The following is a 111,908-nucleotide window of genomic DNA, read 5'->3' on the forward strand; positions in this document are numbered from 1 at the left end:
TTCTCCTACTGTGTTATCCAAATTCACTGGTTTGAAGGCAACATAGCCGTCAACCGTTTCACTGAAGTGTGTGAAGCAGACGAAGTGTAAATTCCTCGGATGAGCTTCTCCGCGGTCAAACGAGCGGAAATCTGCATTTGTGAAAGTGTTCGAGATTTGGATGGCACGGTCTGGACGGAAGTTATAGAAAATCACAGAGTCACCGTCGTTTACTTTGGCAACCGGCTCACCATTTTCTCTCGTAATAACAGATGGAATAACGAATTCATCGTAGATTCCATTTTCATAGGAGTCATCAACGACATCATAGATGTTTTGATAACTTGGGCCTTCACCATACGCCATCGCGCGGTACGCTTTCTCCACACGATCCCAGCGTTTGTCACGGTCCATTGAGTAATAGCGTCCAGAAAGTGTTGCCACTTCACCGACACCGATTTCTTTGATTTGTTCTTCCAGCTGTTTTAAGTACACTTTGGCTGTCTTCTGACCAACGTCACGTCCGTCCAAGAAGCCATGAATGTATACCTTTGTTAAGCCTTCTTTTTTCGCCAGCTTCAGCAGGGCAAAAAGATGCTGGATGTGACTGTGCACACCGCCGTCTGACAAGAGACCAAATAAATGAAGCGCCTTGTCATTCTCTTTTGCATAAGTCATTGCATCTAGGAACGTTTCGTTTTTCTCAAATTCCCCATCACGAATGGCAACATTCACTCTTGTTAAGCTTTGATATACAATGCGTCCTGCACCGATATTCAAATGTCCTACTTCAGAGTTCCCCATTTGACCTTCCGGGAGACCTACTGCCTCACCTGAAGCCGTTAAGGTTTGATGCGGAAATTCGTTCCAGTAGCGGTCAAAGTTCGGTTTTTTTGCTTGTGCGACAGCGTTACCGACTGTTTCGCCTCTTAAACCGAACCCGTCTAAGATGATTAATGCTGCTGGTTTCTTACTCATATTGACCTTCCTCCAATAATTGAACGAAAGACTGAGGTTCTAAGCTTGCGCCGCCTACCAAAGCACCGTCAATATCGGATTCTGCCATATATTCTTTAATATTTGCAGGCTTCACGCTTCCGCCATATTGAATGCGAAGGCTGTCTGCCGCTTCTTGACCAAATTCGCTTGCAACGGTTTGGCGGATGTGTGCGCAAACATCGTTTGCATCTTTCGCTGTAGAAGATTTTCCTGTACCGATAGCCCAGATTGGCTCATAGGCAATCACAGATTCAGCCACTTGCTGCTTCGTTAAACCAGCTAGTGCTTTCTTCACTTGATCAGCGACAAGTTCATTTGTTTTGCCAGCTTCACGCTCTTCAAGCGTTTCACCTACACAAATAATTGGAACGATGCCAAGCTTGAATGCTGCATGTGCTTTTTTGTTCACTGTTTCATCTGTTTCTGCAAAGAATTCACGGCGCTCTGAATGCCCAATCACTGAATAGCCGATGCCTAGATCTTTTAGAGCAGCAGGGCTGATTTCACCAGTGAATGCACCATTTTCTTCAAAGTGCATGTTTTGTGCACCAATTTTAAGGTCTGTTCCGTTTGAAAGGCTGTTTAGCTTTTCAAGGAAAAGAGCTGGCGCACAGACAATGGATTCCACTTTGTCAGGAGATGGAATAGATGACTTAACTTCTTCAACGAAGCTGACTGCTTCGCCAAGTGTTTTGTTCATTTTCCAGTTCCCAGCTATAATTGGTTTTCTCATGATTGACACTTCCTTATAGCAGTTTTGGTCTTATTTATCGTTTAATGCAGTAACACCAGGAAGTTCTTTGCCTTCCATAAATTCAAGTGAAGCGCCGCCGCCTGTAGAAATATGACTCATCTGATCGGCAAGACCAAATTTCTCAACAGCTGCTGCTGAATCTCCACCACCAATGACAGAATATGTATCTTTTGCTTCTGCCAGTGCTTCTGCGATTGCTTTTGTTCCTTTAGCGAATGCATCGATTTCAAATACACCCATTGGTCCGTTCCAGACAACAAGTTTGCTGTTTTTAATAACGTCAGCATACTTTTCTCTTGTCTCTGTTCCAATATCTAGTGCTTCTAGATCACTTGGAATTTCAGAGATTGGCACAATGCTTGTATTCGCATCATTTGAAAAGTCGTCGGCTACCAGAACATCTGTTGGAATCAGGAAGTTCACGCCTTTTTCTTTTGCACGGTCCATAAAGGATTTCGCTAAATCGACTTTGTCTTCTTCTAATAGAGATTTCCCTACCTCGTGGCCAAGTGCTTTCACAAATGTGTAAGCAAGTCCGCCGCCGATGATGAGGTTGTCTACTTTATCAAGAAGACTTTCAATCACACCGATTTTATCCTTTACTTTTGCGCCGCCGATAATCGCTGTAAATGGGCGATCAGGATTTGAAATGGCTTTTCCTAACACCTCAAGCTCTTTTTGCATGAGGAAGCCTGAAACAGCCGGAAGATAAGCTGCAATTCCTGCTGTCGATGCATGTGCACGGTGTGCAGCACCGAACGCATCATTGACATACACATCGGCTAAATCAGCAAATGCTTTTGATAATTCAGGATCGTTCTTTTCTTCACCAGGATAGAAACGAACGTTTTCAAGCACTAGCACATCTCCTTCTTTTAAGTCAGAGATTTGCTTTTTCACGTTGTCGCCGTAAGCTTCATCTGCTTTTTTCACTTCTTTTCCAAGAAGCTCTTGCAGACGTTTTGCCACAGGTGTCAGACGCAGTTCTTCAGTAACTTGACCCTTCGGACGACCCAAATGACTAGCTAGCAGTACCTTTGCGCCTTGTCCTGTTAAATACTCAATCGTTGGTAATGCTGCGCGGATACGAGTATCATCCGTCACTTCTCCGTCCTTCATTGGAACGTTAAAATCTACGCGGCAGAACACAACTTTACCTTTTACGTCAATGTCTTTTACTGATTTCTTATTCATGCTCGTCAGGAGATCCTCCTTTATTCTGGTTTCCTTACGCATTGGACAAGACTCTCTTTATCCTTTTCCCATTTTGCCCTCATCAAAACGAGAAATCGTGCAGAACGGATAAAAACAGAGAAAAAGGGAAAGGGATGCTTCCCCTTCCCTTGTCCGTCTTCATTATATCGTGTCTCTAGGAAAGAACCAAGTGAGTTCCTTCAGTGTGAGAAATTAAAGACCTTGTTTTGCAATGTAAGCTGCAAGGTCAACAACGCGGTGAGAATATCCACTCTCGTTATCGTACCAAGAGATCACTTTCACCATGCTGCCTTCCATCACCATTGTAGAAAGAGCATCGATTGTTGAAGAGTTTGCATTACCATTGTAGTCACCAGATACTAATGGCTCTTCACTGTAGCCAAGGATTCCATTAAGTTCTCCTTCAGCTGCTTCTTTAAGTGCTGCATTTACGTCTTCAGCTGTTACATCTTGGTTTAATTCAGCAACAAGGTCAACTAAAGAAACGTTAGGTGTTGGAACACGCATAGCGCCACCGTTTAATTTACCTTTAAGTTCAGGCAATACAAGTGAAACAGCTTTCGCAGCACCTGTAGAAGTTGGGATGATGTTTTCCGCAGCTGCACGAGCACGACGGTAGTCTTTGTGCGGAAGGTCAAGAATTTGCTGGTCATTTGTGTATGAGTGAACAGTTGTCATCATACCGCGTTTGATACCAAATTTATCGTTAAGTACTTTTGCAAATGGAGCTAAGCAGTTTGTAGTACAAGATGCATTAGAGATGACATCGTGGCTAGCTGCATCGTATTTGTCTTCGTTTACACCCATAACGATTGTGATATCTTCTTCGTTAGCAGGAGCAGAGATGATGACTTTTTTAGCGCCAGCTTCTAAGTGTTTCGCAGCGTCTGCACGTTTAGTGAAGAATCCAGTAGATTCAACAACGATTTCTACGCCTTGTTTACCCCAGCTTAATTTCGCAGGGTCACGCTCAGCTGATACTTCGATTGTTTTACCGTTCACTACTAAGTTTGTACCGTCTACAGAAACCTCTGCATCTAGTTTTCCGTGAACAGAGTCATATTGTAAAAGGTGTGCAAGCATGTTAGCATCTGTTAGATCGTTAACCGCTACTACCTCAACTTCAGGATTATTTAATGCTGCACGAAATACGTTACGTCCAATACGTCCAAATCCGTTAATACCGACTTTTACTGCCATGATGTTTCCTCCTTTTATAGGTCACAATGTTTTATATTGAGGGATCAATTGACTCCCTTAATAACTCTTTTGCGGCTCCTTCGTCTGTGACGAGAACCGTTCGGCGTGGTTTTTTGAAATAAGCTTCAATCGCCCCCGCCTTTGATGATCCACCTGCAACAGCAATGATGTGTGGAATGCTTTCTAGATCATCTAGCTGCATGCCGACGGAGTGCACTTTGTGTACGACCTCACCATCACGATTAAAGTAATAGCCAAAGGCCTCTGTCACTGCGTCATGCTCATCAATCTTTTTTAAATCTTCAGCTGGTGTATTTCGTCTCATCGCCATTGTTTTTGCTTCACCAATACCATGAATGAGCATCGTGGACGATTTAATCGTTTGAAGCACTTCTTTGACGGACGGCTCTTCAATAATGGAAGAGTAAGCACCTTCTGACAGCTGTCCTGGAACAAACAGCAGTTTGTAAGTACCAGAAGCTTTTTCAGCCATGTGGGCACAAATGGTGTTTGCCTGATTTTTTACATTCTCCCCAAGACCGCCTCTCGCAGGGACAAACATCATATCGCGGTTTTTAGCATCAGGGGTCATCATTTCGGCAACGGCTTCCATCGTCGTTCCGCCAGTGACGGCGACGATATTATTTCCAGTAAACCTTTTTTTCATACATTGGACAGCAGCTCTTCCCATTTCTTGCTTCACCCACGGGGATTCGTCACTGTCACCAGAAACGATAATGACTTCTTCCAGGCCTAACTTTCTCTTTAGTGTATTTTCCAAAAAGGTTAAACCTAAAACGTCCTTCATCATTCCTTCAAGCATTTCAAGCAAAGCGTGACCCTCACTCGTCAGCATCATGCCGCTCGTTTTGACATCCAGCAGATTTTGTTCTTTTAAAAACTGAACTTCAGCGCGTAAGATACGCTCACTGAGACCAAGACTCGTCGCAAGACTTCTGCGGCCAATTGGTTCAGCTAATCTAATGTACTGCAAAATGTCGTAGCGTTTTTGCATAACAATGAGAAGATCTGGCAATAATTTTTTTTGAGCTTCCAATAAACGATTCATGGCTAACGACCCTTTCTTTTCACGTTGGACTAAAAACGTCCCACTGTGACAAAAAACGTCCCGCCACAGCCAAAAAAAATCAATCCCTGCTTTCTTTAATTATTTTAACAGGATAATCTTGCATTTTCAACTCTTAGAAACACATTTAGACAAAAAATAGACACATTTTCACCGAAAGCCTGCTTGTCATCAAGGTTCTTGCGATGATATTTCTTTTCAAAATATTTATTTCCCTTTATATAGAATGAATAGACGATTGAAAATGTGCATGCTGGTGATATCAGCATGCACATTTTTTTCAGGTCCTGCTTATGTTTTTGTGATGGTTCCAAACTGTTTTGCCTCTTCCTTCGGTTTGATTTTAAGATAATAAATGATGTAGCAGGCGGCCATGAACGGGATTCCGCAATAAAGGCCGATCCGCTGATCCTCGATAAAAAATAAGCTGATGAGGACGATGCCAAATGCGATAAAGCCTGCTAATGGAACAAATGGATAGAGCGGTGTTCGGAAGACGAGATCCTTTACATCTCCGCCCTCCTTTATGAATTGTTTTCTAAAGAAATACTGAGACAAGCAAATGGACATCCACACCACAACAAGGACCATACCAGAAATCGAAATGAGCCACACATACACCGTTTTTGGTGCTACAACACTTGTAAGCAGAGATAGTGCAGATACACCCATTGTCACCAATAATGCATTGATCGGAATTTTACGCTTGGACAGTTTTTTCGTAAAGTTGGGTCCTTTTCCGTCTTTCGAGAGCGCCCAGAGCATACGTGATGATGCATATAACCCAGAGTTTGCTACAGATAAGACGGCTGTGATGATGATAAAATTCATGATATCTGCAGCATATGGTATGCCGACCTTGTCCAGCACGACGACAAACGGACTGTCGACGGTGCCTGCTGTCTGCCACGGAAGAAGAGCGGCCAGAACCGCAATGGATAAAACGAAGAAGACCATCGTTCTCCAAATAATATTTCGTATAGATCGCGGCAATGTTTTTTCAGGGCTTTCACTCTCTCCTGCGGCAATCCCTACAAGTTCTGTTCCTTGAAAGGAGAAATTGACCGTGACCATGGTTAATAAAATAGCAAAAACGCCGTTAGGAAATAGTCCGCCATGATCCGTCAAATGACGAAATAGAGGGGCTGGTTCTCCATCTTTCAGATGAATCATTCCGAAAATTGCGCCAATTCCAATGATAATAAATAATAGGATGGCAGCGACCTTAATGGCTGAAAACCAAAACTCGGTTTCAGCGAAGCTGCGAGCTGAGATGGCATTCACGGCAAATAAAATCACACTAAATGCAAGACACCACAGCCAAACAGGGATATCTGGGAACCACCTTTGGAGCAAAATGCCTGCTGACGTAAACTCCAGTCCAATTGTACATGCCCAGCTAAACCAATAAAGCCAGCCGATCATAAAGCCTGTGGACGGGCCTATATATTTGGTTGCATACTCCTGAAAGGAACCCGCTGTCGGCATCGCCACTGCTAATTCTCCAAGACAGAGCATCACCAAATACATTAACAATCCGCCAATAATAAAGGATAGAATGGCTCCCCCGGGTCCAGCCTGATGGATAATGAGTCCTGACCCAAGGAAAAGACCAGTACCAATGACGCCGCCTAAGGCAATCATAAAGAGATGCCTGCTTTTCATAGAACGTTCTAGTTCATTATGCTGTTCTTGCTTCAAATCCGCTTCCCCACTTTCACTCTTCTATTCATCATCCTTTGACAAAATTCGCTGTTCGTGGAAAGAGAAAGGGAGAAAGTGAAGGTTCTCCCCCTTTGACATTTATGCTTGAAATAATGCTTCAATATGACCAATCGCCCAGTCTAAATCTTCTTTAGAAATAGTGAGAGGCGGTGCAAAGCGGATGACGGTCTCATGGGTTTCCTTACATAACAGTCCTGCTTGTTTCAGCTTCTCACAATAAGGTCTCGCAGCCTCCGTCAGCTCCATACCGATAAATAATCCGCGACCGCGCACTTCCTTGATGACAGGACTTTGAATGCGCGTTAGTTTGTCTTTTAAGTATTCGCCAAGCTCCATAGAACGCGTTGCAAGGTTTTCGTCGATCAAGACATCCAGTGCAGCCAGCGACACCGCACACGCAAGAGGATTGCCGCCGAAGGTAGAGCCGTGAGATCCAGGGTTAAACACACCTAATATATCGCGGTTTGCGACTACACACGAGATTGGGAATACACCGCCGCCTAAAGCTTTCCCAAGAATCAGCATATCTGGCTCAATGTCTTCCCAGTCACATGCAAACATCTTACCTGTTCGCGCTAATCCGACCTGAATTTCATCCGCAATGAACAGCACATGTTCTTTTTCACAAAGCGCCTTCGCTTCCTTCAAGAAGCCTTCTGGCGGCATGACAATTCCCGCTTCTCCTTGAATAGGTTCGATCAGAAAGGCCGCTGTCTGTGGTGTGATGGCTTCACGTAACGCTTCAATATCTCCGTAAGGGATCAATTTAATGCCTGGAAGCATTGGACCGAAACCTCTTTGATATTCTGCTTCAGAAGAAAGAGAAACAGCTGTCATCGTTCTGCCATGGAAGTTTCCAACGCACGCAATGATTTCTGCGCGATTGTCTTCGATTCCCTTGACGTCATAGCCCCAGCGTCGTGCTGCTTTTACAGCTGTTTCTACAGCCTCAGCTCCAGTATTCATCGGAAGTGCCATCTCTTTATTCGTCAGTTGACAAATTTTCTCATACCAAGGACCAAGTTGATCATTGTGAAAAGCTCTTGAGGTTAATGTCACCCGGTCTGCCTGTTTTTTGAGTGCTTCAATAATGCGGGGATGGCGATGGCCTTGGTTGACTGCTGAATACGCACTCAGCATATCCATATATCGATTGCCTTCAGGGTCTGTCACCCAAACTCCCTCAGCCTCAGAAATTACTATTGGCAGCGGATGATAGTTTGCCGCTCCGTATTGTTCCGTTTGTTGAATCAATTCATTTGTCTGTGTCATCGTCTATTCCTCCTTCTATAAGCTAGCCTCTTTTATCTACACACATATGATATGCAAGGATCGTGCCAACTTTCTGTCCGCACCATGGCGATGATTGATCTGCTTCTTTATGCAAAATATTTTTGCACATGCCGAATTTTTTAGAGGAAACCGCAAAATTTTTCATGTAAAATAGAGGTAACGTCTGGAGGTGCCTCAATGAAAGAAGATCAGTATACTGCAAAGCTCGAAAATGAGATTGATCTGTATAAGCAAATGCTCGATTTAATAGATGTCGGGGTTCATGCAATTGACGAGAATGGCAATACCGTTGTTTATAATAAAAAAATGATGGAGATTGAGTCTTTGAAACGCTCTGATGTTCTCCATAAAAATGTATTAGACCTCTTCGTCTTCCAAGACGAAATGCACAGTACGCTCGTCCAAGCGCTGCGAACTGGGAAACAAACCGTTCATGCAAAGCAGACGTATCATAATTACAATGGAAAAGAAATCACAACGATTAATCATACATACCCGCTCGTTCGAGATGGCCTCATCCAAGGAGCGGTTGAAATTTCGAATGATGTGACCAAGCTGGAACGGCTGATTCACCACAATATGAAGAAAAAAGGAAGCACACGCTTTACCTTTGATTCCATTATTGGACAAAGCCCTGCGTTTTTAGAGGTGATTGAGCATGCAAAACGAGCAACACGCACCTCTTCCTACGTCCTCATTGTGGGAGAAACAGGGACAGGAAAAGAACTATTTGCTCAAAGCATTCATAACGGCAGCAGCCGGTCATCTGGACCATTTATTACCCAGAATTGCGCGGCACTGCCTGATAATCTCATTGAAAGTCTGCTCTTTGGTACACAAAAAGGGGCTTTTACCGGCGCAACTGATCAGCCCGGTTTATTTGAACAGGCGCAGGGTGGTACACTTCTGCTTGATGAGATCAACTCATTAAATCCTGGTCTTCAAGCAAAACTGCTGCGCGTATTACAGGAGAAGCGGGTGAGAAGGTTAGGCAGCACAAAAGAAATCGCCGTTGATGTAAGAGTCATTGCTAATATGAATGAGGACCCTGTGGATGCTATCGCAGGCGGACGCATGCGCAAGGATTTATTTTATCGGTTAGGTATTGTCACCTTATTTATTCCACCGCTTTCTGAGCGAAAAGAAGATATTCCTACGTTTGTCAGTCATTTTATTCAAAAATATAATGAGCTGTTTCAAATGGAGGTGAAGGCGGCTGACGAAGAGGTACTAGCCCTTTTTCAAGCGTATGATTGGCCGGGGAATGTACGGGAACTGGAGCATGTGATTGAAGCGGGAATGAATATGATGATGGATGAGGATTACTTAAGCATGCATCACCTTCCGTATCATTTTAGATTTAAGCACGGGGAAGGTCGTCCTGCAGCGCAATTACAGACGAATCCTTTGCAGCATACCACAGCAGCTGACACGTTTATTTATACAAGCCCAGAACATACGACTGATTTTCAAACCCAAATGGAACGATTCGAAAAACAATACATCGTCCATTACTTAGAAAAAATGGACGATAATATTTCACAGACTGCAAAGATATTGGGCATGAGCAGGCAAAGTCTGCAATATCGCATGAAGAAACTGCATATTTCTCGTTCATAATAGAGCTGTGCCCTCATTCGGCACAGCTTACTGTGGTTCTGACTGTCCTGCCGGTTCTTGACTCACATCACTCAGCAGTTTTTCTACATTTTTTAGATGCGTGAGCATCGCTCTTTCTGCTTCTTCTGGCTGTCTTGCCATAACAGCTTTGTAAATGTGTTCATGTTCTTTGTAAAGCTGCCGAATGGAGGCTTTCCTTGAAAACAAGACGACTTTTCTCGTTTCCCGCATTGTTTCTACCAGCAAGGTGGAGACCTGATTCATTAACGCCTTTAATAAATCATTCTTTGAGGCTTTGGCTAAAGCAAGATGGAAGGAGAGGTCTGCCTCTTCACCAATTTCTTTATGTGCTTCTGCGAGTTTCATTTGTTCGAGTGCCTCACGCAGCTGATGAAGGTCATCGTCCGTTCGCAAAAGCGCTGCCTTTTTGACAGCACCCGTCTCAATAATGGTTCTTAATTCAAGGAGCTGCGTGATATCATGCTGCTTCATCAAAAATGCAGGAGACAGACTAAATGTGAGCTGCTCAGGATCGAACTGCTTCACATACGTGCCTTCCCCTTGCTTCATCTCTATTAATCCGATCGCTTTAAGAGCAGACAGTGCCTCTCTTACAGCGGAACGGCTGACTTGAAAGCTTTCTGAAAGCGCTTGAACCGAATCTAATTTTTCCCCCGGAAGAAGCTCACCTGTACGAATGGATTCAATTAATGCATCCGCAATTTCTTCATATATTTTTTTCGTTTTGATTTGTTTATATTTCAATTGGTCTCACCTCATCACTGTTGTCTATCCCTATCGGCTCATGCCCTATCTTATACTTTACCCCAAAATTTCAGATCACACGTCTCCCCTCTTTAATTTTCAAGAAATCTTCGGGCTGCCTTGCTTTCAACAAAAAAAGAAGCACGTGCCATGTTCTGGCAAGTACTTCTTTTTAATCGTAGCGTTTCCTCAGCGTTGAGGCTGGAAGATTCATTTGTTCGCGATATTTTGCAATGGTTCTGCGCGACACGCGGATGCCAAAGGTTTGCTGAAGCAGCGTCATGATTTGCTGATCTGAATACGGCTTTTTCTTATTTTCCGTTTGAATGAGCTCTGCAATATGCGTTTTGACTGTGTAGCTGGACGCCTCTTCTAGCGAATGCCCTTCTAATTTTGCTTGGAAAAATTGTTTCATTTCCATGAGACCATAAGGGGTTTGCACCATTTTCCCTTTTACAGTACGGCTGACTGTTGACTCATGGACTTGCAGTATATCTGCGATCCGCTTCATAGTAAGCGGTTTCATTTTATGTTTCCCTGTTAGGAAAAAATCCGTCTGATGTGAGATAATCTCACGAACGACATGAGTCATCGTTTGCTTTCTTTGCCTCAGCGCTTGGACAAGCCAATTGTACTGCTGCTCTTTTTCCTTTAAATACGTGTATGCTTCGTGCCGCTTTTGGTCTTGAATCATGGCGAAGTAGCCTTCATTCATTTCAACGTCTGGAAAAGCGCGCTGATTTAACTCAAATGTGATGTGATCCTGCACCACAGTAATCGTCACATCAGGCTCGATATACACATGCTCTTCATCAGATGAGAAATGAAGGCCTGGTCTTGGTTCAAGCTGAGACACTTCATCTTGTACCGCTTGGAGTGTTTTCATTGAAACACCTGTTTTCGCCGCAATTTCCTTCCAAGCCTTTCTGGCAAAAAGAAAGAAATGCTCTTCGATGATCAGCTCAGCTTCATACCAGCGCTCCTTTTTTCTTCGCAGCTGAAGGAGAATGCATTCCTGCAATGATCTTGCGCCAATCCCGGCAGGCTCTAGTGATTGCAGCTGATGAAGGATGGCTTCTACTTCTTCAGCTGGCACCTTTAAGACAGCTGCCATTGCGTCGATCGGTTCATTTAGATAGCCATTGGAATCAATGGACTCAATCATAAAATGAAAGATTCTTTGATTCTTTTCACTTAAATTCAAATCAATCGCCTGTCTTTTTAAAAACATTTGCAGGCTTTCTTTTTGATGCGTTCGATACGGCTCTGTCATTCGTTCTTGTGATTTTTTATGATAAACTGGTTGATAGCTGTCCGTGTCTTTCCGCTCAATCAGAGGGTTCTCAAGCGCTAACTGGTCAAGATACTCGCCGAGCTCTGCGCAATTCAGCTGCAGCAGCGTAATGGCCTGCCTGAGTTCTTGTGTGAGCACCTGCTTTAATACCTGTTCTTGTTGCAGTTTAAGGCTCATTGTCTCCCCTCCCTCTCATCATTTTACATGAAGATTGACGGACCGTATATACGAAATAGGAGTGATTTCTATGTCTGAACTTTTTTCCGTTCCATACTTTGTCGACAACTTGAAACAGCACATCGCCATGAACCAAAATGAAGACAAAGTTCATGCGATGAATGCCTATTACCGCTCAGTGGTGTCAACGCTTGTTCAAGACCAGCTGACCAAAAATGCGGTTGTATTGAAGCGAATTCAGCATCTTGATGAAGCCTATCAAAAGGTGAAAAAAGAAAGCGAATGAACGAAAAAGAACACCCTTTTGTCAAGATGACAAAGGGTGTTTATCATATGCAAAAAGCTTCTGATCCAGCCTCGATTTATACATCATTAAAAAGCCAGACCGCCCTACAGTATAGATAATAAAGGCAAACCATAGGCCATGATTGTGCCAAATGGGCGTGACCACGGTTTGAACGACGATAAACAAAATCATTGCAAACAGCATCGAATTTCTAACAGGGGCAATTTCTGTCGCACCTGTAAATACGCCGTAAATGACCAAACCGAAACAAGCCGCAAACGGATAAAGTACAAGCCAGTCCGCATAGCGTAATGTCACGTCAAGCAGCTGAGGGAGATTTGTAAACAGGCTCAATATCGGCTCTTTTAATAGAAAATAAACCGCCGCAATGACACATGCCATAACAAGTGCCCACTGCCTTGAAAGGGTTAAAGTTTTTTCATAAAGAGAACGGTCATTTGCACCAACTGACCGCCCAACAAGGATGCTGGACGCATTGGCAAAACCATCGAACAAATAAGCCATGATGTAGTGAATTTGAAATAAGATAGCATTAGCTGCCAGCAGCTCCGTACCAAAAGAAGCCCCTTTTGCCGTAAACATGTTGATGACCACTAGCAGACAGATCGTCCGGATAAACAAATCTTTATTCACATGAAACATTTTCTGCACTGCGTGAGTATCCATGATTTTCTTAATGGAAGGCATCTGGAATCCGTTTGACGAATGCTTCATGATGATCCATGCCCCTAACACAAAAGCGGTTAGTTCAGACATCAATGTCGCAGCCGCAACTCCTTTGACCGCAAACGAAAACACATGAACAAGCAGAAATGCAAGCGCCATATTCATGACATTGATCAAGATTTGTAAAGAAAGGGCTTCTTTCATTTTTGCCATCCCCATCAGCCAGCCCAATATGACATAATTCATTAAAGTAAAAGGCGCTCCCCAAATGCGAATATGAAAATAGTCTGCGGCAAATTGACGGACATCAGCATCAGGAGAGATCACTAGAAAAGCAGATTGAATAATCGGCCATTGCAGGGCAATAAAACAAAGTCCGACGATGATGGCGACGAAAAAAGGTCTTAGAAAAGCAAGAACACCCTGCTCCTCATTCTGCGCCCCGTTTGCCTGGGCGGCAAAAGCAGATGTACTTACCCGCAAAAAACCAAACAGCCAATATAATGTACTGAAAATGAGACTGCCGACCGCAACGCCTCCAATATAAGCAGGATTTGCGAGCTGACCGACAACCGCTGTATCAACAGCTCCAAGTAAAGGAGTGGTCATCGTTGAAATCGTTAAAGGAATGGCCAAAGCTAAATACGCTCGATGGTTCACGACGCCACCTGCCTTTCATGAAAAATAGCCTCTTCTCAAAGAGGCATTGATAATAAAGCTTTACCGAACCGGTCTGCCAATCGTTCGTGACAAAGGATGGTCTGCGAGCATTGCATCTCTCATTTTCCGCACCGCTTCCTCTTCTGATGAAAAGAATTCTTCCTTTGATTGAAATTGGGCGACAAGCTTTCCTTGATCAAGAATCGCCAATTGATCACTTAAGTGATAGGCTGCTGTCATATCATGTGTAATAAATAAGTAAGCCACACCCAGCTCCTTCTTTAATTCTACTAATAAATCTAAAATGACAGCCTGTGTGACCATGTCTAAGCTGCTGACAGATTCATCAAGTACAATGAGCTTTGGCTGGAGCAATAAAGCTCTAGCAATGTTGATCCTTTGCAGCTGGCCGCCGCTGAATTGGTGCGGATATTTAGACAAATCTTTTTCACTGAGCCCGACTCTTTCCAACCAATGAATCAGCACGTTTTTACGTTCCTTTCGGCTCATGGTTTCATAGTTTTCAAGCGGTTCAGATAAAATTTGTTCAACTGTCCATCTTGGATTTACCGCCGAATAGGAATCCTGAAATACCGCTTGCACATGCCTGCGAAAATGCTTACGTGTTTGCTGATCTGCACGATAAACATCCTGACCTTCAAAAAGAACCTGTCCAGCTCTTGGTTTCTCTAAACCAAGTATGATGCGGCCAAGTGTACTTTTTCCTGCACCGCTTTGTCCCAGCAGTCCAAGGCAAGTGCCTTCTTCAATGTTCAAATCGACGCTTTTCAGGACAGGGGCTGCGCCTTTATTTCTCATTAGAAACGACCGGCTGTTGTATGCATGACTGACTGCTTTCACTTCTAATAAATGCAAGGGCCTTCTCACCTCAAATCGGGCAAACAGCTGGGATAGATGGACGAGCTGCTAATAGTTTTTTTGTATAATCATGCTTTGGTTGTTCAAAAAGTTCAAGAACTCCTGCCTTTTCCACAATTTCTCCTTGTTTCATGACGACAACTTGATCTGCCATTTCAGCAATGACACCAAGATCGTGGGTAATGAGTAAAATGGCCGTTCCATAGTTATGACGAATTTGGTTCAGATGCTGAAGCACCCGTTTCTGATTGTGTACATCTAAAGCAGTTGTCGGCTCATCTGCAATGATGAGGGGCGGGTGCATACAGGCAGCCATGGCGATCATGACACGCTGCAGCATCCCTCCGCTTAATTCAAAGGGGTATTTGTTGAACAGTTCGTCTGGCTGCGGCAGATTCATTTGCGCTAAAGCATCCATTGCCTGTGCTCGTGCCTTCTTTTTACTAACAGCAGAATGCCGGCGGATGGTTTCAACCAGCTGATGGCCGATTGTCCATACCGGCGTAAAACTGTTCATTGGATTTTGCATAATATATGAGATGTCTTTGCCTCGAATAGACCGCATATTCTTTTCACTTATACCGATCAATTCTCGTCCCTGTAATGTGATACTGCCAGTGACTTCAGTTGTTTTTCGATCAAGCATACGTAAGATCGACATACTTGTCACTGTTTTCCCGCAGCCGCTCTCACCAATTAATCCAAGGATTTGACCGCGCTCTACTTCAAACGATACTTCTTGAATAAGAGGGGTTGTCCCTTGAGGTGTTTTCGTATGCACATGCAGGTTCTCTATTTGTAAAATGGGCTCTTGCACATTGATCATTCCTTTACACACGGCGTTTGATACCATATTTCTCTGAAAGGGCTTCTCCTAGTAAATTAAACAGAATCACCACAGTCATGATCACAAGACCCGGGTACAGCATCAACTGAGGATTCGTTTGAATATACGACTTCCCTTCATGAATCATTGCTCCCCATTCAGGCATAGGAGGCTGAACCCCTAATCCGAGGAAAGACATCGCAGAAATGTCCATAATCGCCCAGCCCATTTCGAGTGTTCCAATGACTGCTAAAGGCGGCAGGACATTGGGAATCATATGCTTTCTCATGATGTTCCAGTGCGAGGTCCCACTGATTTTTGCAGCTGCAATAAAGTTCTGTTCTTTTAAACTGAGCACCATTCCACGGAAGACGCGGGCATAATACACCCATTGCACAAGCATCAAGGCAAGTACGACTTGAGAAAGTCCCGGACCGAAGATGCCGACTAACCCAAGGATCAGCACCAAGTTTGGAAATGCCATGACACCGTCACAGATTCTCATCAAAACATGATCAATCCAGCCGCCTTTGTATCCTGAAAACAGGCCGACAATTAAACCAATGAATAACGAAGAAAGAAAGATTAATAACGCACAGCCAAGCGAAACACGCGCACCATATAAAATACGAGATAAATTGCACCGCCCTAATTGATCTGTTCCAAGCGGATACTCCCACGAAGATCCCTTTAGCTTCATCGCTAGATTAACAGCTGCCGGATCATGCGGGGCGATCCATGGCGCACATATTGTCACAATCAGCAGGAGACCGAGCAGCAGGGCGCAGATCGAGATCATCTTTTGATGAGAGAAGAGATGTTTTACTTTTGTCATCATTGCTGGCGGCCTTCCTTTCTAGAAATACGAGGGTCAATGATCAGCTGAATCAAGTCAACCATCAAGCTGCTCAAGATAAAAATACAGGCTGACATGAGGACATAAAATTGAATGACTGGCAGATCCCGGTTAAAGATCGCTTCAATAAAAAAGCGGCCAAACCCTGGCCATGAGAAAACGGCCTCTACAATAATGGTTCCGGTTAACAGCTTGCCGAGGTTCACCCCAAGACCGGTCAGCATCGGCGATATCGCAATTCTGAACACATGCTTGAACATGATCGATTGTTCCTTCAATCCTCTCATTCTCGCATATTGAACGAAAGGTTCTTGAAGCGCCTCACTCACACTTGAACGTAACAGCCTTGTATACGTAGCAATTAAAGGGACTGCCAGTGTGATCGACGGCAGGATGAGATGCGCCCATGTTCCGACCCCTTCAACTGGTAAAAGGTCTAGCTTCACTGAAAAAAAGAAGATGAGCAAATACCCCAAAACAAACGTTGGGATAGATGCTCCTAAGAAAGAAATCAGCCGGCTCACATGATCAACGGCACCATTTTTCCTCATGCCGCTGAAAAAGCCGAGCGGAATGCTGACACAAATAGCGATCAGCAGACTGGTCAGTGCCAATTGAATCGTTGCCGGTATTCGATACATCACCTCATCAACGACAGGCTGATTGGACATATACGACCGGCCGAAATCAAGATGAATGACTTTTTCAATGGTATGAAGATACTGCATATAAAATGGCTCATCTAAGCCGAATTCACTTCGTTTTTGCGCTAATATTTCATCCGTAGGTTGGATATGAGCCGCTGCTAAATATGCCTCAGCCGGGTCAACTGGCGAAAGGTGAATCATACCAGTTGTGAGCAGTGTGGCTAATAAAAATACAGGAATAATTGATAGCAATCGTTTGACGATATAGCGGCCCATTTCCTTACCTTCCTTCTGTTACTTCAGCTTAATGCCTGTGAAAGGTTGTTCATCACGATTCGCAGGGAATTCAAAGTCTTTCACAGCTTTTTGATAAACGGCTGTCTTTTTAAAATAAGAGATTGGCACAATTGCCCCTTGATCCTGTAAAGAGGATAAGACAGACGAATACAGTGCTTTACGTTTCTTTTCATTTGTTGTTGATGGAATTTCCGTCATTTCTTTGATCAGCTTTTCCTTATTTGGGTAGGCTGAAATGGCTTCTTTGAATCCAAATCCATCTGATGAGAGAACGTTCATAAACGTATGCGGATCATACGGCGCTCCGTAGTTGCTAAAGAAGTTCATATCAAACTTATTGGCTTTAAAGCGCTGAACCTGTGTGGCCAAATCCACACCCTCAAGCTTGACGCCGACACCAACGGCTGCCCATTCGGCTTGCAGCGTTTCTGCCATCGCTTTTTGAATCGATTCTGCCGAGTCATACATCATGCTGAACTCAAGCTTTTTCCCATCTTTTTCACGAACGGATTTTCCTTTTGGAAGTGTCCAGCCCGCTTCATCCAGCAATGCTTTGGCTTTATCCACATCATATTTGAAAGACTTCACCTGAATGTTTGACGTATACGGCATGTTTGTCGGCAAGATGTGATCTGCTTCATCCTCTAAACCAGAAGTGACCCCTTCTACCATTGATTTTTTATTGAAGGCATATTGAAGGGCATGACGCACTTTCTCATCTGACAGCTGATCCACTTTTGTGTTCATGACAAGCTGTCTCGTTGCAACAGGCTCTGACATTTTCGTTTCATACTTGCCGCTTGCCTCTAGCTGTTTGTAGGAATCAAGGCTAATGGTTCCTTCTCCGTAAAGTAGATCCACATCACCTTTTTCAAATGCCATGACTCTCGTTTCCGCATCTGGGATAACCTTTACCTTGATTTCTTTTACCTTTGGTTTTTCTCCCCAATAATGATCGTTTCGTTCGAAAATAGCATAATCATCTTTCTTATATGTTTTTAAAATCCAAGGGCCTGTCCCCACTGGTTTTTCAATTCCTTTTGACGTATCTCCATTTTTAGGGAAGCCTGCTTCACCTAAGAAACGAACTGGACGAACAACGGCTAATTCTTGAACAGTTGGATAATATGGTGCTGTTAATGTGAGTTTAAATGTCTTTTTATCAACGGCTTCTGTCTTTTTGATTTTCTTAATGACACCTAACCAGCTATGTAAATCTTTATTTTTTAAAATCGTATCAAAGTTCTTTTTAACAATATCCGCATTAAATTCAGAGCCATCTGAGAATGTTACTCCGTCTCTTAAATGGAACGTATACACCTTGCCATCCTTTGAAACATCCCATGATTTCGCTAATTCTGGTTTCAGCTTTCCATTCTTTTGATAGCTCACCAACGGCTCATAAATCATTGATTGTGCAAACAATTGTGATGGGTTGTATACGTGTGGATTCATTTCACCAATATCTCTTGGCCACGCCATAGTGATCATGTCAGGGTGATCCTTGTTTCCATCCGCTCCATTGTTTGTTTGAGAGCATCCTACTAATAAAAAGAGAATAAGCAGGAAGGGTAACACAGTATTTATTTTAATTTTCGGAAAATTATTCCAAATAGTCATAAGTTGCTCCTCCTAATTGATGCTGATAATCATTTTCATTTTAAGGAGGAAGGGAGCCCTTGTCAATATCATATTTGAAACGACATGACAATACTTATTCCTAATTATTCCACAAATTGAGGAATTTGATAGAAAGAGAGGCAGGCTGCTTACGAATGAGCAGCCTGTGAAGAGGTAAATGTTTTTTCTCGCAGCATGTCATGAAGTATATGGATGATACGCTCCTGATCTGCATCTGTCATGCTCGTTCCAGACGGGAGACAAAGCCCCCTCTCAAATAACAGCTCGGATACAGGCGTCCCTTTTTCCGCAGTATAAAAAGGGCAATGGCGAAAGAGCGGCTGCTGGTGCAGCGGCTTCCATACATGCCTTGCTTCGATTTGTTCTTTTTCTAAAGCAAGAATGATATCTGCTGGAGACAATTTTGTATCACGATCAATTGTCAATGCCGTCAGCCAGCGGTTGGATTTCGTTTCTTGATATTCTGGCATCAAATGAAGACCCTCCGCTTCTGATAAAGCGTCCTGATAACGCTGGAAAATGCGGCGCTTTTGATCAACACGCTCGTCCAGCACTTCCATTTGAGCAATCCCGACCCCTGCTAAGAGGTTGCTCATGCGATAGTTGTAGCCCATCTCTTGATGCTCATAGTGCATGGCTTGTTCTCTGGCCTGTGACGCAAGAAAGCGGCATCGTTCAATCGCAGCTTCATCATCACTCACAAGCATTCCGCCCCCTGATGTTGTAATGATTTTATTTCCATTAAAAGAATAGATACCGAACCTGCCCATTGAGCCGCTTTTCCTTCCTTTATACAGCGCACCTAACGATTCAGCCGCATCCTCAATGACGGGTACATCATATGCTTCACACAGAGCCATGATTTCGTCCATTTTTGCACTTTGCCCATATAAATGGACGACAATGACCGCGCGAGGTTTTTTACCAAGACGTTTTGATTCAACAAAGGCTTTCTCTAAAGCAAGCGGGCACATATTCCACGTCTCCCTTTCAGAATCAATAAAAACGGGCGACGCTTGTTCATATAAAATCGGATTTGCCGTTGCAACAAACGTGAGGGTGGAACAAAAGACAATGTCTTCTTTTTGTACACCTATCAGCTTTAAAGCAAGGTGAATCGCCGCTGTTCCTGAGGATAAAGCCGCGCCTGTCTTCACTCCTGCATAGTCCGCTACTGTCTGCTCAAATTCATTCACAAGCGGTCCAAGCGGCGCAATCCAGTTGCTCTTGAAGGCTTCCTCTATTTTGAGATCCTCTTTTCCGCTCATATGCGGAGGAGATAAGTAAATTCGCTTCTTTTCTTTCATCACTTTCCACCTTCTTTCCGATCTTTGATTTCCATTGCAGGAATTCCTACCGCAACCTTCTGATCATGTATATCTCTTGTCACTGCTGCTCCAGCGCCAATGACCGTCCAGCTTCCAATCGTTGTACCCGGTGTCACGACGGCACCTGCCCCAATATGTGCACCCTCCCGCACGGAAACACCGCCAGTCAGAACCGCGCCTGGTGACAGGTGCACAAACGATTCGAGTATGCAGTCATGCTCCACGATAGATCCTGTATTCATAATCGCATGCTCACCGATGGCTGCATCTGCTTGTACCACTGCCCTTGCCATCACGACAGTCCCCCTTCCAATGACAGCTGACGGACTTATGACCGCCTCTGGATGAATGAGTGTGGCGTACGCTGTATTTTCAAATGAGAGGCGTTCCTTCATGAGCAGTCTGATCTCATTTTGTCCGATTGCAATCAGCCATTTCATATGTGGCATGGTCTTTCTCAGCTGCTCACTCATGGAGATCGGTCCATACAAAATCCCGCTTTGAGTGACCACCTCTTCAAATTGATCATCTAACACCGCACATAATGAGTAATCGGAATGTGCAAAAATGAGATCTTGGATGACTTTGCTATGTCCTCCAGCCCCAATTAAACCAATGGTTTGCTTTTTACATATCGGTTCCTTTGAATTTTTCAGCTGTGGCATGATCCGGCTGCTGCACCCCCTCTGTTTTCATGACTTTCAGCAAGGTCATCCATAGAATTTTCATATCGAGCCAAAACGATTGATGCTCGACATACCAAAGGTCATAGGTGAATTTCTCCTCCCAGGAAAGCGTGTTTCGGCCGTTCACCTGTGCCCATCCTGTTATGCCGGGCTTCACAAGATGACGCCTTGCTTGTTCCTCTGTATACATAGGCAAATACTCCATCAAAAGCGGTCTTGGCCCGACGAGACTGAGCTCTCCTTTGAGTACATTGACAAGCTGCGGCAATTCATCAAGACTAAGCTTTCGAATCAAGGCGCCGGTTTTTGTTAAACGCAGATGATCTGGCAGCAGCTCCCCATGTTCGTCGCGTTCATCGGTCATTGTCCGAAATTTATAGAGCATAAAAGGCCTGCCATACAGACCAGGCCGCTTCTGCCGAAACACCACAGGCGTTCCAATTTTCCATCTAATCAGTCCATAGATGAGAAGAAAAAGAAGACTGCCTGCGATGAGCAGCGTCAATGCCACCATCACATCGATCATTCTTTTCATCATTGCATCTCCTTTTCATATTAGCGGGAGACCGCATGTTTTACCTTACGCATCAGCTGCATCCGCTCTCGTTTCGTTCCTGCAAACACATACAAGTAGCCTATATAGAGAATGAAACAAAGCCCGCCAATACAAAACAGCTCCCACCATGAAGTCACGTTATATACCACTTGAATTCCTGCGCAGACGCCCCAAATAAATAGCGCTCCTGCAAGCGGAACCAGCGTATGCTTGTAAAAGATGGTGCGTTTCTGATTCGTGATGCTAGCCGTATAAAATGGCAGAAACACAATATTTTTGATCAATAAAACCATTGCCCCCGCGGATGCAATGCCATATAAACCGAGCTGCAGCATATGAGTCAATCCATAGGCAAAAAGCACATTAGACACACCTAATATAAGGGTGATAACCGCAGGAACTTTAAAACGATTAAACACGGTTGGCACATATGTGAGCGGTAAAAACATCAAGGTCAAACATAAATAAGCCGCATGAATCATGAGAAGCCATTTCAGCTCCTCAAAAGCAGGGCCAAGCCATAGAAGCATGAGCGGACCAGCGAGACCTCCTAAAAGCGCGGCTGGGAACGCAACAAATAAGCCGCTCCACTTAATAGCATTTGCAGCATATTGAATGAGCCCCTCTTTGTCGTGATTCGAATAAAATTTCGTGATTGTTGGTGCAAACACAACGGCCAGTGTCCCTGCCAGTGTGCGTAATAATAATGGAAATTGTAAAATCGCCGCATATTTGCCTGTCGCTTCAGCTCCAATGAGCAAGTTGGTCATCAATAAATCAATTTGTAAAAACAACAAAATCCCCATTTGCTCAAATGAATGCCAGACCCCTGATCGAACAAGGGTGAGACTAGACGATAACGAGACATGCCGCCACTTAAACGAAAACCAAGGGATGAGTTTTTTAAAATAATAGATACCGATCCCCATAGCCGCTAAGCTTCCAATGACGGCCGCAAGTGGAATATGCCAAATGGCTGGTGTCGTCCATGTAAACAGGATGACAATCATCAGTGCTCTCAGAAACATTTGAATTGCCTGTCCAACACTTGATACATAGAGCTTATTCGCATAAAACGGTGCAGCCCCAATGCCAGACATGACGAAATTGAGCATAAATAAAAGACCCCCTAAAATAAAGGCGGTCTGTGTGTCTTTTGCGAGATGATCGGGCACATGAAGCCACTCAACCAGCTGATGAGATATGAAAAGACAAAGCAAAAAGAGACTAATAGATAGTAAAAACGAACTGACGAAATAGGAAGCGAGATAGCGCTGCGCCTTCTCCATCTCTCCTTTATGAGCCGCCACAGAAAAAAAACGCACAACAACCGCACTTAACGAAGCGGTAATGACCGATAAATAGTTGATCATGTTTTGCGTCAGATGGATTAAGCCGAATGCTTCCACTCCAAGCGTATGAACAATATAAGGTGTTAAACAAACAGACATGAGCATCATCAGGACAAATGTGATTAAGTTCGCACTGGCATTATAAAGAAACGCTCGATTCATTGTGCTTTCACGCAGCGTTTAAGAGCCCTCATCCAGCTTCCTCTCCCTTTTGACCACTTGTTTTCATCAGCTGATGAACGGCCTCTTTCACAGCGGTCTCATTTGGTTCTTTTAAAAGGGTCATAAACGGAAGGTGAGCCACCCACTCAAATCCCTCCATCACCTTATGATCAAACGACCTAAGGACAACACATGGTGTATGAGTGATCGCACAAAAGATCATGCCATGCAGACGATCTGTCACGACGACCTGCGTTTGTTTTAACTCCGTCCACAAAGACGTTAACTCCTCCAAGCGAGTTGTTCGATCGACCCGTCTGCCAATTGTCGTTGTGATCAAACCGACTTGATCATATGTCTCTTGGATATACTGCTGCAGCTGCTGGCGCTCCTCCTTTGTGAGATATGCTTCTTGATCCTCACGCAGACAAAGCAGAACCCCTTCACGTGTTTCATCCTTTGATGATTCGTCTAATGACAGCACCATATCAGGCTGTTTCCACACATCTTGATCAGGAAAATGCTGCTTCATCCATTCATAGGTTGTTTGATCTCTTGCCATGAGGAGCAGTCTTGGATGCTGCTTATACGTGTGTATGGCGCGGCGCTCCTCCCTTTTCCCTTTCTTTGTTTCTGTAAAATGCACAGTAGCAGGCAGCTGGATCATGGGATAGGACTTGAAGGTCTTGATGATAAATTGTCTCGTCCATTCTTCGTACCGGTATAAATCCCCCATATTGCCCCCACCGATCATACAGACGATGTCTTCTGGATGCCGGCTGCGCTTTAGCGGACGGGCAAGGCGATAGATCTCTTTCATGTCCACTTCTATGATGTCATAGGCTGGAAAGTGTTTCTTTAAAAAACAATAACTCGCATAGGCAATCGCATGATCCCCTAAATTATCATGGCCCGGCAGCAGCGTGAGAATGATTTTCTTCTGATGACTCAGCTCTGGCAGCCTTTGGCGGCTCAGTCTATACTCAAGCGGATATTTGACCTTTAAGAGCAGCCACTCTGCGGTTTTTGCCTTCATTTGCTGCACTGTCAATCCCATCACCCCTATTTCCTTGTCTGATATTCGATCCATTTTTGATAGCTAGATGCCGCGGCAGAAAGCGGATAAACCAATCGGCACTTAGCAAGAAATAAAATCATTCGCTTTCGTACTGTGAGCTTCGATGGTTCCACTTGTTTGACGGCATGCTGAAAGGCATCATGTGTGACCATTTCACGCATGTGATCAAGCTTTTCCTGAATAGAGAGATCATTTTGGCTCTTCCATTCGTTGAGCATACAATGAAGCGTATGATTGACGATAAAAAAGTCTAATGCTTTCTCATACAGAGAGAGGTCATCATGCTCTTTTAAAAAAGAGCGCTGTGCATGATAAAAGGTCAGTCCATGATGAAAATACTGCTTCTGATACCGCTGTACAATAGATGACAGATGAACCCTGTAATAATAAAGAGGCTCATGAACAAAAGCGATGCTGCGTGCTAAAGAAAAACAGCGCAGCGTCACATATTGATCTTCAATGTTCTCTAGCTCCCCCCGCAGCGGAAATCGAATGTGGTGTTCTTCCATAAAGGCACGCCGATACAGCTTATTCCATGAGAATCCAGTCAAGTCTCCATGTAATAACGCTTTGATTAAATCCGTTTTTTCAGCTGACCGCTTGTCTAACAGCGTCGTTGCTATCGTTCGCTTTGACTGTTCAAATTGAATCCAATACTCGCTCACAACAAGATCTGCCCCGGTCATTTCGGCTTTTTCATACATAGCTTCACAGTAATGAGGAGCGAGAATATCATCTGAATCCACAAAGGCGAGATACGTCCCTTTCGCTTCCTCGATGCCCCGGTTTCTCACAGCGCCTAACCCTTGATTGGATTGATGGATTACCCGGAAACGCTCATCACGCTCAGCAAATGCTTCAAGCCATTCACCGCTGCGGTCGGTCGATCCATCATTGATAAGAATGACTTCTATATCGGAAAAGCTTTGATCTGCAATTGATTGAAGACATTGCTCCACATATTGACTCGTATTGTAAACTGCGACCAATAGACTGATAGCTGGCATTACAGCATGCCCCACCTTTCTTCAAATCTATTTATTAAATATCGTTCTATACGGCAAAACCGAAGAATCGAACGGCATCAGCATGATGCTGTACAGAATATAGCAAACAGCAATCCCTACATACATAAACACATTAGACCGCTGATCAAAAATACGTGTGAAATATGGCAGTAAAATGAGCTGATACAAGCCAAAATAAATATGAAATCTTGCATAAATGACATCCTTCGTTGCAAGGATGCCAAACAAGAAACCAAGCAAACAAAAATTCACAATGTAATCACTCTCAGGTGTCAGCTCACGAAGTCGTTTTCGATAAAAGAAAGCGAGCAGAAGCGGCAAAATCAAGACACCGATTTTTGTCACATTCATTCCATTCGTATTCGTTGTGAGCCATTCCTCGTAATGACCATATGAACTTCCTTGCAGCATCACGACAAACACTGAGACAAAACGGTCATAAAGCGCGGTTAAGCCTAAGAAAATCAGGCATAAGAACAGCATCATCCAAGACCAAGCCTTTGTCCTCACAATAAAATACACAGGAATCATGATGAGAGCCGATGAATGAAACAATGAACATACAAGGACGAGCGGAAAATACAATTTCCACTGACCATTGATCACCAACCGGATGGCATAAAAAAGAATCGCTGCCACCATATACTGACGCATGCCATTAAATGACGCATAATAATGAAAGGTCCCAAGAAAAAGCAGCATACTGAGCTCAAATGGACGGCCATATTGAATAAGCGTCTTGATAATAAAAAAATAAGTAATGGCTCCGACTGAGATATACATGATTTGCGGATCATGAGTCAGTTGATTAAGCATCCATAAAATAAACGTAAACCCTGGATCCGTTGCGGCTTTATCCACACCGAATCCAAATATATGCCAAGGCTTTTCATAGTTAATGGAGAACTCATACATCTGTCCATATGTGACAAAATCGGTTCCTACTTTATACCGAATACCAGACACGATACAAAGAAACAAAAACGGAAAAAACACAAGAAGCTTGTTAGGCCGCCATCCGCTTTGAATGGTATCATCACGTCTGCCGTAAAATGCGGCAAAGCTCGACCATAAATAGACCATGATCATGTTCACCAAATAAACCGCCATCTGCCATTCCTTCCTTACAGTCCATATAGATTCATCACACGTGTAATATTCTGTTTCACATCAAATCCTCTTTGTTCAAGCTGTGAGGTAATGGTCTCTTGAAGAGGAGGTTCTGCATGATATGCTTCAAGCACCGCCTTCATCCATTCATGCGCGGAATCTCGCAGCGACATCCTTTTCACAAGCCCGCAGCCTAAATCTACTTCCTCTGTAATATGATCTGAAATCACACAAGGCAGCCCAGATGCCTGTGCTTCCACTAATACAAGCGGAAGACCTTCAAACAAGGAAGGCATCACAAAAACATCAAATGCTTTCATATACTGTGGAACGTCTGATACGACGCCTGTAAAGACAATGTCCTCCATCAGGCCTGCCTTCTCCGCATACGATTCGACTACTTGCTTCAGCGGTCCATCTCCTACGAGGACAAGCTGAAATGAAACGCCTTGCTTCTTTAAGGTCTGGGCCAGCTCCATAAAAAAAACATGATTTTTTTGCTCATGGAACCGCCCAATATGACCGATGATCATGTTTTTTTCGCGAAGATAGAGCTGCTTTTTGATCTCCGCCTTTTCGTCTGGATCAGGCTGAAAAAAAAGGGATAAATCAATCCCATTTGGCAGCACCTCAACTTGCCCGTTCTGCATTTTTTTCTGTCCAAATAAAAAGACTCCGGCATCCTCGCCGCATGCAACAAGCTGTGTAGAGAATGCAAAGATCAGCTGGCGAAACCCTTTGAGCATCATATGATCCAGCCAGTTTGGCGACTGCTTCCACGCTGTATTATGCGAATGGCAAATGCGCACCTTCACACCCGCTAGTTTTGCAGCAAGTGCGGAGAAGCCTGTCTGAAAATCCGTATGTGCATGCACGGCCTGATAGGGTCCTGTTTGCCTAATTGTCTTTGTCAATGTTTTCACAAAAGCAACCGGAGAGGACGCCCCAATACTCGGGACATAAAAGATGCGTCCCCCAAGCTCGCGAATTTCCTCATCATAATCACAGACGTCCTGCCGGTGGGTAATGAAATCAAATTGAAGGACATTCCTGTCGAGTGCACGATAGATGTTCATAATCATCGTTTCAGCTCCGCCGCGGTTCATCCCGCCCACAATATGAAGCACGCGCTTTGGCTCACTCATCCCGAACAGCCCTCCTCTTCAGCATAGACGACGCCAGCTTCCGGCGATGATAAAGCTTCATGACCTTCGGTGACAAGCAGGCACGGACCACCGGTTTTAGAGCAAATAAATAGTCAAGCGGCGATAGCTTTAATAGCCAGCATGCTTTCAAAACGAGCCAGGCATTATCCATCGAATATCGAAACTTTCGCCGCTGAAAGGCTGCTTCATCCTCTCTCACAAGATATAACGGCTCTTGTAAATTAAAGCCTTTCCTCCCAGCAGCAAAAAAGCGGATCCAAAGATCGATATCTTCCATCCGCCTTGTTGTTTTCACAGAGCGATATCCATTTAAAGCTTTGTAAGCAGAAGCCCTCATCATAATGGTCCCATGACAAAAAGGAGTCCCTCTTGCCATCACCTTCCGATCAGGCTCTGAAACAAGTGCCCGTACACCCTTTGTTCCCGTTTCATCAAAAACTGTCATCGCCGTACCGACCACATCGTATTCAGGATATGTATCGAGGAAATGAACCTGTTTTTCTAAACGAACAGGCACCGATAGATCATCGCCATCCTGCCTTGCAATCAACTCTCCCCTCGCTTCAGCCAGACAGCGATTGAGACTGGCAGCGAGCCTTTGATTTTGTTGATTACGGATCATGCGAATTTTTTCAGGATGTCGTTTTGTATAAGACAGCACTTTCTCATAAGTGCCATCTGTTGATGCGTCATCACATATGATGAGCTCCCAGTTTTCATATGTTTGATGAAGAATGGATTCAATACTTTCTTCTACTGTCTCTTGGCAATTGTAGACACCCATGATAATAGACACCTTTGGTTTACGCATGCTGTATCACCTTCTCTGCTTGATCCATATAAATTGTATAAATTTCTTCCATTGCACTGACCGTCTGCTCCTGTGCAAATGCATGAGCGATAGATCGTCCCGCTTTTCCCATGAGGGGCAGCTGATCCTTTTTGTCATAGAGCTGCTGCAAGTAATCAGCTAAACCATTCACATCTTGCGGTTTAACTAAAAAACCATTGACGCCATGTTTGACAAGCTCACAATGCCCTCTATTCTCCGTTGCAATCACGGGTTTTTCTGCCGACATCGCTTCAAGCAGGTTCATGCCGAGCCCTTCTCTCAAGCTGGTGGAAACACACACATCGCTCAAATGCATCCATTCCTCCATTTGTTTGCAAAACCCAGCAAAGTGAACATGCTTTTCAAGCTGGAGCTGGTGAGTAAGCTTTTCATAGTTTGGCCTCATTGTCCCTTCCCCGGCAAACACGATCTTTATATTTGGTATTTTCCTAGACAGCTGTGCACATGCTTTGATGAGCATTCCTTGATTTTTATTCATGTTTAATTCGCCAGCACACAGTACGATAAAATCTTCCGCAGAAAAGCCGTAGGCTGCGCGGAGACGCTGTTTCTCTTTTTCATCAACTGGTGCGAACCGTTTCATATCCACACCCATACCGGGCACATAATAAACAGATGTCCGCTCTTTTGATAGACGGTCTGCTCTTTTAAAATCCTCCCCATTAATGGTGATCAGTGCGTCTGTATAGCGGGCAAGAAATCTCTCAATTGGATAATAGAGCAGCCAGTTTTGAAGCGGCGCCCCCTGCCAAAAGTGAAAGCCATGTGCCGTGTAAAGAACCTTCGTTCCTTTTTTGCGCGCGCCTTTGGCTGCAAGCCTGCCAATGACACTTCCCATTGGTGTGTGGCAATGGATGAAATCATAGTGCTCTTTCGCTAACAGCTTCTTCAGTTCTACATACGCAAGCCGGTTGCGGACATGAAAAGGAGAGCGCTGAATCGGAATCGAGTGAGCTTGATTCACATGGGGCAGCTCCAGCTGGCCATTTGCCGCTGTATGCACTTCCCATCCTTTTTCCTGAAACCACCGGAAATATGGAAGATGAAAGGCCTTAAAGTGATAATCAACCGTTGCGCAAAACAAGACTTTTTTCTTCATTGGCAAGCGGCTCCTCCTCTCGTTTCATCTGTTCGGACAACATATCATGCGACTCAATGGCCGCAAATAATGCTTGTCTCATTTGCTCTTCACTCATCATGTCAAATTCATGTATAAAGCGGTTCAGCACATATGGGTCACCATCCAGCGCATGGCCAATATGAATTTTCGGGAAGATTTGTTCCTGTGCTTTTTCATGCTGGTTCAGTAGTTCTTCGTACATTTTCTCCCCAGGACGAATGCCTGTGAAAGTGATCGGAATCTGGTCTGTGGTGTAGCCTGAGAGGTGAATGAGGTTTTCTGCGAGGTCTACGATTTTCACTGGCTCCCCCATATCTAAAACAAAAATCTGTCTTCCTTCTGCCAGTGCACCTGCCTGAATCACAAGCCTTGATGCTTCTGGGATGGTCATAAAATATCTTGTCATGGCTGGGTGCGTGACTGTCACCGGCCCGCCTTGCTCGATTTGTTTCTTAAAAATAGGGATGACGCTCCCTCTGCTTCCAAGTACATTTCCAAATCGAACGGCGACAAATTTTGTTTCGCTGCTTGCCCCCATTTGCATAATCAGCATTTCAGCAAACCGCTTAGTGGCTCCCATCACATTGGCAGGGTTGACTGCTTTGTCAGATGAGATGAGGACGAATGTTTCAATGCCGTGCTCGTGCGCGGCTTCTGCGACATTTTTTGTGCCGATAATATTGTTTTTCACAGCTTCTTTCGGACTGATCTCCATGAGCGGAACATGCTTATGTGCCGCAGCATGATAAATCATATCCGGTTGAAACTGACCAACGATTTCACTCATTTTCTGTTTATCTTGAATATCCGCAATTTGTGGATAGAGTCTGATGCTGTCTCCATATAATTCTTTCAGCTCTAGTAAAATAGAATGAATGCTAAATTCTCCATGTCCCACAAGTACAATCGCTTGAGGAGCAAACACACAAATTTGACGGCAGATTTCTGACCCAATTGATCCGCCTGCCCCTGTGACCATGATCGTTTTTCCTTTTAAATGAGCAGATAGACGGCTCGTATCTAATTGAATCGGTTCTCTCCCTAGTAAATCCTCTGGCTGTACATCCCGTAATTGATTCAGCGCATGGGTTCCTTTTAAAATCTGCTCCATTTCCGGCATGATCTGTGTTTTGACTCCAGTCGCTACACATTCCTTATACAGCCCTTTTAAGGTGTGGCTGCTTTTAGATGGAATGGCAATGATGATCTTCTGAATATCCATCATCACGACAGCTGTTTGAATTTGTTCTTTTCCTCCTATGACAGGCAGACCCATAATTTCAAGCCTATGTTTCGTCTTGTCATCATCGATGAAGGCGACTGGCTCAATATGTACATCACTCGATTGCTGTAGCTGACGAACGAGCATGGTCCCCGCTGATCCGGCGCCAATGATTAATGCCCGCTCCTTTTCTGCCTGAAGCCGCTTTGCTCCGTCATGAAATAGCCTGGAAGCCATCCGAGAGGCACCGATGAATAAGATATGAAAAAGCCACACGATGAATAAAAACCGAAATGGCCATGTCTGCACGAAAAGGTACAGCATCGTCATCGAAAATAAAAAAGAACACACAAAGGTCTTCATTAAAGAAAATAACTCTCTTACTCCTGTATAAGCCCATACTTGCTTGTACACATGAAATATGCAGGCAAATAGATGGTGCCCAATGAGCAGACTGAGTGAAGAAATGGCGAGCATTTCAAATGTATAAACGGTTAAAGCCGCCTCTTGGACAAATTGAAAACCAAAAAAGACGGCAACTAAGATGAGATATGAATCTAGTGCTACGATGATTGATAATCTTTGGGCGTAAGTCAACGCTCCTCCCCCTTTTTAAAGCATCACTATTCTTACGTAACATGGGCATCAAACCCGTCCTCACATCCCACTACTGATGACGAGCATCTAAGGCACCGGTTGTGCCCACAGCAGGATCGAGTGCCTCCATTGTTAAAGATTAGGAGACATCACCTATCAATCTTTTTAATACATGTACAGCCTGCCCTTTTTCTCTTTCTTGCCATTTAGCATAGCTCCAAGCAGTTTACTTGTTGTTCCCTCTAATACTTCTTTTGATTTCTTCACAGCAGCAATCTTTGTTTTGCCGCTTAAGACAACGAGAATGCTCCCATCCGTCCGGTTCGCCAAGATCTTTGCATCTGCAACTGGCAGAAGCGGCGTGGAATCAACAATCACCATGTCATATTGCTGTTCAATCTCATAAAATAGCTGCTTCATCACAGAAGAGGAGAGCAGCTCAGCTGGATTCGGCGGAATGGTTCCGCTCGGAAGCAGCTCTAAATGCTCAATCGGTGTCGGTAAAATAGCTTCTTCCAAGCTGCAATTATTTAATAGCACATTTGTCAAACCGGTGTGATGACTCAGGTCAAAATATTCATGAACGGCCGGCTTTCGCAAATCAGCGTCCATGAGCAGCACCCGCTTGTTCTGCTGTGCAAAAACAGCTGCTAAGTTTGCAGCCGTAAATGATTTCCCTTCCTTCGGCAAGGAAGAGGTCACTAATATCGATTTCAGCCTTGTTTGGATCGATGTAAATTCGATGTTTGTTCGGATCGTACGGAATTGTTCCGCAATGACAGAGTGAGGATTTAAAACAGAAATACAGGATAAATCTCTCTTTTCTCTCTTCTTCCTCTTAAAGATCAATGTTCTGTCCTCCCGTTATGACGGACTGCTTGTCTTTTTTGGCCCTCCTGTCTGCCTGCATCTGATAGACACTGCCAAGGGACGGCAATCCGATCTCTTCTCTTATTTGATGTGTTCGTTTTACAGTATCATCGAGTAAATTCATTAAGAAAATGAGTGTCATTCCCCCTAATAAAGAGGCGCCTAGTGCCAGAACGATATGAACGAATTTCCTCGAATTCATCAGAATCGTGTTAGACAGCTTGGCTTCAGACAAAACATTAATGCGATCCATATTCATTGTTTTTTTGATTTCTTCTTGCAGCACCTCTGTTGCAGTATTCGCAATGGCGACTGCCTTCGCGCGATCCTCATCTTGTACAGAAATATTGATGACCTCAGACTCATTTTCTGTACTTGTGGCAATTTTGTGTTTTAATCCTTCTGCTGATTCTGTGAGATGGAGTGTTTCTTTTACTTTTTCAATGACGATTGGGCTTTTTAATAAAACTTGAAAGGTACGTGTATATTGAAGGTTCATCTGAATATCGTTTAAATCTGCTTGTGCGTCATTGCTGCGTTTATGAACAAGAATTTGAGTGGTTGCCTGATATACAGGAGTCGAGACATAGAACTGATAATAGGCTGAAATGCCCGTTACGATCAGGACAATCAGGATCAGAAGGGCCATTTTCTCTTTAATGACAGAAAACAGCTGCTTAAAACCTATATTCTCATTCATAGATACCTCCCGATTTCATCATAAAAAGGTTATATATGGTTTCTTTTTGTTAATGATTGGATTATAAAAGATAATACCCGCAAAGAAAAATGTCATAATAGGTCTTATAGTTCTTTTTAAAGAACGAAATCGTTCGTTTTCTTTTGTTTACTTCCTGATTCTTACGTTTTTGAATTTTATAAAGAACAATTTATTTCTTATAATGAACGAAAAGGTCGCAGAACTATTCGCCGGGGAGAAGGGAGATCATTGATCGAATGATAGGCAAGGTGATACGCATTTACCGAAAGAGAAAAGGATACTCGATTCAGCAGCTGGCTGAGGATGCTCATGTCTCTAAGTCATATTTGAGCAAAATTGAGCGTGGTGTCCACAGGAATCCATCTGTCCAGTTCTTAAAAAAGGTATCCTCTTCATTAGAGATTGATTTACAAGAGCTGTTTGATGCAGAGACGATGATGTTTCATTACACTGAGGGTGATGAACACGAATGGCGGGAGCATATCGTCAATGCCGTCCAAGCCGGCATGCCTAAAGAAGAGCTCTATCAGCTGCTCCAAACGTATCGAAAGGAGCAGGAAGAAAAGTCGATACATGTCACCCATAGAAAGCTGACTGACTCAAATATTGCAGAATGGAAGCGTCTAATGAGTGAAGCGAAGGCAATTGGCTTAAGCATTGAGGAAGTAAAAGCTTTCCTCAACAACATGGGAGAACGCCGGGCGTAAGCCTTTCAGGAAGAATGATTGCGGGGAGAGGCGTTTGACGCTTCGATGAAAAAGAGCCTTTGATTCATGAAAGGCTCTTTTTTCTCTTATTCTTCTTTTTTTGTTCGTGCTTTTTTCGTTATATCATTGTTTTTCCAATAGGCCCATAGTGATGTAATCCCTAGAAAGGCCAGCGTGATGAATTGCTGAACGCCTTCTTCATCAATAGGAATTGGGCTTTTTCCCGCAGCGGTTAGCGCACTGTTAACAAGCGCCAGTAAAAGCAGCACAAGCCTTGCAATTGTACCTGCACTAATTTTTTGAACCTGCAACTGTAACCCCTCCCTTTCCTCTTCTCACGGGCGGTATTGCTCGTTCTCTCTCATATGTATGCAGCGGCCGAATGAATAGAAGAACGAATCAAAAAAAGAGACATCATTCCTATACGCGGAATGATGTCTGATTTCATTTGCTATTTATTTAGAAAACATCTCTTTTGCTTCATCCAATGCCATTTTATTGCCTAGAGCTGAGTAATCGAGCCATGGCTGATCGGCAATCGGATAGACTTGGTTTTTCTTCACTGCTTTTAGACCCTTCCAAATTGGAGTCTTTTCTAATTGCTTGAATGCCTGCTGCGCTTTATCATCACGGTTGACGACAACAAAGATCGCATCAGCATCATAATCAGGAAGAACCTCTTGAGAAATCACTTCAAATGGGCGCTTGCTGTCCAGCTTTTTCACACCATCGACAGGTGTCAGGCCTAAATCATCGTATAAAATAGGACCCATTGGGCGCTTCATGCTAAATACGCGAAGCTCCTTTGCTGTCACACGGATCGCCATGACTTTTCCGTTTCCAATCTTTTTCTTGATGAGCGATTTGACTTCTTTTGCTTCTTGATTGTAATTCTTAATATATTGGTCCGCTTCTTTTTCTTTATTGACGTGTTTGGCGATTTTTTTCAAGTGATCCCGCCATGTGCCATCATTTAAATTAAACACTTCTGTTTTGGCGATCTTCTTATATTTCGATAAGTCTTGTCCGGCTAATTCTTCATCAACATAAATAACATCTGGTTGTAACGCAAGCAGTGATTCCATATCTGGATCAGCTGCAATGCCGAGCTTCTTCGTCTGACTCAGCTGCTTTTTCGCATGTGGAAGGAAATCTTTTAAGTCTCCTCCTACAACAGAGCCCGCTGGTTTGATACCGAGTGCTAACAAGTCATTCGTTAAATGAATGGACAAGGAAGCAATCTTTGGTGTTCCATTGGTCTTTTCATTTGTTGTATTCTTTGTTTCCTGTTGTCCGCAAGCGGCAAGCAGCAAGAAACAGAGCGTTAATCCAAACACTAGTAGTTTTTTCATGATGAGTTCCTCTTTCATGTTTATTTCGTTTTAGTTAATAAATAGAGAAAATACGGGGCACCGATAAAGGCCACGACCACACCCGCTGGTATGGCATTTGGAGCAAAGATAGATCGCCCGATTGTATCGGCACTGACCAAAATCAACAAACCAAGCAGCGCACTAACTGGTAAAAAATACTGATGCAGTGACCCGACCAGCCGTCTAGCCAAATGCGGGGCGACGAGGCCAATAAAGCCAATACCGCCTGTCATCGAAACACTTGCACTCGCGAGGCCTACCGCTAAGGTCAGCAAGAGGAGACGTTTACGCTGGACTCGTACACCTACACTTGAGGCGACAGCGTCTCCTAATGTCAATGCATTGAGCGTGTTTGACTGCATCAGCGTAAGCGGCACAAGGCATACAATCCAAGGCAGAAGTGCCAGTACATGAATCCAGTCTCTCCCCCATACATTGCCCACAAGCCATCTCGAAGCAAACGTGTATGTATCTTCATCCAGCTTCAATGACAAATATAAGGTGAGTGCACTAAATCCCGCAGCAACCGCAATGCCAACTAAGATCAGACGGATAGGAACAAGCCCTTCATGCCGGTCATATGCAAGAAGCACAATAACCGCTGCCGCAAGCAGTCCGCCGCCAAACGTAAAGAGCGGAATAAGAAGAGACGGATTGCCTTCAAGTGCATGAAAATATGTCACAAACACAATTAAGCCAAATGCTGCCCCTGCATTCAGTCCAATGATTCCAGGATCGGCCAGAGGGTTACGGGATAAGCTCTGCAAAATGCCGCCAGCAATGCCAAGACCAATACCAGCTAACATCGTCACCACGATTCGAGGCAGACGATAGTCAAACAGCACCGTTTCACTTTGGAAATCTCCAAAGCCAAATAACGTCTTGACGACCATGACAGGGCTGAGTTTCAGCGTACCGGTATTTAAACTATACAGAACAACAGCCGCACTCAGGCAAATCAAAGCGACTGTCACGGCAAGAGCACGCTGTTTCTCTCTCATGACAGGTTCCTCCCTTCTTTTCGGGCAATGTATAAGAAGAAAGGAACACCAACAAGTGCCACCATCACACCAATGGCAAGCTCTCTTGGCGGATTGACTGTACGGCTGGCAAGGTCTGCAAAGACAAGCAGCATTGCGCCTAATATCGCTGACATCGGAATAACGAAACGATAGTCTACACCAACAAGCTTTCGTGCAATATGCGGGATGACGAGACCGACAAACCCAATCGACCCGACTGCTGATACAGAAACCCCTGCTAATAACACAGCAGCGGTCATGCCTAGTATTCGCACTTGTCGGGTTTTCACCCCTAAATTCGCCGCTGTATCTTCACCGAGCGATAGTAAGGAAAGTGACCGGCCTAATAGTATTGCCCATACGATCACAATCAGAATGACCGGAGCAAGAATCGTCAGCTGCGGCCATTTCACACCAGCTACCCCGCCTGCATACCAAAAAGCCAGATCCTGACTCAGGTCAAAATAAATCGCGATCCCAGAGCTGAGCGCATGAAGCAATGCGGCGACAACCGCTCCTGCTACAGTGAGACGCAGCGGTGTCAATACGCCGCCAGCCGCCCCAATCGCAAAGATCAGTAGCGTACTGAGCACAGCACCAATAAAGGAGAAAAACATCAGTGCCGAATAAGGCATTCCTGGGAAAAAAGCAAAACAGAGAGCGACCACAAACATCGCACCGCCATTAATACCCAAAATCCCCGCATCTGCCAGTGGATTTCTTGTGATGCCCTGCATAAGAGCACCCGCTACGGCAAACGCCGCTCCCACTAGAGCTGCCCCTAAAACACGTGGAAGTCTTAATTCATGGATGATCTGCTGCTCTGTGACATTTGACTGATAGTCAAATACAGCTGTCCAAACCGTTTGCAGAGACAATGTTTTTGCACCGTATGACACAGCAAAAAACATGGCAGCCGCTAAACCAATAACGGCGAGAAAAAATATTAAAAAGAACAGAATATGTGATGATCGCTTTTGTTGAGGTTTTCGCTTATCCTGCAAAATCGGTGTCATCCTTTTCTTCATTAAAAGTCAGTTTGAAAATGAGAATCATAATCAACAAAATTATAGCCGCCAGCCTCTAAAAAATCAATGTACACCCTATTTTTTAATTAATGAAGGTATGTGCGGAGTAGAGAAAGGCGGGGTTCTTTTTGCCTCACAGAACGACCTATCATGTTTTCTCATATTTTAATAGGAAAATAGTTGACATTTTGCATGAATATCCACTAAAATTACAAAAGTAAGTCAAATGTTATAAAAATATTACAAACAGATGTCAAAATAATAAAGAATGACCCGTCATGAGAGGAGATTTGAAAGTTGTGTCAGTAAAGGGAAAATGGAGTATCGTCCTATTTGCGCTTGCAGTCGTCATTGGAGCAGTTGCTTTCTTTCAAAATCAACAAGCAAGCGGTACAGAGAAGAAAAATGTAAAGCAAGATACGAACTATAAAAACGTGGAAATTGTCACTCTCGTAAATGACGGGAAATTTATGAGATATGCAGTCAACTATCCTCTTTTTCATCAAAAAGAGCTAGATGACAAGATTCAAAGCTATGCCAATTCAGCATTAGAGCATTTCAAAAAAACATTCAGCGAAGCAAAGGATATCGATGAACATAAACGCTATGAACTGAATATTGATTATGAAATGGTGCATTATGCAAAGCAGTCTGCTGCCATTCGCTTTACGACCTATACGTATACTGGTCAGCAAAATGGAACCACCAATCATCTCACGATTAACTTTGATTTTCAGAAAAAAACCTTTCTTGACACAAAAGATCTATTTCTGCCTAAAACCAATTATTTAAAGAAATTATCCTATATTACATATACGGAGCTTCGAAAGGATAAAACCTTATCTAAGGATCAGCCTCTCCTTCAGAAAGGAACAGCCCCTGATGCTCAAAACTTCAGTCAATTTGCCTTGAAAGACAAATATGTAGAATTTTATTTCCCTGCATCTCAAGTAGCCGCAGAGGATCTTGGTCCGCAAACACTCGCAATCAAAAAGACATTGCTGAAGGACATATTAAAGCCAGAATATATGGATAAAATCAAAAATAAAAATGAAATGAAAGAACCGAACCCAAAAAGAAAAGCCGTCAAGCTTCCGCAAAAATCAAAGCTTGACCCGAATAAAAAAGCCATCGCACTCACATTTGATGATGGACCGAATCCAGCGACAACCTCAAAAATTTTAGATGCGCTCAAGAAAAATAAAGGACATGCCACCTTTTTCGTCTTAGGTAGCAGGGTGCAATATTATCCTGGAATGCTTGCCGACATTCTAAAAGGCGGGAATGAGATCGGAAACCATTCCTACAATCACCCTTTATTAACAAGACTGCCTTTAGAAGAAGCCGTGAAACAAGTGAAGGACACCCAGCAGCTGATTGAGAAAGCAAGCGGATATACACCTACGCACTTTAGACCGCCATATGGCGGTACAAATCAAAACATCAATGAGGCGATTGGGATGAAGGTCACTTTGTGGGATGTTGATCCTGAGGATTGGAAAATCCGCAACAGCCAGCAGATCACAAACCGCGTTCTCTCACATGCAGCAGATGGCAGAACAGTGTTAATGCACGATATTTATGAAAGCTCAGCTCAAGCAGCAGTAAAGATCATCCGTGAACTCACCAAACAAGGCTACCAGCTCGTCACAGTGAGTGAACTTGAACAATTAAAAAAAGAACGACATGAACAAACCCCTGTAGAGTAAACAGGGGTTTTTGTTTTATAACTCCAAAGACTTTTTTTGCTTCAATAATGCTTGAAATCTCTCTTCAAGCTCTTGCGACGGCTCAATACTTAAACGGCTGAGCACTTCAGACAGCTCCATATCAATTAACAGAAGCTCCTCTTCTCTATTTGTCACAGCTGGTTTTTCTTCCTTTTGTTTATATGCTTCATATGTGCCGTCAAATCCTTCAATACGTTCCTCATGAATATGGAAAATACGAGTGGCAACCTCCTCAATCAGCCTGCGATCGTGGGAAACAAACACAACGGTACCTGGATAATCTTTCAAGAGACCTTCAAGTGCTTCAACTGCGGCCAGATCTAAAAAGTTCGTCGGTTCATCCAGCATGAGAACATTGGCATCACTGACAAGTAAGGACGCAAGCATCGTTTTCACCCGTTCTCCCCCGCTTAATACGCCAACAGGCTTATGCACATCATCCCCTCTAAATCCTAGTCTCGCCAAAACCGTTCGAACCACTGTCTCTTCTTGAACCGCCTCTTTCAGCGCATTTTGTAAAATCGATTCATCTACCTTCAATCCTGAAAGATCCTGACGGAAGTACGCTAGCTTGACAGCCTCTGAGCGAGTAACTCCGGGATGTCCATTCACTAACATACGGAGAAATGTCGTTTTGCCGCTCCCGTTGTTTCCGATAATGGCAACCTTGTCTCCGCCCCTCACTTCCACATTCGCCTGCTTCCAAAGCACTTTATCGCCCGCCTTGCCATCTACATTTTCCACTCGCAAAATGGTACGGCTAGCTACTTCCTTCATCGTATGCTGAGTCATTTGGATCGGCTGAATGTCCTTTACTTTCTCAACCTTTTCTAATTTCTCCATCCTGGTTTCAATGGATTTGGCTGTTTTTTGCAGCTTTTTTTGCTTATTTGCATAGTAGGGCTTTGCAATTTTAGGTCCTGAGGATTTCACCTTTTGGGATGGCTTTGTCGCTTTGTCCGCCTTTTTCTTTTTCTTTTCCAGTGCATGCTCTAATTGTTTTTTCTTTTGTGTATAAGCTTCGTACGCTTCCACCTGCTGACGATGTGCCAGCTCTTTTTGCTGTGCAAAATGTGTGTAGTTGCCTTTGTAATGATGAAGCTTCCCATGATCCAGCTCCCAAATCTCCGTACATATTGCATCTAAAAAAGCACGATCATGTGAAACAACAATGAGAGCTCCTTGATAATGACGCAGCTTATCTTCCAGCCACTCAATATGCTCTGTATCCAAATGAGTTGTCGGTTCATCTGCTAATAAAAGGGCTGACGGCCGGCTTAATGCTCTTTCAATATAAGTCTGGGTCATTTCACCGCCACTCTGTCTGCCATCTCCTTGTTTCAATTGTGGAAGCAGGGTACAAGTCGCAGTGGCGGCCACCGTGCCGCTGTCTGGTGTTTCTTGCCCCGCCAGCACATGCAATAAAGTCGTTTTGCCGCTGCCATTTGTCCCTACAAGACCAATGCGATCATCTTGATGAATGGCTAGTTCCTCAATATCAAATAACAAGCGATCTTTTCGAAATACCTTTAACTGATTGGCTTTTAATAACATCCAATCCTCTCCTTTCATATCAGGAGACATGAAAAAGCCTCCCATTCTCAGAATAGGAGGCAAAATGGTGTACAAAAATAAGCGGATTGATCCCGTATGGTGTGCCGTTCCAATTTGAACACACACATCCCACGTATCAAACACCTCATTCTTTGATTCCCAAGCTGTACCATCCTATTCCGAAGCTAAAAAATGAAAACGCAGCAAACATGGCAAACCGATCGTTTGCTCACTGCCTTCGTTCATTCATTTTGCTTACAGGTCATAGGATTAGTACTTCATTGCATTGGGTCACCCTTCCGTCGTTTGTTACGTATACGATAAAAGATTGGTTATTTTTTGTCAAGCTGAAAAGGCATAAGTGAGTCGATTAACTGGAGTGTAAATGGATGGGACACTTCAAACAATTCGTCCTTTTTGCATTCCTCCACTAGGCTTCCTTCATGTAAAAATAGAAGACGGTCACATAGATACACCGCTGCTTCTACATCATGGGTAATGAGAAGGATCGTCATGTCTAGCTCTTGTTTTAATGTCTCAAGCAACTCCAATATTTGTACTTGAACAGAAACATCCAGTGAACTCAGGACTTCATCTAGTATGAGAATGGATGGGTGCGTTGATATGGCTCGTGCGATGCACACTCGCTGAAGCTGACCGCCGCTTAGCTGATGAGCATATTGATTCAGTACAGACGAGGGCAGCCTGACTTGCTGAAGTAATGACAAAACTTTCTGATCCAGATTCTGATTCTGCTTTAACAAACGCATCGGTTCTGCTACGATCTCTTTCACCGTAAAGGAGGGATGAACAGAAGATAGATAATCCTGAAAAACAACACTCATTTTCCCCCGATTCACCCTCCGCCACTTGTCAGCTGGCATGCCATCAATCTGTACCTCGCCTCTATCTATTTTTTCTAAACCGAGCAGGATACGTGCCAATGTACTTTTGCCACTGCCGCTCTCACCGACTAATCCGGCACATTGTCCTTTTTCAATTTGAAACGAAACGTTTGATATGCGGTCTTTTGGTTTCTTTTGATGTGAAAAAAGACCTTTCTTCTCACCGTGTTTGACTAGATTTATAGCTGTGATCAACATGGAAACGCCTCCGCTCTCTTCTGCTGCCGCAGTGCTTTAATAGGAGCAGATAATCGAAGCCTCGTCTCCAGTAAATGCTTTGTTTGGGGATGCTCGGGTGATGTGAACACTTCCTTGGCTGACCCATGCTCAAGCATCACTCCTTGGTGCATGACCATCAACTCATCGGCGATTGCCTGAACGACGCCTAAATCATGCGTTATAACGATCAAGGTGACACCGGTTTCTTCCTTTAGCCTGTGTAATTGTCTGATGACTTCACGCCGATTAAAGGCATCAAGCGATGCAGTTGGCTCATCTGCAATGATCACGTCAGGAGAAAGCATCAACGTGATGCCAATCATCACACGCTGAAGCATTCCTCCAGACAGTTCATACGGGTATTTTTTCATCAAATCATATGGATTTTTTAAATGAACACGTGCAAGCCCAGCCATAGCATGTGCTTTTGCTTCTTTCCCGCGTAAGCCCAAATGCTGCTGAAATGTTTCCAATATTTGATGACCAATCGTTTCGATGGGATTGAATGCATTCATAGCATCTTGTGAGATGAAACCTATTCGTTTCCCCCGCCATTGATGTGCTTCTTGATTTGTCAATGTTTTGCCGTAAAAAATGATCGTTCCTTCCACTTCTAGCGAAGGGGCGACAAGGTCAATTAACGCTTTTGCGAGAGTTGATTTTCCACTGCCACTTTCTCCAATGACGGCTAAACAGCGTTGTTGGTGTAAAGAAAATGTGATATTCGTCACTATATTCTTTTGCTGCTGTGGATCATGTACGGACAGATTTTTTACGTCGATTAAAGGCAAATGGCCTCACCCCTTTCTTTCTTGCATGATGCATGGCAGGATTCGCGGCATGCTGAAGGCTGTCTCCTAAAAAGTTCAACGCCATGACCACAAACAAGATGGCAAGTCCAGGCGCAAGCATATGGGCAGGATGTGTCACCATGACATTCTTCGCCTCGTTGAGCATCATACCCCATTCTGGTGTAGGTGCACTCACACCTAACCCAAGAAAAGACAGTGCTGATATATTTAAGATTACCCAGCCCGCATCAAGTGTCGCAAAAACAGCAATTTCTCCTGAGATGCGAGGAAATAGATGTCTCCTCAATATGTAAAAGGGTGTGCCGCCAGACACCTTCGCAAACTGAACAGAAGGTTCATTCGCATATTGAAGGACAGATGAACGAATCATTCTTGTATACCAGGCCCATTTCGCTAGGACATTCGCCAAAATAATATTGAATAGTCCAGGTCCGAGGATTCCCACAACCGCAAGGATCATCACCTCTGCTGGAAAGGAAAGCATGACATCACACAGCCTCATCAAAACCCCATCCACCTTTCCTCGAAAGAATCCCGCCATGAGTCCAAGTACACTGCCAATGAGCATCGTGATACACATCGTCAGCATGGCCGCAAGCATTGTTGTCCGAATGCCATATAAAAGGCGAGACAATACACATCTCCCTAGATGATCCGTTCCTAGTGGATAAGTAAGACTGATACCGGCATATTTTTGAAGAATGTTCGTATTTGTTGGGTCATGTGGTGCTAACACTGGTGCAAACAGTCCAGCTAATGCGACAAGTGCTAACAGCCAGATTGAAAGAATCGCCATACGGTCTTTTCTTAATTGATGCCACCCTATCATCGTTGTCAGACCTCCTTTCGCAACTGCGGATTCATGGTCATTTGGATCACATCAGCGATGAGATTGCACATAACAAACAGGAACCCCATCACAAACAAATAGGCTTGAATAATAGGGAAATCAGCATGGAAAATAGCTGTTACACACAACCGGCCAACCCCTGGCCAAGCAAAAAGGTTCTCAATAATAACAGTTCCTGCAATGAGCTTTGGAATAGACATGCCAAGTGCTGTCACCGCTAATTGCAGGGCATGCCTCATGACCTTCAGTTGAACGGTTCGTTCCTTTAAACCACGTGCTCTTGCGTAAAAAACAAAGGGCTCGTGCTGAAATTTTAGAATTTGATTGCGTATCAGTCTCACATAGGTCGATAAGTAGCCAAATGATAATGTGACAGCTGGAAGAAGAATCGATTTGAACCCTTCCATTCCACTCGTATTGACCCAATTGAATTTGACAGAAAAAAGCCAAATCAACAATATCCCCAGCCAAAAACTAGGCATTGAAGCGGCGATAAACACAAAGGCTCTCAAGATCCGGTCCACCCAGGAATGAGCAGCATATGCACAAATCACCCCGAACAACAAACTGAGCAATATGATCAAAAAGAGCGCTGCTCCTGCAAGCTGCAATGTAGCAGGCAGCGCCTCCATGATAAGATTAAAAACCGGCTCCTGTGTGACATAGCTCTTACCAAAATCACCTGTTAATCCATCTTTAAGCCATGTGGCATAGCGGATGAAAAACGGCTGGTCTAAACCTAACTCCTGACGCATCGATTCAATCATTTCTTCTGTTGGAGTGACTTGATTCACCCGCAAAGCGACCTCAGCTGGATCACTTGCCCGCATCGTCAGCAGGACAAAAGCAAAGAAGGTGATGAAGATCATAAGCGGAAAAAGCATCAGTATTCGTTTTAAGAGATAGTGAGTCATGTCTCTACCTCGTTTTATGATGCAAAATACATACGGTCAAATGGGATTTCATACTGAGACACATGAAAACCTACGCCTTTCAGGCGCTTATTATAAACGGCCTTTGTCACAGAATAAGAGATTGGGATGTAGACATTTTCATCATGGATATACGTCAATATTTCTTGATACATTTGTTTCCGCTTTTGCTCATCTGGTTCTACTAATACTTCCGTAATCGTCTCATCCAGCCACTTTTTCTTTTTCAGTCCTAATTGGGCTTGATAATCAGCATGGGATGCTACACGGAATGAAGAGACATAAGTTTGTGGATCATATGGGAGTCCCCAAGACAGCGAGTACATCAGATCGAACTTTCCTGTTTTTTGGCGATCTAAAAATGCCTGTTTTTCTTCTCCTCTAATATCCAGCTTGATCCCCACCTGCTTGAAATCTTGTTGAATCGATTCACTGATCGTTCTTTCCCCTGCATTATCGGAATTATAGTAAATAGCCACACTCAGCAGTTTGCCATTTTGATAGCGATACCCGTCTTCTTTCATCCTCCAGCCTGCCTCATCCAATATTGCCTCTGCTTTCTTCTTTTGATAAGTTTTCTTTTTCAATGGAATATTTGCGTAAGGGACAGAAGGGGCAAGCAATGTGTGTGCCACCTTTTCCGTTCCATTTAAAATGCCTTCTGTGATCATGTCCTTTTGAATGGCGTATTGAAACGCTTCTCTTACTTTCGGATCTTTTGTGATTGGCTGGTTTGAATTAATGACTATCGATCTTGAACCAACAGGAGGACTCACGGTTACACCATATTGACCTGCTTCTTTTAAAGCCTGGAATGAGTCTCCATCGATCATGTCACCATCTGCTCCAAATAAAAGATCTATCTCTCCTTTTTGGAGCGCAAGTAAGATGGTCTGGTGATCCGGCATGACTTTCCATTTCACGGTTGAAATTTTCGGCTTTTTCCCCCAATAGTGGTCATTCATTTCAAAAACGGCATATTGATTTTTCTTATGTTCCTTTAGAACATAAGGACCTGTACCTGCATAGCTTTTGACTCCTTTTGCAGTCGTTCCATCAATGAAGCTTTTTGGAGAAATAAAACGGAAGGGGCGTGTTAAGCCCAGCTCTTCTAACGTAGGATAATAAGGCTCTTTCAACGTGAGAACAAATGTATCGTCATCTAACGCCTTTGTGGATTTGATTTCGGATACGAGATTAAGCCAAGCGTTCTTTTCAATATTTTTGACGACAGCATCTATGTTCAATTTAACTGCCTTTGCATTAAAAGGCTCACCATCTGAAAAAGTCACACCTTTTCGAAGATGAAAGGTGTAGGTTTTTCCATCTTTTGAAATGTCCCAGCTTTTCGCTAAGGCAGGCTGAACGCCCTTCTCTGTATTGACGACAAGCGATTCAAACACCATATTTTGAGCAGCCATCTCTCCGCCGTATAGATGGGGATTGATGTCCCTGATATCTTTTGTACTTGCATACACGAGCTCATCTTCTTCTCTATCATTCATGCTGGAAGATGCTTTGTTTCCAGAGCATGAGGCCAATAAAAAACAAGCCATCACTGAAAACAGCATCATGGTGTATGTCACATAGAGATGCTTTTTCTCATATTTCTTCTTTATGTAAACAGGTTGATCACTCATATGTACTTCCTCCAATTCAACATTATCGTAATCATTACGATTATTAATCGAAATGATTACGAATTGAATACTAGCATACAGAAATGGGAAATACAACATCTTTTCATAAAAAAACAGACTCATGATTGAGTCTGTTTCGCTTGTATGAATTGATCGATCACCCTTAATGCTTTTTCTGTTCCACCTGCTGCTTGGAAGCTTTCTTCAATTTTCTCAATCCCCGCCCGGTACGTATCACTGCCTAAAACCGTCTCAACGGTCTCTCTTAGCTGCTCTGCTGTCAGCTGATCTTTATCAAGTGCGCAGGCAGCAGATAATTCGGTCAGTCTTTGTGCCACCATCGGCTGATCTTTGTCGACTGGAATGACGACCATCGGAACGTGGTAATGAATACCTTCATTGACACTATTCATCCCGCCGTGCGTTATAAACACATCTGTCAGTTCGAGCACTTCAAGCTGCGGCACATAAGGCTCGATCAGAAAATGAGCAGGCGCCTCTTTTAAGAGAGAACGATCTACTTTTTCACCTGTTGCGATAATTACTTTTCCGTCAAAGTCTGCGAAGGCATCTATACACATATTAAAAAATGCTTCTGTATCCCCAAGAACGGTGCCCATGGAAATAAAAACGACTTTTTCTTGCTCAAGTGCTTCCAGCGGGAAATCATGCTGGTCGGCTCTTTTTAGAAAGCTCGGTCCAATGAAGACAAACGAATCGTTTAATGAATCAACAGAAGGCTGGAAATATTCACTTGTATAGACGATATTCAGTTCTCCACGGTTTTTCATAAATTGCATCAAACGCGTTGGCTGAACGCCAAAACGCTCTTGTATTTTTTCTAACAGATGCTCGGCTTTCTCATCCTTCCTGTATAACGGTGTATCAAAATGCGCCTCTTGCAGCACAAAAGATGGGTTGGACCCAATGCTCGGAATGCGCAAGTAATCTCGAACAAGCTCCCCTGCCCCAAACATATCGAAGTAGACCAAATCAAATGAATGCTTATCGGAAAGTGTTTCCACTACCTCTAAAATATCATATGATGTCTGCAGCATGGCATGAAAGAACGGCTGCATGGAATCTAAATCTCCTTCTTCCACATGTAATGTCCGAATATATTCTGGATGTATATGTACGTGAGCGCCTAAGCGTTTGATTCGTTCCTGATAATGTACAGTTGTGACCGCATGCACTTCATCGCCTCGATCCGCCCATGCTTTAATCATTCCTAACATAGGGTTCACATGTCCTTCAGCTGGAAACGTAATCAATAAAATCTTCGCCACAAGAAATTCCTCCTCATTGTCAATTCTCTTCCATGTTAATCATATACAGCAAGCCGGCTCAACAAATACGCCTGAAAAGGAAAGAAATGAGTCTTATGTCCAGTATTTCATGATGAGGTGGCAAGAAAAAAGACAAAGTCTCCTAATAAGCACTTTGTCTTTTTCACATTATGATTTGAGCAGCATTTTTTTAAATGCATCAGACTGTTTTTCAATGGAGATCGGATCTGCATAGATAAATTCCTTGATTGAATAGTACAGGACATGCCCTTGCTTCACCGCTTGATTTTTCTTCCATACACCGCTGTTCGTAATATCAAGATTTGGCTCTTTTCCATCCTTTGTTGGTACAAGTAAATAGTCTCCTGTATACTCATTCATCTCTTCTAATGAAATTCCAAGATAGCCTTCCTTTGGAAGTGCCTTTTCTGCCTTTTCAGGTAAGCTGAATCCATAGCCTTGATAGATGACTTCCCCGCCGCGGCCAAAGTCCGTACCAAATAAGTACACTTGCTTTGGCTGGACATCCATAATGGAGAATGTCTTGTCATCACCAATTTTCGCTTTCACTTCTTCTCCGTCTTTCTTCAGCTTCTCGTCCATTTCTTGTATTTGTTTTTTCGCTAACGCTTCTTTTCCAAGAATCTTTCCAATTTCAATATGCATCTCTTTGAAGCTATGTTCACTTGTTGTAAACGTGATCGTTTTGGCAATCTTTTTATACTTTTCAATCTGTTCGTTTTGTGAATAAGCAATGATTAAATCAGGCTTCAGCTTTGCAATCGCCTCCACATTTTCCATCGGCACCCGCTTCACACCTGTTTCATCTAAAAAGGATGATTTAGGATAAACATCTGTCATGCCAACAGGTGTCACACCTAACTTTTTAAAGTTCCCAAGCTGCGCTGTTAACACAACAATCCGCTTCGGCTTGGCAGGAATCGTGATCTTTTCACCCGTTTCCGTTGTATATGTACGCGTACTTGCTGCTTGCTCTTTATTCTCTTTCTGCCCGCATGCTACTAACAGCAGTGCCAGCAGACTGACTAGCCAAATCATTTTTTTCACTTACAAAACCACCTTTAATTGAGAATGATTATTAATTATAGCATAAATAAACATTCATAGATGAAACGTTTTAAAAGTGAATCATACATGAGGCGGAACAAAAAAACCCTCTCCAAAGGAGAGGGCTTCGTTGAGACCATTGTCTATCGTAAACAAGGTCAAGTACGCGCTCGGAGGGATTCGAACCCCCGGCAGACGTGGTACCGGAAACCTATTGCGGAATTATATACGATTCTTACTACGAAAGCCTTACGTACACTTATTTCGGATAACGGTCCGTACTATTTCGGACACGAATCCGGAATGTAATCAATGCGATTATACACCGGATATTGTAGGCGGTCAACGTTTCGAATGTTGGTCGCACCGTGCGACGATCAATCCGCTTCAATAAACGCCTCGAACGCCTCTAATTTACCACGCATTTTCCTACGTTTTGCTTCGCTCGCTGCACGCTGGAACGAAATATACACGTAGTCATCAAAACGGCTAATTTCGTTCAATTTCGCTTTGAGTATCGTTTTGTACCACGCATCTACGAATGGCTCCGGATCATGCTCGATCATTAGCGTATGATCTACGGAAGCCTTAGCACGCAATAACAAGCCGTAATATTTATAGATTTCTGCTGCGTCAAAGTAGCGACTCATAGCGCTGTAGATTTCCGTTGGCAACGAGTTTTTCAGCGCTTCAGCCGGCACCGCAGCCGTATCTTTAACGTGCTTTTGATTTAATTGATTAATAGAATCCGATGGTTCATTTTCGATTTTCGGCGTCTCAGCCGTTGGTGCATCGGCGTTTTCCGGCGCTGGTCGAGTGGTCATTGTCGACTGGTCATTCGCGGCTAACGGTAAGATGACGATGATGTTTGCGCCCCTGCCTCCGTTGATTTTACGAGTCGTTGCGACTTTCTTTACGATGTTCAGCGCAGCCAATTGATTAAGAACGCGGCGAGCCGTCTTGACCGACTTACCGATTAAATCCGCTAGAGTTTCCGCTTTGAGATGCGCTGCACCTGCGAACTTAACCGCATAACGTGCGATTTGTTTGAGTGCGGTCCGCGCCGTATCTGATAAGTCGTATGAATTTCGTTTGATGTGTTCGTAGACGGCCGTATTTAGGGCCTGCGTCGATGAGAACGTTTGGTGTTCCGCTAAGTAATGCATATCAATTCCGCCTTTCGTAATTTACTGTTAACGTAATTATAGTTACGGAAAACAGAATTGTCAATTACGTATTGCGTAATAAACGAAAAAAGATTATACTTAACGTAATGAATATCGGAGGTGGCTTACGTTGAGGCTTCGCATTAACGAGTTATTGCAAAAGCACGGATACACCCAGCAGAAGGATTTCGCGGAAAAGACCGGACTATCAACACGCACTGTAAGCGAAATGTGTTCCGGAAAGATGAAGAGATATCCGAAGGATGTTCTCGAGAAGGTAATAAAGGAGTTCGACCTAACTGACGCTAACGATTTGTTTGATATTTCCGATTGATAAGCGAACACACATTCGGTTATAATTTAACCGGAGGTGTCGCCTATGTGGGACGAACGAAAGGATCAGAACCGCTGGCAAATGAAGTTTATACTGCCGGAACATAACGAAGCTTTGCGTCAATTACGCCTCGCGAAGCAGAAGATAGAACGGCCGGTATTAAGCGAAGAACAATTCGCCGAATTTGAGTTCGTTATTTCTTCGGCAATGAGCGAAGACTTGCCGCTGTTTTTCGAGCTATACGATGACGGATTTGTTCGGGAAGTAAATGGTCGCGTTGTATACGTGGATCATCTACGGAAGGAATTTCGTGTGAAGGATAATCGAGGCGATACTAATTTCGTTAGGTTTTCGGATATACTAAACGTAAAAAACGCCCCATCCGGCTAGGGATGGGGCTTTTCGTTCAAAAGGTTAACGTTCTATTAAAACGGACTAATGATCTATTGGAAGGGTCGTCGCCCTTACTTAATTGTACTTGTAATTCGATATCTTTTATGTTGTCGTAATCAACGTCGTCTAAGGACCAGTATGAAACTGATTTAAAAGTAGCGTCTTTAGTGTCCATAGTTATATTATCGGAATTATAATCGACAAAAACCAGCTCGGATGACCCGAGAGTTTTCACTGAGTTAATACGTAAAACGAATGTGGCAGGAGAAACTAAATAGGTCTCGTCTTCTGATGTATTTCTAAAAGAGATACTTAAGCCAATCTTCCCTTCCGAGAAATGAACTTTTTGTACGTCCACATCAACGTCTTCTATACTACTTTTATAGTCGACATCTACAGTTTTTAAATCGTTTGGTCTAGCCAAACTAAGATCAGGAGCTTCGTTATCCTCGTAATTATATTCAATCTCCCGTTTAGAATCACTTACCTTTACGTCATTACAGCCGGATAATAGCAGCAAAGCCATAACTGTAGCTATAAAATATACGGAAATCTTCTTTATCTTTATATCTTCCGCCTCCCCTCCGTTCAATTATACGTTATTGTTATGTAAGACGGCTACCTACGTTTTTATACGTAAGCAACCGCCAAAAGTTCCGCTTATTTCTTTCCGACTTCATCCAACGCTTTTCGTTCGCGCGCCTTCTTTGTTACGTCGTTGTTTTTCCAGTACGCTAATAGCGAAGTTGCCCCGAGGAACAACAACGCAATAAAGTCGGACACTGCCGCTTCGTCTACCGGAATCGTCTGCACGCCAAACATCGTCAGCCCGCTATTTACGAGAGCCAACGCAAGCAAAATAAATCGAGTCACCGTTCCCGCGCTAATATTCGTCTTCATACGCTATACCCCGCTTTCTTAAGAGCTGCCACTAGTTTTGCGCGTGTTGCTGGTCCGTAGATACCATCGTTTGCAATGCCGGCCTGCGTCGATTGGAATCGCTTGACTGCGTTTGCCGTTTTCGGACCATAAATGCCGTCGATGCCGTTATTCTTCGCCCCTTTGTCCGGGTAGAAATAAACGGCTGCTAGAGCGTTCTGAAGTTGCGTGACGGCTGACCCACGAGCACCTTGACGGATTACACCGGTTGGCACCGTTAGTTTTTTAGCCGACGGCTTTGGTTTAGAGGTCTTCACCGGCTTAGTCGCCGTGCCCGTTTTAGCCGGCGCTTTGCTTCCGTTTAGCTTGGCGAGTTCTTTAGCAATCGCTTCTTTCACCGCTCCCCAACGACCTTCATCGAGCACACGATGCGGGCAATGCTTTCCACTCCAATCTTCGTGCTTCTTGACGCGATCGACGCCCCAGCCGCGTTCTTTTAGAAGCTGCGCGATAAATTTGATCGCCAACGCTTCCGCTTTTTTGTATCGCTCGCCGCCGGATTCAGAGTAGCAGACCTCGACGCCAATTGACGTTCTGTTTCCGCTATTCACGCCGCTGCCGTCTCCGCAATGCCATGCGTTTCTATTCGTTTCAATACCCTGAATAACTTCTTTATCGTCTACTGCGAAGTGATACGAGACTGTTGCGTTGTTATTTCTCATGTACGAAATTTCATTTTCCGCAGAGGCATCATTCGCCGTATTGTGAAACGTAATGTATTTCGCATTCATTGAATACGGGCATTTAATTGAAGTTTTCGTAGAAGATACAAGCATTTTTCGTACTTTAATCGTCATATAATCGACTCCCTTTTCGTTTTATTTAGAAGTAATAACGGAACAGGACCGGCACCAACGCCAGCATTACCGGAACCGCAATCCCGATAAGCCAACGCCGATCACCTTTAACCTGGTCGCGGTATTCTCGTAGATCGTCGCGGGCCGTTTTAGCAATACGTAGGGCTTCGCTCGCCTTGTCGTCAGCCGTGTCCGCCCTAGATAGTGCCGTTGCCGCCATTTCTCGGAACTCTTCGAAGATGCGCGTCTGATGTTGTTGTGTTGCGATGATGGTGGCGATGTCGACCTGTATCTTCGCGATCTTTTCATTAAGTTCGTGCGTAGTCGGTTGAGTCACCGCAAATCCTCCTTAAGTGCAAAATAAAAAGCCTACGCTTCTACGTAAGGCTCACCTGTAATTTCTTCGTATTGTTCCGGCGTAATTTTCCCCTTGACGACCGCCGCAGCGACTTGTTCCTTCGTCCAATCTCCGTCTGCGTAAAACTTCTTGATGATCGCGAACCAATCCATTAAATCACCCCTCCCATCATTAGCGTAAAAACCAACTCGGCGTGCTGTTGTCGTAGAACTTCGATTTCAGTCGGCGGCGCTTTCGGAAAAAGACTGTCAATATACTCTTGCGTAGCCCCTTCGAACCACTCTCCTTTATCCGGATCAAACGTCGCAATAAACAAGCCGCCTTGCGGTTTGACTGGCGTGTATCCTTCGGGAATTTCTTCGCCGTTTTCTATGTCTAATAGGATATCCGCCGACGGAAGATAAATAAAATCGTCGTCGTATTTATAAACCCATATCATCTAAACACCTCCTAGATCTTCGCTCTAAAACGGAAGCCAAACGTGATGAATTCGTTTGGATTTGCAGTATTAGAGCACGATTGAACACAAACTCTTCCATCCGTGCTGATGTAAGTTCGGTGATATTGCGGTACACCAGGCGTTCCGACACTAGAAGCCACGCCAATAAAATGCATTGATTGTGCTGGGAAGTACTCAGGGAGTAGCGTAAATGCGGTAACGTTAGCGCCGATAGCACCTCCGGATATTGAACCTAGAATTTCCACGACCCCTCCAGCATCCTTTGTGTATCGGAGTGTATGAGTCGATCCGTCCGTCGAAGCATATTGAACCCAACCGTTGCCTGGAGTCGGGTACTTCCACGTAACGTTAGCATCCGCATCTGTTATGACGCGTCGCCACCCACTCCATACGTTATTGTTTAAATAGTTGGTATATATGTTATTGGCGTAATCCGTTGCATACACCCATCCGTAAGTTGCTTTACCGTTAGAAGCGTCAGTCATATGGTACATTCCTCTAAAGGATCGAGTATTCGGTAAGTCTCGCGAACTAGCTATTGCGTAAAACGTTCCCTGCCCTAATCCGTTATTTGTTATCGACTCTAGAATACTTCCGGAAGTATCTTTTAGAGAAATTAACGGGAGACCCGTGTCTTCAGTAATTCTTCTTTTTTGGTAATTACTTACGTATTCTTTCGCTTGCCGCAGTGCTTCGTCCGACTTCAACTGCGCCCCTGACGTAGTCTCCTTCGAGTTCCATGTCGATCGTTCTTCGTTAGTCACGTGTTTCACTGTATCATTTGCGTGTGCGGTTACCTTCGCTTGGGCGCCGGCCGTCGACTCCTTCGCGTCCCATTCCGCTTTCTCCTCAGTCGTGACGTGAACATCCGTGTTTCCGGCATGCGCATCGACTTTTTCCTGAGCACCCGCCTTCGTCTCTACGTTATCTAAGTCCTCGAACTTCGCTTCGATTTCCGCAACGGTTGCAACAACGTCATCGTAAAGATCGTTAATTTGACCGCGCAGTGTTTCAAAGTCATCGATGTAGTACTCCGCGACGGGGACGATGTCTTGATCGATGAGTGACTGCTCGATGTTGAAGCCGAATTTATGAATCGAAAGCGCCTGCCCGTTCATGTAATACAGAACCAGCTCGGCTTTTACCGCGCCGTAATGTCGGATCTCATCCGCAGCTAAAACATATTCGGCTAGTCCTTCCGGTTTATTTACTAGTGTGACCGCTCGAATAAAACGGCTGCCATCCGCCATCGAAAGGACTAATTTACCTACGACCGCAGACAACGGCAACGGTACGCCGTCTTTCGTAAGTTTAAAGGACAGGCGCGCCGTGTTTATATCCTGCGTGCTAAATTGTATGGCGGCATTGATAGGCCGCTTTGTTTGCGCATTGACGTCGAAAGACAAAGCGCCGTCTTTTGCTAACATCCATTTTCCTCCCTTTAAATAACGTTCGCAGTCGAAGTGATTGGGTCAATACTGTTATCGTTATAGCTGTCGTCAGAACCGGCACCCTTTACGTAGTTCCCATACGTGGATATCTGAGAGCAAGTATTCGTTAAATAAATTCCGTGGCGCATGGTCGTACCGGTTACGTCATTAAATGCGCACATAGATCGCTCAACGCCGGTCAAAAAGATGATGCCGTCGTACCCGTCGCTTTCCGTCGTTCGTGTACCAACGTCTACGAGCGTATTAAAAAAGACGCGCACTCTTTGTGACGACCCTGATACTGAGATTCCGGAAAAGCCGACTTCTTTCAAAATGTTATTTGCGACAGTGACGTTATTGCATCCGCCCTCTTCAACCCTAACTCCGTTACCTTTTATGCCTCGTAAAACATTCGCCGTTACGGATCCGTACATACTACGAGTAACTAAAATACCGTGGTGACCGGTTCCATCGAGAACATTGCTGGAAATGGTAAAGTTATAGACGTCTGATACGTGGATTCCATGTCGTTCTACTACGTTATCAATGACGTTATTGGAGATTGTCACATCATCGATCGTCTGATAGCCTTTCCTGCCGTACACCTGAATTGCGTGATTCTTCGATATGTTCGTGATTGTATTGTCTGTAATAACGTGATGCTTCGTTTTGTTTATACGACCAGTCGGATTACCGTTCGCATCTTGTGTATATTGAGACGTTATGGTTGGTAGTAGAATACGGATGCCGGAAGCGCAGTTGTTTAGCTTGTTGCCGCTGATCCGCGTATCGTACCATTTGTTGCCGCTGATTGCGTACTCAGTCGTGTCCTCGATCACGTTATCTAAGATGCGGATGACCGAATACCAAACGCCATCCGTACTCGTATGTGAATCGACTGCACGCGCCCAGCCTCCGAGATTGTTGGATCTTCCGAAGTAGTTTCCGCGAATGACGATGTTTCTTGTGACGGTTTGATCGTACGAACCGAAAGCGCCGAAGTTTGCAGAAGAACGCATTAGGTCGATCTGAATCGCAGCCGAGAACCATCGGTCGCCTACGTAGTCAGCGTATCCTTTAAATTTAACGTTTTCTATCAAGACGTTTTGGTTGCCTGCGCAGTCAAATGCATGCCCACCTACGACATCAAGTACGGTAATATCGCGAATGATAATTCCGTCAGCATGCGCAAAGCCGAAGACAGAGCATTGCTGCTTAATGACGGTTCCATTGCTGTCGAAGGTACCGCCGCCCTCAATCACGATATTTCCATGACCGTTGTAGCCGCTGAAATTATCAGTTTCCAGTCCGTTGACTAGCATTGAACCGACGAAGTTCCGTTTGATAACTGCGCCGCCCTGAACGATAAGTCGCGTGTTTCTGAAAATACGAAGCGTTCGGGTCTGCGTATAGTTTCCAGGCGGAACGACAAGTGTGATAGGCGTTGACGTTGATAAGTCCAGCGCCGCTTGCATTGCGTCATCGAAGTTTCCGTATTTCTCTAAGTACGGACGCAACGAAACAAATACGGCCATGTCTTCGATCTTCTTCATTAGCTTAGCGAAGTCGTAATCGAAACGATCTTTCGCCGTCGGATGCGTAGATGCGTCGAGCGCTACCCGCAAGTCAACGACTTCTTTAACGTCTTCGCCATCGTGATTAACGACGAGGTTCGCAAAGCGAGCGTTCAAGTTATCTAGGCGATTGGCAGCAGTAAAAAGCCCGTGCTGAATTTGCTCGGACTTGTGTGCGGGCGATGCGTTTTTATGGGCGTTTAGCTCAGCCGTGACCTTCGTAAAACCTTGCTCGATATTCGAAAAATTATCGTTTAGGTTATTCCGCGCAATACGATCCCACGCCGACGCTATTCGCTTTAAAAATACGTTAGCCATTTAGTGCCTCCTTTATTTTGATTCTAGCGCGGCCACTCTCGCAGTTAGCGCCGTTAGGTCCGATTCGAGTTTGTTAAGATCAACGTTGGCCCCTGAAGAACTGACGGTGACCTTCGATATTTTTATAAAATCTGCCGACGACATCAGGCCGGCCTTTGATGCGCTTGCCATGTCTACTTGCGGCTTACCGTCCGGCCCGACTATGATGCTTTGTAGCTTCTGATAATCGCTCGACACCATCAATCCGTCTGAAACTGCCGTCGCCGGTCCGTACTTCGGAATAGTTGTCGGGTCATAACCGTCGTCAAAGTTGGTGTCACTTCCGATGCGTATTCCGGCTCCGATGGTCGTTCCTTTTACCTTTCCGGCCGCATCAAACAGTTTAGATACGCGCTTCTCCGTCTTGCGGAAACCTTTCATATCTGTTTTAATATCGCGCTTCAGCTTTCCGAATGTGTAGACCGGAGATTTATTCGGATCGGAATAGCGCTCGACTCCGACAACCTTAATTCGTTTGTTGATTCCGAATGGATCGATCATGCACCAAACGTAATCACCTTTTCGGATATCTTGGACTCCGAAATGACGAAGCTCCGTATAGGTCAGCGTTAGTGATAGTTCGATCGTATCCGTTAGTTCCTCTTGCAAACGGATTTCTAACTCGTCAGCATTAGCCGAAGTATACGCATCGTCACGAATAGGGGCAGCGTGCTTAATTCCGTAGATTTCGGCCAGCGGACTCGTGTATTCAAGTTCGACCGCATATGCTTTCGTTTTGTCGTTCTGTTTACCGAAGCCGCGGATATACGTCTTCAACGAACTCGTATCGATCTCAACCGATTCGTCGCGCGAATTGAATTTATAACGAATCTGATAATCGGTGTCTCGAGCCAATTCCTTCGCAATTACAACCGTTTTGCCTTCGAAGGTGTATTCCGCTTTGTATTTATCGAGAATGTCCCGTAGTAAATCGTTAGAAAAACCATCGCCGAAATCTTCGAGTTCGAACGTAGCGTCCAGTCCTTCCGGGGATATGTCGTACGTGTACCCCGAACCTTCGAGTGCGATCGCAACCATATCGTCAATGGTCATCTTCTTTTTCTTGCCGGACTTACTATAAACGTAGTTATCTGCGAGGTCGATTAACGGCTTATAGACGCCAGAAGCCTCCATCTTTATCGTTTCATTTACCGTGACTGGACGCGTCTTTTTGATGACGTATTCTTCGCCGTCGCAGACGAGTATGTTTTCGTTCTCAATCAATCCGAAAGAATGATCGTTGTTCCTCGTACTTAAAACCGACACATCAAGCGACTTCTCATTCTCGGATGTCTCCCGAACCGTACAATCATAGTCGGTAAGCGCCTCGACTTCGCCTCTTACCGTTTTTATAAGTAGCTCCACCGCGCCACCTCCTAGAAATAATAGAATCGGAAATCGAACTTGATTTCGAAAGAACCACTCGTTCCCGACAACACAAATTCGTTCCAGCCAGGCTCGAGCCGAATCGTCTGCCGGTTTGTGTCTCCGAAAATACTTACGCCTTCTTTGCGAGCTTTGACGCCGTCCAATACGATCGTCTCTTTAGTCGTCGAATCTCCGGTATATTGCCACGCATCCCCCGTCGTTTTGTTCGTGATCTTTAACTTAGATGAGGCGCCCTTATACGAAATGACTAACGGTAATTCTAACGGATCAATACGAATAGCCCCCGCATTGTAAATACGGAAGCTCTTTGACGTATGTTTATAGACCAGAATAGTATCTTCTAAGTTTTCGCCGAACTGCCAAAGACTCGCGTCAAAAGTAAACGGGTCCTGCGTCGTTCCGACCGATTCGCAGTAAGGAGATGCGCTTTCGAACGTTAGTGAAAAATCGGCCACGCTTCCGCTTCTTTCCGGATCAAAAGAATCGCTCAGTTCGACTCGCCAACGTTTTTTCGGATTGCCTTCCGCGACTAGATAAAACTCGGATTCTTGGTAGAGAGCGTTGTATATTTCGTCGCGTAGCAAGTAGAAGTCGGCCGCGTCCTCAGCGTACATAGTACAGTCGGCTGTGATCCGGCGATTTCCGAAATCTTTGCCCGTGCGATAAGAACCGTTTTTACCCGGTATGTTTTCGTAGGTGATATTCGGAGATGGCGCCGATACAACCAAGCTACGTACTAAAACCGATAAATCCCTCGCCATATCAATAATCGTTCCATTGCGATACTGAATACGGAAGTTTGCGTCCGAGCGCGGAATCGCTGAAGATCGCCCGAAAACAATATCCGGCGAGAATGCATCTTCATTAAAGTTTTCGTCAATATCAACAACGGTAGGTTCCGGCTTTGGCTGCGCTGGCTTATCAACGTCGGTGCTCGTATCCGTTGTCTTCTTCGTATCATACTTCGTCAGGTTATGTGTCGCGATGATGTTGTTCAGTTTCGTCGCATACGCTGGGTCCGTTGCATATCCGGCATTTACGAGCGCCTTCGTTGCTTTCCTATAGTTCGTTTGACCGACGACTGCTTTGTAGTGATTCGGGTCCCAACTCGTTCCGTTAATGTATAACTTCGCGAGGTCTTGCATCGACTCGTACCATGACGGATACTTACGGAAGTCGGCGTAGACCTGAACGTTACGGCCGTTATAAACCTCCCACGTAAGCATCCGAATTGACTCGCCTTTGTACGAACCCTTGACGCCGAATAGGTTTTTACCTTTCGTAGCCAAGCCCGAATTACCATAGCCGGACTCCAAACATCCCTGCGCAATGACAAGCGACGCGAGTATGTTGTAATTTCGGTATATTTTCTGCGCGTCCGGCGCAATTGCCTTAATGAAACTAGCGTTACTCAACCGCTCACCTCCTCCCTAATAACTGCTTCGATCTATTTCGTCCATCTGCCGCCTACTTACGTGTGGCTCGACTAGGCGTCCGACCACTTCACCCTCCATAACCACCGAAAGCCCTTTAAGAGAATCGATAGCAGTTGCGAGACTGGATAGGTGCGCCTGTATTTGCGGACTGTTGCCGCCTACTGCCGAAGTTATTCGTGCTGTGTGGCCCGCGTCGATCATACGGAACAAATTCGCTTGTTGTGATTCGGTTAGCATCATTTCGTTTCGTAGAGCACGGATATCAACTTCGTGACTCATCGGACGATCGATAAACTTCGATGCCATTCCGCCTGAGTGTAGCTTACCGGCTGGTTTGCCGATGACGCCCCCGACGTGGTAAGTACCTTCGTTTCCTCGCCCACGGCTGACGGCTCGTTCCGTTTTGCGTGTGACATCGTTAGTAAATACGGTGATATATTTACTCAAGTCTTTGCCGAGTTCGTTGTTCATCACCTTCGCTTGGCCGGTAATTTCGATGACTTTATTCTTCGTCTGTTCTAACTGCGAAATTTCCCTTTCGATGGCTGCGAGTGATTCTCTATACTCAGTAGTCTTTTTATCCGCTTCAGTGGTGTTATTTACGAGATTAGCGCGTGCGTCTTTCAATTTCATAATTTCACGATCTAGCACCGCAACGCCTTGGCCTTTCTTTGCAGTAAGACCTACTTGTCGTAGTTCTAATTGGACCATTTTTTGGTTTACTTGATCGAGTTTACCTATTTCCTTTTGTGTTTCCGCAAGACTTTCACGTTTTTTCTGTAAAACTTCTGTACTCTTAATCAGTTCCGTTTGCTTAGCTTCTAGGAGTCTTTTTTCTCGCGCCAATTCCACTTCGAACATTTGAGCAGAGGCTTTATCGCCTTTGTCTTTTGCTTCAGCAATACTTTTTTCGATACCTTCGACTCTCTTAAGCTGATCTGATACAGCTTTTTCTTTAGAAATCCGTTGTGATTTGACATCGTTAATCTCTTGTTGTATCTGCTTTTCCTTTTTGAGTTGACCATCCATATTTCGTTCAGCAATCGTTTTCTGTTTCTCTAATTCCAAGCGCAACTCTTCCGCTTTCTCTGCACTCAAACGTTTCATCGCCTCGGTATTCTTCGCGATTGCATTTCCTTGCGCAGAGAAAGCCGCTTCCGTTTGCGGTGACTTCTTGATGATCTGATCGTTCAGTTGTAAGAACCGGTCAAACTCCTCGTTCGTAAGCCCCGAGTTTTTACGGAGGTCGTCTTGCTCCGCGTTCAGCTTTTTAATCGCCGCCGAATCCTTCTCGTTAGCCAGCGCGTCCTTGTTGTCTAAATAACGCAGTAGTTCATCGTTCGTCAGCTTCATCTTCGCCTGGAGGCCGTCGTATTCTTTGATCGTTTTGTTGATACCGTCGACTTCCTTTTGTTTCGCGTTTGCCGCTTCGAGGCTGACGGTGTTCATCGCTTTATAGCCCGCACTGACCCCGACTAACAAGCCGCCGAGTATCGAAAGGCCTGTTATGATCCAGCCAGCCGGCCCCATTGCTACGAATAATCCACGCAATGCAAAGCCGAGCTTTATCGCAGAAGAAGCCGTAAGGGCGATCCCGGCCGACGTACCGATCATTGCGACGCCTGTCGCTACTACGCTAGGGTTAATCGAACTGAACGCCCGAACCAAGTCGGCTCCAATATCGACTATTTTTCGTAGGTGCGGTAAGAATTCGTTTCCGAGCTTAATGCCTAGCGTCTCGACTGCGCCGCTAAGTTCTTCTACTGATCCGAGGAAGTTGTCGAGCTTTACTTTCGATACTTCCGCCGCCGTTACTTTCGACATGGCCGCCGCCATATCTTCAACGCCTTTTGCACCTTCTTTATAAAACACCGTACCAGCACGAACCGCATCCGAGCCAAATAGCGTCTGTAGCGAAGACTGGCGTTGCTGATCCGTTAGCCCCTTGAACGCGTTTTGTAGAATGCCGGAAATAGACGCCAAGTCTTTTAAAGAGCCGGCTTGGTCGAAGAACTTATTCGTTCCGTCTGCCGTTATAAGGCCGAGCTCCATCATCTCTTCGTGTTGCTGCTTCGTCTGCGGTTCTAATCGCGATAGCATCGTTTTAAGCGACGTACCGGCATCCGAACCTTTGATTCCGTTCTGCGCAAATACCGCAAGTGCCGTCGCCGTATCCTTAAACGACATTCCGATTCCGGACGCGACTGCCGATACCTGGGCCAAGCCGAACTTCATTTCGCCTACGTCCGTCGCTGATGCGTTGGCTGCGCCTGCGAGAATGTCGGCCGCTTCAGATACCGATAAGCTATCGGCCTTGAACGCGTTAAGTGCAGTACTGGCAATTTCGGCCGCATCCGCAAGATTTAAGTTGCCCGCCGCTGCTAAATCGAGCGCGCCCGCTAAGCCTCCGTTTATGATGTCCTTCGTCGTTACGCCGGCCTTTACTAGTTCCTCGGTTGCCTGCGCCGTTTCGATCGCACTGAACGACGTCGATTCGCCGAGCTTGATCGCAAGGTCGGTCAACGTTTTCATCTCGCCTGCCGTGGCGCCCGATACCGCTTTGACTGCGCTCATTTGCTGCTCGAAGTTCGCCGCCGCTTTTGCAGACGCTCCGATGCCGACTACGACTGCGCCGCCCACCGCTAGGGCCGCTTTCTGCACGAGACCCATTTGCGAGCTTAACGACTTGGCCGAGTTGCCCATCTGTTGCATCTGCGCCTGGGCTTGCGCTACGCCTGCCGTGAATTGGTTCGATTGTAGCGTCAGCGTCGCTGTGATTTCACCTACTGATACACCCGCCAATAGATTTCCTCCTTTCCTCCGTTATTTAAAGAAGTTCCGCAATTGCTCGAACTTTTCACGATCAAATTCTTCGCGGTCAACATAGCCGGCCTGTTTACGTAAGTCTTTTACGAGACGTTGGTATTCGCGATCATCCATAACGCGGCCCTCAGAACCGACAAGCAACGAAATCATCGACAGACGATCTATCGCGTTAGCCTTCGTTTTGGAGCGTAGGATTTTCGGAATATCAACCATGTAATATTCGTTTTCTATTTGCCGCTGCGTAACGCCGAGCAGAACTGCCGCATCTATTAAGTAGTCATCGATTGTGTACTCGCCTTCATCCGTTTGCTTTACTCCGCTACTTTCGGAAGAAGGCTTTTCAGGTTTTTTGCTACGGATTGCAGACGGTTCTTCTCAACTACCGCGATTAAAAACTCGACAATCTCGTCAGTGCCTACGTTTTCGTGCACGTAGTCTTTGTCTAGTCCGGAAAGGACAGCGACAATCTTTACGACTTCATCCATCGCTAGATTAATAGCCGCAACTAGGGTCGCTGCGAAGTCTTCTTGGCCGTTCGTGCTCAAAACCGTAAAGAATAAGTGCGGCAGGCGATCGACTACTTCGAATAGTTCCTTCCATATGACCGGCGTCAACTTCGGTACTTGAACCGTTTTGTCGCCGAGTGTAAGTTCGCTTGATACCTTTTTCGTGCCGATACCAAATAAGCTCATTGCGTAACCTCCTTTCAAAATAAAAAGACACCGCCGGTAAGCGATGCCTTTCGTTATTATTCTGCTGTTTCGTCGCCCATGATAAATAGGTCGCCGTCGTTGTCCGTATCCGGATATGCTTTAAACGTTAGATTCGCGATACGCTCATCGTCTGAGTTGTACGTGTATTCCGGATCTGACATAGCGCCCGCAAGTGGGATCGTAATATAGTCGTTTGGTGTTGTACCCGTAGCCGTCGGTTTGATAACGAGCTTTTTAGCCGCCGCTAACATATCGAAGCCTGCTTTACCGGAAACGACTAACTTCATCTTCGCCGGGTCCGTGCTATCTTTCACGAGTCGGCTATTCGGCATTGCTGCGGCTAATCTTTCTAAATCATGAAGCGCAAAAGGCACCGTTACTTCCGCATTACGACCTTTCATCGTCGACTTGACGGGGGTGTCCCCATACTGATCGACCGTCGTATCTTGAATTGACGTCTCCGCCTTGAAGACGATGCCGCCTTTCGTGATATCAAACGTAACTAGCTCGGAACCTTCGCCAAATTCGACGATTGCCGGACCGATAGGAACGTTAATCCCTCTAATTCCTGCCGCCATCTATTTTCCTCCTTTTATATTTGCGCAAAATAAAAAGCGCCGCTAAGGGCGCTCTACGCAATCGAAATTTAATGAATATATTGGACGATCTGATTCGTCGTCTCCTAAATACAACGGCGCCGAGTTATTGCAACGTATCTGTACGATTGAGCTTTCGCCTATCTGAACTTCGGACAGATTCGTAAGCGCATCGTATAACTCAAACGCCTTATCTTCCGCTCCTGCTCCGTCTCTTGATTCGCCGCGCACGAGTATTTGAAAAGACGGCCGCTTTAGTCCGGTGTACTTAGACGTCGGGAAGCCGCCCGTTAATTTAACGGATATTTCCGCCCCCTCGCCGCTTATTGAGAATTTATTTGCGTAGTAATCACCGTCGACTCGCGCTTTTATGAAATTAATTAATTCGACTATACGCATTAGGTAAGCCCTCCACGTGCACCATCGGCAATCCAACGGACGTATTTCTCGGCGTTGCCGCGTAACGGTCTTTCGAGGTATTTGTTTCCGACCTCGTAGCCGTCAATTCCGCCAGCACCCGCCGACGTAGGTCCGAGTTTGTAATCCATTTCGTGCGTCCAAATTGCGTAGTTAAATCCGTCCTCGACCGCTCTGAATGAAACGTCAACCGACGCTTTTCCTGCCGTCAATTTAAACTTCTTCGTGACGCTGCCCCGTAACGTACCTTTGTCAATCGGCGCGATGTTTTGCGCAACCCTAGCGAGGTCGTCGCCTGAATCTCCAAGCGCTTGTGCCGCGCCTTCGAGTGCGCCTCGACTGGCTGCGTTGATCCCGCTGATAAAGTTACTCGCATCAAACGTAAAACTCATAGAAGCACCTCCGTCAGAATCGCTTTACCGCCGATGTGTCTCTTAACGTTGATTTCCTTCGGTCTCTTATCCATCGTTTCTCCGAGTTCATTCGTATAAGAGATAACGTCGGTATAACGTACATCAGCCAGGCGATCTAGTAGAATACGAGCCGATGCGACTGTTTCCTCGGACTTAGTGACGCCGTTGTTGCGTGACTTGACTGCGGTAGAGCCTTCGTCGATGCGGCATTTTAGCGTTAACTCTTCGGCTTCGGCGATCGGATTTCCCCAAACGTCTCGTTCAGAAGATAGGCGCTTCACCGTAATAGTTTGGCGCATAGGAAAGATCGCCATTTACAGCACCGTCCTTCTGATGCGTTTGCCTCCGATTTGAACGCCGTTTTCTTCTTCGATAGCACTGATTGACTCGCGCGGAATCAGGTCTTCGTCTTCGCTCCGTAGCGTGTCTTTGTAGTTAAACGCAGCGACGCCTGTGATTGAGTACGAGGAAATTCCGTGCTTATTCAACCGGTTAGTGTCGTTGTACGCGATTGCCAGTACATTGATAAATTCGTAGATTGCTCTATCCGGTATAACGTACGTAGGAAAGACACGAGTAAGAGTCGTAGAAGCTCGGTTAAATAGACGTGTCTGCGTCTTTTCATCCGCCGCATTCCAGTCCTCGATATCTACTAAAAACGTATTGATATATTCGTTTGCACCTTCGACCGTAGCCGCCATTCGCCCCACCTCCTGTTATTTTGTGGAGGATTTCTTGGCGGGCTTTTTAGCTGGCGCCGGCTTCGGTTTATCCTCCGTTTTTGGTTCGTCTTCAGCCGTGCAAACAGCGTCGACGAGTGCGGTTAATACCTCGATCTCTTCCGGATCTGTAGTCGTGTAGATTCCGTCCGAAAACTTACGAGGCGCGCCGCCTACATAAAACGTTAATTCTTTGTATCGTGACTCAAACGTTGCCAAGTCCGCATTACCTCCGTTCTATCAAAAAAGTAAAGCCCGCGAGTGCGGGCCGTTATTACTTAGCGCCTTTGATGCGTGCGTGAGCTGGCTCCTGTTGGAACTCTAGCACGTACTCACCGACTAGCATGCCTTGGAAGTAGTCGCCTTTCTTGCCGAGGTACTCATGGCTCATATCGCGCGTCTGTAAAGGACGAATTTTGATGCGGTTTTTATCGACGATAAGTACTTCGTCCGCTGCCAAGTTATCGTTAATAGATACCGGAAACTCTCCGAAGTCAGTCGTCAAGAAGTTAACAACAGTTCCGCGGCTCTCTTCGCCCTGGTTTACTCTGACAAGCGACTTATCAAATTTAGAAACAATACGTTTTTGTTTCGCAGGTACGATGATTTCGTACTGACCGCCGGACTTGAAGCCGCCTTTAGTGTAAATTGACTGAACAGCGTCGTTGATAGCTTCTAGCGAAAGTTCTTGACCGGCAAGATCAGTCACGTTAGTTTTAATGAAGCTGCGAACTCCGTCCATTTGACGTACTAATCCGTTCTCGTAGCGAATGCCACCAATGAACGCTTTTTCCATTTGAAGCGCTAATTCAAGCTGTTTCTTTTGCTTTTCGTACTCGTACATATCCGTGATGCCGTAATTGGCGACAGCCGCAGCAGTACCGGAAATTTCAACAGTTTCGTCAAAGATTTGCGTAATGTTCGATACGCGTTTACGTGGCTTGTAGCGACCTTGTCTAGCGTCAGCACCTTCCGAACCTTCTACGAACTGAACCTCAACTTTCTCGTTCGCAGTAATTGCAGACGCAGTAGTATTGGCGTAGCCACGGACTACTGTTAGTTCCTTCGCTGACTTATTAACCGCAGTAACAAGCGCTAGTTCTTCGCCAAGTTTAATGACATGCCCGTTACGGAAAGGTTCTACAGAAGATACTTTTAGAACAGTTGCGTCGGCAGCAGCCGCGTCAGTAACGTTGCCTTCATACGCAAACATCTCGTCCTCGAACCATTGGTGCTCGGTTTGTGTTACTGGACTAGAAAAACCAAGCATCGCAAGCAACGGAGTTTGGTGCGGATTTAAAAGTAGTAATTCGTCTTGTACCGATTCTGTTTTACCAATCAAATCATTAGAGAAAATCTGTGACATAAAAATATGTCCCCCTTTTTTGTTTGTATTAAAAAAGACCCCTAATTAAAGGAGTCTCATTTTCTTAACTGTCTTTTTAATTGAGCAACCGCAGCGCGATCTTCTGTACGACCGCTCTTACGTGCTTTTTCCTCGGCTTCTTTAATAAGCTGATCCGGCGTTTTGTCGATCTTATCCGTCCCCGAATTCGTACTCTGACCGATAGGTTTCGGCTTCTGCGCGATAAGGAATGGCTTTTCTTCTACCAACGCCTTTACTACGCCCTCGACTCCGACTACTTTTCCATCTTCTACTGATACGCCGCTTAAATCAGCCAAGCGCAGTGCATCGTCAAGATAAGCGATATTAGCCGATGTTGCCGACTTGATGAATGCGTTCGTAATCTTTTCTTGCTCGCCCGCTTTTTTAAGATCCTCGATTTGCTTCGTTAAGGATTGTTCAACTTCCGACTTTGCGTCGAGTTCCTTTTTGATGCGGTCGAGTTCCGTTAGCTCTGCGTCTGCCTTTTCTTGCTCCGCTTTCTCATACGCGCTTAGCTTCGCTTTTAAATCGTCATAATCTGCGTATTTAGAGACAGCGCGTTTAATGCGAGACGTAATCTTCTCGTCAAACTCTTCCTGCGTGAGTTCAAGTTTCTTCGGCTGATCATCGTTTGGTTGCTGCGTCACTTGATCTTCGACTTGGCTTCCGCCTGCTTGATCATCTGCGTCAAATAACGGCATAAATCGTTTTACAAACATATCGTCCTCCAACCGTTTTAAGGCCGTCGCCTATTAGATAAAACAGCCGTTTAGTTTAACGTCTTAACGTTCGGACAATAAACCGACATCTCTAATCGGTGAAAATACGTGCTTACAACGCGGATGAAATATCTCACCCGTCGCCTGTAGTTCTTCATAGGTTTTAAAATCGCCAGGCGCTTCCGGCGTCAACTTTATGATCTCGCCTTCATGACCGCGACAGGCGTCTTTCGCCCCGTGTGACGATATTTGCGCATACAAAACGCCGCGATCAACGGCTTCGTTAGTCGTTGCTTCACGGTATGTCTGCATCATTTTCGTCCGAGTCACCATGTCGGCGTATACTTCCGGCTTCCAGCGCCGCCCTTTTGCGTCGACGATTCCGGTCACGACCGATTCTTTGAGCCGCTTTTTGATATCGTCTCGTATCGTCCGTCGTCCGTTTGTACCCGCCGCCATGTTGTACTTAATGGAATCGGAAACGGCTCGGCGAACCGCGGCTTTTGTTTTCCGATCTACGTTTTGCGTGACGGCTAAAAGATCCGCTTGTGTATCCGCAATAGCAGTCGCGACCATTGCTTCGTTTAGTTCGTTGAACTTTACGATAAGAGCCGCTTGCTCAACTGTCTCGGCGACTTTAAGCGCCACAAGCGTATTGATTACGCCTTCGTTTGCGGCTACAGGTACGTTTTCACTAACCCACCGCGCTGACTTCGTATCAAGATCGCTTAATATCCGACTGATTGATTGAAGCGTAGCAAGCGCATTAGCTCGTCGGAAATCCGAAATATCAACGCGATCAAGCTCGGCGAGAATGTCTTTGATGGCGGAACGATAATAGCCGGCAAGCTGCTTCGTCTGATAATCGTAGTTAGGTGCCGGTACTTTCGCCATTACTCATCGTCCTCAGGTTCCGGCGGCGCTTCCGGTTCATTAAAGATCGACGCATCTACGAAGCCATTTGCGGATGTTTCGTCTTCTTCAATGCGGCGCATGATTTCGTCCGCCTTTTCGTCGTCAACGTCATCCATCGCCTTGATTGCGCTTCTTACATCAAGCGTTGGCTTCCCTGCCGTTCTGATCTGCATGATTTCTGCCCACTCTTTCTCGTTCTGCGGAATTCCATCGTTCCAAATAGCACGCGGGTAAATAGCTTCGTCAACCTTAATGCGTTTGACCGCCTTTTCTAAAAGCATACACGTCCACAGTGCATCTCGGATCGCCCTATCATAATGCGCTCTTATTCGTTTCACCTTCGAAAGAATCGGCATAAAACGAGCTTTAATCGCAGCACCGTCTGTATGGGACGTTCCGGTTCCGCCTGAATTATCTCCCGACAAAACAGTCCCGAATAACCATTGAGGCGTCTCTGAGTTCATAAATACGGTACTAAAAAGAACGTCTAACTCTTTAAAAGCCGCGTCCAGTTGCGCTTGCCACACCATATATCCAGGCGTATGATCTTCTTTAGTTACCGGAATGTAAGCTCCACCAAACTGAACCGTGTTGCCATCGTCTTGAATCTCCGGACCATACGCTGTAGGGTCGCTGTGTTTCCATAGAATATAGTCGATCTGCACTAAACGGTCGTTAATCGCAGCAAATACTGTCTCTAACTTCTCTAAGCCGCCGATGCCAAAAAACTCGTCGTCGATCGACTTGTAAGGTACGTGAAAAACCGGAATATGCGGCAAATGAGTTTCTTCGATATCTTCTTCGCGACCTGTCGGCAGTTGTTCGCCGATGGTATATACGGATAAAGACATGCCAGTTGAGGTATCAACTCCGTTTTCGTATAATCGGTATCGCGAATAAAGGATGTAGCCCGGCACATGACGTTCAACGTTTAAAAACGGGATCTCCGTCTTCTCCGTTTCGACCCATTCGATCTGCGCAATATTGACCGCCTTTAACTTCTTGACGTTTCCGACGCTGAACTCCGGAAAGACTGCGCCCGCGCTGACGTGTTCGATGATCGCTTCCATTTCTGCATCTGCCGGTACAGGCAAGCCGAGTTTCTCAACTTCCGTAAAGTCTTGTCGATATCCGTACCGTACCTTAAACCATGAATCGCCGCGGAATCCGTTGGCCGTTGCGCTTTCGTGAAGAAGCTGATTAATATCGTTTTCCTCAACGTAGCGATTAAGCGCCTTTTGTTCTTCACTGTCATCGGGTAGGCCGCTTTCGAATTGAACCGGTTCGCCTACGAGAAGGTCAGCCGGCTTCGTGACGAGAATGTCAGCAAGATTGACCGCGATATACAGCTTTTTTAACTGCTCGGCCTGCGGCGAATCTTTAAGAATGTCGGTCGCACGTTCATAGACGTCTCGGTGACGACCTTCGAATAGCTTTTTCATGCGCCGATACTTTGCTAGACGTTCTATTGAGTCAGCCGGAGGAAACTGTGCACCGGGTCGGATGATACTGTACGTCTTGGTATGCGATCCGTCGTCGGGTTCGTGGTTGCGGTGCTTAAAAAAGTCCGTAAAACCCATCGCTTATTCCTCCTTCAAAAGATCGTCTAATTCGTTGGTTAAGGCGTTTATATCCTCGATTGTTTGATTATCCGATGTGTTGTCGGTGATAATCTGTCTATCCGCTAACTTACCAATTAATTTCGTGTAAATTTCGATAGCCTTCATCGAAGGTTGTTTTCCTCGTATCGACCGCATCAATTGACCATAAACTTCCGCTTGGTGACTCGCTAACATCTCGTCAGCTAATAGACCCATATATTCGATGAACACGGGGTCTTGAGTTCGCCAACGATACAATCCCATACGCGACATGCCTAGTTCTTCAGCTAATTCCGCTTGCGTTTTCTTTGCGCCGTCTTCCGGCATTATTTCATTCATGGCACATGCAAGGGCTGCTTTCCTTTTTTCATACGACAGCTTTGCTTCTAGTTTCTTTTTTAGCGACATTTAACGTCCTCCTTTCGTTACATATACTTCGGCTTCGCTTTAATCACCGTTTTGGCTCGTTTACTGACACTCACCGCCATCTCGAGCGCATCCGGTAGATCATCGTGCCAGTTCGAGCCGTACCGTTCAAACTGTTCGAGTAAAAGCGCTTGACTGCGATGAAATTCGATCTCACCTTTTTCAATCTGCGGCATAAGCGCCTCGATACGTAGTGCTTTTCGTGACCTCTGATTGATTTTGGATACGCGGGTAGTTGACGGATATCCTTTTAACGCTAATTCGCGTTTAATAGCGTCAACGAACCATTCTTGTGCGTTTTGAGATTCCGCAGCAATTCGGTCAGGTTGATATTCCATAACCTTATGGACAATTACCTCGAGAAATTTGTCCGGATGTAGCCGTTCACCATAAGCATCAATAACGTATATTTTTCCAGTCTTTTTATGCTTGGCTACTGTAGCAATCGCGGAAAAGTCACCCTTCTCTTTCCCCATCGCAAAGTCAATTCCCATATAAATGGCGTATTCTTTATGATTGAGTTTAAAATCCGTCCAATAAGAAAAGGACTCCGGCTTGAATAGCTGCGAATCCTCGTCGATTGGGTTATTCATAAATTCGGTATTGAACGCCTTTGTGCCGATATTGACCTTTTCGATCATCAGCGCAGCTATAGGAAATCGTCCAGGCCACAAAACCTCGGCGCCTTCGTCCATTTCCACTTTGTGTTCCTCGTAAAAACGCATTGCAGCGCGCGCATTCGGCGTAGACATTGTATCTTCTGATTCCGCCTGCATCATTTCTTCGACTTCTTCGTCGCTCGGTACGTACTCTTTGTAAATACGTTCGAATTCCGCCCAAAGGTCGGTTCGTTTCGGCGGCTTAATGATCGCCGGAAAACTATTCTTAATAAAATCGCGACGTTCGTTCAGTACGTAGTTCAGCAAACTATCGAAGTGTACAAGTGTTCCCATGAAAATAAACGCTGTTTTCGTGGGATCACCCGCAGGCATAAGGTCTTGGTTAAGCCAATCCTTCGCCTTCTGACGCAGTTCAGGCGTATTGTTCGAGTCTAGCGACTCCAAGTCGTCCAATAGAATTAAATCCGGACGCTGCGAGCCATTACGGAAACCCCGGATCTGTGTTCCGAGCGACGTCGCTTCCATTTTGATTCCGGTCGTTGTAATAAAAGCCGTTTCGGAATCTTTTTCATTGCGCGTTTTCTGCTCGTACAGGACTTCGCCAAAGTCTTCCCGTAGCTTTTGGTTGTACTTAAGCTGGCCAGCGACCCACTTGATAAATTTGATCGATCCGGCGTTCGTTTCCGAGATAATCAAGATCATACGCCGCTTTTTATAGACGATTTCATGCACCGGAAATCCGTTCGATAGGTACGCTGACTTTGCGTGACCCCTCGAAGCCGCCCATGCGATACGTGCCGTTTTATTACGGTTAGATACCGAGTCGAGGATAGACGATAATTTCCGGTGAAAGTCCGGCGCGTCGTCCATGTCAACCGCGGTCGTCGGCACGAGGTTATCCGGATTACCTGGGTTCCGCGCTTCCGAAAAGTATTCGTAGAAGAAATAAAGCATATCAGTCTCGGCACGATGGACCCGTTTCAGTTTGATTAATTCGTCGCGATCCTTCCGCATAAGATCGACATGATATTCGGTATGCTTGCCCGCCTGGATAATGTCGCGCAGTTTCTTCAGCCGTTCCGTTACGGCCTCTATCCGCGCTTGCCTTTCCTCACGTTCTAAAAACTTGCCGTTAATAAACGCCAAACTACCGCCTCCTTCCCGTCTATTTTCCGTTGACTTGCCGAATTCGATATCGTATAATGAATGTAACTTAAAAATAATTAAAGTACATTGGAGTGAAGACGTATGGCTAACGAAGTGAATCCGATTAAAAGTAAACGCGATTTCAATAAACTAAAAAACGCCCTCAAACCGGGGCGCGACCGTCTGTTATTACAACTAGGGACGGCTTTTGGACTTCGTATTTCCGATTTACTTTCGCTTAAGATCGGCGATCTTCGCGGCCAAACGTCTCTTAAAATAACCGAAGCCAAGCGCAAGAAAACGCGTGTCATTACGTTCTCGGCATCCGTCAAAAAGCTCGTCAATGAACTCGAAGGCGCCGACGGTGATTACGTATTTGCAAGCCGTAAGGGCGCCAAACCGATCAGTCGCGTTCAAGCCTACCGTATTCTAAACGAAGCCGCCGAGCGCGCTGAAATCGCTAAAAAGATCGGCAACATCGGTACGCATACGTTGCGTAAGACATTCGGCTACCGGTTGTACGAAATGAATATCGCAGTCGATCGGATCATGGCGATTCTTGGTCATTCATCCGAAAAAGATACGCTTAAATATATCGGAATCACAGCAGACGAGATTTCGGTCGCATACGAGAGCATCACGATTTAGTTCGCGGTGCTTTTTTATTGCGGCGGATCTTTGTAGACTCTGTCGATCGCATACGGTTCCGATACAATTCCATAGCCGCCTTTTCTGCGATTATTATTATGGGCTTTCTCATACTCCTTCATCGCTTCACTCAGTTCAGCCAACGCCTTTGCCGCCTCTTTCGCTCCGCGCTGAACCGCTTTGAGTCCTTTGATAGCTTTCGCAACATCTACGTCTACCCTTACGTTTAAATTGCCGACTGATTCGCGTTTGTTTTCCGCCATTCACGTCATCCCCTTTTTCGTTAATAAAGCGTGCTACACGATGCAACACGCTTTTTACAGAGGCGACAGGAATCGAACCTGTCCACGCGGTTTTGGAGACCGTATCGCCACCTTGGAACATGCGCCCCTATGTTGTCACACCGGCCGTGGTCCGCTTCTTTGAGAGGCGTGCCGGTGAATGTACGCACGTCAATCGAATGCCTTTACGGCTCTAATGCTAGACGCAAGCACAAAAAGACCTCCGGTGCTGCCCGGAAGCCTCGTTCTGATTGCGTCTATTCGTTAACTTTTTCGTACGTCTCTTCGAAAATCTCCTGTTCAACCGGATAACGCTCGCCGCGAACTCCGGTAACGATGTAATGCTTGCCGACTTCAACCTCGTACCATCCTTCAAGCGTTTTGATCGCCGGCTTGTTATTCGCTTTAGGTATCAGGCTGTCTTTCGGAAAAAATCCGATTAATTTGTCCGAAAATACCGGATAACTGGCGTAGCCGTCTTCCATACCGTCTTCGAAAAGAACCGCTTCGACTACGACCGGCTTTTTGTGATACTTCGTCATCTATCCGTCCTCCTTAAAAATAACACGAAATCAGCGCTTTTAACCGATTACCCTTACGAATACCCTAGTCGGCTACCGAAACGTCTAATTTCGTGCATTTTACGTGTTAAAATCGTTATGCTAGTCCGTACCGTTCCCGAAGTTCTTTCATATCGGTGGTTATTTCCGCTTTTAACGCGTCGATTGCCGCCGGTTCTGCGCCGTCCGTAAGCCGTAATTGTTTCAGCGCCTCTATTTTCGTCCTTAGCGCGCTGTTCGTGATTGCGGTCGGGTAATGCGTACCACAGACGATACAGTCAAAGTACGTTTCGACGACGCCTTTTCGGACGGACCGTTCTTTTAATACGACGGCGGTTCGCTGATTGCATGCGTCGCAGGTGGCGAAAGTAGGTAGCGTGGTCATGTACGTTCCTCCGTTTCCCAAACGACAATACTAACTGCCGCGCCCCCCTCGTCAATATAGCACGGTAAAGGGTGTGCCATTATTTTCGGGTCATTTAAGTCGGGTCGATACGTATAAACACACAGCGAGTGGTCGTCGTATCTCTCTACCGTGACTTTCTCCGGTGTATAATTTTCGTTCAAATACTCCAAGACTTCGTATAAATCGTCAACTGGAAATTCCCGAAGCATTTCAATCATGCTTTCCGTGACATAAACGTTCTCAGCGAGTTTAAAACATTCGGTAATATCTAACGACACCCTAGCGGCCTCCTTCCCGTATAACGAAAAATACGTATCCGTCTTCGTCAGGAAATAGCGGAATCTCTTCCGGGGATATATCCGAGGAGCGCGCAACAAGACGATATGAATAGAATCCGATCAAGTATAAGCCTAAGATTTCTTCTTGTTCGCGTCTCAACTCGTACATTTCGTATAATTTCGGAAGATATTCCGAAGCGCTTGTGCCTTTCGTAAAATAGGCGTTAGAACCGTATTGAATGCACCCGTCAGTAATTTCAGTAATTAGCGTCACGTTAGCGCCTCCCCTCCGTTTAATCTAGCGTATTAACCCTCCACCTGCTCCGAACATCTTCGGATAGCCGCGACCGATCGAATCGCAGCATGACGTATGTCTACGTACAGGTAGACGATTAACACCCCGAGTTTAAAAAATTGTGCGTAAGTTTTGTTCGTCAGATCCGGCGGTTTTGGCTGGGGCGCTTGGGGGCGGGTGGCTTTCGTTTATTTTTCGCGATTATTATTGAATAACGCATTCATAACGTTGCATAACGAAAGTAACAAAAAGACTTTCTGTTACATTCGCGCTGAGCACAGACGTTGGTGTGTCGCGGTTGGTAGCCGTTCGACCAACGCAACTAAACGAATGAACTTTATGCAGCGTACCAGCCCCGCCATACCGCCATTCGTGCGGGCTACCTATGCCGGCCGTCATGCATACGATCGTGCATAAACGGATTGGCTTCGGCTTTCAACCCCTCGAGTTTTCGGAGGCCTCGTCCGCGGGCGGCGCTTGCTTGATTGCGGAGTTCCTTTCCGGTATATCCACGTCACCCTACCGACCGCCTTCGTACTATATTATATAGACCGTCTGTGCCTGCCGTTACATAGCGCCTGTATGTCGGTACCCTAAACGCTGCTTATCGTTAGTATGTTACGTTGCGTTACGTCTCTCTATAACGTAAGACAGCATATCCGTATGTTACACAAGTATATTTACGCAATCCTTAACGATTAGCGACCGGTTATATGTCCGTCCTATTAACGGTATCCTTTCCGTATGTATTTAAGTACAGCGCCCTCGGCTTCGCCTCGTCCGCAAATATACATTCATTATACATATTGCGTATATGTGAGACGTAGCGTAGCGGAGGATCACGAGGTTTTAGATTTAGAAGATAAGAAGTAATTTCCGTCCTCAAAACGCTGTATCCCTCGTGGCTCTAAGCGCCAACCCCGTTTTCACTTGTACGAATAAAGTCGTACTTTTGGCGATTTTGTACGAATGAAGTCGTATTGATTATCAGTTAAATCGACGTAATTGAGAATAGGCGCATACCAACACGTATTGCCTACGAAACATTAACGCATATTTATTCATATATACGCATAACAATACGTTTCAGTGTGGCGAAAACAGAACACGAAAAAGAGACGCTCGCCCTGAACGTCCCTACTCTTCGTCGCTACCGTCCTCTATTTCGAACAGATCCTCGTACTTCCAACCGCCCGCTTTCATTAGCGCGACGACCTGCCAATCTTCGTGTCGGCCATTCGAATCGAACCGCGAGATAGAACCCTGCGGAACGCCTGACGCTTCCGACAGCCTTGTTTGCGTCCACCCATCGGCCTTCATTAATTCCTTCAGACGCGGCCGTACGTTTATGCGCTTGCTCATCCGCACCACCTCCGTATTTATATAAGTAATTATACGATATCGAATATTATTTCGCAATATACGTTGACATACGTTATACGATATCGTATAATAAAGGTACAGAAAGGAGGTGCACACGATTGATTGAACTAGCTACTAAAATATCCGTCTTGCTTGCGTCGTGGTTGGCGATCATTAAAACCGCGATGGAAATCAAGGCAATGAAAAAGCGACGGTCTCCCTCCAAGAAGAAACGTCGCAAGTAAACGGACGGGGCGCTAAGCCCCGGTTCAATCAATTATACCACACATGCGCAAAATTAATACGCTTGATACGTTGCTCATTATCGTTTTGATCGCCTGGATAGCGTTTTTGGACTACGGCTCAGTACAACCGATAGACTGCGCAGCCATTGCAACGCTACTGATTTTCGGCTTTACGGTCGCTTTAAAATCGCTAATGAAATAAGACGTTGAGCAGCCGTCCCTACCTACGACCCTAAGACGCTAATTAGACGGCGCTGACGTACTAAAATCGTGGAGGAATCGCCCAATATGATCGAGTATAACTGCCCGGACTGCTCATTCGCCCGGCTAGACGTAGAAATCGAAACGGCCGCTAAATGTCCTAACTGCGGCGGCCTTCTAAACATCGAGGAGGAGATTGCTTAGTGGACGTAAAATTGACGGCCTTAGACGGAACCCAAACGGCAGCCGATCCGCTACAACGAGCCGCCGAACTATTTAAAAGAGAACGCGACGATGCGCCTGCCGGCTTTGACTTCGGCTTTAGACTCGCTCTGATCGCGTTCGGATACGATATAAAATTCGAAGGAGATGTTGAATAATGAAACGTTTTATTACGATAGCAATCGCGGTGGTACTTATGACGCTCGGCCTAACAACGTCAGCCAGCGCAGCATCCATTACGGTTAAGGTTGACGCACCATACTACACACCTAAGGCGACGTCAGTGGACGTAGTGGCAACGAAAAGCAGCGGTAGCCGCGTATATTATACGATGACTTTGCAGCAACAATACACGGACGGATGGAAGTCGAAGCAATCGTTGAGCGGCGATTTCGTTAAAAGCACGCCGACCAAACGCTTCTATACTTCGACAATGACGAACGGCCAATACCGAATCAAATTTACGGCTTATAGCAACGCAGCCAAGACGAAGAAAATCGGCACTTACTACTCGAAAGACTTCGCAGTGACGAGATGGTAGGCGCCTAAAATACGAAGGAGGACGACGATATGAAATTCCGCAGATTCTTGTACGGATGGGCTAGGTTTTTGGGAGACGTTAACGCGGTGAAAAAGAACGACGTAGGCGGCCGGATCATGAGACGGAGCGTCGGAAGGGCTTTCGGAAGATTGTTTAAATAAGCGTATAGATACGTTATAATACGAAGGTTGTGAGGTGAAAGACGTGATTAGACCGCAGCCAGGCGATTATGACGTATCTGTCGTTTATGACATTCGCGAGATGCCCGACGTTAAGAGCGGACGGTGCGACAATTGCGATACGTCGAAGTTTAACAGTTCGATCAAAGGCGGAGTTTTCCTCCGTAAGTGTTCGAAATGCGGAATGACAAAGCGAATATAGGCGCAACAAATACGACTCTAAGACGATCAGAGCAGCGAAAAATAGTTACTGATACATAGAAACAAAAATTCTAATGGTGATTTTTTACTAATCTGTCATAGATGTATTGCATCTCAAGGCTATTTACTCGAGAATGGGAATTGCTTTACATAATAGTCAAGGAGGAAGTACGATATGAAAAGAGTCGTTTTAGGGTTTATCGCTTTATTGCTTATGTCTTCTGTTTTTGGGCACAACGTAAGTGCCGCAGGAAAGACCGAAAAGGAAGAAGTTCCCGAAATAAAAACCATTCAGGATTACAAAAATTACCTAGCTGATGCAATCGCGGAAGAAGGAAAAGATAGCGAAGCTACAGAAGTTCTTAAGAAGTTTGAAGCCCTTTCGAAAGATAAGCAACAGCGATTTGTGGACGTCATGAATGATAAGAAAGCCCTTAAAGAAATAATCGAAATGGATGAACCAGTCTCCAAAACCAGTGCAAAGACTGAAACTACTGCGTTGAACGGCGATTACAAAATCATTTCAGGAGAGACAAAGGATAAAGAGCCGGTACTTTCCACTAAAGCCGCAACAGAAAGAAGAGCATCATGGTGGCACACTCATTACTTGTTTGGTGTTCCACTAGTAAAAACAACTGTAGAACTTACATATAAAGCGGATGGAAAAACACTTATAGGTTCTCCTACAAAAGTATCTTCGTTCGTAAATTACATCTATTTTCCTCCTGTAAAACTTTCTAAGAACGGAACTAGAAAAGGCGGTATGGAAGTATTCTACGGTATGCAAAGATGGGCTTGGCACTTAGTTTCCGCAAAGTGGGGAACTCAATACGGTACTAGAGAGCAGTACATCTATGTTGAGGGCGGCACTCTCAAAGTGTGGGGAGACAACAAATATATTAATTAAAGTGAAAGGGTGTTATTGTAAAATGAATAAACCAGGCAAACAAAAGAACGAGAAAGAGGTTACAAAAACTAAATTGGCAACGAAAGTCCTTTTATTGATCGGGTTATTCTGTATAGCACTCTTATTTATGGCAATACATCTGATGGTTAAATAAAAAATATAGTAAATTGGACGCCTTTGCGGGCGTCCTTTTTCGTTTATTTAGACGCAGAACCGCCCGGCTTTAATTCGCCTGTCTTAGTAATCGCTTTGATCATCCGTCTCACCTCCCCGCAGTAAAATCGTACCATACTAGCGCGTATTCTCGACGTTAAATAACGCAATCAACGTTTTATCCGGCGCTTTAGATTGACGATAGAAAACGTTTGGATTAAACGTGTATCGCTCCGGCTCGCTGCCGACCTTAACGCGAGCTATAACGTACTCGCTTCCGAATTTCATAGCCTTCAGACGACGACCAAGTGTATCCGGTACGACACCTATCGCGGCAGCTAGCCCGGCACGGCTGAACCAACGGATGGCTCTCGGATTGGATTCGTTCGGATTCTCGCAAAGCGCATTTGTATCGAAATGGATATACGGGAGCATGCGATAAATAAGGCCGATGTCGGTCGCTTTGACTTCGCTGTAAACCCGTTTAATCTTGGCGCTATATATTTTAACAACGTGAGGACTGCGGAAATTCCCCTTAAAATGATAACGTTCATTTACCGAATAGCCTTCGTCACTTTTTCGTATAATATCGTGCTGAACAGCCGCCGCAATGAAGTCATAGAATGTCTGTCGCTTTTTCGTAAGTTGAAGAACGTCCATCATGTCCGAAGTATCCATCGGCGTTTTATCGTGGCTTGACTTAATTAAAAGGCCGTCATAGTCAACGTAGCATTGCAGAAGCATTAAATAACCGCACTGAGCCGTTGTGAGAACATCATATACTTCGTTTATATTCGGCATCTCCGCATTGGTAAATTCGCGCCTGTCCTCCGTTTTGTTTAATTTCTGACGGAAGGCTGCGTCTTGATTGCGGTGTCTCAGCGAATAGATACCAGATAGGTCTTCGCCTGTGTTAACATCGATGATGCGCGGTTGATTTTGATTCATACATACGCCCCTTTTCGTATTTATCGCAAAACAAAAGACGCCTATTGAGCGTCTGACCTTACCGTTTTGATGCCGGTTGCTATATTTATGGTGAATTGTCCGCTAGACTTTCCGTTTACGAAATCGTTGTAACGTTTGCGAGCTGTTTTATTACGCGCTTTTGCGTGACGGTCCGCGAATAAGTTATCGTACGGTGATCGCGTGCGTCGTTTAGGTACTCCGCGATTAGTGCCGGTGATATCGTATTCTTCGGCCATCTTGTCGGACGCTTCGCCGGTCTTGCGCGTCTTTTCCATACGTTCGGACATGATCGGATATTCTTCGGCTGACATTTTATTGCGGCGTGTATCCGATAGTTCTTCGTATAATATTAAGTCTGACAGGCGTTCCAACGCGTTTGATGGTGGTGTATCATCGTATTTCGCGAGTAGATCGTTAACTGCTACGATACGTTCTTCGCGCTCTAAAGCGCCGGCTTTTGTGCGTTCGTATAGAGCCGTAATGGCTTCGTGTAGTTCTTCCTTCGTCAATTAGGCGCCCTCCCCGTAAAATTGTAAGAATACCAACGCAACTAGCGGCCAACATGTTCCCGTAGCGTAAATACCGAAGCCTATAAGCGCGATTAAACCGATATTAGTAAGTGCTACTGAGAACATTTCGAACACTCCTTCGTATACGCATTTAGCAAAATAGACAGTACCCGCGGCGAAATTCTCGGATGGTTCATAGTGTCATAGCACCAACGCAGGTAATCTCGTAATTGATCGATTTCTTTCTTCGTTAATTCATCCGGCATCAAACCGCCCCTTTCGTAGTTCCGTAACCTTCGCCGTGTGACGCCCAATAATAGTAGATATCGACGATCTTATTTACCGCAGCATTAATCGCATAATCTACGGCTTGCTGCGTAATTCCGAGCGCCGCGCCCGCCCGTGTTTGCGATAGGTCATCGAAATAGACTAGGCGCAGGGCCTCGTATTGCTTTCCGGTTAGCGACGCCAATTCGATGGCGCGGTTCAGGTCGATCAAGATATCGCAAGCAGCCATGTCGCCTAAGAAGCGCCGCTGTCTGAGCGTTGTATAATCGGCTAGTAGCGCTTTGACGCCGTCAGGTCTGTCGAGCTTGTACTGCGTTTCATATCGTAAATGCTGGTCGGGCTTGTTCGTCGATGCGCCCAATAAAACCGCCTCCTTCGTTTGCTTTCCGTTGGTATATCGTCTATAATCGTCTTATAAAATAAGCGAGGTGTATCCGAGTGGCCTTAGAATGGATTTCCGCGGTAAATAATACCGCCTACATAACGTTGGATAGTCAGAAGCGTATCTTCGTCAATAAAGGCGCGAAGGAGTTAATCGGTATCCCGCCGAATAGTCCCTTCCAACTAACGATTGGCTACGACGCAGAAGCTAAGTGCTTAGTCGCGGCCAAGCCGGAAATGGTAAGAGCCGACGTGAAGCCGTTCAAATTTAGTAAAGACGCCTATAGTTGGTCGGCAGCCCGTGTTTTACAACACGCCGGGCTAGACGATCAAGAACTTCCGTTGCGTTTCTTTTTGATCGGCGATGGCGAGGCATCTAAACAGCCGCATCTAGCCTATCCGAAAGGTACCTACGCGTTCTCTTTGAGCTGATCGGCCATAATTTCGTCCAGTCGCGCATATAGTTCGTCTAGCGTACCGTCATTTACAATCTCATAATCAACCTCGAAATCGTCGAGCGCCGTTTCTGTCGGATGACTTAAATCTTTTAGATTAAATACGTCACCCCTACGCCTAGCGCGCTTGGCTCGCGTAACAGAGTCTGCGGAGATTCGCAGAATTTTAAAGCCTTCCGCTTTTGCCCGTCTATATTCCGCTTCTTTCCGAATGTCCGTGATCAATATGCGGCTATCTCGGCAGCAGCGTAGATTTTCGTGATCTTCAATGCGGCGGAACAAATAATCGACCCATACGTCTTTAGCGCCAGGTACGCCTAATTCGGTGATTCCGTTAATGAAATCCCGCATAGGCTGGCGCTGTTTGGCGTCACCGTCTAATTCCGGAAACAACTCGCCAAAAACCGACTTACCTTTTGCGGAAAACGTGAACGGAAAGAATTCGTACATGGATACAAGATAATCGACGGCTACGTCTTTACCTGCGCCCAGCTTACCCGTGATTGCGAGTTTCATAGGCCGGCCTTCTTTAGGCTTACGTATACCTGCGCAAGCTCATTCGCAGTAAACGACAAGGCTTTCGGGCCGTCTGCCGCCACCTTTGCGAGCTGTTCGCCTAGACGGACTTTATCTTCGTGGAGGGCGTTAATTTCGGACTGCATACGTTCAAGCTCCGATTCATATTTATCTTCTAATTCCGAGATAACCGATTTAAGCACGTCTAATCCGTTACGGAGACTCGGTATATGACTTGGCCCCATTTCGTTCCATCCGAGGGCTTGCTCGAATCGGTCGTTTTTCCGTTTTAATTCCGCCACCTCTGCGCCTAGATTGGCAAGGACGGTGATGACGTCGGATTCTTGTGCCTCGGCAGCGTCTTGAACCGGAGTCAGGACAAGAAGCTGGTCGCTTTCTCCGTCGAAATAATCCTCACCGCCGCGTGCGTCTTCCAAATAACAAGAACCATCGTCATAACTGACGTCAATACCTTTCACCACGCTGATATGACCGATCGGCATGTCGTAGCTTTTAGTTACGATAATCTTTTCGCCTACTTCCGCCTTACGATCTTCTAAACGGTAGCGCTCCCCGTCAATGTGAACGATGTCGGTCGGTTCGAGTACGTGGTATTCACTGCGTACTATTAAGCCGCCTTTGTTATAATCAGGATCTGAAATGGCCTTATCGCTTTCTACAGCGCCTCCTACTGCACCCCACAGACGGTCCACAGTAAATACATCTCCTTCGGAATAACAATCTCTATCACTAGGCTTTTCCACAATTACGATCTTCTCGCCGACCCCCGCGTTCCTATCTACCGCAACATATTCGCGATCAACGCCGAGCTTTTCGTCCTTTAATACGTGCTTCATGTACAACCGCCTCCCTATTTCGTTATGATCTCCGCCTTTAACCGCTGACGTCCGAATAACTGCGCCTCGCCCACGCCCGCAACGTATAGATCGATATGACCTTCCGTGATTGCGCCGCCTCGATCCTCGCAAGTCCTGACGCCGATGCCTTCGATGTTTAGCCGAGTCCCGAACGCCATTGACGGCGGGCAAGCAATCGTATGGCCGGTCTTGGTGCGTGTGCCGCTTGCCGTGATGCCATAGTCGGGGTCGCCGGCTGACTTGCCCGTAGACTCGGCACCGTTTGTGTACGCAGTCACTTCGTATGTTTGCGCTAGTTTTGGCGCTTTCTGCTTGCGTTTAACTACGTGCTTCGTCGGCTTCTTAAGCGACTTTACTTCGCCTTCTAACGTCTTGATGCGCTGATTGGCTCGCTGTAAAGCCGCTTGATCGGCCGTTAAAATAGGCGCAGGTTTTTCCGTCGCTGGTTGCTGCGTACATAATAAGCCGCACGCGATCGTAAGTTCCGTTATTAATCCGATACAAACACCTCCAGGAAAGTCGAATATCAATAGGTAACGTAGGATACTAGAGCGTCTAGAAACGATTCATTTAATTCACGCATCCGATACATTATCCAATCTATACCTACACCTCTCCTATATAGTTTTAAAAATTTATAGAAATCATCATCCGATAGCTCCAATCGGTACTTGTTCGCACAATCTCTGACTTTTTCAAACTCCCATTGAGACTTACCGCCTGTTACGTATTCTTCCGCAATATGGTCGTACGGTATTACGTATTTCATCACGACACACCCTCGAAGAATTGCGCAGTCCATGGCTCGACTTCGACTACTTCTTGACGCAAGGCTTCGGCTAGGTCGGCAATTTCCGCCTGGGCGCCGTTACCCTTCCGTCTTTTAGCGTAGAAGTCTAATAGAGCGCGCAGGTTAACCTTCATTACGATATTAGTGGACGCGCCTTGCGGTAAGACGGCTCTTGCATCTTCGGCTGGAACGCCCATTTCGCGAAGATCGTCGTAAACGTCTTGTAGATATTCCATCGCATTACTGAACGCAATTTGCGGAGAATAAGTTTCGGTAGTATGACCGTTCTCCGGATCGAAGAAATCGTTGTTATCCTCGTAAGTACTGTTCGCAACCTTTTCCGGCACGACGTAATCGAACCCGCCCGATTTATTTCCGCTGCCCATCTTTACATACCGCTGTGATTGGACGCTGAAGCTAAAGCCTACGCGGTGACGTGTTAATTGCGCTAATAATGCGCGACTGACGCCTTCGATCGCGAAATTGAACGTTATTCCTTCTAAAGTAGACGTATGTTTCGACGCAACAATTTGCCTAATAAGCCTATCTGCGTCTGAACCGGGGTCGCCGTCCGATGCGGCTGATCCAAAATACTTGGCGCCCTCTTTAATCGCAATTTCAGACGGCTTATTTGCGCTATAACAAGTACGGATGGCAGTCAGCGCGAGAATCTTTCCGTCAGGGGCTTCGGCAAGTTGTTCGGATTCCTTCCGTAATTTCTCCTTGAATTTCGCGCTCAATTGCGTGTGAAACATTAGCTCGACGTTCATTTTGGTTTCCGCCATTTATTCGTCCTCCTCGTCATAGACTATTTCCTCATCAGATACGGCAGCGAAAGACCATTCGCGAGGAAAATCTTCGTTGAATAACCAATGATCGATTTCATGCGTCACACAATTTCCGTGAATTAATTCGTCTTTGTCGTAGATTACGTAACCTTCAATTTTAACTTTTCGCACCTCTCCGCCTCCTTTACAATTTCGCGCATCTTCTCAACCGTCGTTATTCGGAATGTCACTTCATCTTTTCCGTACATTTCGCAATAAACGACCCAATCACGAAATAAGTCGTTCATATAGGCAAGATCGCCTTTTCCGTAAAGTTTTCCGTTTAAGAAGCACGCGTAGATTTGCGTCATTTATTGGCCGCCTCCTTGACCGTCTTCGCAATCCTTCTATACTTCCGCTTTGCTTCGTTTCTACTAACGTTTTCGTAATATACGACCATTTCGGCGACGGCTCGTTCTAATGAATCGTATTCCTCTTCGTTTATCCATCCGAGGTTTACCCATAATCCGCTAACGTTTTTATTAGCCCAACGTAAGATCGTCTTGATCGGCGTTCTATAAACAAGTGCACGTAACGCAATGAAATCGACTGCGTATTCCGAAATCAGTTCGAAACGTTCGGTATGAACAAACGTCTTCCCGCTTTTTCTCGGTGGCAACTTCGTCATTTCCCGACCCCGCTACTCCCGAAGCCGCCCGAACCTCGCTCCGTATCTTCCAACGCATCCACAACCGTAAAGGTCGCCTGCTCTACCGGTTTGATGACCGCTTGGGCTATGCGATCTCCTTTGCGTAGTTTGTACGTCAATTTCGGATGATGACCGATCATGCGATCGATTTCTCTACTCACCGTAAGGGGTCCGTAATCATTCGGAACCGTTTCGTCCTTCTTTGCGATATTATCAACGATCACTCCAACCTCGCCTGCGTAGCCGCTATCTATCGTACCTAATTGAACGCGCAGCGGCGTCTTCAACGTAATGCCCGAACGCGGCCTGATCTGCATTTCGTAGCCTGGAGGAATCTCGAACGCCAAGCCCGTAGGCACTAACGCCGTCTCACCCGGTTCGATAATGACGTCTTCCGCCGCGTACAGATCGAAGCAGGCGTCCGTCGAGTGTGCGTATGTTGGCGTAGTTGCGTCGGCTGATAGCCGTTTAATATTTACGTTCATTGCGATTCCTCCTCTAACTTCCTGTAATAGTACATAGAGATTTCGCTTCGTTTAAAAACGAACGTCCGCTTTGTTTTGGCGCATTCAACTCTCACGTACTCACATTCGTGGAATGTTACGTCGAAATCAAAACTGTCTAAATCTCCGTCATTTAAGTGCGCCCAATAATCTAGGCCGTTCCTAGTTTCGATAGTTAACATGTTCATCTACTCGCCCTCCTTTTTAACAGCGCCCGTAAGTAAGGCCGCCGCAATAGTAACGAGGTAGATTATGGCCTCTACGATAGATGGTCGGAAACAGTCCAGCCACGTCGCGGTGCCGACTATCACTATTCCCGCTAGAATATAACGCATTTATTCGCCCTCCTTCGTGGGTTTACCGTCCTCAAACGGTAGCGTCATTACGTATAGTAAGAACGGCGCGCCCGCCGCCACGAACCACCAAAAGCCCGCAGCATGTGCGTACCAAAATGCCGGCACGATTGACGCCGCAATTAAAGCGCCTCGGTTAATCGTCTGTCGCATACGATCAGCTCCTTATTTTCGCTTTCACTTATACAGTCGCATGTGGGCGGCGGAAATCGGGACATTAATCGGCAGGAAAATATAAATATCCGACTACCTCATCGCTAATCATCGAAAAAGAAGTCCTCATCGCGAATTGCTTCAGCCGTCGCTTTCTTATATCCCGTGCCCTTCATCGAGAAGAAGTCTTGAGATTTCGTCTTCGTGCTCAACCCGTTTATCACAATCGGATTGACCGGCTCATCAGGAAAATGCGCATCAAAGCCGAGGTTCATAAGCGCCTTATTCGCGTTGTATCTGACGAAAGCCTTAACATCGTGTGCCAAACCGACCGCGCCGTACACATCGTCCGTATATGCGACCTCATTTTCGTATAGTTCCTTCAAAAGATCGACCGCCCATCTATGCATATCCGCCTTAACGCGATCCGGCTGCCGATTATAAATTTCCTGCGCCAACAGACCGACATAGACGCCATGTATCGCTTCGTCGCGAATAATAAGGTTGATAATCTCGCCGCTCTGCATCATGCGTCCCTGCCCGTAGAAATACAACGGATAATAAAAACCGCTATAGAATAGGAAACTTTCGAGGTACACCGAAGCCACCATCGCTTTGTACAACGAAATGTCGTCGCCTTCCTTAATACCGCGATAAAGGTCGGTGATCAGCTTCGCTTTGCGCTGCAAATAACGGTTCTCTTTAACCCACTCGAAGACGGCCGTAATAGTTTCCGAGGGCGCCAGCGTTAGAAAAATATTCGAATAGGACTTCGCATGGACTGCGTTCTCCATCATCGCCATGAAATTAAGAACGGCCTTGCGTTGGTGCCCGGCTACGTGCGCCATGATCGCAGGCATGCCGGTGTTTCCTTGTTCCGTATCTAGCAGCGTTAGGCCGGCGAGCACTTTCATATACGTATCGCGTTCGACAGGCTTCAGTTCGTGCCACGCAAGGAGGTCGCCATTTAGCGAAATCTCCTCCGGTAGCCAAAACTGCTTGACGTTCTGATCGTAGAACATGGCCGTGAAATTATCGTCTGATTGCGACCAGTTGGCCGCTGTAAATGTCGTCAATTATTCGTCCTCCTCGTCGCAATCCTACTTTTTGGCTAATTCAGAAACGAGCATCTCGAAAGCTCCTTTGTACTTTCTTAATGCCATAGATTCATCGTCTGATTTACGATATTTACAATTGATGTAATCCCGTTCTTCTTTAAGTTTAGTTAAGTCTTCTTCTAACGATTTAATCTTACAATCTGCGCATACATACGGTTCGTATACCTTCTCGGTCATGTAACTACCGCAGCCACTACATACAGCCGCTATGTCTGTCATTCTGCTTACCTCCTTTTTTCTTTCGGATATAATCTTTTTGCCATTCGAGAAGCTGAACGCCTAAATATCGTTCAATAAAATCGACTCTATCAATTCTGTCGACTCCACTCGCATTTGTATTATGGGCCAGACTAAACGCCGTTTTCCCTGCCCTACGGTTATTTGAGTTATACGAAAGTCTATAAGATGTATCTTCGGTTGAGTTTTCCGTCGTATTGCGATCTAAACGGCACATGATAAACACCCCTCCTGCGTCGTATCCTTCGTCCGCGCATAATAAAGCGTCTTGATTCCTTTGTGGTGCGCGTACAGGTCAATCCGATTCAGATCACGCGTCGTCATCGTATCTTTTAAGAACAACGTAAATGAGATACCTTGATCGACGTGCTGCTGAATTGTTGCGATCATATCGACGACCTTAAACATATCCATGTCGTACGCTTCCTTGTAGAAGAACCAGTTTTGCGGCGATAAGCCCGGCATTGGGTAGTACGTCTTCGAATTTCCGTAAGTCCGTTCCTCGATACGTTCCATAATCGGCATGACCGAAGCCGTTGCCGACTGAACATACGAAATAGATCCGTTAGGCGCAATCGCAAGTCTATAGGCGTGGTAGAGGCCGTGCAGATTTACGTTGTCGCGTAAGACTTCCCATTCGAGAGGCGTCGGAATAACGAGGTCTTTAAATAGCGCACGTACTTTATCCGTTTTTGGACGATAATCACCTTCGAAATACTTCTCGAAGTACTCCCCGCTTGCATACGTTGAACCCTCGTAACCTTCAAACGTCGTCCCCGTTTCCTGCGCCAATTCATTCGAGCGCACCAACGTCCAGTAATTGACCGTCGCGAAAAACACGTTAGCAAAGTCGCGTGCTTCTTCCGATTCGTAGGTGATGCCATTTTGCGCTAGATAGCCGTGCAGATTCATCGCGCCGAGTCCGATAGAACGCATCTCACGGTTAGCTTTTGCGACGGCCGGCGCGTTTTTGATATTCGTAGATTCTGAGACAACCGTAAGTGCATCGACGGCTAATTTGACGGCGTTCCCGATTGATCCACCCGCCATTACATTCGCGATATTAAGAGATCCGAGATTGCACGAAATGTCCAGGCCGATATCGTCCGGTTCGCCGTAGTCGGTGTATTCCGAGACGGTTGACGCTTGAAGCACCTCAGAACAGAGGTTCGAGAATTTAACGCGACTGATATGGTTCAGCGCATGTTCTCGGTTAACGTTGTCTTGAAACATCATGTACGGATATCCCGACTCGGAACGCAGTACGGCCATTTTTTCGAGCAACTGACGCGGATTAATACGTTCTTTGCGCACCGCCGGATTATTTACTAGTTCATCGTACATTGCACCGATATCCATCTCGTCAAGATGCGTGCCATACGCCTTATAGACCGTGTGCGGATAGAAAACGTAAGCCGGTCGGTCTTCTCGCGCTAGTTCGATGAATTTATCGGGAACAACGACGCCGATAGATAACGTTTTGACGCGGACGTCTTCATCTGCCGAGATTTTCTTCGTATCTAGGAAATCGTTTATGTCCGCGTGAAATACGTTTAGATACGCTGCGCCCGCACCTTGCCGCTGGCCCATCTGATCCGCATATCGGAACGCATTATCGAGCAACTTCATTACGCCAACTACACCTTTTGTCGCTCCGGCAACGTCCTTAATCGCCTCGCCTTTTGCGCGGATTTTTGAAAGATTAAGCGATACGCCTCCGCCTGACTTCGATAGCTGCATCGAAATGTCGATTGCGCGCGAGATATCGTTCAGCGAGTCGTTTACCTCGAGCAAGAAGCACGATACCATTTCGCCTCTACGTTTGCGTCCGGCGTTCAAAAACGTAGGCGTCGCCGGCTGATATTCCTGGCGGATCATTAGTTTTGCGAATTCGATCGCTTTTACGCCGTCACCTTTTCCGAAGTACAGCGCACAGCAAGCGATGCGGTCTTCATACCGTTCGAGAATCTTTTTACGGTCGTTCGTCTTCAGCGCGTAGTCATTGTAAAACTTGAATGCGCTCATGAACGAAGGGAATCGGAACTTGGCGGCATAGGCCGTTTTGTAGACCGCCTTTATTTCATCGAATGTATAAGCGTCTAGGAACTCCGTCTCGTAGTAATCGTTATCGCGTAGATAGTCGAGCTTTTCTTTTAAATCGTGGAAAAATACGGTGTTTTGATTTACGTAGTCTATAAAATAAGCACGGACAGCCTCTTCGTCTTTCTCGAATTGAAACCGCCCGTCTTTTTGAATCATAATTTCGTTATTTAACTCGATGTGTCGCTTCAAAGCGCCTTCACCCTTTCCGTGAATAATCTAACGTCCTCTTCCGTCCCAGCTAATTCGAACTTGCCGATCACCGGCACGTCGTAAAGCGTCGCAATAACGTCGGCAGCCGCGCCAAAGCCGTCTCCCCATGCACGATTTCCCGACGCCATTACCCCGATCATCCAATCGCCGTTATCCTTAAGCCATTCGCTTACCGTTGCGGGCGGCTGACCGAAGTCGTAAGTCGGCGTTACCAGCACGAACGGCTCCTCGATGACCCCGCCCGTCTTGACTTCACGTGCCTGACCGCCTAAGCCGGTCTTAGCGATGAACCGCCGTACGTTTCCCGTCAGCGAGTAGAAATATACGATCACGGCTGAACTCCGGTCGCGTACGCTAAAAGGACCGCGGTAGGAATGATTAGCAAAACGAGGCCAGCGATTTTCGTCGTGATTTCTTCGAACGTCTTCGCCTTTGTGCCGCCTACAAATATAATGAGAATCGCGAGGCTGAATAGTGCTACGTACGTAATCATTCGTCTTCACCTCCCGATTCATCTAACGAAGAAAGTTCGGCCTCAAGTGCAGCCACCTTTTCGCAGGCCCAATTTAGCTCACTTTCCCATTCTTCAATCTCGTTCTTTGCATTTTCGACATGATCGTACATTCCGAATAGCTCCGTCTCTATCTCTTCTCTCGTCCTCATCTGCGTCCACCTCTCCGTTCAATTTCCGCATTTAATTCCGCAATTCTAGCAGCCGTCCGATCACGTTCGATTTCCGTTTCGACTCGCTTCAGTTCAAGCCGGCTTAGTGCGTATTCATGGTCGCCTAAATCCGATTCGAGCCGCCGCTTCATGTCGAGTAAATTTGCGATAGGCGCAACGAAAATATCTCCGTATTCCATCGTCATTTACCTCCGATCGTGTCGAGAATTTCTTTGATTGCGTAGTATTCCGGGTTGACAACCGCTTTGATGCCTTCAGCTAATAACGGAAATCCCGCTATTACTGGCGTCCAAACTGTTAATATAGACGTAAAAGCTACGATCGCCCACGCTGCCGCATCGAATCTTTCTCGTAATCGCAGTGCGATAATCACGTAAGTAGCTGCGATTAGCAAAAGAAAGACTCCCGCAACTATATAGAAAATACCAGTTGCCACCGCCTGCTTAACGAGCACTCCGTAAACATGTTCCGCCACCACTCCGAGCTTTGCGGCTAATTTGTCGATGTAAGCCATCGCTTTATCCATTTGCGCCCGCCTCCTCTGACGCGATTTCAATTGCACGTTGAACCGCCAATCCGTTAAGCACATGCGTAAATTCAATAGCGTTCTTTTGGTCGCCTGTATATCGGTTGAATAATAGTCCTAGCGCTGCGTTTGCTGAGGTAAAGAAGGCCGTTAAGTCGACGTCCTCTAACTCCGCAATGTAATGATGTGAATCCTCGAAAAACAGCTCCTCTAATGCGCCTGCAATTTTGATTGCGTAATCTTTATGTTTATCCATCCGAATCACTCCATATCGATTTTATAGTCGGTCGTAATCGTGTTTTCCGGTAAGTAAAATTCGTACGTATTTAAGCCGGTGCTCTTGCCGTAGAAGAATCGTGCAATAGCCGATTTATACTGGACGTCATAAGTGAGAACGTAAGGCTTTTCGTATGTCCCTTCCTTCATCTTCGAATCTTCAACTGACGCTTTGCTGATCGTTTTAAATCCGGCTTTCTCCTCTACGAAATAAAAATACTGATTCTCGTCAACTGTTCCGGTTCCCAGTACGAAACTTCCACTCGCCTTAGCGTTATCTTTAATTGAGTAAATCTCCGTTTTATGCGGATCAACTGTTTCCGTTTCGAGAAAAAACGCTGGTATAGCTGCAAATACAAACACTACGGCGCCAATTAAAATTCCCATAAAAATACCAAGTAGAACATCGAAAAACTCAACGTATCCGTACGTATCCTTAATCACTACAATCGCGACAAATACAGCGACCAGTAGCGACAGTGTAATAATCCCCATTTATTTCGCCCCTTTCGGTTTCTCAATTACGCCTTCATGAACTAGATACGAAAGCCCAACCGCCACCGCATCCGATTCATCATCCGTACGAAACGTAAAGTCATCCGGTAACGCAAGCATACGCCTTACACCCGCCTCTACTTCGTCCTTTGTTGCGCTGCCTTTTCCGGTCACATCCCGCTTAACTGCGGTCGGCGGTATCTCTACATCGGCCTTGTATCCATATTTACCAAGCGCCATATCAATGACCGCCCATGCTCCGAACACTGTTTGCGTCGACCTCTTATTTCGCCCACCCGTGAAATGTTCGCGGACAACTACGTCAAATGGTCCGTATTCGTGTAGAACCATTGTCGTTGCAGCTTCGATGTAAGAGTATCGATGGCTATCCGGGGATTGGCTTGACGTGCTGACAGACGTTACGTGAACGAGATTGATACGCGGTCCTGACTTTAGGCGCTTAACTTCGAGGACTGCGAAGCCTGGATTCGTTGATATGTCTAGCGCAAGGATGCGGATAGGCTTGGCGGCGGTCAATTTACTACCTTCCAAGAATAGGCGGACCCCTTTTTCACTTCTTCTAAGGTAATTTCGCCGAGATCCACGCCTTTTAAGTACTTAAATAAATCGCTCATAAATATTTCGCGTCTGATACTCTGCGACTCATCTTCGATAACAAGTCCGGCACTTGATCGCGTAGAGAACCAATCGACGACTTTAAAATTTCCGATCTCTCGTTTTTTATCACGCTCAATCAATTCGAGATTAGTTCCGCAATGGTGACGTCTAAAATACGGGTTTTTAACTTCGATATCGCATCCGCTGCAATAATGAATCTTGATTTTCCCAGCCATCAAACCGCCTCCCCTTCTCGTACTCTCTCGATAAATGCGAGCGCCTCTGCGTACTGCTGCTTCGTACTTGCGTACATTCCCGATCTGCGAACCTGCGCTACTTTCTCGCGAATGGTTTGTAGTTCCTCGTCCGTCAGCGACTTAGCGATCGTAGTTTTATAGTTGTTGAACGTCCATGCTCCGAGATCAAGCGCCGGCGGCGTACCCGCATCGACCGCATTTCGGATATCTACGAATCTATCAAGAATCGCGTCAATGTCATGCGGTTTGATTTCGATACCGAACGCTCGGATGTCCGGTGATTTCTCGAACTCGCCTTCCGGATAGACCCACGATTTCTTTGACGCGTTGACGTAGAGAATGACGTAATAATCGACGCCGTACATTGGTCCGTAAGTCACGCATTGTGCTACGTGCTTTGCCTCCGGTTCTCGCATCGAATGTAGCGATGTCTTGGCGGCGGTCGTTTGCTTCGACTTGATTTCGAGGCCGACTCGTAAGATTTCGCCATCTGCCGTCACATAGCGTAGAATACCGTCGCAAGTTCCGTATAAGTAGAACGTCTGCCCGCCACGCTCGATCTTGTGATTGCGTTTAGCAAAGTCCTCAAATACCGGCGTTCCGTCCTCGTTGCGTTCGAAGTCAAAAGGACATACGCGGCCCGTCTTTTTGCCGAAGTGCTTCGCCATGAACAAAATATCGCGCTGGATCATGTCGCCGATCGCCGTTCCTAGACGCGTCCATCGTCCTTGATATGGCGGCTTGGCTTCGACGTCCTTTTTCGCGTTCAGCGCCTTGTGGTATAGTTCACGCGGACATGCGTTTGATGCCGACGGTGAGAAATACGGGCGCTTCGGAAATACGTTTGGCGCATTCGCGTACCATCGGTGAATATCTGCGTCTAGTTGGTTATCCCATGTCTCAGGCAGCGAGTGCCATTCGTTAAGATACGATACAAGTTCATCCGCGATTGATTGTGCAAATGATGGCTCAGAAGAACCGTCGTTACTAAGTAATTGAGCCGCTAATTTTCGTTTGTCTGCCGTCAATTAATCACGTCCCTTCATATTGCGTTCGATGATAGAACCGATCTTTAACGACATCGCTTCGTTATCCCTAAGCGCCTGGTAAATACGCAGAAGATCCGCTTTAGATAACGCAACCATCTGAACCTCCCAAACGATGGCGTGATTAGGAACGAATTTCATCGGTCTGTCCGGCGCGTCCATAACTACGTTCGCAAAGTCGTTATATTCATCGACTACCCGCGGTAAGTATCTACGGAAAATTTCAATCGTTGCTTCTACATCATTCAGCGCGCGGTGATGTCCGTCTAATGAAATTCCGTTTCGTTTAGTCACGTCCTTTAACGACGCTGATAACTCCGGCTCTACAAAACGCGCCATAGCTCTCGTACAATAAAAACGTTCCGGTTCGATGCCTCCGCGACTAATGAAAGAAAGATCAAACGGTGCGTCTTGCGAAACAACGACAGCGTCTCCGATGAAGGTTTTTAAGTCGTCTAACGCGTCCCACTCTTCCGGAGCGTCTTCGAGGTCTTCTTCTGTGATTCCGGTTAGTTTCGTAATAAATTCCGGTAGCTCACGGCCCTCTTCTAACGCGACCATCGTGTGGAATCGGTCTACTTCTTCGAATTCACGGAGCCGCCCGCCAAGTCGGATTTTAATTGCGCCGATTTCGATAATCTGATCCTTCTTATGATCGAGTCCCGTCGTTTCTAAATCGAGCACTACGTATGTTTGTGGTAACATTAAACCGCCCCTTTTCCTTGCCAGCCTCCGCCAACAATCCGTTTTTGATTTTCGTAGTCATCCGCGTTAGGGTAGTCATCGCGACTTACCTCACCGCTGAAGAATTCGTTGATCTTCAAACCCTCGCCCCATCTTCGACTTATCTCGATGTCCGTCTTATTCGGTATGTTTCCGAAAACGTACGTATTTACCATGACATCCTCGAAGTCTTTTACGTCTTGCTGCGTAAGTGTATCCGGCACTAATAAAAGCGCCTCGTCATGAACAACGCACCATAAGCGCCATTCTCCCCGTCCTTCAGCCGTCTTTCTATCACATAGCTCCTGAAGCGCAATCATGGTCGCCTTTGTTTGAATCGCGGCCGATCCTTGAACACGTGCATTCGTTGACTGCGTAAAAACTGCCGAGTAATGTCCTTTTGCGCCCCGATCTTTTGCGTCAGGCAATCGTCGCTTCCGCTGTAGATGATCCATCCAAACGAATCCGTGTTTTTTCACGAACGCCTGGTTCGATTCGACCCATTCCTTTACGACCGGAAATCTCTCGAAGAAGCTATCGAGGAACTTTTGCGCCTCATGCTTTTCTACCCCGATCGCGTCCTTTAACATGTTCGCTCCGCCTCCGTAAGCAACCGCAAGCATAATTACCTTCGACTGTTTACGATAGACCGAACCATCTCCGCATTCTTCGATTGGCTTGCCGAATACTTCTGCCGCGATAGATGCGTATAAATCGTCACCGCGGAAATAGTTATCGACTAACTTCGGATCTTGCGTAAAGTACGCCAGGCATCGGTACTCTTGTTGGCTCCAGTCACCGCCAAGTATTGCGTAGCCTTTAGGTGCAACGAATAACTTTCGAGCTTTTTTCGGCTGGTTCTGAAGGTTAACGCCTGTGCCGCCGGAACTGAAACGCCCCGTCTTCGCTCCATTCGGATTGAAGTTCGTGTACAGCTTGCCAGTCTTTTGATCGATTAGATCCGGCAATGCGTTGATATACGTTGAATAAAGCTTAAAGCTGTCTTTATATTCGAGTAGCTTCTTAACTACCGGATACTTTTTCGCGAGTGGTTTAAGTACCTTCTTCGCATCGGTTGACGCTAGTGATTCGCCAGTCACCCGTTCAAGGGCCGGCTTTAGCTGCGCCGGAGAGTTTATGTTGACATCGCCTAATTCTGCGATTAATTCATCGTATAAACGGTCTAAGCCGTCCTTTAATTCGCGACCATATTCCTCGGCGTATTCTAAATCAATATCGAAGCCGGTCGTCTCCATCTGCTGAACTACGCCAATCAACGGAACTTCTACCGTTTCGTAATAACGCAGCACTTCCGGCATCTTTGCGAGGTGTGCTCGTTGGAAATTCCGCAGTTTAAGCGTCACGTCACCGTCTTTAGCCGCATAGGCAAGCGCAATATCTAAGTCGTCTACTTCGTCAAAGCCGACCTTACCGAATAGGTCACCGTAAGTGCTCGAATCGATGCGTAGGTATTTTGTGACGAGATTCTTTAGCGCAAATGACGGTTCGTTTTCGTTTAGTAGTCGCATAGCTTCCTGCGTATCCCACGTAAGTCCGCGCAGTTTAATATCTTCGCGATCAAGCATATGAATATCGAACTTAGCGTTGTGGGCGAGTTTACCGACAGTTGGATCTTCGTAGAATGGTCGTAGCGCTTCGTTTACTAGGTCTCGGCTTAATTGCGGTCGATCAGTTTTATGTCTCGTTGGAATATAGGCATGTACGTCCGCTTTGATCGCCGTGATCACATGGCCGACAATGTAATCGTTCCACACGTCTACACCGGTCGTCTCTACGTCAAATACGATTTCTTCTTCGTTTTTGAGCAGCGCGACAAATTCTGCGAGCCTCTTTTCATCCGTTATTAACCAGTAATTATCCGGCGTTTCCTCGACCATCTTGCGTAGCTTTTCTTCTCGGACCTGCGCTTGCACCGTTTTCCAAAGACGCAGCGCTTCCGCCTTACTGAATTTCTTCGGCTTGCCCGCCTTATTAACACAGTCAGAAGGATCGCGCGCCAAGCCTCCGTCCTCCATAGCCGCCTTGACTTCGTCTAATTTCTGCCGGTCTGAATCGCTAAGTTTGCTTGCGTAGATGCGACGCCATGCATCCTCGATTGGCTCGACGGCGTGGGCCGCTTGCTTACGTTTAGCAACTTCGACCGCCGGCGCCGCCTTGCCCGCATTTACGTTTAGTTTTAACGGCTTGATTTCCACGTCGCGTCCTCCCTCCCGTTTAAAATTCGATGGTGTCCATCCACTTCCGTCTATGAGCCGTCTCATTATCCGAATAAAACTCCGACCAGCAGTCGCCGTCGCAACAATACACTTCGTAAAGTGAGTCGTAAACGGCGGACTGGCCTTCGTTAATGTGCGCTTGGCAGGCGGCGCATTTAGCTGCGATCAAAACGTGCCTCGACCGGAGTGATTAGCGTTAGTCTCGATCTAGGTAAGTAGTATTCTTCTAGAGCACCTCCGTCGTCTATCGCGCCGATTTTCGGGCCTCTATAACATTCTGAATCTACGATAACTTCTCCGATACCCTCATTCATAAATAAAACCGGATCATCATACGCAACAATATCGCCGACTTTATACTCGTCAACTTTGCGCCCGATCTTCGCCCATTTCGCTTCGTTAGATCGTTTTACTTCCGCTTCTTTGGCGGCTGCTACTTCGTCTTCGGCTGCGTGAACCAGCCGTCTCTCGTACATCCATATTGACGTTTTTGCACGTTCACCACTTAGGACATCGCAGTAGAACGGAACAGAAGATTCGTCATCTATCGAAATTTTGACGATATCGCCTTTAGCAAGTCCGGGATAATCACTACTATCGATCACTTTCGCATAATCGCCGACTTTTAGGCGTGTAGACTTCTTGCGGAATAGTGCGTACCCGTCGCTATAGTAACTATCTTTTTCATCGATATCGTCAACTATTACGGGGTCCTCAGCGCTAATATCGATAGATAAATAAAACGAACCTTCTGTCGTATCACACCAACTGTCGTCCGTAATTAAAACGATATCGCCGAGCTTAGCGTCGCCCTCAACACGTTCATACTCCGCACCTTCATACGCTACTTTCGTGATTTCGCCGCCTACCATATCGAGCGTCTTTACGCCTTTTAATGCCGCCATCGTTTCGTCCTCCTTTGATTGGCCGTCCGACCCGGTAAGGTCAAACCGCCTCCGCTTCGTTTTCTAGGGCCGCCAAGTAAGCGCGGTCTAAGTTCAGTTTGAGTTCGTGCCATGCCCGGACGCCTTCGTTCTTACGCGGCATCCAATAGTCCGTAATATTGCGACATTCGAACATATACGCTTTAGTCTCGTTGTCTTCGATCAGCACGCCGATAAAATAATCCGTATCAGATTTCGTATAAGCCTGACCGGTGTTCTTGCGTCCGCTGACCGTTAAGCAGCCGCGGCTGTCCCGACGGTCACGAATCGTCTTGACCTGAATACGTTTGATTGCGCCCGTGATCGGCTCGACCGCGAGAATATCATACGGCTCTTCGGTTTCCGGCTTACTAACGCCTGACCAGCCGGCCGCCATTAAGGCAGCGCGTGCGATCAGTTCGGCGAATTTGCCGATCGTTTCTTCTTTGTGCGCCATACTCAGTCCTCCTCCGGAACATGTTCAGAAATAATAGTGCCGATGTTATCCGCAATAGCTGACGTACAAACTCCAATTCGATCAATACCGTCTATCGTTGACTCGCTGTAATTCCATTCGAGGTTATGGTAAACTACATCACTATCGATCTCGGCGAGGGCGGCGGATAGCACGATCAACTCCGCCAGCGAAACTTCTACGGTGACCTTTTTCGATAAATCTAACGTCTGCGCTTCCGTTTTAATTTCTCGCATCTATTCGTCCTCCTTAAAATTCGAAGTTTTCTTCGGCTGGTAGTTCGTCGTCTGCTGCGCTGCCGTCAAGCGATTCGCCGATCAGCGCTAAGTTAAAGCCGGCCGCGACAAGGTTTTCGAGCATTTCCTTTTCGTCCGCTTCGTAAATTAATCCGTCAAATAAAGACATATCGAATCCTTTACCGTCTTGATCCGCAAAATGCTTGCGCTCCGCTTCCGTCAGGTCTTCTTCCATATCGATAAGGGGCGTTAATGAAACGACTGTGTTCGTACCTGAACCGGACTTCTCCAACTCAAACGCGATGCGGCCGAGTTTCTTTTCCTGCTTTTTAATGACCGCGTGAACCGTCGTAGCCTGCGTTTTAGAAAGGTCGACGATGATCGGCTGGCCCGTTTCGAGGTTAATAAAACCGAGCGCATATCGTTCTTTGACGCGATATTTAGCCGCTTCTTGTTTAGCCGCCTCTTCCGCTTTGGCATCGCCTCGATCAGCCGCCGCTTTCTTTTGGTCTTGGTAATACTTCCACGCGCGATCCCATGACGTCAGATTCGACTCCGGAAAGCCGTTTTTGTTCAGCGTGCTAGGATTAGCCGCCGAGAACGAATTTACTTTCTTATAGATTCCGTATGAAAAGAAGCGAATTAGATCGAAAGCACTCATAACGCGTACCTTATAAACCGTTCCCGTCTTAAAGCTCGCAAACTCGGCGCTGCTACCTCCGCCGCCTCCTTCATTTGTTGCGTTCAATGCGTTTAGAGCGTCAGCTCCGCTAGTGTACTTTGTCATCCGATTACCTCCGTTAATTTGTTTTAGGGTTTGACCCTCGCAAAACACCGGTATCTGCGCCCGAGACGCCACCAGCGCACGGCATAGCGACGCGACAGTTTTACTTAACGACCGCCCCGGTATTCTCCGAGCGTCGGCGGTCACTCGCCGCCTTTAGTCCGTCTTTCTTCGCGTACAAGCGACCAGCACATGCCGCCGATAATGATAGTCGCGATGCTGCCGACGAATGCGAAATACATTAGGAAGTCGTCAAACATACGCAGCCACTCCTCTCGCATAGCGTGTTACCTTGCGCTTGATTTCGAGTGATTCGGTAGGCAGTTCATCGATGCGCATTTGAACGGCATTAATTCGGGCTTGTAGCGCCATTTTTTTGGCTTTCGAACGTGTACGTTTGAGTTCTTCGTCTAGCCAGCGTAATTCTTCGTCTAATTCAGCCGAAAATGATTCGTATTGACTAATCGTTTCAGTTGCGTTTTTCTTTATGACTTCATAAGCGTCGATAAGTAAGCGCTTGGCGATTGAACCGGCGTTATCTTTTTCCTTATAAACGGTAATAACGACGTTTGTATCTACCGCAAAATGAATAACTACGCCTTTACTCGCGTACATACGAGCCTCTTTTCCGGATTCATCTACGGTGATTCCGAGATACTGAGCGTGTTCCATTTTCTGCGCGATCCAATTACGTGCGGCATATTGATTGTCGATGCCGAATCGCTCTCTAAATCGTTTCTTCGCGTGATGGGTTATGGTTATTTCGGAAGGTATCATCCGACGCGCACCGCCTTAATGGTCGCAGGACGATAAAAGTCAGCCGGATCATCTTCGCGGTTCAATGAACCTTCGTAGAGCAATTCCGTTAATTTTTGGATGTTTACTACGGGTGGGAAATCGTTTGTAGGTTGTTTCATAATACGTTAGTCTCCTTTTCGATTAGGTTAAACGTACTAGACGGAGGGTTGTTCGCATAGTGTTCGCTTGAAATTCGCTTGGCAAGCGATTATCATTAAAGTACGTAGCGAAGCCCTCGTGCCTAGATACGTGATTATGCTGTTAATTCGCGTTGACAGTGTAGTTGAAACCGACGGATAAACTTTCGATGCGTTTCGGAATTTCCACCAAAGCGTTGCGCCAACAACGCGGAAATCTCTGTCGTATTCGTAAAGCCATCGGTCCAACATTCGAGTATTACCTTTTTACGAAGGTCGTTCTGCGCCAACAGAGCGATCTTTTCTTTTGCCATCAAACCGTCATCGATAGTCGCCAAACTGTCGTGAGGTTCCCACGAGACATTGCCGTCGTCTCGCATTCCTTCTATAGATAAAGCCGCTTCTCTCTTCGTTTGCTTCAAGTACTTATTCCGTTCCCTTACGATAATGCGCTGGATCAGCGCTTTCTTATCGCGACCATTGCCTTCGTATCGTTCCAGCCAGTAGCCTATCGAAAGTAAGGTCCGCTGCTCGAACGATGTTTCGTCGGGAACTAAGTGTGCGATTCGTTGCGATTCTCTTTGTACATACGGAATCGCTCCGTAATCTGCGGCCAGTTGTAGTCTATTAAATTTTTGTTTATCCAAGTTTTTCTCCTCCCGTCCCTTTCACTTATACAGTCGCATGTGGTCCGTATGAATCGGGACATTTGATTTAAAGTTTTTTATAATTTTTCTTCCATGACCATATAGTACCAAAAACAACTATGTATTTTTTGAAAGTTGAAAAACTAAATAAACATTTTGATTTTAAACTATGTTCGTTTTTAAACAAAAAAAAAGAAGCCTAATGGCCTCGTTATCCTCCTGGTCGAATGTCTGCTGTTTTGTAAGGTTGATCGGCTTCTAGCGCCCCTTCTGTCCCTTTGTTAAGCTGTACAGTTGACACCGCGATTACTGAAATCAATAAAACACTCAATAAAATCTTCTTCAAAATAAAGCATCCCCTTTTTCGTGTAGTTGTAGTTTGAAAATGTATCAATTAGGTACGTAGGTACCCCAGCGTCTTTGAAATCTCTCATTACCAACGCTGAAAAGAAAAAGTCTGAATTGAAAAGGAATTGACGATGGCATTCGAATAACCCTTCGACACTACCTGTTTTATATTTTTCGAGGTATATGTAAAAGTCGTCTTTTCTCTCTTCGTATATCACCTCCTTTAATTGAGCTAATAATGCCGAAAGTTTATCCGAGTCTTTCCTATTAACATACGCTTCGGCAAGAAGGAAGTTGTTTTTTGCGTTTGTGATAACGAATTCAACACCTGTTTTATAAGCGTATTTATAACTCTCTTCGAACAAAGACATTGCGTCCCGCTTACCTTTCGACATAGCGATCATCCCTAAAATATAATTCGCGTCAGAAACTGATTTATTAGAGATGTTTCCATTCTTTATTATGGTTGCGTAGTGCTTTGCTGCACTTAGATTATTCAATCGTAAGAATACAGGCGACATCAACTCAGCATAGCGATGAACGTAGCACTCTTTAATGAAAAGTTTCTTTTTGTCGCCTAGCGATTTGATGCTATCGCCGATTGAAGGTGCTTTGTCTAGGATTGAATGAATTTCACCTTTTCCATAATAACCATAACACATATAAATAGAAGATAATATTCGCAATTCTTTATGCCTGTTTTTTGAGAAGAAGCTCATTTCCTCTATCATACTGTCAATACTAATTTCCGCATTGATGTACTTCAATATAGTTCGGTAAATCTGCACATGATCTTCTAGACCGAAAGTCTTCGCATGAGTATTGATTAGTTCTGTTAATAAATCTGTATTCCTTGTGACTGCTGCGTACTCCATCATTTGTTTTAAGTAGTCATTATTATCAGTCTTTTGAATCGACAAACACCATTCGGTAATTTTTTTATTGGAGTTATTCGGAAATAGGAAATGTGCGAGGATTACAAGTGACCTAAAACTAATTGTCCCATTGTTCCGGAAGTGTGTCATGGTTGATTTATCTGCTCGAATGATTTTTGCGATCTCTTTATACTTCAAATCACTATCTTCAATCAAACTACATAATTCTCGTCTAATCGATTCCAAAAGCTCTGACCCCCTTCATTGTTCCTTGTCTTTTTATATAAGTTGAGTATAATTGAAGTATACTATATATGTTCGCGTACGTAAACATATATTTTTAATATTTTCCATAAATTATTGGAGGTGTCTGAATTGGTTGATTTCTCCCCGCTCTTTGACACTTTGAAAGAGCAAGGTAAATCCAAAAGTTATTTGCGTAATTTTATGTCGTCGTCTACTCAGGCTAAAATTACAAAAGAGCCTGCGATGAACGGCGCTAACTTAGAGTTCCGCGTAATAGAACGTATTTGCCTCGAATTGGACGTGCCTATTGAACAGGTTGTCCGAATTCTTCCAAATCCGCCCGAATGACCATTTAATCGGCGCGCTTATGTGGTATAATTTCCTTCGTAAAGCACGTGTCATTTTGCTTTGCGGAGGTGTTTATATCGCAGTATTCGGTCGTATCTTGCCGGATAAAGGATCTGTGTTATAAACGTGGTTATACTCTTATTCAACTCGCAGAAATGGTCGGAGTCTCAAAAACGCAGCTTTCCGATTATATAGCGCTTAGAAACGTACCTAACGTTGAAATGGCGTATTCTATTGCGCGCTGCCTCGACTGCCCGGTCGAAGACTTATATAATTGGCGTCCTTTATCCGGTAGCAACACGGAGGGTTAAGACAACCTCCGCCGACCGAAAGTTCGGATATTCCCGAACCTCACGTTAATACTTACCGCCTCCGCACGATCAACAACTCGCTTAAGAGCGTCCTCACCTTCCGCTATTAATAATTCATTTGCGTCTTTGTACTTCGTTATATAACCGTGCGCAAGCCTGACTTTGCCGCGCATCTTTAGCTCGACCTCCTTCCGCAATTTCTCACCGGCTTCGTCGTTGTCAGATACTACTATTAAATATTCGATCGGTGACTGCGCAATTATGTCCGCCTTTCGGTCGGAAAATTTACTTCCGCCTGTCGCAATGCCGCAAAATCCTGCCGTACTCCACGATTGCGCATCGATTTCAGCCTCGGCTAGAACCGCTACTTTGGCGTGATTAGCATAAACGGTGTCTATGCCGTAGATTAATTCACGGATCGGCCATCCGCCCTTTGCGTACCAAAACGCTTTATTGCGTGTTGATCGGTACTTCACGTTTGCCAGGCGTTTATCGGGCATCCGCCACGGTATCATCACCGTTTGTCCGACCAAGCCTACGCCTGCTTTGCGCTGGACTTCTTCGCTTATGCCGCGATTAGACAGATACTCATTCGGACCGATTTTAACCTCGTCCAGTAAAGTCTCGGCTAATGGACGTCTAGGCTCAACGATTTTTAAACGAGGAACACGGAGTTTTAGGCGTGTTTCACCTTCGCCCGTACCGTAAGTCTCGGCGAGGTAATAAGCCGTCTCTTCCTCGGTTTCTTCGCGCAGAAACGCAAGCAGTTTAATGAAGCCACCACGTTCGCCTGTGCCGCTGTCTCCGAAATAGCCGGCCTTTGCGGTCGGAGTGTCTTCGTAGTAAACGTAAAAACTAGGAGTCCGATCGTCGCGAAAAGGACTTGCCGCCGTTAAACGGTCAGCGTGCCAAGTCGGCCTATCCCATTCGAATCGCTCTAATTCTTCGCGTATGTCGACGTCCGTAGGTACGCCATTGATCGTAATGATCGACATGTATATACGAGCCCCTTTCGTTATAGTACACTAAACCAATCGACATTGTAGTCGTAATTTGTCGAAAAGATTCAGAATTTTGCAGTGTAATTCATGGTAGGCATTCCATTTTTTAGAATCCAAAAGCCGCTAAATCCGTTTCCTCGGCCGCTACTTGTTTAATTAAGCCGACTTGCGGCAAATAAACGATCTCTACGACTTCATCTTCGCCGCCATCGCGTCCCTTATTTACGCCCACCAAGCCCCGACCTTCTCTTGCGTTCGTATCAACCGGAATTAATACCGCAGCATCTTCTAGTAAGGACGAGGTTTTCTTGACGTCCTTACGCTTCGGCAACTTGATCTCGCGATTTCCTAAGTCGTCTTCAGTCGCGTCATCTTCTCCAGCTTGGGTAATTGCGAAAATGACAACGTCCATCGTTCCGGCTAAACGGCGCATCTTTTTGGACGTATCAGCAGCAGCGCCGCCGGTCGTTTTATTCGAGTTTGATTCGTAATCGAGGTAGTAGAACGGATCGATCATAACTACGTCTGCCTTCGTCTGCTCAATATCTGCTTTGAGGTCTTTTAGCGAACGAGAATCGAAGTCTTTGTCATCTACGGCACGAACCGTAATATCCCCGTCGATTATCGTATTTAACGTTTCGATAAATTCCATAAAGCCCGCCTCGAACTCTTCCGATAACTTGCCTTGGCGAACGTCCCTCGAATCAAAGCCAGCTTCCATTTGCTGCCCATCGATTTCGGTTAAAGCAACGCCTTGATCGCCGGAAAGCGATACGTAGATACGTACAAGGACCTCGAACCATCCCATCTCCATCGACCATATAAGCACGTTAGCGCCTTGTATTGCGCAATGAATGACTTCTTCGAGTGTGATCGCCGACTTACCTCTCCCTGACTTTCCGTACACAACGTACATGTTCGAACTGACGTATCCGCCGATCGCTTTGTTAAGCGCCGGAAACTTACTGTTCCAAATGCGGAAAGACTCGCCAGCCTTGCGTTTTTCGTATTCGGCTTTGAACTTATCGACGTCTGTCACGACGTTTGTCCCCACCGTTTTGCGAACGCTTGTTCTTATTGTACTCTCTTCCGCTACGGTTTTCAACCAATCAAAAAATTCCTGCGGGTTTCCGTTTTCTTGGGCGCGATTAAACCGCTCGGATAATTCGGATTCAGCCGTCTTGGCGAAATCGTTAAAAGCTGCCGCTCCTTTTGTTTTCTGCGCCAGGTACTCGAACGTTGCGTCGATGCTGAATTCCGGCTGGAATGTCGGTACCTCGGTCGCTACCATCTCGGCGGTAGGCGCTTGGTTGCCGTTCTTTTCCGCGTAGGCACTAATATAATCGAAGGCCGCCCGTTCGCCGTCCGTTTGGAAATCCTTACGTGTCAAGCCGTAGCGCAATAAAGCCGAAGGATCGTTAGCTTCGATTACTTTCGATAGTAGAGAAGATCCGAAACTCATCGGCGATCAGCTCCTTTCTATTAGTTTAATCTCTCGACGTCTTCAAGAATTTTGTACAACGCTTCCTTATCGCTAATCGTCGGGCTATCTTCTATCATTGCGTCCCACTTATCCCACGCCTCTGTCGCATCTTTCTCGAATGCTTCACGCTCGGCCATCTTAGTCACACGTACATATTCCGGCGTTCCAAAAGTTAGATGACCGATTTTCATGATTGTTCAACGCCTTTCAATTGCGCCATTACTTCGTCCATTTTCGCCTGAAGTGATTCATCACCCGTCATTTCAAAGCTCGCCTTGTAACTATTGTAAGTATCGAGTAGAATGTCGACTCTTTCCGCCGCCTCTTTGCGTTCCTGCTTACGCTTTTCCGCCTCAATCGCGCTGAGCTGTCTCGGTGTCTTCGGCTGTTCTTTTGCTGCCATTTCCTCCGCCTCCGTTTCGTAGTTTATTAGATAAACGGTACTTCTAGCAGGCGGGTAGTCTTCGAGGTTGAAGTCCGCCAAGTAGTCCTCCGCTACAAGCGTGTTAGCTAATAACGTCATGTCCGCTTCGAACGCTTCTAGCCATTCGCCATTGATTGCGTCATATAGGTCGTATTCAATAAAATTAAAGACGGCCTCTTTCGACGTTTCCTCGATGTATCGGGCGCAATCAACGTAGAAGACGCGGCCTTTATAGCCTTCGACGGAAACTAGATCGCCAGTTTTATAGGCCGGTTCGTGGTCCGCAAATTCAAGCGCATCGAGTTTGTCGAGGATGGCGTATTTATCTGCGCCCTCTCCGTTAGCCAACGAATCCGCAACGAGTAGGTCGCGTAGGTACTGAATTTCCGTCAATGATAATCCGCTCATTTACAGCCGCCTCCTTTTTGATCCGCCCGCGAAGACGATTTCTCTGCACTGGTCGGCAATCCGATCCGCAAGGCGCCCTTCTCCGAATACTTCCGGTAGATCCGCCATTTTGATATTCGACGTATAAACGGTCGGCATACGGTTCGTCACGCGGTAGTTGATTATCGTGTGTAAATCGCCGCGAAATCCGTCCGTTGCTTCTCGTACGCCTATATCATCTAGCACTGCGAACGGCGCCCGTTTTGCTGCTTCTAGTGCGGCATAATAACGCTTTGCCGCCGGCTCTGCGATTGCGTCGGGTACTCGCGGCCTATTAAACTCGTTGTATTCGTTCTGCCACGCATTAACATCGAGGAAATAAGCCGGGCGCTGGTCGGGTTGTATGCCGCGCTTTAAGGCGCCGATGTAATGAACCGTTAGATATTCGTTGAGAAGAGCCGCCGCCGTCGTCGTTTTGCCGGTTCCTGATTTCGCGCTGTATAAATACAGCGATTTAATGCGGTCGGCTTCGGCGTCAAATTGGCGTTCAAACGTCTGCGCATAAGCATCGACCGCCTTATAAGCTCCGGGTTGATCGGCACGCGCCGGCGAGTTCTTAAGCGTCACTAGGCGATAGTCTTCCGCCAAGCCAGCCGCGCCCGACCGACCGCCTCCGCCGTCTAAGCCATGCAAGCCGAGGTATAGTTCGCAGTGCTTCGTACAATTAACGCCGCCGGCTTGGGAGCATTTGCTTGCGAGTAGGCATCGTGATTCATTCGTCATTCATAGCCGCCTCCTTTCGGTCAATTCGTTTACGTAAAGTCCGTTCGTGCTTTGAGCGCATCTTTTTATCTTCGCCTTTAACGCGAGGCTTCGGAAACATTCCGTCTCGAGTGAAATCGTATCCGCTATAGTTCTTGAAAGTCTGCGTTTTAAGCCATCGATGAAGCGTCAATTAAGCGCCTCCTTTGCGTTAAATTTCCGATAACAACCTTCGCAATTAACCTTCTTTGGTACGGACTCTTTCGGAAACCTTTCGCTAAATCCGCAATGAGGGCATCGCACTTTTACAGTCTCGCGGACATACTTCGCAAAGTTAGCCCACTTATCCGCGTCAATCATCCGTTTACCTCCGTCCTCTAATCGTCAATTTTTAGGAAAGAATAGATGCGGAACAATAAACGGTTCTTTTCCGTCGCCGCTATCTGAAACCGCCATGATCATTTCTTTAATTCGATGATGCTTCGGAATCTCATGAAACAACGCATCGTAGCCGTTTAGCTCTTCCGAAATCTCAATCGTCTCATCCGTGTAATATTTACCGCTTGATTTGAAGTAACGCACATTAACCGTCTTCATTCGCTCACACCCGCTCTCGAATCGTCAATAATTACAAGTTCGGCATTATTTATGAAGTCAAAGCCGCCGTCATAGTAATACGCCCCATCTTTAATGTTTTGTATTGTTTCTTCGTAGAACTCAACTCCGTTTGCCTGCCTTCCCCTAACAACGTCACCCACACGCACGTCTGTCGGCTGTGGAACGTTCATATACTCCGCGGGAACCGACCACCCTAACGCACGTCTTAGCGCAATATCCTTACCGATATGTGCGTTGAAGCAGTCGTTAGGGGCGCATTTGGCGATTCCTCTTCGGACTATATTCGTACACCCTTTTATTTTTCTCAGGTCAACGACTGTTCTTTTAGCAGTGTTTACGATAAATTCGTGATCATGTCCGTAGTCACTCTCAAGTAATCGTCTAACATCTTCCTTCGCCTGCGCAACGATCTCATCCCGTTTCTGCTGATCGGACTTCGGCGCCTCAATTTCCGCATCAAAACGTCCTTGATCGTAGCCGTTCTTATACGACCGTGTTCTCAGCGCCTTCATTGCGTCTTCAACTAGCGCAATTAATTCGTCATAGCTCATTTCGTATAGGTTCGGGGTTGGCGTGTGTTCACCGATAATGACTTCGTATTCAGAATCAAGGATATTCACGGTCATTTCTGACCACACGTACCCACGTTTCTGTTGCTTTACTTCAAATACATCTCCGTTTTTATACCGAATTTCATTTTTGTGTTTATCGGTAATCAAAATACGCTCGCCTACACGTGCCTTACGTTTCTCCGTCTTATACTTCGTCATACTAAAACAACTCCCCGTAGTTTATTTGCGACTGTGCAGCCGCCCTTTGATCGTCTTCCTCCGACTGTTTAGCCGTCTTTTGCTTTACGAGTAACGGCGGCAGGTGCCGATCTCGCATATACGAAAACATAAAGCCGAAGTTGCAACCGGGCCACTGAGCCGTCGGTTTCTTAGCCGCAAAGCATGCGTCGATGAAGTCCCGTACAATAGCCGCCCCATGTTCGCCGATCATCGACTTTAGATTCCGCGCTTCCATACCGCGATTATTGGCGACGTACTTAATGCCGTAGACTTCGAGGTGGCGGTCGTGTAGATAGACGATGAAGTCGCGTGCCGTCCATTTTTCGATAGGCTTTTCGTTCACATATTTCGCCTCCTATTCTTCGGTAGACTCAGTTTCTACGGTTATTCCGTTTATACGCTTCTCTTGATAATCGTGATCAATACCCGCTATATCAACGCTTCCATTGTACGTATAGTAGCTATACGTAATTGATTTGACACGCTGTCCGAATTTCGCTAGATCATTATCGATAATGCGTTTTATATCCGAGAGTTTGTAGGTCATTTCCATTACGCATTCACCCCTTCGATTTTGATGCCGAGATGTTCGAGGGTTCGTTTAATTCCTTGCGAAACACCTGTCGTGTAATGGTCTTCCCCGCTAAACGGCTTCGACTTTTCGTGTTTGGCGTAATTAGCTTTGTAATAGGCTCGCACCTTCTCCTCCGGTGTCATTACGATTTCATACCCGTTGATTAACGCGGCCGCTAATGAAACTCGACTTAAATCGTTCAGTACCGCGCAGTGTCGGACATATACGCCAAAGTGACTCAAAATATATTCGTCGTCCCTACCGAGTCCTCTTAAATACGTTATAGCCTCCGCCTGCTTTTTCGTGATTTCCGGCTTCATTTTAACGCCCCCTTTGAGTCGTTCATTCTCCGCAATAAGCTCCGCCACTGCCTGACGTAATTCTGCGATTCCTTCATCCCTCGTTTTAGTCACGATTTAACCGCCTCCCAGCCGTTTTATTTGTCGGTAGTATTAGCGCCCTCGATCGTCAGTGCCGCCGCTAATTCCGTGCGAAATTCCCGTACCATTTGGGCAATCTCCGCCAGTGTTTCCGCATCCGACGTTTTGATCTGACGGTTCATTACGTCCATGACGGCGCGATCGACCGTAGCGTGATACGAAACTTCTCGCCAGCGTTCGACAGGCGTAGGGTCGGCGTCGGGATTCTCGGCCAGTTTCTTCGCCCAGCCCGGCGCTTTGGTCGGATCGGTGAAATAGCGCTCGTTGACGATGATGTTGTGGACGTCGGATGTAAGTTTATAGTCGGGTGAGATCGGAATTTCAATCGCCATGATTATCGGACTCCTTTTCGTTTATTGATTCGCGATTCAAGAATCTTTCGTGCCTTACCTAGTTCCTCTATTTCTTACTGAGTGGGACGTAAATTAACCGGGTCAAGTGCGAGTATCTCCTCCGCCTGTTCTTCGGAAATCGTCGATTCTCTTTCGTTTATTAATCGCAATACTTTGTCGCTTAAATCGCCCACCTTTAGTTTTACGCCGTCTTTAAATTGCGACTGAGTGCTCGGGCCTAGTTCGGTAAGTGCTTCGTATATAGTAACGAGTTCATGTTTCGTAAACATAACGCACCTCTTTCCGTTAATTATTTTTCTTGAATCGTCCTATTAAGCATAATCTCGACTTGTAGGTCGTATAAATGACGCTTTTGTTCGTCTGTTGCGTATAAGTCTATTTCGGATTTCGTTATAACAACTTCGTTTATTATTTTTTCTTGAATTTTTTCATAAAAAGCTTCATCGCACCCGCATTCCGGACAAACCGATATTTCTGTGTAGAAGCCGTCGTAATCGGATATTTTTTCGGTCGCAGGTTTTTTAAACAAATGACCCTTATGGCACCTATATACACTCTCCTTATAGTTCTTTTCCCCGCAATAAAGTAAAAGAATTATGAACGCGGAACATAAGATAAACGTTATATTGATCAACACCTTTCTTTTTCTTTTAAAACGTAGCAATTCGTTCGCTTACGCCCACTCTTTGCAAATAACTTTTATCGCGATAGATATATCTTTTAAAGTAATTATTTGCGCGAAAGGTTTTGATTGAGCGCTATTATTTATCTAGTTATTAATGGCTCTAGTTAAAAGATGGTTCTAGTTAGTGTAAAGCCGAGCCGTGTACGGGCCAGCCGTATATGGGTAGACGATACACGGCGTTTATAATTCCTCTGTATCTCCGTCAAATATAGCGAGTTGACTAATCGGAAGTATCGTATAGCGAGCGTTCTCCCACCGCTGAGTCTTTCCTTCGCGTCCTTGTTTTTTAACGACAAGAGGACGTTCTTGCCATCGGTATTCACACAGCGACTGTATCCGTTTATTTGCCGCAACTCGGCTTAAATTTAGCGCTTCCCCGATTTGGTCCTGAGTCGGGTAACATTCGCCGTTTGCGTTCATGAACGATGATAGTACGCAAAGCGTCTGCCAACGTTCGGGTCCGATATCCGCGATCAAGCCTTTCTTGACGGCATCGACGTACATTTTAACGAAGATACGCGTCTCAGACTTTCCGGACGTTAAGTTATATTCCGACTGAGTTTCTACGGAGACGAGCCGTTGGTGTTCGTTTGTCACGCTACCACCCCGCCCGTCTTTACTTCGTTAGGAAAATCGATAAAATCAGAGAAATACAACGGCTGTTTCCCCTTTCCGTACCCCTTCATATTCGAAACCTCTTGAAGCATGATATTTATTTGAGACTTACCTCTCCAAACTTCGTAAGGTAGATACGCAACTCCACCGCTTTCTAAATCGACAATTGCAAGAACTTCGTAATCTTCTTTAGTGTAAGGACGACTGGCTCCGTTCGATTTACGATTGTCTATTTTCATCCGGTAACCGTCGTGTTCTATGTTTGTTTTAACTTGAATTCGAGTAAATACCCCGTTTATGTCGGCGACTAAATCGTAATGAGCCCACGGGATGTCCGGACTTAAACTTACGATATTTCTCTTAGCTAAGTCGGCCCGAACTACGTTTTCAGCGGCATATCCGCAAAAATTACGATTGCTTATAGCACTCACGCCATCCCCTCCGTTTTTCGCTTTCATAAGTACAGTCGCATGTGACCGTTCGAAATCGGGACATTCAAAACAAAAAAAAAAATAACCCCGCCTATTTAGACGAGGTTTTCTTTTACACTTCGAGAGTGTCGTTTTTATTAGCTTTGTTAAATTGCTCTACGACAACATCGTCAACATAGTCGAGATATACTTGCGTAGATTCTAAGTCAGCGTGGCCAAGTATCTTTTGTAACGAACGGATATCCCCGCCATTACGTAGATAGTTGATCGCAAACGTATGACGTAGACTATGGATGCTCGCGCGGCATTCTCCTTTAAGATTCGCTATACCAGCGTACTTGGCCGCCCGCTTCCGTAAATGCTCCTTCGCCATCTCATCTCCGTACTGATTTACGAATACCTTTTTCGCAACTCCGAAATAGTCTTCCGTTTCTAATAGAAGTTGATGGAGATTTTCGGCAACTTTTTCGGTCATCGGGACCATACGGTTTTTACGATTCTTGTTGATTGCGCCAGGCAACATAAGAACTTTATTATCGAAATCGACGTCGGTCGGCTCGAGGCCTTCTAGTTCATTCGACCTTAATCCGCATTTTAATGAAAGATAAAACGCCACGTAGTCTCTGAATCCCGCAAAAGTATCCTTATCGATGACGCTGAAGAATCGCTTTACCTGCGAATCAGTAAGACTTTTAACGACGGTCTGATCGGTACGTAGCTTTGTCACACGACCGCAAGGACTCTCGTTAATAAGGCCGCGCTCTACCATCTTACTGAATAACGATTTAATACCGCCTAGCCGAATGTTAATCGTTACCGGCGATAGACCGCGCTTCTTTAACATTATCGTAATATAAGTATGGAAATGATCTTCGGTGACCGCCGTAATTGGCATCGCAGGATCTAACGCAGTCTCGTCCAAAAATTCGCCGAAATGGGCGCAGTAGTCACCGATGGTTCTTTCTCTAAAATTCTGCGTAGTCATAACGGTAACTACCGTATCTAATGCGTCTTTTATTGTCGTGAATGAGGATCGAATTCGATCGCTACCTACATCGCGCCTATTACGCACGCCTTGCCGTCTTCTTATAATCGCCATAATAAAAAGCCTCCCGGAAATTATTCCGCAAGGCTTCGTAGAGAATCGGTCTAGTTTGTCCGCTAAGACACGAAATCGGATAAAAACGAATGTCCGTTTCTTCCTAGATCGTGCCCTTCCGTACACTTATCGCATTAACAGACCGTTGGAAAACGTTGATATAACGGTGTTAAAACGTTGTAACGCGCTCGGAGGGATTCGAACCCCCGGCAGACGTGGTACCGGAAACCACCGCTCTATCCAACTGAGCTACGAGCGCACGATATGTTTTTTGAACGTCAGCATATCAAATTATAAGGGAAATGCTGCAAGAAAGCAATGATTAATCAATCGTCTTGATGATGTATTTTCTTCTTTTGGATACATAGAATAATATGCTGGTTTGAAGTGGAATGATTTTGGGGAAAATGGATAGGGGTATTTGAATTTAGGTCAGCGTTTTGTTTGACCTTTATTGACCAAAAATGTATCATTGAATTACATACTTACCTAAAAGGTGAAGGAGGAACATTATGAATTTAATACCTACAGTCATTGAGCAAACAAATCGTGGGGAAAGAGCTTACGACATTTATTCTCGTCTTTTAAAAGACCGTATTATCATGCTTGGTTCTGCGATCGATGACAATGTTGCCAACTCCATCGTGTCACAGCTGCTTTTCTTAGAAGCTGAAGATCCAGAAAAAGATATTTCTATCTACATTAACAGCCCTGGCGGTTCAATCACAGCTGGTATGGCCATTTACGATACGATGCAATTTATTAAACCAAAGGTATCAACTATTTGTATTGGTATGGCTGCATCTATGGGTGCGTTCCTGCTTGCTGCTGGTGAAAAAGG

136 protein-coding genes and 2 tRNA genes (2 of these 138 running past the window's edge) are annotated in these 111,908 nt (G+C 45.6%); 16 read left to right on the forward strand and 122 right to left on the reverse strand.

Translation table 11 applies throughout. The annotated features are described in order from the left end of the window. The 7 genes from gpmI to ACN6NB_RS15690 form a co-directional block, all read right to left on the reverse strand. A protein-coding gene (gpmI, locus tag ACN6NB_RS15660; protein WP_059377572.1) for a 2,3-bisphosphoglycerate-independent phosphoglycerate mutase crosses the window boundary here: on the reverse strand, nucleotides 1–957 show its 5' portion. 579 nt of this gene lie to the left of the window's left edge; only the first 957 of its 1,536 coding nucleotides appear in the window; the start codon lies at nucleotides 955–957; its stop codon lies beyond the left edge, outside the window. Further along, nucleotides 950–1,711: a triose-phosphate isomerase gene (gene tpiA / locus ACN6NB_RS15665; protein WP_268473756.1), complete on the reverse strand. Its 762-nt coding sequence runs from the start codon at nucleotides 1,709–1,711 to the stop codon at nucleotides 950–952. The genes gpmI and tpiA overlap by 8 nt, the downstream gene beginning before the upstream one ends. 30 nt (nucleotides 1,712–1,741) lie before the next feature. Beyond that, nucleotides 1,742–2,926 carry a phosphoglycerate kinase gene (locus ACN6NB_RS15670; RefSeq protein WP_024426073.1) on the reverse strand — a complete coding sequence of 395 codons (1,185 nt, stop codon included), beginning with the start codon at nucleotides 2,924–2,926 and terminating at the stop codon, nucleotides 1,742–1,744. A gap of 213 nt (nucleotides 2,927–3,139) precedes the next feature. After that, entirely contained in the window at nucleotides 3,140–4,147 is a 1,008-nt protein-coding gene (gene gap, locus ACN6NB_RS15675) for a type I glyceraldehyde-3-phosphate dehydrogenase (RefSeq protein ID WP_012011304.1), read from the reverse strand. Between the two features lie 31 nt (nucleotides 4,148–4,178). Beyond that, nucleotides 4,179–5,216, reverse strand: a complete 1,038-nt coding sequence (locus tag ACN6NB_RS15680; protein ID WP_039181517.1) for a sugar-binding transcriptional regulator — start codon at nucleotides 5,214–5,216, stop codon at nucleotides 4,179–4,181. A gap of 309 nt (nucleotides 5,217–5,525) precedes the next feature. Continuing rightward, on the reverse strand, nucleotides 5,526–6,899 hold the full coding sequence (locus tag ACN6NB_RS15685) for an amino acid permease (RefSeq protein ID WP_058837626.1): 1,374 nt from the start codon (nucleotides 6,897–6,899) through the stop codon (nucleotides 5,526–5,528). 138 nt (nucleotides 6,900–7,037) lie between these two features. Further along, a complete protein-coding gene (locus ACN6NB_RS15690; RefSeq protein WP_474253425.1) occupies nucleotides 7,038–8,231 on the reverse strand; it encodes an ornithine--oxo-acid transaminase in 1,194 nt (397 codons plus the stop codon). Nucleotides 8,232–8,429: 198 nt separating this feature from the next. On the opposite strand from ACN6NB_RS15690, the gene ACN6NB_RS15695 reads away from it, so the two are divergent. Then, a complete protein-coding gene (locus ACN6NB_RS15695) occupies nucleotides 8,430–9,872 on the forward strand; it encodes a sigma-54 interaction domain-containing protein (RefSeq protein ID WP_411262531.1) in 1,443 nt (480 codons plus the stop codon). 27 nt (nucleotides 9,873–9,899) lie between these two features. Here the strand turns inward: ACN6NB_RS15695 and ACN6NB_RS15700 are convergent, their stop codons facing one another. Both ACN6NB_RS15700 and rpoN read right to left on the reverse strand, forming a co-directional pair. Continuing rightward, nucleotides 9,900–10,637 (reverse strand): FadR/GntR family transcriptional regulator, encoded by a 738-nt coding sequence (locus ACN6NB_RS15700; protein ID WP_058837601.1) that lies wholly within the window; start codon nucleotides 10,635–10,637, stop codon nucleotides 9,900–9,902. A 172-nt stretch (nucleotides 10,638–10,809) separates the two neighbouring features. Next, nucleotides 10,810–12,108, reverse strand: coding sequence for an RNA polymerase factor sigma-54 (gene rpoN, locus ACN6NB_RS15705; RefSeq protein WP_039181533.1), 1,299 nt, complete (start codon nucleotides 12,106–12,108; stop codon nucleotides 10,810–10,812). A 70-nt stretch (nucleotides 12,109–12,178) separates the two neighbouring features. Here rpoN and yvfG point away from each other — a divergent pair, with 70 nt between their 5' ends. Continuing rightward, nucleotides 12,179–12,394, forward strand: coding sequence for a protein YvfG (gene yvfG, locus ACN6NB_RS15710; RefSeq protein WP_024423509.1), 216 nt, complete (start codon nucleotides 12,179–12,181; stop codon nucleotides 12,392–12,394). A gap of 21 nt (nucleotides 12,395–12,415) precedes the next feature. Here the strand turns inward: yvfG and ACN6NB_RS15715 are convergent, their stop codons facing one another. From ACN6NB_RS15715 to ACN6NB_RS15805, 19 genes are all read right to left on the reverse strand, one after another. Then, nucleotides 12,416–13,741, reverse strand: coding sequence for an MATE family efflux transporter (locus tag ACN6NB_RS15715; RefSeq protein ID WP_039181536.1), 1,326 nt, complete (start codon nucleotides 13,739–13,741; stop codon nucleotides 12,416–12,418). 60 nt (nucleotides 13,742–13,801) lie between these two features. After that, complete coding sequence (gene nikE / locus ACN6NB_RS15720) at nucleotides 13,802–14,617, reverse strand: nickel import ATP-binding protein NikE (protein ID WP_039181539.1); 816 nt, start codon at nucleotides 14,615–14,617, stop codon at nucleotides 13,802–13,804. 13 nt (nucleotides 14,618–14,630) lie between these two features. Then, nucleotides 14,631–15,446 carry a nickel import ATP-binding protein NikD gene (gene nikD, locus ACN6NB_RS15725; RefSeq protein ID WP_180272444.1) on the reverse strand — a complete coding sequence of 272 codons (816 nt, stop codon included), beginning with the start codon at nucleotides 15,444–15,446 and terminating at the stop codon, nucleotides 14,631–14,633. A 4-nt stretch (nucleotides 15,447–15,450) separates the two neighbouring features. Next, nucleotides 15,451–16,284 (reverse strand): nickel ABC transporter permease subunit NikC, encoded by an 834-nt coding sequence (nikC, locus tag ACN6NB_RS15730; protein WP_039181542.1) that lies wholly within the window; start codon nucleotides 16,282–16,284, stop codon nucleotides 15,451–15,453. Then, a complete protein-coding gene (gene nikB / locus ACN6NB_RS15735) occupies nucleotides 16,281–17,225 on the reverse strand; it encodes a nickel ABC transporter permease subunit NikB (protein WP_039181545.1) in 945 nt (314 codons plus the stop codon). Before nikB ends, nikC begins: the two co-directional genes overlap by 4 nt. An 18-nt stretch (nucleotides 17,226–17,243) precedes the next feature. Continuing rightward, a complete protein-coding gene (gene nikA / locus ACN6NB_RS15740) occupies nucleotides 17,244–18,866 on the reverse strand; it encodes a nickel ABC transporter substrate-binding protein (RefSeq protein ID WP_126682324.1) in 1,623 nt (540 codons plus the stop codon). Nucleotides 18,867–19,015: 149 nt separating this feature from the next. Next, nucleotides 19,016–20,194, reverse strand: coding sequence for a DegT/DnrJ/EryC1/StrS family aminotransferase (locus ACN6NB_RS15745; RefSeq protein WP_247543772.1), 1,179 nt, complete (start codon nucleotides 20,192–20,194; stop codon nucleotides 19,016–19,018). After that, complete coding sequence (locus ACN6NB_RS15750) at nucleotides 20,194–20,880, reverse strand: acetyltransferase (RefSeq protein ID WP_247543774.1); 687 nt, start codon at nucleotides 20,878–20,880, stop codon at nucleotides 20,194–20,196. Before ACN6NB_RS15750 ends, ACN6NB_RS15745 begins: the two co-directional genes overlap by 1 nt. Beyond that, complete coding sequence (locus ACN6NB_RS15755) at nucleotides 20,843–21,436, reverse strand: sugar transferase (RefSeq protein WP_039181552.1); 594 nt, start codon at nucleotides 21,434–21,436, stop codon at nucleotides 20,843–20,845. The genes ACN6NB_RS15750 and ACN6NB_RS15755 overlap by 38 nt, the downstream gene beginning before the upstream one ends. A 20-nt stretch (nucleotides 21,437–21,456) precedes the next feature. Then, on the reverse strand, nucleotides 21,457–22,971 hold the full coding sequence (locus tag ACN6NB_RS15760; RefSeq protein ID WP_144490049.1) for an MATE family efflux transporter: 1,515 nt from the start codon (nucleotides 22,969–22,971) through the stop codon (nucleotides 21,457–21,459). 28 nt (nucleotides 22,972–22,999) lie between these two features. Continuing rightward, a complete protein-coding gene (locus tag ACN6NB_RS15765) occupies nucleotides 23,000–24,028 on the reverse strand; it encodes a polysaccharide pyruvyl transferase family protein (protein WP_052196536.1) in 1,029 nt (342 codons plus the stop codon). Between the two features lie 5 nt (nucleotides 24,029–24,033). Continuing rightward, a complete protein-coding gene (locus ACN6NB_RS15770) occupies nucleotides 24,034–25,056 on the reverse strand; it encodes a glycosyltransferase family 2 protein (RefSeq protein WP_458209009.1) in 1,023 nt (340 codons plus the stop codon). Between the two features lie 27 nt (nucleotides 25,057–25,083). After that, complete coding sequence (locus ACN6NB_RS15775) at nucleotides 25,084–26,187, reverse strand: EpsG family protein (protein ID WP_058837592.1); 1,104 nt, start codon at nucleotides 26,185–26,187, stop codon at nucleotides 25,084–25,086. Nucleotides 26,188–26,201: 14 nt separating this feature from the next. Beyond that, entirely contained in the window at nucleotides 26,202–27,332 is a 1,131-nt protein-coding gene (locus ACN6NB_RS15780; protein ID WP_058837591.1) for a glycosyltransferase family 1 protein, read from the reverse strand. Further along, complete coding sequence (locus ACN6NB_RS15785) at nucleotides 27,325–28,164, reverse strand: glycosyltransferase family 2 protein (protein WP_064498013.1); 840 nt, start codon at nucleotides 28,162–28,164, stop codon at nucleotides 27,325–27,327. Before ACN6NB_RS15785 ends, ACN6NB_RS15780 begins: the two co-directional genes overlap by 8 nt. Further along, entirely contained in the window at nucleotides 28,157–29,305 is a 1,149-nt protein-coding gene (locus ACN6NB_RS15790) for a glycosyltransferase family 4 protein (RefSeq protein WP_144491524.1), read from the reverse strand. The genes ACN6NB_RS15785 and ACN6NB_RS15790 overlap by 8 nt, the downstream gene beginning before the upstream one ends. Then, nucleotides 29,271–31,145 carry a polysaccharide biosynthesis protein gene (locus ACN6NB_RS15795; protein WP_039181574.1) on the reverse strand — a complete coding sequence of 625 codons (1,875 nt, stop codon included), beginning with the start codon at nucleotides 31,143–31,145 and terminating at the stop codon, nucleotides 29,271–29,273. Before ACN6NB_RS15795 ends, ACN6NB_RS15790 begins: the two co-directional genes overlap by 35 nt. A gap of 165 nt (nucleotides 31,146–31,310) precedes the next feature. Beyond that, entirely contained in the window at nucleotides 31,311–31,994 is a 684-nt protein-coding gene (locus tag ACN6NB_RS15800; protein ID WP_024423527.1) for a CpsD/CapB family tyrosine-protein kinase, read from the reverse strand. Then, nucleotides 31,984–32,715 carry a YveK family protein gene (locus ACN6NB_RS15805; protein WP_024423528.1) on the reverse strand — a complete coding sequence of 244 codons (732 nt, stop codon included), beginning with the start codon at nucleotides 32,713–32,715 and terminating at the stop codon, nucleotides 31,984–31,986. The genes ACN6NB_RS15800 and ACN6NB_RS15805 overlap by 11 nt, the downstream gene beginning before the upstream one ends. A 257-nt stretch (nucleotides 32,716–32,972) precedes the next feature. Between ACN6NB_RS15805 and slrR the strand changes: the two genes are divergently transcribed. Continuing rightward, a complete protein-coding gene (gene slrR / locus ACN6NB_RS15810; RefSeq protein WP_058837587.1) occupies nucleotides 32,973–33,443 on the forward strand; it encodes an HTH-type transcriptional regulator SlrR in 471 nt (156 codons plus the stop codon). A gap of 86 nt (nucleotides 33,444–33,529) precedes the next feature. On the opposite strand, the gene ACN6NB_RS15815 is transcribed toward slrR, so the two are convergent. The 4 genes from ACN6NB_RS15815 to ACN6NB_RS15830 form a co-directional block, all read right to left on the reverse strand. Further along, nucleotides 33,530–33,754 carry a phage holin gene (locus tag ACN6NB_RS15815; protein ID WP_144491525.1) on the reverse strand — a complete coding sequence of 75 codons (225 nt, stop codon included), beginning with the start codon at nucleotides 33,752–33,754 and terminating at the stop codon, nucleotides 33,530–33,532. A gap of 144 nt (nucleotides 33,755–33,898) precedes the next feature. Then, nucleotides 33,899–34,798 carry an iron-hydroxamate ABC transporter substrate-binding protein gene (locus ACN6NB_RS15820; protein WP_039183325.1) on the reverse strand — a complete coding sequence of 300 codons (900 nt, stop codon included), beginning with the start codon at nucleotides 34,796–34,798 and terminating at the stop codon, nucleotides 33,899–33,901. 17 nt (nucleotides 34,799–34,815) lie between these two features. Further along, complete coding sequence (locus tag ACN6NB_RS15825; protein ID WP_064498011.1) at nucleotides 34,816–35,817, reverse strand: FecCD family ABC transporter permease; 1,002 nt, start codon at nucleotides 35,815–35,817, stop codon at nucleotides 34,816–34,818. Beyond that, on the reverse strand, nucleotides 35,814–36,842 hold the full coding sequence (locus tag ACN6NB_RS15830; protein ID WP_180272443.1) for a FecCD family ABC transporter permease: 1,029 nt from the start codon (nucleotides 36,840–36,842) through the stop codon (nucleotides 35,814–35,816). Before ACN6NB_RS15830 ends, ACN6NB_RS15825 begins: the two co-directional genes overlap by 4 nt. A gap of 323 nt (nucleotides 36,843–37,165) precedes the next feature. On the opposite strand from ACN6NB_RS15830, the gene ACN6NB_RS15835 reads away from it, so the two are divergent. Then, complete coding sequence (locus tag ACN6NB_RS15835) at nucleotides 37,166–38,575, forward strand: polysaccharide deacetylase family protein (protein ID WP_064498010.1); 1,410 nt, start codon at nucleotides 37,166–37,168, stop codon at nucleotides 38,573–38,575. 15 nt (nucleotides 38,576–38,590) lie between these two features. On the opposite strand, the gene abc-f is transcribed toward ACN6NB_RS15835, so the two are convergent. The 9 genes from abc-f to ACN6NB_RS15880 all read right to left on the reverse strand — a co-directional run bounded on the left by abc-f (nucleotide 38,591) and on the right by ACN6NB_RS15880 (nucleotide 49,031). Beyond that, complete coding sequence (gene abc-f / locus ACN6NB_RS15840) at nucleotides 38,591–40,150, reverse strand: ribosomal protection-like ABC-F family protein (protein ID WP_192846808.1); 1,560 nt, start codon at nucleotides 40,148–40,150, stop codon at nucleotides 38,591–38,593. Nucleotides 40,151–40,482: 332 nt separating this feature from the next. Continuing rightward, nucleotides 40,483–41,253 (reverse strand): ABC transporter ATP-binding protein, encoded by a 771-nt coding sequence (locus ACN6NB_RS15845; protein WP_059376637.1) that lies wholly within the window; start codon nucleotides 41,251–41,253, stop codon nucleotides 40,483–40,485. Then, nucleotides 41,247–42,065: an ABC transporter ATP-binding protein gene (locus ACN6NB_RS15850; RefSeq protein WP_059376632.1), complete on the reverse strand. Its 819-nt coding sequence runs from the start codon at nucleotides 42,063–42,065 to the stop codon at nucleotides 41,247–41,249. Before ACN6NB_RS15850 ends, ACN6NB_RS15845 begins: the two co-directional genes overlap by 7 nt. Continuing rightward, complete coding sequence (gene opp1C / locus ACN6NB_RS15855; RefSeq protein WP_059376656.1) at nucleotides 42,028–42,915, reverse strand: nickel/cobalt ABC transporter permease; 888 nt, start codon at nucleotides 42,913–42,915, stop codon at nucleotides 42,028–42,030. The genes ACN6NB_RS15850 and opp1C overlap by 38 nt, the downstream gene beginning before the upstream one ends. Before the next feature lie 5 nt (nucleotides 42,916–42,920). Continuing rightward, nucleotides 42,921–43,850 (reverse strand): nickel/cobalt ABC transporter permease, encoded by a 930-nt coding sequence (gene opp1B / locus ACN6NB_RS15860; RefSeq protein ID WP_144491526.1) that lies wholly within the window; start codon nucleotides 43,848–43,850, stop codon nucleotides 42,921–42,923. Between the two features lie 14 nt (nucleotides 43,851–43,864). Beyond that, nucleotides 43,865–45,508: a nickel ABC transporter substrate-binding protein gene (gene nikA, locus ACN6NB_RS15865; protein WP_106025594.1), complete on the reverse strand. Its 1,644-nt coding sequence runs from the start codon at nucleotides 45,506–45,508 to the stop codon at nucleotides 43,865–43,867. 119 nt (nucleotides 45,509–45,627) lie between these two features. Next, nucleotides 45,628–46,797, reverse strand: a complete 1,170-nt coding sequence (locus ACN6NB_RS15870) for a macrolide family glycosyltransferase (protein WP_144491527.1) — start codon at nucleotides 46,795–46,797, stop codon at nucleotides 45,628–45,630. A 168-nt stretch (nucleotides 46,798–46,965) separates the two neighbouring features. After that, a complete protein-coding gene (locus ACN6NB_RS15875; RefSeq protein ID WP_047203877.1) occupies nucleotides 46,966–47,856 on the reverse strand; it encodes an ABC transporter substrate-binding protein in 891 nt (296 codons plus the stop codon). A gap of 386 nt (nucleotides 47,857–48,242) precedes the next feature. Then, nucleotides 48,243–49,031, reverse strand: a complete 789-nt coding sequence (locus tag ACN6NB_RS15880) for a helix-turn-helix domain-containing protein (protein ID WP_474253426.1) — start codon at nucleotides 49,029–49,031, stop codon at nucleotides 48,243–48,245. A gap of 130 nt (nucleotides 49,032–49,161) precedes the next feature. Between ACN6NB_RS15880 and ACN6NB_RS15885 the strand changes: the two genes are divergently transcribed. Further along, nucleotides 49,162–49,365: a helix-turn-helix domain-containing protein gene (locus ACN6NB_RS15885; protein ID WP_144625243.1), complete on the forward strand. Its 204-nt coding sequence runs from the start codon at nucleotides 49,162–49,164 to the stop codon at nucleotides 49,363–49,365. Nucleotides 49,366–49,410: 45 nt separating this feature from the next. After that, nucleotides 49,411–49,755, forward strand: a complete 345-nt coding sequence (locus ACN6NB_RS15890; protein WP_474253427.1) for a YolD-like family protein — start codon at nucleotides 49,411–49,413, stop codon at nucleotides 49,753–49,755. 16 nt (nucleotides 49,756–49,771) lie between these two features. Here ACN6NB_RS15890 and ACN6NB_RS15895 read toward each other — a convergent pair whose 3' ends face one another. The 24 genes from ACN6NB_RS15895 to terL form a co-directional block, all read right to left on the reverse strand. After that, the gene (locus tag ACN6NB_RS15895; protein WP_474253428.1) at nucleotides 49,772–50,350 is read right to left on the reverse strand and encodes a hypothetical protein; all 579 of its coding nucleotides are present in this window, start codon (nucleotides 50,348–50,350) and stop codon (nucleotides 49,772–49,774) included. 68 nt (nucleotides 50,351–50,418) lie between these two features. Continuing rightward, nucleotides 50,419–50,658, reverse strand: coding sequence for a phage holin (locus ACN6NB_RS15900; protein ID WP_081124750.1), 240 nt, complete (start codon nucleotides 50,656–50,658; stop codon nucleotides 50,419–50,421). Further along, nucleotides 50,655–51,494, reverse strand: coding sequence for a peptidoglycan recognition protein family protein (locus ACN6NB_RS15905; protein ID WP_474253429.1), 840 nt, complete (start codon nucleotides 51,492–51,494; stop codon nucleotides 50,655–50,657). Before ACN6NB_RS15905 ends, ACN6NB_RS15900 begins: the two co-directional genes overlap by 4 nt. Nucleotides 51,495–51,519: 25 nt before the next feature. Then, complete coding sequence (locus ACN6NB_RS15910) at nucleotides 51,520–51,831, reverse strand: hypothetical protein (protein ID WP_047204067.1); 312 nt, start codon at nucleotides 51,829–51,831, stop codon at nucleotides 51,520–51,522. A gap of 32 nt (nucleotides 51,832–51,863) precedes the next feature. Next, complete coding sequence (locus ACN6NB_RS15915) at nucleotides 51,864–52,004, reverse strand: XkdX family protein (protein WP_080967232.1); 141 nt, start codon at nucleotides 52,002–52,004, stop codon at nucleotides 51,864–51,866. Further along, a complete protein-coding gene (locus ACN6NB_RS15920) occupies nucleotides 52,004–52,291 on the reverse strand; it encodes a hypothetical protein (RefSeq protein WP_341084509.1) in 288 nt (95 codons plus the stop codon). Before ACN6NB_RS15920 ends, ACN6NB_RS15915 begins: the two co-directional genes overlap by 1 nt. Before the next feature lie 11 nt (nucleotides 52,292–52,302). Beyond that, nucleotides 52,303–53,739: a phage baseplate upper protein gene (locus ACN6NB_RS15925; RefSeq protein WP_474253430.1), complete on the reverse strand. Its 1,437-nt coding sequence runs from the start codon at nucleotides 53,737–53,739 to the stop codon at nucleotides 52,303–52,305. Nucleotides 53,740–53,753: 14 nt separating this feature from the next. Next, entirely contained in the window at nucleotides 53,754–55,634 is a 1,881-nt protein-coding gene (locus ACN6NB_RS15930) for a right-handed parallel beta-helix repeat-containing protein (RefSeq protein ID WP_474253431.1), read from the reverse strand. A gap of 12 nt (nucleotides 55,635–55,646) precedes the next feature. Next, complete coding sequence (locus ACN6NB_RS15935) at nucleotides 55,647–57,038, reverse strand: phage tail protein (protein ID WP_474253432.1); 1,392 nt, start codon at nucleotides 57,036–57,038, stop codon at nucleotides 55,647–55,649. Between the two features lie 11 nt (nucleotides 57,039–57,049). Beyond that, on the reverse strand, nucleotides 57,050–58,477 hold the full coding sequence (locus ACN6NB_RS15940; RefSeq protein ID WP_474253433.1) for a glucosaminidase domain-containing protein: 1,428 nt from the start codon (nucleotides 58,475–58,477) through the stop codon (nucleotides 57,050–57,052). 15 nt (nucleotides 58,478–58,492) lie between these two features. After that, nucleotides 58,493–61,300 carry a phage tail tape measure protein gene (locus ACN6NB_RS15945; RefSeq protein WP_474253434.1) on the reverse strand — a complete coding sequence of 936 codons (2,808 nt, stop codon included), beginning with the start codon at nucleotides 61,298–61,300 and terminating at the stop codon, nucleotides 58,493–58,495. 335 nt (nucleotides 61,301–61,635) lie between these two features. Further along, nucleotides 61,636–62,034 carry a hypothetical protein gene (locus ACN6NB_RS15950; protein ID WP_474253435.1) on the reverse strand — a complete coding sequence of 133 codons (399 nt, stop codon included), beginning with the start codon at nucleotides 62,032–62,034 and terminating at the stop codon, nucleotides 61,636–61,638. Between the two features lie 38 nt (nucleotides 62,035–62,072). Next, complete coding sequence (locus ACN6NB_RS15955) at nucleotides 62,073–62,615, reverse strand: hypothetical protein (protein WP_035389492.1); 543 nt, start codon at nucleotides 62,613–62,615, stop codon at nucleotides 62,073–62,075. Nucleotides 62,616–62,657: 42 nt separating this feature from the next. Beyond that, nucleotides 62,658–63,032 carry a minor capsid protein gene (locus ACN6NB_RS15960; protein WP_474253436.1) on the reverse strand — a complete coding sequence of 125 codons (375 nt, stop codon included), beginning with the start codon at nucleotides 63,030–63,032 and terminating at the stop codon, nucleotides 62,658–62,660. Beyond that, a complete protein-coding gene (locus ACN6NB_RS15965) occupies nucleotides 63,032–63,442 on the reverse strand; it encodes a hypothetical protein (protein WP_474253437.1) in 411 nt (136 codons plus the stop codon). Before ACN6NB_RS15965 ends, ACN6NB_RS15960 begins: the two co-directional genes overlap by 1 nt. Further along, complete coding sequence (locus ACN6NB_RS15970) at nucleotides 63,439–63,777, reverse strand: hypothetical protein (protein WP_474253438.1); 339 nt, start codon at nucleotides 63,775–63,777, stop codon at nucleotides 63,439–63,441. The genes ACN6NB_RS15965 and ACN6NB_RS15970 overlap by 4 nt, the downstream gene beginning before the upstream one ends. Beyond that, nucleotides 63,778–64,164, reverse strand: coding sequence for a hypothetical protein (locus ACN6NB_RS15975; protein WP_474253439.1), 387 nt, complete (start codon nucleotides 64,162–64,164; stop codon nucleotides 63,778–63,780). Between the two features lie 15 nt (nucleotides 64,165–64,179). Next, on the reverse strand, nucleotides 64,180–64,401 hold the full coding sequence (locus ACN6NB_RS15980; RefSeq protein WP_474253440.1) for a hypothetical protein: 222 nt from the start codon (nucleotides 64,399–64,401) through the stop codon (nucleotides 64,180–64,182). A 55-nt stretch (nucleotides 64,402–64,456) separates the two neighbouring features. Next, a complete protein-coding gene (locus tag ACN6NB_RS15985; RefSeq protein ID WP_474253441.1) occupies nucleotides 64,457–65,548 on the reverse strand; it encodes an SU10 major capsid protein in 1,092 nt (363 codons plus the stop codon). A 56-nt stretch (nucleotides 65,549–65,604) separates the two neighbouring features. Continuing rightward, entirely contained in the window at nucleotides 65,605–66,288 is a 684-nt protein-coding gene (locus ACN6NB_RS15990; protein ID WP_474253442.1) for a phage scaffolding protein, read from the reverse strand. A gap of 63 nt (nucleotides 66,289–66,351) precedes the next feature. Continuing rightward, on the reverse strand, nucleotides 66,352–67,182 hold the full coding sequence (locus ACN6NB_RS15995) for a phage minor capsid protein (protein WP_474253443.1): 831 nt from the start codon (nucleotides 67,180–67,182) through the stop codon (nucleotides 66,352–66,354). Continuing rightward, nucleotides 67,182–68,783 (reverse strand): phage portal protein, encoded by a 1,602-nt coding sequence (locus ACN6NB_RS16000; RefSeq protein ID WP_474253444.1) that lies wholly within the window; start codon nucleotides 68,781–68,783, stop codon nucleotides 67,182–67,184. The genes ACN6NB_RS15995 and ACN6NB_RS16000 overlap by 1 nt, the downstream gene beginning before the upstream one ends. A 3-nt stretch (nucleotides 68,784–68,786) precedes the next feature. Next, nucleotides 68,787–69,212 (reverse strand): phBC6A51 family helix-turn-helix protein, encoded by a 426-nt coding sequence (locus ACN6NB_RS16005; protein ID WP_099496794.1) that lies wholly within the window; start codon nucleotides 69,210–69,212, stop codon nucleotides 68,787–68,789. Between the two features lie 17 nt (nucleotides 69,213–69,229). Beyond that, nucleotides 69,230–70,996: a phage terminase large subunit gene (terL, locus tag ACN6NB_RS16010; RefSeq protein WP_474253445.1), complete on the reverse strand. Its 1,767-nt coding sequence runs from the start codon at nucleotides 70,994–70,996 to the stop codon at nucleotides 69,230–69,232. A 102-nt stretch (nucleotides 70,997–71,098) separates the two neighbouring features. On the opposite strand from terL, the gene ACN6NB_RS16015 reads away from it, so the two are divergent. Further along, complete coding sequence (locus tag ACN6NB_RS16015; RefSeq protein ID WP_474253446.1) at nucleotides 71,099–71,644, forward strand: tyrosine-type recombinase/integrase; 546 nt, start codon at nucleotides 71,099–71,101, stop codon at nucleotides 71,642–71,644. A 14-nt stretch (nucleotides 71,645–71,658) separates the two neighbouring features. On the opposite strand, the gene ACN6NB_RS16020 is transcribed toward ACN6NB_RS16015, so the two are convergent. The 6 genes from ACN6NB_RS16020 to ACN6NB_RS16045 all read right to left on the reverse strand — a co-directional run bounded on the left by ACN6NB_RS16020 (nucleotide 71,659) and on the right by ACN6NB_RS16045 (nucleotide 74,826). Beyond that, nucleotides 71,659–71,907, reverse strand: coding sequence for a hypothetical protein (locus ACN6NB_RS16020; protein ID WP_474253447.1), 249 nt, complete (start codon nucleotides 71,905–71,907; stop codon nucleotides 71,659–71,661). 57 nt (nucleotides 71,908–71,964) lie between these two features. Next, a tRNA-OTHER gene (locus tag ACN6NB_RS16025) sits at nucleotides 71,965–72,036 on the reverse strand. Nucleotides 72,037–72,182: 146 nt separating this feature from the next. Continuing rightward, nucleotides 72,183–72,467, reverse strand: coding sequence for a hypothetical protein (locus ACN6NB_RS16030; RefSeq protein ID WP_474253448.1), 285 nt, complete (start codon nucleotides 72,465–72,467; stop codon nucleotides 72,183–72,185). 115 nt (nucleotides 72,468–72,582) lie between these two features. Continuing rightward, entirely contained in the window at nucleotides 72,583–72,870 is a 288-nt protein-coding gene (locus tag ACN6NB_RS16035; RefSeq protein WP_474253449.1) for a hypothetical protein, read from the reverse strand. Then, a complete protein-coding gene (locus ACN6NB_RS16040; protein WP_474253450.1) occupies nucleotides 72,867–73,169 on the reverse strand; it encodes a hypothetical protein in 303 nt (100 codons plus the stop codon). Before ACN6NB_RS16040 ends, ACN6NB_RS16035 begins: the two co-directional genes overlap by 4 nt. Nucleotides 73,170–74,601: 1,432 nt before the next feature. Then, nucleotides 74,602–74,826 carry a helix-turn-helix domain-containing protein gene (locus ACN6NB_RS16045; protein WP_144492893.1) on the reverse strand — a complete coding sequence of 75 codons (225 nt, stop codon included), beginning with the start codon at nucleotides 74,824–74,826 and terminating at the stop codon, nucleotides 74,602–74,604. A gap of 119 nt (nucleotides 74,827–74,945) precedes the next feature. On the opposite strand from ACN6NB_RS16045, the gene ACN6NB_RS16050 reads away from it, so the two are divergent. The 5 genes from ACN6NB_RS16050 to ACN6NB_RS16070 all read left to right on the forward strand — a co-directional run bounded on the left by ACN6NB_RS16050 (nucleotide 74,946) and on the right by ACN6NB_RS16070 (nucleotide 77,322). Next, on the forward strand, nucleotides 74,946–75,071 hold the full coding sequence (locus ACN6NB_RS16050) for a hypothetical protein (protein ID WP_254965504.1): 126 nt from the start codon (nucleotides 74,946–74,948) through the stop codon (nucleotides 75,069–75,071). 404 nt (nucleotides 75,072–75,475) lie between these two features. Continuing rightward, on the forward strand, nucleotides 75,476–75,652 hold the full coding sequence (locus ACN6NB_RS16055; protein ID WP_474253451.1) for a hypothetical protein: 177 nt from the start codon (nucleotides 75,476–75,478) through the stop codon (nucleotides 75,650–75,652). Continuing rightward, nucleotides 75,652–76,035 carry a hypothetical protein gene (locus ACN6NB_RS16060; protein WP_474253452.1) on the forward strand — a complete coding sequence of 128 codons (384 nt, stop codon included), beginning with the start codon at nucleotides 75,652–75,654 and terminating at the stop codon, nucleotides 76,033–76,035. Before ACN6NB_RS16055 ends, ACN6NB_RS16060 begins: the two co-directional genes overlap by 1 nt. A 204-nt stretch (nucleotides 76,036–76,239) precedes the next feature. Continuing rightward, nucleotides 76,240–76,416 carry a DUF8096 family protein gene (locus tag ACN6NB_RS16065; RefSeq protein ID WP_474253453.1) on the forward strand — a complete coding sequence of 59 codons (177 nt, stop codon included), beginning with the start codon at nucleotides 76,240–76,242 and terminating at the stop codon, nucleotides 76,414–76,416. A gap of 174 nt (nucleotides 76,417–76,590) precedes the next feature. Continuing rightward, nucleotides 76,591–77,322, forward strand: coding sequence for a hypothetical protein (locus ACN6NB_RS16070; protein WP_474253454.1), 732 nt, complete (start codon nucleotides 76,591–76,593; stop codon nucleotides 77,320–77,322). A 291-nt stretch (nucleotides 77,323–77,613) separates the two neighbouring features. Here ACN6NB_RS16070 and ACN6NB_RS16075 read toward each other — a convergent pair whose 3' ends face one another. The 3 genes from ACN6NB_RS16075 to ACN6NB_RS16085 form a co-directional block, all read right to left on the reverse strand. Then, a complete protein-coding gene (locus tag ACN6NB_RS16075) occupies nucleotides 77,614–78,423 on the reverse strand; it encodes a hypothetical protein (protein ID WP_474253455.1) in 810 nt (269 codons plus the stop codon). Nucleotides 78,424–78,464: 41 nt separating this feature from the next. Then, on the reverse strand, nucleotides 78,465–78,953 hold the full coding sequence (locus ACN6NB_RS16080; RefSeq protein WP_474253456.1) for a hypothetical protein: 489 nt from the start codon (nucleotides 78,951–78,953) through the stop codon (nucleotides 78,465–78,467). 265 nt (nucleotides 78,954–79,218) lie between these two features. Then, nucleotides 79,219–79,602, reverse strand: a complete 384-nt coding sequence (locus tag ACN6NB_RS16085) for a sigma factor-like helix-turn-helix DNA-binding protein (RefSeq protein ID WP_474253457.1) — start codon at nucleotides 79,600–79,602, stop codon at nucleotides 79,219–79,221. 77 nt (nucleotides 79,603–79,679) lie between these two features. On the opposite strand from ACN6NB_RS16085, the gene ACN6NB_RS16090 reads away from it, so the two are divergent. Continuing rightward, nucleotides 79,680–80,054, forward strand: coding sequence for a hypothetical protein (locus ACN6NB_RS16090; RefSeq protein ID WP_341084561.1), 375 nt, complete (start codon nucleotides 79,680–79,682; stop codon nucleotides 80,052–80,054). Here the strand turns inward: ACN6NB_RS16090 and ACN6NB_RS16095 are convergent. The 31 genes from ACN6NB_RS16095 to ACN6NB_RS16245 all read right to left on the reverse strand — a co-directional run bounded on the left by ACN6NB_RS16095 (nucleotide 80,033) and on the right by ACN6NB_RS16245 (nucleotide 100,745). After that, nucleotides 80,033–80,593, reverse strand: coding sequence for a nucleoside/nucleotide kinase family protein (locus ACN6NB_RS16095; protein ID WP_474253458.1), 561 nt, complete (start codon nucleotides 80,591–80,593; stop codon nucleotides 80,033–80,035). The two genes, ACN6NB_RS16090 and ACN6NB_RS16095, sit on opposite strands and share 22 nt — an antisense overlap. Continuing rightward, a complete protein-coding gene (locus ACN6NB_RS16100; protein ID WP_474253459.1) occupies nucleotides 80,590–81,450 on the reverse strand; it encodes a hypothetical protein in 861 nt (286 codons plus the stop codon). Before ACN6NB_RS16100 ends, ACN6NB_RS16095 begins: the two co-directional genes overlap by 4 nt. A gap of 14 nt (nucleotides 81,451–81,464) precedes the next feature. Continuing rightward, a complete protein-coding gene (locus ACN6NB_RS16105; protein ID WP_474253550.1) occupies nucleotides 81,465–81,749 on the reverse strand; it encodes a 3D domain-containing protein in 285 nt (94 codons plus the stop codon). A 490-nt stretch (nucleotides 81,750–82,239) separates the two neighbouring features. Then, nucleotides 82,240–83,046, reverse strand: a complete 807-nt coding sequence (gene thyX, locus ACN6NB_RS16110) for an FAD-dependent thymidylate synthase (RefSeq protein WP_474253460.1) — start codon at nucleotides 83,044–83,046, stop codon at nucleotides 82,240–82,242. A 143-nt stretch (nucleotides 83,047–83,189) separates the two neighbouring features. After that, complete coding sequence (locus ACN6NB_RS16115; protein ID WP_474253461.1) at nucleotides 83,190–83,399, reverse strand: hypothetical protein; 210 nt, start codon at nucleotides 83,397–83,399, stop codon at nucleotides 83,190–83,192. Then, nucleotides 83,396–83,716 (reverse strand): hypothetical protein, encoded by a 321-nt coding sequence (locus ACN6NB_RS16120; RefSeq protein ID WP_474253462.1) that lies wholly within the window; start codon nucleotides 83,714–83,716, stop codon nucleotides 83,396–83,398. Before ACN6NB_RS16120 ends, ACN6NB_RS16115 begins: the two co-directional genes overlap by 4 nt. Further along, on the reverse strand, nucleotides 83,713–84,222 hold the full coding sequence (locus ACN6NB_RS16125; protein WP_474253463.1) for a dUTP diphosphatase: 510 nt from the start codon (nucleotides 84,220–84,222) through the stop codon (nucleotides 83,713–83,715). The genes ACN6NB_RS16120 and ACN6NB_RS16125 overlap by 4 nt, the downstream gene beginning before the upstream one ends. Before the next feature lie 628 nt (nucleotides 84,223–84,850). Continuing rightward, complete coding sequence (gene nrdF, locus ACN6NB_RS16130; RefSeq protein WP_474253464.1) at nucleotides 84,851–85,822, reverse strand: class 1b ribonucleoside-diphosphate reductase subunit beta; 972 nt, start codon at nucleotides 85,820–85,822, stop codon at nucleotides 84,851–84,853. Between the two features lie 24 nt (nucleotides 85,823–85,846). Continuing rightward, on the reverse strand, nucleotides 85,847–86,083 hold the full coding sequence (locus ACN6NB_RS16135; RefSeq protein ID WP_254965467.1) for a hypothetical protein: 237 nt from the start codon (nucleotides 86,081–86,083) through the stop codon (nucleotides 85,847–85,849). Then, nucleotides 86,058–86,318, reverse strand: coding sequence for a hypothetical protein (locus tag ACN6NB_RS16140; RefSeq protein WP_254965465.1), 261 nt, complete (start codon nucleotides 86,316–86,318; stop codon nucleotides 86,058–86,060). Before ACN6NB_RS16140 ends, ACN6NB_RS16135 begins: the two co-directional genes overlap by 26 nt. Then, the gene (nrdE, locus tag ACN6NB_RS16145; RefSeq protein WP_474253465.1) at nucleotides 86,306–88,393 is read right to left on the reverse strand and encodes a class 1b ribonucleoside-diphosphate reductase subunit alpha; all 2,088 of its coding nucleotides are present in this window, start codon (nucleotides 88,391–88,393) and stop codon (nucleotides 86,306–86,308) included. The genes ACN6NB_RS16140 and nrdE overlap by 13 nt, the downstream gene beginning before the upstream one ends. Beyond that, on the reverse strand, nucleotides 88,390–88,746 hold the full coding sequence (gene nrdI, locus ACN6NB_RS16150; protein ID WP_474253466.1) for a class Ib ribonucleoside-diphosphate reductase assembly flavoprotein NrdI: 357 nt from the start codon (nucleotides 88,744–88,746) through the stop codon (nucleotides 88,390–88,392). The genes nrdE and nrdI overlap by 4 nt, the downstream gene beginning before the upstream one ends. Then, nucleotides 88,743–88,907, reverse strand: a complete 165-nt coding sequence (locus tag ACN6NB_RS16155; RefSeq protein WP_165783676.1) for a hypothetical protein — start codon at nucleotides 88,905–88,907, stop codon at nucleotides 88,743–88,745. Before ACN6NB_RS16155 ends, nrdI begins: the two co-directional genes overlap by 4 nt. Continuing rightward, entirely contained in the window at nucleotides 88,904–89,077 is a 174-nt protein-coding gene (locus ACN6NB_RS16160) for a hypothetical protein (protein ID WP_474253467.1), read from the reverse strand. The genes ACN6NB_RS16155 and ACN6NB_RS16160 overlap by 4 nt, the downstream gene beginning before the upstream one ends. Beyond that, nucleotides 89,074–89,277: a hypothetical protein gene (locus ACN6NB_RS16165; RefSeq protein WP_474253468.1), complete on the reverse strand. Its 204-nt coding sequence runs from the start codon at nucleotides 89,275–89,277 to the stop codon at nucleotides 89,074–89,076. Before ACN6NB_RS16165 ends, ACN6NB_RS16160 begins: the two co-directional genes overlap by 4 nt. Nucleotides 89,278–89,279: 2 nt before the next feature. Further along, a complete protein-coding gene (locus ACN6NB_RS16170; RefSeq protein WP_474253469.1) occupies nucleotides 89,280–89,624 on the reverse strand; it encodes a hypothetical protein in 345 nt (114 codons plus the stop codon). Continuing rightward, on the reverse strand, nucleotides 89,617–89,880 hold the full coding sequence (locus ACN6NB_RS16175) for a hypothetical protein (RefSeq protein ID WP_474253470.1): 264 nt from the start codon (nucleotides 89,878–89,880) through the stop codon (nucleotides 89,617–89,619). The genes ACN6NB_RS16170 and ACN6NB_RS16175 overlap by 8 nt, the downstream gene beginning before the upstream one ends. Before the next feature lie 5 nt (nucleotides 89,881–89,885). Continuing rightward, entirely contained in the window at nucleotides 89,886–90,395 is a 510-nt protein-coding gene (locus ACN6NB_RS16180) for a hypothetical protein (protein WP_474253471.1), read from the reverse strand. Beyond that, nucleotides 90,396–90,947 carry a crossover junction endodeoxyribonuclease RuvC gene (locus ACN6NB_RS16185; protein ID WP_474253472.1) on the reverse strand — a complete coding sequence of 184 codons (552 nt, stop codon included), beginning with the start codon at nucleotides 90,945–90,947 and terminating at the stop codon, nucleotides 90,396–90,398. Further along, complete coding sequence (locus ACN6NB_RS16190) at nucleotides 90,929–91,249, reverse strand: hypothetical protein (protein WP_268475191.1); 321 nt, start codon at nucleotides 91,247–91,249, stop codon at nucleotides 90,929–90,931. Before ACN6NB_RS16190 ends, ACN6NB_RS16185 begins: the two co-directional genes overlap by 19 nt. Beyond that, on the reverse strand, nucleotides 91,249–92,298 hold the full coding sequence (locus ACN6NB_RS16195; protein ID WP_135226345.1) for a hypothetical protein: 1,050 nt from the start codon (nucleotides 92,296–92,298) through the stop codon (nucleotides 91,249–91,251). Before ACN6NB_RS16195 ends, ACN6NB_RS16190 begins: the two co-directional genes overlap by 1 nt. Next, on the reverse strand, nucleotides 92,299–93,021 hold the full coding sequence (locus tag ACN6NB_RS16200) for a 3'-5' exonuclease (protein ID WP_474253473.1): 723 nt from the start codon (nucleotides 93,019–93,021) through the stop codon (nucleotides 92,299–92,301). It lies immediately after the preceding gene. Continuing rightward, nucleotides 93,021–95,255 carry a DNA polymerase gene (locus ACN6NB_RS16205; RefSeq protein ID WP_474253474.1) on the reverse strand — a complete coding sequence of 745 codons (2,235 nt, stop codon included), beginning with the start codon at nucleotides 95,253–95,255 and terminating at the stop codon, nucleotides 93,021–93,023. Before ACN6NB_RS16205 ends, ACN6NB_RS16200 begins: the two co-directional genes overlap by 1 nt. A 176-nt stretch (nucleotides 95,256–95,431) precedes the next feature. Further along, on the reverse strand, nucleotides 95,432–96,181 hold the full coding sequence (locus ACN6NB_RS16210; protein WP_474253475.1) for a hypothetical protein: 750 nt from the start codon (nucleotides 96,179–96,181) through the stop codon (nucleotides 95,432–95,434). Between the two features lie 40 nt (nucleotides 96,182–96,221). Continuing rightward, nucleotides 96,222–96,656: a group I intron-associated PD-(D/E)XK endonuclease gene (locus ACN6NB_RS16215; RefSeq protein ID WP_474253476.1), complete on the reverse strand. Its 435-nt coding sequence runs from the start codon at nucleotides 96,654–96,656 to the stop codon at nucleotides 96,222–96,224. Nucleotides 96,657–96,658: 2 nt separating this feature from the next. After that, nucleotides 96,659–96,910, reverse strand: a complete 252-nt coding sequence (locus tag ACN6NB_RS16220) for a hypothetical protein (RefSeq protein WP_390272990.1) — start codon at nucleotides 96,908–96,910, stop codon at nucleotides 96,659–96,661. 13 nt (nucleotides 96,911–96,923) lie between these two features. Continuing rightward, complete coding sequence (locus ACN6NB_RS16225; protein ID WP_474253477.1) at nucleotides 96,924–97,697, reverse strand: hypothetical protein; 774 nt, start codon at nucleotides 97,695–97,697, stop codon at nucleotides 96,924–96,926. 249 nt (nucleotides 97,698–97,946) lie between these two features. Then, entirely contained in the window at nucleotides 97,947–98,309 is a 363-nt protein-coding gene (locus tag ACN6NB_RS16230) for a hypothetical protein (protein WP_474253478.1), read from the reverse strand. Between the two features lie 158 nt (nucleotides 98,310–98,467). Next, nucleotides 98,468–98,611 carry a hypothetical protein gene (locus ACN6NB_RS16235; protein ID WP_327822560.1) on the reverse strand — a complete coding sequence of 48 codons (144 nt, stop codon included), beginning with the start codon at nucleotides 98,609–98,611 and terminating at the stop codon, nucleotides 98,468–98,470. A 134-nt stretch (nucleotides 98,612–98,745) separates the two neighbouring features. Beyond that, nucleotides 98,746–99,276: a hypothetical protein gene (locus ACN6NB_RS16240; RefSeq protein WP_474253479.1), complete on the reverse strand. Its 531-nt coding sequence runs from the start codon at nucleotides 99,274–99,276 to the stop codon at nucleotides 98,746–98,748. 281 nt (nucleotides 99,277–99,557) lie between these two features. Further along, on the reverse strand, nucleotides 99,558–100,745 hold the full coding sequence (locus ACN6NB_RS16245; RefSeq protein ID WP_474253480.1) for an AimR family lysis-lysogeny pheromone receptor: 1,188 nt from the start codon (nucleotides 100,743–100,745) through the stop codon (nucleotides 99,558–99,560). Nucleotides 100,746–101,052: 307 nt separating this feature from the next. Between ACN6NB_RS16245 and ACN6NB_RS16250 the strand changes: the two genes are divergently transcribed. Both ACN6NB_RS16250 and ACN6NB_RS16255 read left to right on the forward strand, forming a co-directional pair. Further along, nucleotides 101,053–101,217, forward strand: a complete 165-nt coding sequence (locus ACN6NB_RS16250; protein WP_474253556.1) for a hypothetical protein — start codon at nucleotides 101,053–101,055, stop codon at nucleotides 101,215–101,217. After that, nucleotides 101,162–101,404, forward strand: a complete 243-nt coding sequence (locus tag ACN6NB_RS16255; protein ID WP_474253481.1) for a helix-turn-helix domain-containing protein — start codon at nucleotides 101,162–101,164, stop codon at nucleotides 101,402–101,404. Before ACN6NB_RS16250 ends, ACN6NB_RS16255 begins: the two co-directional genes overlap by 56 nt. Here the strand turns inward: ACN6NB_RS16255 and ACN6NB_RS16260 are convergent. From ACN6NB_RS16260 to ACN6NB_RS16340, 17 genes are all read right to left on the reverse strand, one after another. Continuing rightward, nucleotides 101,401–102,399: a toprim domain-containing protein gene (locus tag ACN6NB_RS16260; protein ID WP_474253482.1), complete on the reverse strand. Its 999-nt coding sequence runs from the start codon at nucleotides 102,397–102,399 to the stop codon at nucleotides 101,401–101,403. The genes ACN6NB_RS16255 and ACN6NB_RS16260 overlap by 4 nt on opposite strands. A 112-nt stretch (nucleotides 102,400–102,511) precedes the next feature. After that, entirely contained in the window at nucleotides 102,512–103,867 is a 1,356-nt protein-coding gene (locus tag ACN6NB_RS16265; RefSeq protein ID WP_474253483.1) for a DnaB-like helicase C-terminal domain-containing protein, read from the reverse strand. Between the two features lie 20 nt (nucleotides 103,868–103,887). Next, complete coding sequence (locus tag ACN6NB_RS16270; protein WP_474253484.1) at nucleotides 103,888–104,079, reverse strand: hypothetical protein; 192 nt, start codon at nucleotides 104,077–104,079, stop codon at nucleotides 103,888–103,890. Next, nucleotides 104,076–104,720, reverse strand: coding sequence for a hypothetical protein (locus ACN6NB_RS16275; protein WP_474253485.1), 645 nt, complete (start codon nucleotides 104,718–104,720; stop codon nucleotides 104,076–104,078). Before ACN6NB_RS16275 ends, ACN6NB_RS16270 begins: the two co-directional genes overlap by 4 nt. After that, nucleotides 104,721–105,482: a DNA replication protein gene (locus ACN6NB_RS16280; RefSeq protein WP_474253486.1), complete on the reverse strand. Its 762-nt coding sequence runs from the start codon at nucleotides 105,480–105,482 to the stop codon at nucleotides 104,721–104,723. After that, nucleotides 105,472–105,654, reverse strand: a complete 183-nt coding sequence (locus tag ACN6NB_RS16285) for a hypothetical protein (RefSeq protein ID WP_474253487.1) — start codon at nucleotides 105,652–105,654, stop codon at nucleotides 105,472–105,474. Before ACN6NB_RS16285 ends, ACN6NB_RS16280 begins: the two co-directional genes overlap by 11 nt. 191 nt (nucleotides 105,655–105,845) lie before the next feature. After that, on the reverse strand, nucleotides 105,846–106,058 hold the full coding sequence (locus ACN6NB_RS16290; RefSeq protein WP_474253488.1) for a hypothetical protein: 213 nt from the start codon (nucleotides 106,056–106,058) through the stop codon (nucleotides 105,846–105,848). Continuing rightward, nucleotides 106,055–106,849: a hypothetical protein gene (locus ACN6NB_RS16295; RefSeq protein ID WP_474253489.1), complete on the reverse strand. Its 795-nt coding sequence runs from the start codon at nucleotides 106,847–106,849 to the stop codon at nucleotides 106,055–106,057. The genes ACN6NB_RS16290 and ACN6NB_RS16295 overlap by 4 nt, the downstream gene beginning before the upstream one ends. Before the next feature lies 1 nt (nucleotide 106,850). After that, nucleotides 106,851–107,213, reverse strand: a complete 363-nt coding sequence (locus tag ACN6NB_RS16300; RefSeq protein ID WP_474253490.1) for a hypothetical protein — start codon at nucleotides 107,211–107,213, stop codon at nucleotides 106,851–106,853. A gap of 12 nt (nucleotides 107,214–107,225) precedes the next feature. Continuing rightward, on the reverse strand, nucleotides 107,226–107,417 hold the full coding sequence (locus ACN6NB_RS16305; protein ID WP_474253491.1) for a hypothetical protein: 192 nt from the start codon (nucleotides 107,415–107,417) through the stop codon (nucleotides 107,226–107,228). 5 nt (nucleotides 107,418–107,422) lie between these two features. Continuing rightward, nucleotides 107,423–107,857: a hypothetical protein gene (locus tag ACN6NB_RS16310; RefSeq protein ID WP_474253492.1), complete on the reverse strand. Its 435-nt coding sequence runs from the start codon at nucleotides 107,855–107,857 to the stop codon at nucleotides 107,423–107,425. A 23-nt stretch (nucleotides 107,858–107,880) separates the two neighbouring features. Further along, a complete protein-coding gene (locus tag ACN6NB_RS16315; protein ID WP_474253493.1) occupies nucleotides 107,881–108,216 on the reverse strand; it encodes a hypothetical protein in 336 nt (111 codons plus the stop codon). Nucleotides 108,217–108,290: 74 nt separating this feature from the next. Beyond that, entirely contained in the window at nucleotides 108,291–108,506 is a 216-nt protein-coding gene (locus ACN6NB_RS16320; RefSeq protein ID WP_474253494.1) for a hypothetical protein, read from the reverse strand. A 596-nt stretch (nucleotides 108,507–109,102) separates the two neighbouring features. Further along, entirely contained in the window at nucleotides 109,103–109,426 is a 324-nt protein-coding gene (locus ACN6NB_RS16325; protein WP_474253551.1) for a helix-turn-helix domain-containing protein, read from the reverse strand. 89 nt (nucleotides 109,427–109,515) lie between these two features. Next, the gene (locus ACN6NB_RS16330; RefSeq protein ID WP_474253495.1) at nucleotides 109,516–109,968 is read right to left on the reverse strand and encodes a group I intron-associated PD-(D/E)XK endonuclease; all 453 of its coding nucleotides are present in this window, start codon (nucleotides 109,966–109,968) and stop codon (nucleotides 109,516–109,518) included. A gap of 112 nt (nucleotides 109,969–110,080) precedes the next feature. Further along, on the reverse strand, nucleotides 110,081–111,067 hold the full coding sequence (locus ACN6NB_RS16335) for a tyrosine-type recombinase/integrase (RefSeq protein ID WP_474253496.1): 987 nt from the start codon (nucleotides 111,065–111,067) through the stop codon (nucleotides 110,081–110,083). Between the two features lie 183 nt (nucleotides 111,068–111,250). After that, nucleotides 111,251–111,326 (reverse strand) — tRNA-Arg (locus tag ACN6NB_RS16340). 253 nt (nucleotides 111,327–111,579) lie between these two features. Here ACN6NB_RS16340 and clpP point away from each other — a divergent pair. Beyond that, nucleotides 111,580–111,908, forward strand: the 5' portion of a protein-coding gene (gene clpP, locus ACN6NB_RS16345) for an ATP-dependent Clp endopeptidase proteolytic subunit ClpP (protein ID WP_007500118.1). 268 nt of this gene lie beyond the right edge of the window; 329 of the gene's 597 nt are visible here — the first part of the coding sequence; its start codon is at nucleotides 111,580–111,582; the stop codon falls past the right edge of the window.

The sequence above is a fragment of the Bacillus sp. 11B20 genome (assembly GCF_056098985.1).

Bases quoted from the DNA above. Each gene is read 5' to 3' on its own strand.
- ACN6NB_RS15970 (WP_474253438.1), bottom strand. From the start codon at position 63,777: ATGGCGATCTTTCCTATGCGCCAAACTATTACGGTGAAGCGCCTATCT.
- ACN6NB_RS15995 (WP_474253443.1), bottom strand. From the start codon at position 67,182: ATGGCGAAAGTACCGGCACCTAACTACGATTATCAGACGAAGCAGCTT.
- ACN6NB_RS16075 (WP_474253455.1), bottom strand. From the start codon at position 78,423: ATGAATCAAAATCAACCGCGCATCATCGATGTTAACACAGGCGAAGAC.
- ACN6NB_RS16280 (WP_474253486.1), bottom strand. From the start codon at position 105,482: ATGACGAATGAATCACGATGCCTACTCGCAAGCAAATGCTCCCAAGCC.
- yvfG (WP_024423509.1), top strand. From the start codon at position 12,179: ATGTCTGAACTTTTTTCCGTTCCATACTTTGTCGACAACTTGAAACAG.
- ACN6NB_RS15960 (WP_474253436.1), bottom strand. From the start codon at position 63,032: ATGCGTATAGTCGAATTAATTAATTTCATAAAAGCGCGAGTCGACGGT.
- ACN6NB_RS16170 (WP_474253469.1), bottom strand. From the start codon at position 89,624: ATGGATAAAGCGATGGCTTACATCGACAAATTAGCCGCAAAGCTCGGA.
- ACN6NB_RS16265 (WP_474253483.1), bottom strand. From the start codon at position 103,867: ATGAGTTTCGGATCTTCTCTACTATCGAAAGTAATCGAAGCTAACGAT.
- ACN6NB_RS15785 (WP_064498013.1), bottom strand. From the start codon at position 28,164: ATGCGTAAACCAAAGGTGTCTATTATCATGGGTGTCTACAATTGCCAA.
- thyX (WP_474253460.1), bottom strand. From the start codon at position 83,046: ATGGCGGAAACCAAAATGAACGTCGAGCTAATGTTTCACACGCAATTG.
- ACN6NB_RS15990 (WP_474253442.1), bottom strand. From the start codon at position 66,288: ATGTTTGTAAAACGATTTATGCCGTTATTTGACGCAGATGATCAAGCA.
- ACN6NB_RS16190 (WP_268475191.1), bottom strand. From the start codon at position 91,249: ATGGCTGGGAAAATCAAGATTCATTATTGCAGCGGATGCGATATCGAA.
- ACN6NB_RS16155 (WP_165783676.1), bottom strand. From the start codon at position 88,907: ATGATTACGTACGTAGCACTATTCAGCCTCGCGATTCTCATTATATTT.
- ACN6NB_RS16100 (WP_474253459.1), bottom strand. From the start codon at position 81,450: ATGAAGCACGTATTAAAGGACGAAAAGCTCGGCGTTGATCGCGAATAT.
- ACN6NB_RS16125 (WP_474253463.1), bottom strand. From the start codon at position 84,222: ATGAACGTAAATATTAAACGGCTATCAGCCGACGCAACTACGCCAACA.
- ACN6NB_RS15690 (WP_474253425.1), bottom strand. From the start codon at position 8,231: ATGACACAGACAAATGAATTGATTCAACAAACGGAACAATACGGAGCG.
- nikB (WP_039181545.1), bottom strand. From the start codon at position 17,225: ATGGGCCGCTATATCGTCAAACGATTGCTATCAATTATTCCTGTATTT.
- ACN6NB_RS16115 (WP_474253461.1), bottom strand. From the start codon at position 83,399: ATGACGCAAATCTACGCGTGCTTCTTAAACGGAAAACTTTACGGAAAA.
- ACN6NB_RS15955 (WP_035389492.1), bottom strand. From the start codon at position 62,615: ATGGCGGCAGGAATTAGAGGGATTAACGTTCCTATCGGTCCGGCAATC.
- ACN6NB_RS15780 (WP_058837591.1), bottom strand. From the start codon at position 27,332: ATGAGTGAGCCAAAGCGCGTGCTTCATATTGTGGGCGGGATGAACCGC.
- ACN6NB_RS15750 (WP_247543774.1), bottom strand. From the start codon at position 20,880: ATGCCACAGCTGAAAAATTCAAAGGAACCGATATGTAAAAAGCAAACC.
- ACN6NB_RS16230 (WP_474253478.1), bottom strand. From the start codon at position 98,309: ATGTACGCGAGTAAAGGCGTAGTTATTCATTTTGCGGTAGATACAAAC.
- ACN6NB_RS15925 (WP_474253430.1), bottom strand. From the start codon at position 53,739: ATGTTAGCAAAAGACGGCGCTTTGTCTTTCGACGTCAATGCGCAAACA.
- ACN6NB_RS16315 (WP_474253493.1), bottom strand. From the start codon at position 108,216: ATGGCGATTGAAATTCCGATCTCACCCGACTATAAACTTACATCCGAC.
- nikA (WP_106025594.1), bottom strand. From the start codon at position 45,508: ATGAGTGATCAACCTGTTTACATAAAGAAGAAATATGAGAAAAAGCAT.
- ACN6NB_RS15915 (WP_080967232.1), bottom strand. From the start codon at position 52,004: ATGGATTGGTTCGCGATCATCAAGAAGTTTTACGCAGACGGAGATTGG.
- ACN6NB_RS15985 (WP_474253441.1), bottom strand. From the start codon at position 65,548: ATGTCACAGATTTTCTCTAATGATTTGATTGGTAAAACAGAATCGGTA.
- ACN6NB_RS15695 (WP_411262531.1), top strand. From the start codon at position 8,430: ATGAAAGAAGATCAGTATACTGCAAAGCTCGAAAATGAGATTGATCTG.
- ACN6NB_RS16295 (WP_474253489.1), bottom strand. From the start codon at position 106,849: ATGACGAAGTATAAGACGGAGAAACGTAAGGCACGTGTAGGCGAGCGT.
- ACN6NB_RS15875 (WP_047203877.1), bottom strand. From the start codon at position 47,856: ATGATTTGGCTAGTCAGTCTGCTGGCACTGCTGTTAGTAGCATGCGGG.
- slrR (WP_058837587.1), top strand. From the start codon at position 32,973: ATGATAGGCAAGGTGATACGCATTTACCGAAAGAGAAAAGGATACTCG.
- ACN6NB_RS16235 (WP_327822560.1), bottom strand. From the start codon at position 98,611: ATGAAACAACCTACAAACGATTTCCCACCCGTAGTAAACATCCAAAAA.
- ACN6NB_RS15745 (WP_247543772.1), bottom strand. From the start codon at position 20,194: ATGAAAGAAAAGAAGCGAATTTACTTATCTCCTCCGCATATGAGCGGA.
- ACN6NB_RS16045 (WP_144492893.1), bottom strand. From the start codon at position 74,826: ATGAGCAAGCGCATAAACGTACGGCCGCGTCTGAAGGAATTAATGAAG.
- ACN6NB_RS16335 (WP_474253496.1), bottom strand. From the start codon at position 111,067: ATGGCGATTATAAGAAGACGGCAAGGCGTGCGTAATAGGCGCGATGTA.
- ACN6NB_RS15685 (WP_058837626.1), bottom strand. From the start codon at position 6,899: ATGAAAAGCAGGCATCTCTTTATGATTGCCTTAGGCGGCGTCATTGGT.
- ACN6NB_RS16270 (WP_474253484.1), bottom strand. From the start codon at position 104,079: ATGAAAATCGGTCATCTAACTTTTGGAACGCCGGAATATGTACGTGTG.
- ACN6NB_RS15765 (WP_052196536.1), bottom strand. From the start codon at position 24,028: ATGGGATTGACAGTGCAGCAAATGAAGGCAAAAACCGCAGAGTGGCTG.
- ACN6NB_RS16320 (WP_474253494.1), bottom strand. From the start codon at position 108,506: ATGTTTACGAAACATGAACTCGTTACTATATACGAAGCACTTACCGAA.
- ACN6NB_RS15670 (WP_024426073.1), bottom strand. From the start codon at position 2,926: ATGAATAAGAAATCAGTAAAAGACATTGACGTAAAAGGTAAAGTTGTG.
- opp1B (WP_144491526.1), bottom strand. From the start codon at position 43,850: ATGACTCACTATCTCTTAAAACGAATACTGATGCTTTTTCCGCTTATG.
- gap (WP_012011304.1), bottom strand. From the start codon at position 4,147: ATGGCAGTAAAAGTCGGTATTAACGGATTTGGACGTATTGGACGTAAC.
- ACN6NB_RS15965 (WP_474253437.1), bottom strand. From the start codon at position 63,442: ATGAGTTTTACGTTTGATGCGAGTAACTTTATCAGCGGGATCAACGCA.
- nikD (WP_180272444.1), bottom strand. From the start codon at position 15,446: ATGATCAATGTGCAAGAGCCCATTTTACAAATAGAGAACCTGCATGTG.
- ACN6NB_RS15790 (WP_144491524.1), bottom strand. From the start codon at position 29,305: ATGAAGAAAAAAGTCTTGTTTTGCGCAACGGTTGATTATCACTTTAAG.
- ACN6NB_RS15880 (WP_474253426.1), bottom strand. From the start codon at position 49,031: ATGCATTACTTAGCGGAACACCAAACGTTCTCATCGACGCAGGCCCTA.
- ACN6NB_RS16135 (WP_254965467.1), bottom strand. From the start codon at position 86,083: ATGACAGACATAGCGGCTGTATGTAGTGGCTGCGGTAGTTACATGACC.
- ACN6NB_RS15845 (WP_059376637.1), bottom strand. From the start codon at position 41,253: ATGTTGATCACAGCTATAAATCTAGTCAAACACGGTGAGAAGAAAGGT.
- ACN6NB_RS16160 (WP_474253467.1), bottom strand. From the start codon at position 89,077: ATGAGGACGAGAGAAGAGATAGAGACGGAGCTATTCGGAATGTACGAT.
- ACN6NB_RS16005 (WP_099496794.1), bottom strand. From the start codon at position 69,212: ATGTCGCTAAAAAAGAAACTAGAAGCAAAGCTGTCGTATGAAAAAAGG.
- rpoN (WP_039181533.1), bottom strand. From the start codon at position 12,108: ATGAGCCTTAAACTGCAACAAGAACAGGTATTAAAGCAGGTGCTCACA.
- ACN6NB_RS16305 (WP_474253491.1), bottom strand. From the start codon at position 107,417: ATGACCTACAAACTCTCGGATATAAAACGCATTATCGATAATGATCTA.
- ACN6NB_RS15920 (WP_341084509.1), bottom strand. From the start codon at position 52,291: ATGATATGGGTTTATAAATACGACGACGATTTTATTTATCTTCCGTCG.
- ACN6NB_RS15900 (WP_081124750.1), bottom strand. From the start codon at position 50,658: ATGAAGACGAATATTAGCGCGGGAACGGTGACTCGATTTATTTTGCTT.
- ACN6NB_RS16260 (WP_474253482.1), bottom strand. From the start codon at position 102,399: ATGTCGATCATTACGATCAATGGCGTACCTACGGACGTCGACATACGC.
- ACN6NB_RS15760 (WP_144490049.1), bottom strand. From the start codon at position 22,971: ATGAATCGAGCGTTTCTTTATAATGCCAGTGCGAACTTAATCACATTT.
- ACN6NB_RS15930 (WP_474253431.1), bottom strand. From the start codon at position 55,634: ATGGCTAACGTATTTTTAAAGCGAATAGCGTCGGCGTGGGATCGTATT.
- ACN6NB_RS16290 (WP_474253488.1), bottom strand. From the start codon at position 106,058: ATGAAGACGGTTAATGTGCGTTACTTCAAATCAAGCGGTAAATATTAC.
- ACN6NB_RS16225 (WP_474253477.1), bottom strand. From the start codon at position 97,697: ATGACAAAGTACACTAGCGGAGCTGACGCTCTAAACGCATTGAACGCA.
- ACN6NB_RS16325 (WP_474253551.1), bottom strand. From the start codon at position 109,426: ATGTACGTCGATGCCGTCAAGAAAGGCTTGATCGCGGATATCGGACCC.
- ACN6NB_RS16175 (WP_474253470.1), bottom strand. From the start codon at position 89,880: ATGGATAAACATAAAGATTACGCAATCAAAATTGCAGGCGCATTAGAG.
- abc-f (WP_192846808.1), bottom strand. From the start codon at position 40,150: ATGTTATTAAAAGCCAATCAGTTAAAGGTATTTCGAAAAGATCGCTTG.
- ACN6NB_RS16180 (WP_474253471.1), bottom strand. From the start codon at position 90,395: ATGGGGATTATTACACTGTCGCTACTGGTCGCTGTATTTGTCGCGATT.
- ACN6NB_RS16275 (WP_474253485.1), bottom strand. From the start codon at position 104,720: ATGAGCGGATTATCATTGACGGAAATTCAGTACCTACGCGACCTACTC.
- ACN6NB_RS16165 (WP_474253468.1), bottom strand. From the start codon at position 89,277: ATGGAATACGGAGATATTTTCGTTGCGCCTATCGCAAATTTACTCGAC.
- ACN6NB_RS15755 (WP_039181552.1), bottom strand. From the start codon at position 21,436: ATGAAAAGAATGATCGATGTGATGGTGGCATTGACGCTGCTCATCGCA.
- tpiA (WP_268473756.1), bottom strand. From the start codon at position 1,711: ATGAGAAAACCAATTATAGCTGGGAACTGGAAAATGAACAAAACACTT.
- ACN6NB_RS16030 (WP_474253448.1), bottom strand. From the start codon at position 72,467: ATGACGAAGTATCACAAAAAGCCGGTCGTAGTCGAAGCGGTTCTTTTC.
- ACN6NB_RS16140 (WP_254965465.1), bottom strand. From the start codon at position 86,318: ATGTGCCGTTTAGATCGCAATACGACGGAAAACTCAACCGAAGATACA.
- ACN6NB_RS16120 (WP_474253462.1), bottom strand. From the start codon at position 83,716: ATGACGAAGTTGCCACCGAGAAAAAGCGGGAAGACGTTTGTTCATACC.
- opp1C (WP_059376656.1), bottom strand. From the start codon at position 42,915: ATGATAGGGTGGCATCAATTAAGAAAAGACCGTATGGCGATTCTTTCA.
- ACN6NB_RS15775 (WP_058837592.1), bottom strand. From the start codon at position 26,187: ATGGCGGTTTATTTGGTGAACATGATCATGGTCTATTTATGGTCGAGC.
- ACN6NB_RS15805 (WP_024423528.1), bottom strand. From the start codon at position 32,715: ATGAATGAGAATATAGGTTTTAAGCAGCTGTTTTCTGTCATTAAAGAG.
- ACN6NB_RS16220 (WP_390272990.1), bottom strand. From the start codon at position 96,910: ATGCGAGAAATTAAAACGGAAGCGCAGACGTTAGATTTATCGAAAAAG.
- ACN6NB_RS16035 (WP_474253449.1), bottom strand. From the start codon at position 72,870: ATGACCACGCTACCTACTTTCGCCACCTGCGACGCATGCAATCAGCGA.
- ACN6NB_RS16020 (WP_474253447.1), bottom strand. From the start codon at position 71,907: ATGGCGGAAAACAAACGCGAATCAGTCGGCAATTTAAACGTAAGGGTA.
- ACN6NB_RS15770 (WP_458209009.1), bottom strand. From the start codon at position 25,056: ATGCCAGCTATCAGTCTATTGGTCGCAGTTTACAATACGAGTCAATAT.
- ACN6NB_RS16070 (WP_474253454.1), top strand. From the start codon at position 76,591: ATGAAAAGAGTCGTTTTAGGGTTTATCGCTTTATTGCTTATGTCTTCT.
- ACN6NB_RS16060 (WP_474253452.1), top strand. From the start codon at position 75,652: ATGAAACGTTTTATTACGATAGCAATCGCGGTGGTACTTATGACGCTC.
- ACN6NB_RS16210 (WP_474253475.1), bottom strand. From the start codon at position 96,181: ATGGCGGCATTAAAAGGCGTAAAGACGCTCGATATGGTAGGCGGCGAA.
- ACN6NB_RS16095 (WP_474253458.1), bottom strand. From the start codon at position 80,593: ATGAAACTCGCAATCACGGGTAAGCTGGGCGCAGGTAAAGACGTAGCC.
- nikA (WP_126682324.1), bottom strand. From the start codon at position 18,866: ATGACTATTTGGAATAATTTTCCGAAAATTAAAATAAATACTGTGTTA.
- ACN6NB_RS15905 (WP_474253429.1), bottom strand. From the start codon at position 51,494: ATGACGATTAAAGTACGAAAAATGCTTGTATCTTCTACGAAAACTTCA.
- ACN6NB_RS15975 (WP_474253439.1), bottom strand. From the start codon at position 64,164: ATGGCGGCTACGGTCGAAGGTGCAAACGAATATATCAATACGTTTTTA.
- ACN6NB_RS16000 (WP_474253444.1), bottom strand. From the start codon at position 68,783: ATGGGTTTTACGGACTTTTTTAAGCACCGCAACCACGAACCCGACGAC.
- nikC (WP_039181542.1), bottom strand. From the start codon at position 16,284: ATGATGACAAAAGTAAAACATCTCTTCTCTCATCAAAAGATGATCTCG.
- ACN6NB_RS16015 (WP_474253446.1), top strand. From the start codon at position 71,099: ATGGCTAACGAAGTGAATCCGATTAAAAGTAAACGCGATTTCAATAAA.
- ACN6NB_RS15680 (WP_039181517.1), bottom strand. From the start codon at position 5,216: ATGAATCGTTTATTGGAAGCTCAAAAAAAATTATTGCCAGATCTTCTC.
- ACN6NB_RS16215 (WP_474253476.1), bottom strand. From the start codon at position 96,656: ATGGCGCACAAAGAAGAAACGATCGGCAAATTCGCCGAACTGATCGCA.
- ACN6NB_RS15825 (WP_064498011.1), bottom strand. From the start codon at position 35,817: ATGAGAGAGAAACAGCGTGCTCTTGCCGTGACAGTCGCTTTGATTTGC.
- ACN6NB_RS15890 (WP_474253427.1), top strand. From the start codon at position 49,411: ATGTGGGACGAACGAAAGGATCAGAACCGCTGGCAAATGAAGTTTATA.
- ACN6NB_RS16200 (WP_474253473.1), bottom strand. From the start codon at position 93,021: ATGTTACCACAAACATACGTAGTGCTCGATTTAGAAACGACGGGACTC.